Annotated in this window: 99 protein-coding genes, 8 pseudogenes and 1 riboswitch (1 of these 108 running past the window's edge); of the genes and pseudogenes, 78 read left to right on the top strand and 29 right to left on the bottom strand. The window is 34.2% G+C overall.

Annotated elements, in window-relative coordinates:
- A protein-coding gene (locus BM012_RS17900; RefSeq protein WP_061806003.1) for a cytochrome P450 family protein crosses the window boundary here: on the bottom strand, window positions 1-124 show its beginning. Its footprint begins 1,130 nt before the window's first position; only the first 124 of its 1,254 coding nucleotides appear in the window; the start codon lies at window positions 122-124; its stop codon lies beyond the left edge, outside the window.
- Window positions 125-407: 283 nt separating this feature from the next.
- On the opposite strand from BM012_RS17900, the gene BM012_RS17895 reads away from it, so the two are divergent.
- From BM012_RS17895 to BM012_RS17880, 4 genes are all read left to right on the top strand, one after another.
- Window positions 408-1,301 (top strand): TetR/AcrR family transcriptional regulator, encoded by an 894-nt coding sequence (locus BM012_RS17895; protein WP_061806004.1) that lies wholly within the window; start codon window positions 408-410, stop codon window positions 1,299-1,301.
- A 244-nt stretch (window positions 1,302-1,545) separates the two neighbouring features.
- On the top strand, window positions 1,546-2,124 hold the full coding sequence (locus BM012_RS17890; RefSeq protein ID WP_061806005.1) for an NAD(P)H-dependent oxidoreductase: 579 nt from the start codon (window positions 1,546-1,548) through the stop codon (window positions 2,122-2,124).
- 243 nt (window positions 2,125-2,367) lie between these two features.
- Window positions 2,368-2,733, top strand: coding sequence for a nuclear transport factor 2 family protein (locus tag BM012_RS17885; RefSeq protein ID WP_061806006.1), 366 nt, complete (start codon window positions 2,368-2,370; stop codon window positions 2,731-2,733).
- A 113-nt stretch (window positions 2,734-2,846) separates the two neighbouring features.
- Window positions 2,847-3,173 carry an antibiotic biosynthesis monooxygenase family protein gene (locus BM012_RS17880; protein ID WP_061806007.1) on the top strand — a complete coding sequence of 109 codons (327 nt, stop codon included), beginning with the start codon at window positions 2,847-2,849 and terminating at the stop codon, window positions 3,171-3,173.
- Window positions 3,174-3,432: 259 nt separating this feature from the next.
- Here BM012_RS17880 and BM012_RS17875 read toward each other — a convergent pair whose 3' ends face one another.
- A complete protein-coding gene (locus tag BM012_RS17875) occupies window positions 3,433-3,972 on the bottom strand; it encodes a DUF998 domain-containing protein (protein ID WP_235606208.1) in 540 nt (179 codons plus the stop codon).
- A 694-nt stretch (window positions 3,973-4,666) separates the two neighbouring features.
- On the opposite strand from BM012_RS17875, the gene BM012_RS17870 reads away from it, so the two are divergent.
- Both BM012_RS17870 and BM012_RS17865 read left to right on the top strand, forming a co-directional pair.
- The gene (locus BM012_RS17870) at window positions 4,667-5,212 is read left to right on the top strand and encodes a HEAT repeat domain-containing protein (RefSeq protein WP_061806008.1); all 546 of its coding nucleotides are present in this window, start codon (window positions 4,667-4,669) and stop codon (window positions 5,210-5,212) included.
- A 199-nt stretch (window positions 5,213-5,411) separates the two neighbouring features.
- Window positions 5,412-5,951 (top strand): GNAT family N-acetyltransferase, encoded by a 540-nt coding sequence (locus BM012_RS17865; protein ID WP_061806009.1) that lies wholly within the window; start codon window positions 5,412-5,414, stop codon window positions 5,949-5,951.
- A 284-nt stretch (window positions 5,952-6,235) separates the two neighbouring features.
- Here BM012_RS17865 and BM012_RS17860 read toward each other — a convergent pair whose 3' ends face one another.
- Window positions 6,236-6,649 carry an Lrp/AsnC family transcriptional regulator gene (locus BM012_RS17860; RefSeq protein ID WP_061806010.1) on the bottom strand — a complete coding sequence of 138 codons (414 nt, stop codon included), beginning with the start codon at window positions 6,647-6,649 and terminating at the stop codon, window positions 6,236-6,238.
- Between the two features lie 118 nt (window positions 6,650-6,767).
- On the opposite strand from BM012_RS17860, the gene BM012_RS17855 reads away from it, so the two are divergent.
- Window positions 6,768-7,529: an MBL fold metallo-hydrolase gene (locus BM012_RS17855; RefSeq protein ID WP_061806011.1), complete on the top strand. Its 762-nt coding sequence runs from the start codon at window positions 6,768-6,770 to the stop codon at window positions 7,527-7,529.
- A 192-nt stretch (window positions 7,530-7,721) separates the two neighbouring features.
- Here BM012_RS17855 and BM012_RS17850 read toward each other — a convergent pair whose 3' ends face one another.
- Window positions 7,722-8,264 (bottom strand): GNAT family N-acetyltransferase, encoded by a 543-nt coding sequence (locus BM012_RS17850; RefSeq protein ID WP_061806012.1) that lies wholly within the window; start codon window positions 8,262-8,264, stop codon window positions 7,722-7,724.
- Window positions 8,265-8,770: 506 nt separating this feature from the next.
- Between BM012_RS17850 and BM012_RS17845 the strand changes: the two genes are divergently transcribed.
- The gene (locus BM012_RS17845; RefSeq protein WP_328586494.1) at window positions 8,771-8,977 is read left to right on the top strand and encodes a YolD-like family protein; all 207 of its coding nucleotides are present in this window, start codon (window positions 8,771-8,773) and stop codon (window positions 8,975-8,977) included.
- Between the two features lie 85 nt (window positions 8,978-9,062).
- Window positions 9,063-9,206, top strand: a complete 144-nt coding sequence (locus BM012_RS17840) for an FbpB family small basic protein (protein WP_074842864.1) — start codon at window positions 9,063-9,065, stop codon at window positions 9,204-9,206.
- Window positions 9,207-9,322: 116 nt separating this feature from the next.
- On the opposite strand, the gene BM012_RS17835 is transcribed toward BM012_RS17840, so the two are convergent.
- Complete coding sequence (locus BM012_RS17835; RefSeq protein WP_235606209.1) at window positions 9,323-10,147, bottom strand: LysR family transcriptional regulator substrate-binding protein; 825 nt, start codon at window positions 10,145-10,147, stop codon at window positions 9,323-9,325.
- A 388-nt stretch (window positions 10,148-10,535) separates the two neighbouring features.
- Here BM012_RS17835 and BM012_RS17830 point away from each other — a divergent pair, with 388 nt between their 5' ends.
- Entirely contained in the window at window positions 10,536-12,149 is a 1,614-nt protein-coding gene (locus BM012_RS17830; protein WP_061806014.1) for a C40 family peptidase, read from the top strand.
- Between the two features lie 154 nt (window positions 12,150-12,303).
- Here the strand turns inward: BM012_RS17830 and BM012_RS17825 are convergent, their stop codons facing one another.
- Window positions 12,304-13,218 (bottom strand): class I SAM-dependent methyltransferase, encoded by a 915-nt coding sequence (locus BM012_RS17825; protein ID WP_061806015.1) that lies wholly within the window; start codon window positions 13,216-13,218, stop codon window positions 12,304-12,306.
- 257 nt (window positions 13,219-13,475) lie between these two features.
- Between BM012_RS17825 and BM012_RS17820 the strand changes: the two are divergent.
- Window positions 13,476-13,886, top strand: a pseudogene (locus BM012_RS17820) (tyrosine-type recombinase/integrase); the annotation flags it as partial.
- Window positions 13,879-14,094, top strand: coding sequence for a DUF6262 family protein (locus BM012_RS27285; RefSeq protein ID WP_407719652.1), 216 nt, complete (start codon window positions 13,879-13,881; stop codon window positions 14,092-14,094). The pseudogene BM012_RS17820 and the gene BM012_RS27285, both read left to right, overlap by 8 nt.
- A gap of 591 nt (window positions 14,095-14,685) precedes the next feature.
- On the opposite strand, the gene BM012_RS17810 is transcribed toward BM012_RS27285, so the two are convergent.
- Entirely contained in the window at window positions 14,686-15,567 is an 882-nt protein-coding gene (locus tag BM012_RS17810; RefSeq protein ID WP_061806017.1) for a LysR family transcriptional regulator, read from the bottom strand.
- A gap of 243 nt (window positions 15,568-15,810) precedes the next feature.
- Between BM012_RS17810 and BM012_RS17805 the strand changes: the two genes are divergently transcribed.
- The 3 genes from BM012_RS17805 to BM012_RS17800 all read left to right on the top strand — a co-directional run bounded on the left by BM012_RS17805 (window position 15,811) and on the right by BM012_RS17800 (window position 17,315).
- Window positions 15,811-16,149 carry a VOC family protein gene (locus BM012_RS17805; RefSeq protein WP_061806018.1) on the top strand — a complete coding sequence of 113 codons (339 nt, stop codon included), beginning with the start codon at window positions 15,811-15,813 and terminating at the stop codon, window positions 16,147-16,149.
- Between the two features lie 90 nt (window positions 16,150-16,239).
- Entirely contained in the window at window positions 16,240-16,404 is a 165-nt protein-coding gene (locus BM012_RS26510) for a hypothetical protein (RefSeq protein ID WP_161939335.1), read from the top strand.
- Window positions 16,401-17,315 carry an NADP-dependent oxidoreductase gene (locus BM012_RS17800; protein WP_061806019.1) on the top strand — a complete coding sequence of 305 codons (915 nt, stop codon included), beginning with the start codon at window positions 16,401-16,403 and terminating at the stop codon, window positions 17,313-17,315. The genes BM012_RS26510 and BM012_RS17800 overlap by 4 nt, the downstream gene beginning before the upstream one ends.
- Window positions 17,316-17,806: 491 nt before the next feature.
- Here BM012_RS17800 and BM012_RS17795 read toward each other — a convergent pair whose 3' ends face one another.
- Complete coding sequence (locus tag BM012_RS17795) at window positions 17,807-19,072, bottom strand: Y-family DNA polymerase (protein WP_061806020.1); 1,266 nt, start codon at window positions 19,070-19,072, stop codon at window positions 17,807-17,809.
- A gap of 444 nt (window positions 19,073-19,516) precedes the next feature.
- On the opposite strand from BM012_RS17795, the gene BM012_RS17790 reads away from it, so the two are divergent.
- The gene (locus BM012_RS17790) at window positions 19,517-20,098 is read left to right on the top strand and encodes a GNAT family N-acetyltransferase (protein WP_061806021.1); all 582 of its coding nucleotides are present in this window, start codon (window positions 19,517-19,519) and stop codon (window positions 20,096-20,098) included.
- A 115-nt stretch (window positions 20,099-20,213) separates the two neighbouring features.
- Here BM012_RS17790 and BM012_RS17785 read toward each other — a convergent pair whose 3' ends face one another.
- Window positions 20,214-20,552 (bottom strand): cupin domain-containing protein, encoded by a 339-nt coding sequence (locus BM012_RS17785; protein ID WP_061806022.1) that lies wholly within the window; start codon window positions 20,550-20,552, stop codon window positions 20,214-20,216.
- Between the two features lie 200 nt (window positions 20,553-20,752).
- Here BM012_RS17785 and BM012_RS17780 point away from each other — a divergent pair, with 200 nt between their 5' ends.
- The 6 genes from BM012_RS17780 to BM012_RS17755 all read left to right on the top strand — a co-directional run bounded on the left by BM012_RS17780 (window position 20,753) and on the right by BM012_RS17755 (window position 26,771).
- The gene (locus tag BM012_RS17780; protein WP_061806023.1) at window positions 20,753-21,649 is read left to right on the top strand and encodes an HAD family hydrolase; all 897 of its coding nucleotides are present in this window, start codon (window positions 20,753-20,755) and stop codon (window positions 21,647-21,649) included.
- 214 nt (window positions 21,650-21,863) lie between these two features.
- Entirely contained in the window at window positions 21,864-22,712 is an 849-nt protein-coding gene (locus BM012_RS17775) for an STAS domain-containing protein (RefSeq protein WP_061806024.1), read from the top strand.
- A 308-nt stretch (window positions 22,713-23,020) separates the two neighbouring features.
- On the top strand, window positions 23,021-24,007 hold the full coding sequence (locus tag BM012_RS17770) for a proline dehydrogenase family protein (RefSeq protein ID WP_061806025.1): 987 nt from the start codon (window positions 23,021-23,023) through the stop codon (window positions 24,005-24,007).
- Window positions 24,008-24,262: 255 nt separating this feature from the next.
- Complete coding sequence (locus BM012_RS17765) at window positions 24,263-24,742, top strand: hypothetical protein (protein ID WP_061806026.1); 480 nt, start codon at window positions 24,263-24,265, stop codon at window positions 24,740-24,742.
- A gap of 303 nt (window positions 24,743-25,045) precedes the next feature.
- A complete protein-coding gene (locus BM012_RS17760) occupies window positions 25,046-26,059 on the top strand; it encodes a DUF3231 family protein (RefSeq protein WP_061806027.1) in 1,014 nt (337 codons plus the stop codon).
- Between the two features lie 280 nt (window positions 26,060-26,339).
- Window positions 26,340-26,771 (top strand): MarR family winged helix-turn-helix transcriptional regulator, encoded by a 432-nt coding sequence (locus BM012_RS17755; RefSeq protein ID WP_061806028.1) that lies wholly within the window; start codon window positions 26,340-26,342, stop codon window positions 26,769-26,771.
- A gap of 327 nt (window positions 26,772-27,098) precedes the next feature.
- Here BM012_RS17755 and BM012_RS17750 read toward each other — a convergent pair whose 3' ends face one another.
- Window positions 27,099-27,713, bottom strand: a complete 615-nt coding sequence (locus tag BM012_RS17750; protein ID WP_061806029.1) for an undecaprenyl-diphosphatase — start codon at window positions 27,711-27,713, stop codon at window positions 27,099-27,101.
- 495 nt (window positions 27,714-28,208) lie between these two features.
- Between BM012_RS17750 and BM012_RS17745 the strand changes: the two genes are divergently transcribed.
- Window positions 28,209-28,445, top strand: coding sequence for a DUF3953 domain-containing protein (locus BM012_RS17745; protein ID WP_061806030.1), 237 nt, complete (start codon window positions 28,209-28,211; stop codon window positions 28,443-28,445).
- Window positions 28,446-28,592: 147 nt separating this feature from the next.
- Here BM012_RS17745 and BM012_RS17740 read toward each other — a convergent pair whose 3' ends face one another.
- Entirely contained in the window at window positions 28,593-29,177 is a 585-nt protein-coding gene (locus BM012_RS17740) for a cysteine hydrolase family protein (RefSeq protein WP_061806031.1), read from the bottom strand.
- Between the two features lie 234 nt (window positions 29,178-29,411).
- A complete protein-coding gene (locus BM012_RS17735) occupies window positions 29,412-29,720 on the bottom strand; it encodes a four-helix bundle copper-binding protein (RefSeq protein WP_061806032.1) in 309 nt (102 codons plus the stop codon).
- Between the two features lie 564 nt (window positions 29,721-30,284).
- Here BM012_RS17735 and BM012_RS17730 point away from each other — a divergent pair.
- From BM012_RS17730 to BM012_RS27100, 12 genes and pseudogenes are all read left to right on the top strand, one after another.
- The gene (locus BM012_RS17730) at window positions 30,285-32,231 is read left to right on the top strand and encodes a BglG family transcription antiterminator (protein ID WP_061806033.1); all 1,947 of its coding nucleotides are present in this window, start codon (window positions 30,285-30,287) and stop codon (window positions 32,229-32,231) included.
- Window positions 32,232-32,379: 148 nt separating this feature from the next.
- On the top strand, window positions 32,380-34,326 hold the full coding sequence (locus tag BM012_RS17725; protein WP_061806034.1) for a PTS fructose transporter subunit IIABC: 1,947 nt from the start codon (window positions 32,380-32,382) through the stop codon (window positions 34,324-34,326).
- 17 nt (window positions 34,327-34,343) lie between these two features.
- The gene (manA, locus tag BM012_RS17720; RefSeq protein WP_061806035.1) at window positions 34,344-35,288 is read left to right on the top strand and encodes a mannose-6-phosphate isomerase, class I; all 945 of its coding nucleotides are present in this window, start codon (window positions 34,344-34,346) and stop codon (window positions 35,286-35,288) included.
- A 25-nt stretch (window positions 35,289-35,313) separates the two neighbouring features.
- Window positions 35,314-35,475, top strand: a complete 162-nt coding sequence (locus tag BM012_RS27280; protein ID WP_407984416.1) for a hypothetical protein — start codon at window positions 35,314-35,316, stop codon at window positions 35,473-35,475.
- Window positions 35,476-36,036: 561 nt separating this feature from the next.
- Window positions 36,037-36,519: a DUF2975 domain-containing protein gene (locus BM012_RS17715; RefSeq protein WP_061806036.1), complete on the top strand. Its 483-nt coding sequence runs from the start codon at window positions 36,037-36,039 to the stop codon at window positions 36,517-36,519.
- Between the two features lie 10 nt (window positions 36,520-36,529).
- Complete coding sequence (locus BM012_RS17710; protein ID WP_061806037.1) at window positions 36,530-36,751, top strand: helix-turn-helix domain-containing protein; 222 nt, start codon at window positions 36,530-36,532, stop codon at window positions 36,749-36,751.
- Between the two features lie 135 nt (window positions 36,752-36,886).
- Entirely contained in the window at window positions 36,887-37,651 is a 765-nt protein-coding gene (locus BM012_RS17705; RefSeq protein WP_061806038.1) for a DUF817 domain-containing protein, read from the top strand.
- A gap of 574 nt (window positions 37,652-38,225) precedes the next feature.
- Window positions 38,226-38,624: pseudogene (locus BM012_RS17700) on the top strand (CBO0543 family protein); the annotation flags it as partial.
- A gap of 58 nt (window positions 38,625-38,682) precedes the next feature.
- A complete protein-coding gene (locus tag BM012_RS27275) occupies window positions 38,683-38,943 on the top strand; it encodes a CBO0543 family protein (RefSeq protein WP_407984415.1) in 261 nt (86 codons plus the stop codon).
- Window positions 38,944-39,208: 265 nt separating this feature from the next.
- A complete protein-coding gene (locus BM012_RS17695) occupies window positions 39,209-40,222 on the top strand; it encodes a DUF3231 family protein (RefSeq protein ID WP_061806039.1) in 1,014 nt (337 codons plus the stop codon).
- Between the two features lie 328 nt (window positions 40,223-40,550).
- Entirely contained in the window at window positions 40,551-41,141 is a 591-nt protein-coding gene (locus tag BM012_RS27105) for a GerAB/ArcD/ProY family transporter (protein WP_061806040.1), read from the top strand.
- On the top strand, window positions 41,057-41,653 hold the full coding sequence (locus BM012_RS27100; RefSeq protein ID WP_268801498.1) for a GerAB/ArcD/ProY family transporter: 597 nt from the start codon (window positions 41,057-41,059) through the stop codon (window positions 41,651-41,653). Before BM012_RS27105 ends, BM012_RS27100 begins: the two co-directional genes overlap by 85 nt.
- 553 nt (window positions 41,654-42,206) lie before the next feature.
- Here the strand turns inward: BM012_RS27100 and BM012_RS17685 are convergent.
- Window positions 42,207-43,544, bottom strand: a complete 1,338-nt coding sequence (locus BM012_RS17685) for an aminotransferase-like domain-containing protein (protein WP_061806042.1) — start codon at window positions 43,542-43,544, stop codon at window positions 42,207-42,209.
- A gap of 118 nt (window positions 43,545-43,662) precedes the next feature.
- On the opposite strand from BM012_RS17685, the gene BM012_RS17680 reads away from it, so the two are divergent.
- The 5 genes and pseudogenes from BM012_RS17680 to BM012_RS27265 all read left to right on the top strand — a co-directional run.
- On the top strand, window positions 43,663-44,583 hold the full coding sequence (locus BM012_RS17680) for a DMT family transporter (RefSeq protein WP_061806043.1): 921 nt from the start codon (window positions 43,663-43,665) through the stop codon (window positions 44,581-44,583).
- Between the two features lie 620 nt (window positions 44,584-45,203).
- A complete protein-coding gene (locus BM012_RS17675; protein WP_061806044.1) occupies window positions 45,204-46,235 on the top strand; it encodes a DUF418 domain-containing protein in 1,032 nt (343 codons plus the stop codon).
- 38 nt (window positions 46,236-46,273) lie between these two features.
- Window positions 46,274-47,035, top strand: a complete 762-nt coding sequence (locus BM012_RS17670) for an ABC transporter ATP-binding protein (RefSeq protein ID WP_061806045.1) — start codon at window positions 46,274-46,276, stop codon at window positions 47,033-47,035.
- Between the two features lie 16 nt (window positions 47,036-47,051).
- Window positions 47,052-48,222: pseudogene (locus BM012_RS27270) on the top strand (FtsX-like permease family protein); the annotation flags it as partial.
- A gap of 74 nt (window positions 48,223-48,296) precedes the next feature.
- Window positions 48,297-48,908 (top strand): annotated as a pseudogene (locus BM012_RS27265) (ABC transporter permease); the annotation flags it as partial.
- A gap of 102 nt (window positions 48,909-49,010) precedes the next feature.
- Here the strand turns inward: BM012_RS27265 and BM012_RS17660 are convergent.
- The 7 genes and pseudogenes from BM012_RS17660 to BM012_RS17630 form a co-directional block, all read right to left on the bottom strand.
- Entirely contained in the window at window positions 49,011-50,282 is a 1,272-nt protein-coding gene (locus BM012_RS17660) for a sensor histidine kinase (RefSeq protein WP_061806047.1), read from the bottom strand.
- Window positions 50,255-50,950: a response regulator transcription factor gene (locus BM012_RS17655; RefSeq protein ID WP_061806048.1), complete on the bottom strand. Its 696-nt coding sequence runs from the start codon at window positions 50,948-50,950 to the stop codon at window positions 50,255-50,257. The genes BM012_RS17660 and BM012_RS17655 overlap by 28 nt, the downstream gene beginning before the upstream one ends.
- A complete protein-coding gene (locus BM012_RS17650; protein WP_061806049.1) occupies window positions 50,947-53,358 on the bottom strand; it encodes an FtsX-like permease family protein in 2,412 nt (803 codons plus the stop codon). The genes BM012_RS17655 and BM012_RS17650 overlap by 4 nt, the downstream gene beginning before the upstream one ends.
- Before the next feature lie 14 nt (window positions 53,359-53,372).
- Window positions 53,373-54,053 (bottom strand): ABC transporter ATP-binding protein, encoded by a 681-nt coding sequence (locus tag BM012_RS17645; RefSeq protein WP_061806050.1) that lies wholly within the window; start codon window positions 54,051-54,053, stop codon window positions 53,373-53,375.
- A gap of 122 nt (window positions 54,054-54,175) precedes the next feature.
- Window positions 54,176-54,766, bottom strand: a complete 591-nt coding sequence (locus tag BM012_RS17640; RefSeq protein ID WP_061806051.1) for a lipoprotein BA_5634 family protein — start codon at window positions 54,764-54,766, stop codon at window positions 54,176-54,178.
- A 322-nt stretch (window positions 54,767-55,088) separates the two neighbouring features.
- Window positions 55,089-55,331: pseudogene (locus BM012_RS17635) on the bottom strand (SDR family oxidoreductase); the annotation flags it as partial.
- Window positions 55,332-55,568: 237 nt separating this feature from the next.
- Entirely contained in the window at window positions 55,569-57,215 is a 1,647-nt protein-coding gene (locus tag BM012_RS17630) for a gamma-glutamyltransferase family protein (RefSeq protein WP_061806052.1), read from the bottom strand.
- 971 nt (window positions 57,216-58,186) lie between these two features.
- On the opposite strand from BM012_RS17630, the gene fbp reads away from it, so the two are divergent.
- The 14 genes from fbp to BM012_RS17555 all read left to right on the top strand — a co-directional run bounded on the left by fbp (window position 58,187) and on the right by BM012_RS17555 (window position 74,873).
- Window positions 58,187-60,115, top strand: coding sequence for a fructose-1,6-bisphosphatase (gene fbp, locus BM012_RS17620; protein ID WP_061806054.1), 1,929 nt, complete (start codon window positions 58,187-58,189; stop codon window positions 60,113-60,115).
- 459 nt (window positions 60,116-60,574) lie between these two features.
- Complete coding sequence (locus BM012_RS17615; RefSeq protein ID WP_061806055.1) at window positions 60,575-61,174, top strand: nitroreductase family protein; 600 nt, start codon at window positions 60,575-60,577, stop codon at window positions 61,172-61,174.
- A gap of 370 nt (window positions 61,175-61,544) precedes the next feature.
- Complete coding sequence (gene blaOXA, locus BM012_RS17610; protein ID WP_061806056.1) at window positions 61,545-62,360, top strand: class D beta-lactamase; 816 nt, start codon at window positions 61,545-61,547, stop codon at window positions 62,358-62,360.
- A gap of 340 nt (window positions 62,361-62,700) precedes the next feature.
- The gene (locus BM012_RS17605; protein ID WP_061806057.1) at window positions 62,701-63,240 is read left to right on the top strand and encodes a L,D-transpeptidase; all 540 of its coding nucleotides are present in this window, start codon (window positions 62,701-62,703) and stop codon (window positions 63,238-63,240) included.
- A 518-nt stretch (window positions 63,241-63,758) separates the two neighbouring features.
- The gene (locus BM012_RS17600) at window positions 63,759-64,280 is read left to right on the top strand and encodes a hypothetical protein (RefSeq protein WP_061806058.1); all 522 of its coding nucleotides are present in this window, start codon (window positions 63,759-63,761) and stop codon (window positions 64,278-64,280) included.
- A 57-nt stretch (window positions 64,281-64,337) separates the two neighbouring features.
- Entirely contained in the window at window positions 64,338-64,544 is a 207-nt protein-coding gene (locus BM012_RS17595) for a ribbon-helix-helix domain-containing protein (protein WP_061806059.1), read from the top strand.
- Between the two features lie 471 nt (window positions 64,545-65,015).
- A complete protein-coding gene (locus BM012_RS17590; protein WP_074842862.1) occupies window positions 65,016-65,945 on the top strand; it encodes a histidine kinase dimerization/phospho-acceptor domain-containing protein in 930 nt (309 codons plus the stop codon).
- Window positions 65,946-65,977: 32 nt separating this feature from the next.
- The gene (locus BM012_RS27260) at window positions 65,978-66,109 is read left to right on the top strand and encodes a hypothetical protein (RefSeq protein WP_375755123.1); all 132 of its coding nucleotides are present in this window, start codon (window positions 65,978-65,980) and stop codon (window positions 66,107-66,109) included.
- Window positions 66,110-66,182: 73 nt separating this feature from the next.
- Window positions 66,183-66,857, top strand: coding sequence for a response regulator transcription factor (locus BM012_RS17580; RefSeq protein ID WP_061806061.1), 675 nt, complete (start codon window positions 66,183-66,185; stop codon window positions 66,855-66,857).
- Entirely contained in the window at window positions 66,847-68,289 is a 1,443-nt protein-coding gene (locus tag BM012_RS17575; RefSeq protein ID WP_235606211.1) for a sensor histidine kinase, read from the top strand. Before BM012_RS17580 ends, BM012_RS17575 begins: the two co-directional genes overlap by 11 nt.
- Window positions 68,290-68,500: 211 nt before the next feature.
- The gene (locus tag BM012_RS17570) at window positions 68,501-69,535 is read left to right on the top strand and encodes an acyltransferase (protein ID WP_061806062.1); all 1,035 of its coding nucleotides are present in this window, start codon (window positions 68,501-68,503) and stop codon (window positions 69,533-69,535) included.
- 269 nt (window positions 69,536-69,804) lie between these two features.
- Window positions 69,805-70,125 carry a hypothetical protein gene (locus BM012_RS17565; RefSeq protein ID WP_061806063.1) on the top strand — a complete coding sequence of 107 codons (321 nt, stop codon included), beginning with the start codon at window positions 69,805-69,807 and terminating at the stop codon, window positions 70,123-70,125.
- Between the two features lie 291 nt (window positions 70,126-70,416).
- Window positions 70,417-73,725 (top strand): trifunctional glycoside hydrolase family 18/polysaccharide deacetylase/glycosyltransferase family 2 protein, encoded by a 3,309-nt coding sequence (locus tag BM012_RS17560; RefSeq protein ID WP_064505049.1) that lies wholly within the window; start codon window positions 70,417-70,419, stop codon window positions 73,723-73,725.
- 59 nt (window positions 73,726-73,784) lie between these two features.
- Window positions 73,785-74,873 (top strand): glycosyl hydrolase family 18 protein, encoded by a 1,089-nt coding sequence (locus BM012_RS17555; RefSeq protein WP_061806065.1) that lies wholly within the window; start codon window positions 73,785-73,787, stop codon window positions 74,871-74,873.
- Window positions 74,874-75,909: 1,036 nt separating this feature from the next.
- Here the strand turns inward: BM012_RS17555 and BM012_RS17550 are convergent.
- Window positions 75,910-77,079, bottom strand: a complete 1,170-nt coding sequence (locus tag BM012_RS17550; RefSeq protein ID WP_061806066.1) for a DUF3500 domain-containing protein — start codon at window positions 77,077-77,079, stop codon at window positions 75,910-75,912.
- 326 nt (window positions 77,080-77,405) lie between these two features.
- Here BM012_RS17550 and BM012_RS27345 point away from each other — a divergent pair.
- Window positions 77,406-77,510: pseudogene (locus BM012_RS27345) on the top strand (IS6 family transposase); the annotation flags it as partial.
- A 43-nt stretch (window positions 77,511-77,553) separates the two neighbouring features.
- Here BM012_RS27345 and BM012_RS17540 read toward each other — a convergent pair.
- Window positions 77,554-78,300, bottom strand: a complete 747-nt coding sequence (locus BM012_RS17540; protein ID WP_124052069.1) for a sugar phosphate nucleotidyltransferase — start codon at window positions 78,298-78,300, stop codon at window positions 77,554-77,556.
- Between the two features lie 1,331 nt (window positions 78,301-79,631).
- Between BM012_RS17540 and ppsA the strand changes: the two genes are divergently transcribed.
- A complete protein-coding gene (gene ppsA, locus BM012_RS17535; protein ID WP_061806068.1) occupies window positions 79,632-82,247 on the top strand; it encodes a phosphoenolpyruvate synthase in 2,616 nt (871 codons plus the stop codon).
- Between the two features lie 535 nt (window positions 82,248-82,782).
- Here ppsA and BM012_RS17530 read toward each other — a convergent pair.
- From BM012_RS17530 to BM012_RS17520, 3 genes are all read right to left on the bottom strand, one after another.
- Entirely contained in the window at window positions 82,783-84,729 is a 1,947-nt protein-coding gene (locus BM012_RS17530; protein ID WP_061806069.1) for an FUSC family protein, read from the bottom strand.
- Window positions 84,730-85,194: 465 nt separating this feature from the next.
- Window positions 85,195-85,995, bottom strand: a complete 801-nt coding sequence (locus BM012_RS17525) for a DUF2935 domain-containing protein (RefSeq protein WP_061806070.1) — start codon at window positions 85,993-85,995, stop codon at window positions 85,195-85,197.
- A gap of 541 nt (window positions 85,996-86,536) precedes the next feature.
- Window positions 86,537-87,307: an IclR family transcriptional regulator gene (locus BM012_RS17520; protein ID WP_061806071.1), complete on the bottom strand. Its 771-nt coding sequence runs from the start codon at window positions 87,305-87,307 to the stop codon at window positions 86,537-86,539.
- Between the two features lie 442 nt (window positions 87,308-87,749).
- On the opposite strand from BM012_RS17520, the gene BM012_RS17515 reads away from it, so the two are divergent.
- The 14 genes from BM012_RS17515 (at window position 87,750) to BM012_RS17450 (ending at window position 102,697) form a co-directional block, all read left to right on the top strand.
- Window positions 87,750-89,198 (top strand): aldehyde dehydrogenase family protein, encoded by a 1,449-nt coding sequence (locus tag BM012_RS17515; protein ID WP_061806072.1) that lies wholly within the window; start codon window positions 87,750-87,752, stop codon window positions 89,196-89,198.
- Between the two features lie 177 nt (window positions 89,199-89,375).
- Complete coding sequence (locus tag BM012_RS17510) at window positions 89,376-91,133, top strand: thiamine pyrophosphate-binding protein (protein ID WP_061806073.1); 1,758 nt, start codon at window positions 89,376-89,378, stop codon at window positions 91,131-91,133.
- Between the two features lie 38 nt (window positions 91,134-91,171).
- Window positions 91,172-91,996, top strand: a complete 825-nt coding sequence (locus BM012_RS17505; protein ID WP_061806074.1) for a sugar phosphate isomerase/epimerase family protein — start codon at window positions 91,172-91,174, stop codon at window positions 91,994-91,996.
- 251 nt (window positions 91,997-92,247) lie between these two features.
- On the top strand, window positions 92,248-92,685 hold the full coding sequence (aroQ, locus tag BM012_RS17500) for a type II 3-dehydroquinate dehydratase (RefSeq protein ID WP_061806075.1): 438 nt from the start codon (window positions 92,248-92,250) through the stop codon (window positions 92,683-92,685).
- A 412-nt stretch (window positions 92,686-93,097) separates the two neighbouring features.
- Window positions 93,098-94,333 (top strand): MFS transporter, encoded by a 1,236-nt coding sequence (locus BM012_RS17495; RefSeq protein ID WP_061806076.1) that lies wholly within the window; start codon window positions 93,098-93,100, stop codon window positions 94,331-94,333.
- A gap of 175 nt (window positions 94,334-94,508) precedes the next feature.
- Complete coding sequence (locus BM012_RS17490) at window positions 94,509-95,498, top strand: aldo/keto reductase (protein WP_061806077.1); 990 nt, start codon at window positions 94,509-94,511, stop codon at window positions 95,496-95,498.
- A 345-nt stretch (window positions 95,499-95,843) separates the two neighbouring features.
- Complete coding sequence (locus BM012_RS17485; protein ID WP_064505053.1) at window positions 95,844-96,275, top strand: helix-turn-helix domain-containing protein; 432 nt, start codon at window positions 95,844-95,846, stop codon at window positions 96,273-96,275.
- Window positions 96,276-96,598: 323 nt separating this feature from the next.
- A complete protein-coding gene (locus tag BM012_RS17480; protein WP_061806079.1) occupies window positions 96,599-97,021 on the top strand; it encodes a MarR family winged helix-turn-helix transcriptional regulator in 423 nt (140 codons plus the stop codon).
- A gap of 61 nt (window positions 97,022-97,082) precedes the next feature.
- Complete coding sequence (locus BM012_RS17475; RefSeq protein ID WP_061806080.1) at window positions 97,083-97,481, top strand: DoxX family protein; 399 nt, start codon at window positions 97,083-97,085, stop codon at window positions 97,479-97,481.
- 128 nt (window positions 97,482-97,609) lie between these two features.
- Window positions 97,610-98,548: a ring-cleaving dioxygenase gene (locus BM012_RS17470; RefSeq protein ID WP_061806081.1), complete on the top strand. Its 939-nt coding sequence runs from the start codon at window positions 97,610-97,612 to the stop codon at window positions 98,546-98,548.
- Between the two features lie 22 nt (window positions 98,549-98,570).
- Window positions 98,571-99,179 carry a flavin reductase family protein gene (locus BM012_RS17465; RefSeq protein ID WP_061806082.1) on the top strand — a complete coding sequence of 203 codons (609 nt, stop codon included), beginning with the start codon at window positions 98,571-98,573 and terminating at the stop codon, window positions 99,177-99,179.
- Window positions 99,180-99,218: 39 nt separating this feature from the next.
- The gene (locus BM012_RS17460; protein WP_061806083.1) at window positions 99,219-100,163 is read left to right on the top strand and encodes a ring-cleaving dioxygenase; all 945 of its coding nucleotides are present in this window, start codon (window positions 99,219-99,221) and stop codon (window positions 100,161-100,163) included.
- Window positions 100,163-100,774, top strand: coding sequence for an alpha/beta hydrolase (locus tag BM012_RS17455; protein ID WP_061806084.1), 612 nt, complete (start codon window positions 100,163-100,165; stop codon window positions 100,772-100,774). Before BM012_RS17460 ends, BM012_RS17455 begins: the two co-directional genes overlap by 1 nt.
- A gap of 612 nt (window positions 100,775-101,386) precedes the next feature.
- A riboswitch (SAM riboswitch) is annotated at window positions 101,387-101,487 on the top strand.
- A gap of 82 nt (window positions 101,488-101,569) precedes the next feature.
- Complete coding sequence (locus BM012_RS17450) at window positions 101,570-102,697, top strand: 5-methyltetrahydropteroyltriglutamate--homocysteine S-methyltransferase (protein ID WP_061806085.1); 1,128 nt, start codon at window positions 101,570-101,572, stop codon at window positions 102,695-102,697.
- 627 nt (window positions 102,698-103,324) lie between these two features.
- Here BM012_RS17450 and BM012_RS17445 read toward each other — a convergent pair.
- Complete coding sequence (locus BM012_RS17445; RefSeq protein WP_061806086.1) at window positions 103,325-103,906, bottom strand: LOG family protein; 582 nt, start codon at window positions 103,904-103,906, stop codon at window positions 103,325-103,327.
- A 100-nt stretch (window positions 103,907-104,006) separates the two neighbouring features.
- On the opposite strand from BM012_RS17445, the pseudogene BM012_RS17440 reads away from it, so the two are divergent.
- The 4 genes and pseudogenes from BM012_RS17440 (at window position 104,007) to BM012_RS17420 (ending at window position 108,225) form a co-directional block, all read left to right on the top strand.
- A pseudogene (locus tag BM012_RS17440) lies at window positions 104,007-104,324 on the top strand (MazG nucleotide pyrophosphohydrolase domain-containing protein).
- A 380-nt stretch (window positions 104,325-104,704) separates the two neighbouring features.
- Window positions 104,705-105,553, top strand: coding sequence for an STAS domain-containing protein (locus tag BM012_RS17435; RefSeq protein ID WP_061806087.1), 849 nt, complete (start codon window positions 104,705-104,707; stop codon window positions 105,551-105,553).
- 300 nt (window positions 105,554-105,853) lie between these two features.
- Complete coding sequence (locus BM012_RS17430; RefSeq protein WP_061806088.1) at window positions 105,854-106,057, top strand: cold-shock protein; 204 nt, start codon at window positions 105,854-105,856, stop codon at window positions 106,055-106,057.
- A gap of 767 nt (window positions 106,058-106,824) precedes the next feature.
- Window positions 106,825-108,225 carry a degradosome RNA helicase CshA gene (locus BM012_RS17420; protein WP_061806089.1) on the top strand — a complete coding sequence of 467 codons (1,401 nt, stop codon included), beginning with the start codon at window positions 106,825-106,827 and terminating at the stop codon, window positions 108,223-108,225.
- Between the two features lie 580 nt (window positions 108,226-108,805).
- Here the strand turns inward: BM012_RS17420 and BM012_RS17415 are convergent.
- Window positions 108,806-109,006, bottom strand: coding sequence for a cold-shock protein (locus BM012_RS17415; RefSeq protein WP_061806090.1), 201 nt, complete (start codon window positions 109,004-109,006; stop codon window positions 108,806-108,808).
- A gap of 300 nt (window positions 109,007-109,306) precedes the next feature.
- Entirely contained in the window at window positions 109,307-110,059 is a 753-nt protein-coding gene (locus BM012_RS17410) for an alpha/beta fold hydrolase (RefSeq protein ID WP_061806091.1), read from the bottom strand.
- Between the two features lie 642 nt (window positions 110,060-110,701).
- On the opposite strand from BM012_RS17410, the gene BM012_RS17405 reads away from it, so the two are divergent.
- Complete coding sequence (locus BM012_RS17405) at window positions 110,702-111,661, top strand: aldolase catalytic domain-containing protein (RefSeq protein ID WP_061806092.1); 960 nt, start codon at window positions 110,702-110,704, stop codon at window positions 111,659-111,661.
- A gap of 531 nt (window positions 111,662-112,192) precedes the next feature.
- Window positions 112,193-112,306 (top strand): annotated as a pseudogene (locus tag BM012_RS26920) (XRE family transcriptional regulator); the annotation flags it as partial.
- A gap of 811 nt (window positions 112,307-113,117) precedes the next feature.
- On the opposite strand, the gene BM012_RS17400 reads toward BM012_RS26920, so the two are convergent.
- Window positions 113,118-113,471 (bottom strand): winged helix-turn-helix transcriptional regulator, encoded by a 354-nt coding sequence (locus tag BM012_RS17400; RefSeq protein ID WP_061806093.1) that lies wholly within the window; start codon window positions 113,469-113,471, stop codon window positions 113,118-113,120.
- A gap of 102 nt (window positions 113,472-113,573) precedes the next feature.
- On the opposite strand from BM012_RS17400, the gene BM012_RS17395 reads away from it, so the two are divergent.
- Entirely contained in the window at window positions 113,574-114,233 is a 660-nt protein-coding gene (locus BM012_RS17395) for an MBL fold metallo-hydrolase (protein ID WP_061806094.1), read from the top strand.
- Between the two features lie 11 nt (window positions 114,234-114,244).
- Entirely contained in the window at window positions 114,245-115,069 is an 825-nt protein-coding gene (locus BM012_RS17390; RefSeq protein ID WP_061806095.1) for a carbon-nitrogen family hydrolase, read from the top strand.
- The last annotated feature ends 274 nt before the right edge of the window (window positions 115,070-115,343 follow it).

Genomic DNA, 115,343 nt, shown 5'->3' with positions numbered 1-115,343 from the left:
GAATAGAGATAACAGGTCCTCTTTCTCGAAGTTGTGCGAATAAAGGAAATGGATCTTCGCCATTTTTGCCACTAAGTAATCCTAATACTTCTTTTTCTGGTAAACCTTGATTTGAATTATCCATCATAATCTTCCTTTCATAGAGCATCCTCTAACAGAGCTTCTTGTTTTTCTACATGCTTCTTTTGTAATCTCTTTATAAGTACAAAAATTAAAAATTTCCCTTTTACGAAATTTTTAATTTTTATTATACCGTTAGTTCATTTTTGTACTACTGGTATAATAACTGTACTACAAGTATATAATTATTTTGATTCATTCATCAAGGAATAAGAAAAATTCTATAATGTAAAAGCTATATAAGATATATTAAATAGAAGAGAACGTATGAATAAAGGAGTCATAAGATGAACAAGAAACAACAAGACATTTTAGAAGAAGCACACAAACTTTTTATAGAAAAAGGATACCTTGATACTTCCATCCAAGATATTCTAGAACGAAGTAGTATTTCAAAAGGAACATTTTATAAATACTTTTCATCTAAAAGTGAACTTTTATTATCATTGCTGTCTACTTTACAAGAATCGATGATCGTAAAACGTGAAAAATTAGCGGATGAACATACCGATAGCGATTGTCACATGTTTGAGAAACAAATGATTTTTATGATGCATTTTATAGCAGAAAATAACATATCTAAGATTATTGAAACAACATTAGTCTTGAACGAAAGAAAGATTTTTCGTTATATAGAAGAACTGAAAATCTCAACTTTAAATTGGATATATAAACGATTTCAACAAATCTTCCCAAAAGGAAACTATCCTCAATTATTTGATGGAGCTGTGTTATTTGACGGGATGCTTAATAATGTTCTTAGAACAAATAAAATGTTAAACACCTCTTTAACAATTGAACATGCTGTTCGTTATTGCATGGAACATATTAAGGGAATGATGGAAAAAGAGATTGGGAATAAAGATCCCCTGTTTGATGAAAAGGTAATCGCTTCTTTATTTGAGGAGCGAAAGGACGAGCATTCTTCAACTGAATTTATCCGTGTAACAGCAGCGTTGAAACGTTTTGTGAAGAACAATGTTGCGGACGAAACGAAACAAAAAGAGTGTTTAGAATTTATTACATTTATTTATGATGAAGTATTACAGGATAACGCTTCTCCTCGTAAATTTATCATTAACAGTTCTCTTTCCTCATTGGAACAGATTGAACCTGTTACAGGTAGTGATGAGATGGAAGAGTATAAAAGAGTATTAACTAAATTCATCAGAAATTCATAGCCTTATCGATTGGAGATAAGATGATAAAAATGGAGGGGCGTTTTAGCCAAAGAACTTTATAGTGACATAAGGATATAATAGACGTCTCTTTTCAAAGTAGTATTTCTTTGAGAAGAGACGTTTATTATGTTTGAGCTTAGTAGCCTTATGAGGTGCTCATAAAGATAGATTGATAAAATTGTGAATAAATAACTTTAAAGTATAATTATTGTTATAAGATACATATAAGAGAGGAAGTGAATACGTGAAGAAAGTATTAATTATACAAGGAAATCCTAATGTAGATTCCTTTTGCTCTGCTCTAGCCGAGCACTATGAAAAAGGAGCCCTTTCAAAAGGAATGCACGTGAAAAAACTTGAGATTGGTAAGATGACATTTGATCCTAACTTAAGATATGGCTATAGAAAGAGAATGGAATTAGAAGAGGATTTATTAAAAGCACAAGAATTGATTTTATGGGCAAATCACCTTGTTTTTGTTTATCCGACTTGGTGGGGAACAATGCCTGCGGTATTAAAAGGGTTCATTGATCGTACATTCCTGCCAGGCTTTAGTTATCAATATCGAAAGAGCTCTCCATTATGGGATAAATTATTGAAAAATAAAACAGCGAGGCTTATTGTAACGATGGATACGCCTAAATGGTACTATCATTTTGTCTATAAAAAGGCTGGGCATACTCTCATGAAAAAAGGCATATTAGAGTTTTGTGGAGTAAAGCCTGTGCGCATCAGTACAATAGGATCTCTTAAATTTCTTAGCACTGGCAAGAAACAAGCATGGCTCGAAAAAATAGCGCGTTTAGGAGAGAAAGCGATCTAAAAGAAAGGATGGACGATGTAAAGAACAGACATTCATATAATTGAACGTATAGAATATTACAATATCTCTGGATTGAGCCTTTCCTCAATTAAAAATAATTATATTGGGATCACCGAAACATTTGGAACAATTGAAGTCGACACAAAGAAAAAAGTGACTCCTCATTCCATTCTATTTTACATCATATTGTATTATTTTTTATATAATAGCTTATAAATGTGGTTAATGAAGGGAGAGTGTTCCATGAAAGAGATAGCACTGAAAGAACATCTTTATGTTCTTGAAGAAAAATTGCTACAATCAGACGTGCGCAAATCTGTTATAGAGTTAGAGGAGCTTTTAGCACATGACTTTGTGGAGTTTGGAAGTTCAGGACGTGTTTTTAATAAAGAAATAACGATAGGTAGACTTCCTAATGAAGAGACTGTAGACGAAATGACGATAACAGACTTTGAGATTAAACTATTAGCATCCCACATTGTTTTAACTACCTTTAGATTACTTAAACATGCCTCTATGGAATATTCCCTACGCAGTTCTATTTGGAAGTTAACAGGTGAACACTGGCAAATGATCTTTCATCAAGGTACTCCTACAAAGGCACCTTAAGCTCTGATTAGCCATCATTATATAAATTCGTTTGTATAAATATATTAAGATGCTTAATGCTATTGAATTTTTCAATATCGAATGTACTTCAACTTTTCAAAGGGGGAAAACATATGGTTGGCACGGCTCGAAATATTGAACCACCTTATTTTGCAGTGATTTTCACTTCACAGCGGACTGAAGGGGATAAAGGGTATGAAGTAATGTCAAACAAAATGGTAGAATTAGCTTCTAAGCAGAAGGGCTTCTTAGGGATAGAAAGTGCCAGGGATCAAGAGTTAGGAATTACAATCTCCTATTGGGATTCTCTAGAATCAATAAAAGCTTGGAAAGAAAACTCAGCACACAGGGTAGCACAAGATAAGGGGAAAAGAGAATGGTACAAAAATTTCTCGCTTAGAGTTTGTAAAGTCGAAAGACATCGTTTTTTTGAGATGTAATGCTTTCCATATGAATCTATTATATATCTCAAAAGTATCTTGCTCAATGGGTTTTAAAAGGATCAAGTGTGTATTTGTATCATCAATCTAATTCATAATTCTCTAGAGGCGGCAACAGTAAAAAGGGAAAGAAAATTATGTATAATAGCTGATGTGTTTAATCATGATTGACTAAACACATCAGTAGATAAATGCTTCTTATTATATATCTTATATATCCAAGTGTTCATTGCCTGAATTATAGAAGTATAAACAAGAATTATATTTTTCTAGAAGTGTACTTAGAGGGTGTATCTTTTACGTTTATATACTCTTTTCTCCAAAGAACAACGGCTGTAACAGTCATCCATAAATAAACGACTCCATATAGTATTCGCTGTAATAGTCCCCCAGGAAGCTCATAAAATAAAGGAAGTAAAAGGATTAGAAGAAGTGAAATCGTGGTGACAGACGAACAGAAAAAAGTCCACAGTGCTAATTTCGGCCTTGCTTTCCAAATAGATGTACCAATTATTAAGAGGGCGGGGATTTGAACAATCATTCCTGGAAAAGAAGAGAGCGTATGCCAAAGAAAATGAAGATCAGCGGGGACAATTCCAGAAATGCTATAGCTTATTCCGAAGATAATAAGCAAAGCAGTGGCAATCTTAGTTTTTTGCTTATGAGGCCAAAATTGATGTAGCCCAATGCTCCCTGTTAAAATGACAAGACCTGTAATCGTAAATGTCCAATTCATTAGCAAATGATAAGGAGAGCAGATTTCATAAGAAGCAAGAATGTATGTGTTCTTTCTACACATTGTTAATCCAAGATCACTCATCGGTTATTGAAAAAAACTGTAGGGAACGGTACTTGCCTGAATAACGATATATTCGATGAGAAAATAAAAGACGAGAGATATCCAACATATAAACCCTACTTTTTTCAATACAACGTGTTGTTTTCGTGCAAAGAAAATCGTGCGGATTATAAGAATAAATATTCCGGTCATTAAGAAATATGGTGCATAACTGTTTATTTCCTTCCTCCTTTAATGGAGTTATTTACATAAACTGTATGGATATCAAACAATGTATATTTATTATATGGGGGATGTATTAGAGAAGTAAGCGATCTTAGACTGATAAAATAGTAAGACTGGGGTTGTATGTACAATATGAAAAAGATAATTTGTCTTTCCTTTATGGACGAACTCACAAGCTTGCGTAATAAGACGTGAAAGTTTCAATTGTAAATATGCTAGCCATAACTATATTTGTAGCTTGTTTCGTTTTTATGGATGTAAGGATGTGAACAAAAGTCATAAGGAGAAGAAAGAGCGGAAAGTTACTTTTTCCAGAAAAGCTATGGATAACAAAAGTGTAAGACATAATAATTGGATTTTCTCTGTACTGCTATACTGCTTTTTCAGGATATACTTAAAGAAAGTGAAAATTGATTAGTATCGTTTCTGAGTTTAGCTCTAGAATTACATCTTTAAAGGAGAAATGAGAATGGATAATAAAGTACAGTCTTATTTTGAAAATTTAGGCGCAAAAGACAAAAAGCTTCAATACGAGGCATATACAAATATACTAGCTCTTACAAATGAAGAAGTAGGATGGGTGTACGAAGTTTGGGACGAATTAAAAGAATGGCTTACAGATTCAGATCCCCATAAACGATCTAGAGCTGCTCAATTTCTTGCTAATTTAGCCATTAGTGATGAGGAGAAAAGAATACTAAAAGATTTTCCAGCACTATGGAAAGTAACAAGGGACGAAAAGTTTGTAACAGCAAGGCACGCATTACAAGCGATTTGGCGATTGGGACTAGCAGGATTTGAGCAAAATAAAATGGTACTTACTCATTTTATTGATCGCTTTCATACGTGTGAAAACGAAAAAAATTACACTTTAATTCGATTTGACATTATGCAAGGTCTTAAAAATTTATATGAGGAAGTGGAAGATGAAGAGATAAAAAAAGAGGCAATGAAGCTGATTGAAAGAGAAGAGGATGATAAGTACAAAAAGAAATACATGAATGTTTGGAAATGATGAAATAAGATTATTCAATCCTCATGATGTTTGAGAAGAGTCATGAATTACTGAATTTCGAGATTGTGTAAATATTAGGTTTATTTATAGCTGAATTATGATGTGGTCTTTAAATAAAATGAAAACAGTTGCTGAGGTTATATACAATAACGTTGCTCGCTAATACCAAATCAACTTACAAACTGAAAAGGAGAAGTTTATGATTAAAGGAGAAAATATACATCTACGCTCATTTACCGCTGATGATGCCCAATCACTGCTGGATTTGCAAAAAGAGAACCGCAAATTTTTTGAACAGTTCGCCATGACCCGCAGTGGCGACTTCTATACAATTGAAGGTCAAGTGAAAAGAATCAAAGAAGCTGCTGAATATGTAAAACAAGATCAAGACTATTATTTTGGTATTTTTGAAAATGATGAGGACAAACTAGTAGGGACGATCAATCTTTTTCATATTATCCGAGGGTCATCTCAAAGTGCTGTTATTGGCTATTTTTTAGACAGAAAATATAATGGAAGAGGATTTACTACTGAGGCTACAAAGTTAATTGTAAATTATGCATTTGATGAATTAAAGTTACATCGAATAGAAGCTGGAGTACAACCTCATAATATTGGTTCTATACGTGTACTAGAAAAAGCAGGCTTCCATAAAGAAGGAATTGCTAGAAAAAATATTAAGATAAACGGAAAATGGGAAGATCATCAAGTTTTAGCTATTATTAATCCAAAAGATTGATATGAATACATAAAATGAATTTCTATGAATAGGAGTGTTGTTTCCGAGTCTAGATTTGGAGACGACACCTCTAGTAGTTTAATAAGATATTTATTGAAATTCTTAATTATAGTAATTAAATGTTAGAGTTATATTAGGAATTAATATTACATACATGAAAATAAGAGGCTTATATAATTTTTTAGATTATAGCTTATGTACTAAAGAAGTCTTGATACCTCGTATTTCTTCGAATATACCTTCATTTTCTCTTCTTAGCAAAAAAATCCGTAGTCATAAAGATCCTATTGGTTGTTAACAATAATTGATAATTTATAGTTAACATGTTTGTTTAATTCGATAAGAAACTGATCTAATGATTCATTGGATGAGAATTTACATTCAAGAAGATAACAACCATCTCCGCTAATTTTATAATTGTTGATCACATATTTTTCTTGCTTCTTTACAAAAGAGAAATATGGTTGATGATGAGTATCTTTAGTAAAAATATTAATTAATGCATGCACAAAGTATCCCATTTTCACTTCATTCACTTTGATGGTATATCCTTCAATCACATCGCTATCCTCTAATTTAGCTACTCTAGAAGCAGCTGCTTGTCCTGTCAAATGAACTTTCTCACCTAACTCTTTCATCTTGATGCGGCTGTTCTTGGATAGTTCTTCTAATATACGCATATCTGTATGATCTAACATGTATTCAAATCCTTTCAAAAATCAAGTGAAACGGCCAAAAGACTTGATTTTATCCCTGTATTCGCTATGTGTTCCTAGTATAAACTATCCGTATATTAAAAAAAAGGAGTTAGTAACCATGAATATTAAACACATTCGAAATGCAACATTAGTTGTAGAATATGCAAATAAAAAATTCTTAATTGATCCAATGTTAGCTGAGAAAGGAACATACCCTCCTTTCCCAAATTCACCAAGACAAGATCAAAATAATCCTTTAGTAAGCTTACCAACATCTGTTGACAGCATTATAAATGGAATTGATGCAGTTATTTTGACTCACCTTCATTCAGATCACTTTGATGAAGCGGCAAAAGAAGTGCTTCCGAAAGACATTAAAATGTTTGTTCAAAATGAAGAAGATGCGAAAGAAGTTAAAAATGATGGTTTTCAAAATATAGAGGTGTTAACAGAGGATACAGTTTTTGAAGGTATTCAATTAGTCAAAACAAAAGGCGAGCATGGAAGAGGAGAAATTTTAAAGCTTGCAGGTTTAGTATGTGGAGTTGTTTTTAAACATTCAAGCGAGAAAACATTATATGTAGCAGGAGATACAGTATGGTATGACGCAGTTCAAGAAGAGATTGATAAGCATAATCCAGAGATCATCGTAGTCAACGGGGGAGACAATCAATTCTTTAAAGGTGGTTCTCTTGTTATGGGGAAAGAGGATATCTACGAAGTATACAAAGCAGCACCGAACGCTCAAATTGTTGTCGTTCACATGGAAGCTGTCAACCACTGGGGATTGTCTCGTGAAGATTTACACAGCTTTATTCAAGATAAAGGTATGGCTTCTCGTGTTGAAGTTCCAGAGGATGGAGGAGAATACATCTTTTAAGACAAGGGGAAGAAGAAATAAAAACGTCAGTCCAAGCAAATAAAGAATTAGTTCGACGTTTCTATGAAACAATTGAAAAAGAAAACTATAGGGCATTAAAAGACTTTTTTACTCAATTTTCTTCCTAAATAGCCAGAAGACCCTTAACATAAGGGTCTTCTTTATAAATTGATTAAAATAGGTCTGTTTCATTTAGGAAAAGAAGATAGACATATAAATTTCATCTACATATTCATTATGAAAATAAGCTTGTTCTTTCATAATACCTTCTTGTTCAAACCCAACTTTTTTATATAATTGATATGCTACTTCATTAGAAGCAAAAACGGTTAAGGATAATTTATGAAGATTATTTTCTTTACACCAATTTAGTGTATAGTTCATAAATTGTTTGCCAATTCCCATTCCTTGTGCTTTAGAAATTAGCCATGTACGGAAGAGACCTGTATGACGCTTCATCTTAATTTCGCCTCTTAGAACACGAGCAATACCTAGCACTTCACCTTCTACTTCAGCTACAACGTACATATGATTGTTCTTTTCTACTTCCGCAATGAAATTTTGCTCTTCTTGAATTGTACGTGGTTCATCTTTTTGAATGAATTCCCCAGCTTCAATAATTTCTCTGACTGCTGTTGTAATGTGCTCTGCATCACTTGCTTGCGCAGGACGAATAGTCACCTCACGTCCATCTTTTGCTTTAAACTTCACTATGTTTTTCTTAGCTGTAATCATCTATATCAACTCCTGTATTTCCAACTTTAGTATTGCTATTCTACATTCGATGTAAGTAATTTCTTCTTCGCTTTTTTTGTCTAACTATCCAGAAAAATAAACCCTTTTCGAAATGCCTATTTTTACACAGACATACTAGAAATGCAATTAATTACGCTGAAGAATCATTATTTAGAATTTTCTTTGTATTTTGTGCTTTCATAACTTATTTTTTATGCGCAATTGAAAACTACTCGTAATAGAAAAAGTAATACAGCTTATTAATAAAACATATAGGTGTAGAAAGAAAAGAGCTCTTTTAACTATAAAGAATATAGCCTTTTGGTCAATCTTTATTCCTCATGAAATTGTCTATTCTTAGAAAATATTCGTTCTTATTTTTTAAGTGTTTTAGTCACAATGTAGAAAGAATTCTTAGAAAAAGCTTACATACAGTCCAATGATAAAAAGGGCTATTAAAAATATAATTTGTTTAAAGGGACTGAGGAACAAAAGGCTAATGACTAATGCAACAAAAAGGAGAGAAAGAGATGTTTTTAAAAAAACTTACGAGCAAACATTCACTTACAGTTATTTATTGTAGAAATGGACTCCTACAAACATGTAAAGGGGAGGTTCATCAGCTAGACTTGTATCAACAAACCCTTTTTATAAAAGATAAAAATCAGCAAATCTATTCTATTTCTTTATCTGAAATAAAGGAAATTTGTTAATTTTTATCTTTATGAGGCTAATAAAATAGGTAAGCCTAAAGTTATGATTTCATAAGCATTTTCTATAAAACATAAGGAGACTGAGATGATAAATAGACAACTTCAAAATAAAAAGACGTTTAAAGAATTAGTAAAAGAAAACAGGGAAGCATTACTTCAAGATAAGCAAGCTTTAGAAAGGATTGAAAAGCGTATTGAAAAACGTCATGAATTTTTAAATAAATATTAAGGACGTAGTGATCCTGCTTTTCACTTCATTTATTCTATTAATACAGCTAAGAAAAATAGGGTAAAAACGTTAGGTTCCTCTACTAAGAAGAAGTACAACTATTAGTATCTATAAAATCAAATATCTAAAAAATGATGTTCTTCTATCCATGAATAAACATACTTGATAAATGTTTTAGTTGCGGGAGAACTGTTGGGCTTAGCAGCAATACCGATAAGCCGAAAACAATCTTTCTCTAACTTAGCAACATGAACATTATCAGGAATATGAGTTAGCGTCATTTCTGGGCGGACACTAATACCTAAATTGTTTTGCACCATTGCCATAATTGCTTGATCATCGGAAACTTCAAATTTCACTTTGGGCTTGATGTTATTTTCCCGGAAAATCTGACGTGTCTCATTATCCCAAGATTCTTTAGGCATGATGAGGGGTTCTCTTTCTATTTGTTCAAAAGAGATTTTATCTTGTCTATGAAGAGGGTGCTCGTCTGACAGAATACAAACCATTTTATCTTTTTTCAACGGTTGAAATTCAAAAGACTTAGATGAAGGTGAAACAAGGAAACTACAATCAATTATGCCTGTTGAAATCCACTTTTCTAATGTAGAATAATCCCCTTCAAGTAATTTCACTTCAATACTTGCATAATCATCTTGGAACTCTTTTATGATATAGGGCAACCATTGAGTGGCAACACTAGTAAATGAGCCTACTCTTACTACTCCAACTTCTAATCCATTTATTGCTGCAGCTCTCTGCTTAATTGTATTATTTAAGTGAGGATAAATATTCGTAAAAAGCAGGTTGTCCAAAGAAAGCTGGATAGCCTGCTTTTTTATGAGGGTATTGTTTAGTCGTATTTTAGAAGAACGGGAAAGTTTATAAAAGATAAATATTTCAAAAATGAAGATATAGGTTGGCTTATAACCTCCCTTCAAATATTGTTCGTTATTATGTTAGGAAAGAAAAACTTATCATCCTGGCAAAAGTGACAGGTGATAATGATTGGTATGACAGCTTTAGTTTAACTGTGAAATTTAATAATGTTACATTACAAAGAGTATTAGATATTTCTATTCATTCTATAAAAGGGTACCTGTCCCTACAAAATTCAAATGAAATCAACTCTTTTCACTATCGATAAATTCAGTCTATAGGTCATTATATTCTTTCTTCTACTTGTATTGGGGATAATCACTTATAGGTAATTGTCTTCCTGAAGAGCACTTACATTAACTGATTTACAAAAAACAGGAGATTTTAACTATTGTATCCAAATGTGATTGACGGAATAATGGAGAGGTAAAAAACGAAGGAGTGAGAGATTTGTCAAAATGGTTTCATGCATATTTATTTCTAGGCATCTTTTTTCTATTTATTTTCCTCCCCAATGCAGCCTTTGCGAATGAAGAACAAAGTGTTTCAGAAACAGCTCAAAAGTATTTGGGTGTTTCTTATCTTACAGATGGGCAAGAACCCAATCAAGGATTCAGCACGGGTGGGTTAGTTCAATATGTTTTTAAAGAAGCTAAAGGTGTGGAGTTACCCCTGTATCCAAGAGAACAATTCGAGCTTGGTAAAGATGTAGAAAAGGGAAATCTCCAGTCTGGTGATCTTGTCTTTTTTAAAGGGGAAAATACAGAAAACGTCACAAGTGTTGGCATTTATAATGGTAATAATGAAATAATCATTAGTTCCGTCTCAAAAGGGGTTATAAAAGCTGAGTTAACAGAGGGAAGCTACTACTCTAATAGATATATCGGAGCTAAACGACTTGATTCTAACAATCTTTATCAAGTTGAATCCCCGCTCTTAAAAGAAGCGATGAAGTACATTGGAGTTGATTATTCAAGCAATGGGAAGACACCTGAGGAAGGTTTTAATTCGGCAAGATTTGTTCAGTATGTATTTGAACAAGCTCTGCATCTCAAAATTCCGGATAACTCTAGTGAACAATGGAGTTTAGGAGAAAACATATCAAAGGAAAATCTTCAGCCTGGCGACGTTCTTTTCTTTAAAAATTCCGATACAGGAGATATTACAACAACAGCTTTTTATGTAGGAAAGGGAAGAATGATTTATAGTTCGTCTACAAAAGGCATAACTATAATTGATTTTGAAGATTCTTCTTATTGGAATAGCCGTTTTTATGGAGCTAAACGAATAACAGAGGTTCGGAATATTGATCGTGAAGATCCACTAATCAGTGAGGCCTTAAAATATATGGGAGCCCCTTACGTTGAAAGTGGTAAAACACCAAGTGGTTTCGATTGTTCTGGATTTACAAAATATGTGTATGAAAAAGCGCTTGGCATTTACTTACCTGGAGCACCTGAACAACAGTGGGAGCTAGGTACACCTGTTAAAAAGGAAGACATTGAAGTAGGTGATCTCGTATTCTTCCAAAATACACATCGTCCAGGCATTTCTCATGTGGGAATATATGCAGGAAATAATCAAATGATTCATGCTTCAAGAACAGGCTCAGCAGAGGTGAGAATCAATTACTTATCGTATAATTTCTACACAGAAAAATTCGCTGGTATTAGAAGAGTGAGAAATCTAGTCATCCCTAAGGATATCCCAGCTGTTAAAGAAGCGATAGATCTTCTAAATGTTCCTTACAAATCAGGAGGTACATCACCTGAAGGATTTGATACTAGTGGATTTGTTCAATATGTTTATAAACAAATAGGCATTAATTTACCTCGTTATGGGAAAAACATGCTTCAAGAAGGAAAAGAAGTAAAAGAAGAAGATTTGCGACCAGGAGATCTTGTATTCTTCAAATCTAGCAGCATCATTCCCGCTATCTATGTTGGAAATGGACAAATAGCTGTTGTTTCAAGAACTGAAGGGGTTCGAATTACAAATTATCAAGTGAGTTCTTATTGGAATCCTATTTATTATAGTGCTAGACGTCTCAACGTCGAAGGATAACTCTTCGGTGTAGCTTTAAATGAAATTTCTCTTATAAAGTAGAGATCTATTTCAAAATATCATCTTTAACAAAAAAAGCTCCTTTGCTCTCAATATGCAAAGGAGCCTTTTAAGTTCATGTTCGTATAGATACATTATTTGTTTTATAGATGATTTACCTTTTCACAGCGTGAAGAAAATGAATCGTTTCAAAAGCTGATAAGTAATCTCCTCGTTTGGAAAAATAAAGCTCATGAATCTGAGAGGGAGATAAATGTTCATAAATAAGTAACCGTGATTTTTCTAACATATGCTCTAATTCCTTATAGGAAAAACAAGACTTCATAGGTTCTCCGCTTGTTTCGGCCATTTTTATCATGTTTTTAACTCTATTGGAGAAACCTTTTTCTTTAAAAAGGTTTTCATCCCCGTAATCAAAGACAATGGAACTTCCTGCAGGGACTTCAGCAAATAAATGATTGATTAAGCTTGAAATTTCATCTTTCGTTAAATAATAAGAAACACCTAGAAGACTAAAAAACGTTTTTTTATTACCAAATCCTTCGTCTATTAGGGATTGATAAGAGAACGTTTGAGTGAAGTCCATAGGAACAAAGTGAAGATTAGCCGGAACCTCAAATTTAGCTTGATTTAAGCGGACCTTTTTAAATTGCTGTGTAGAAGGATGATCAATTTCAAATATCTCTAGATGGGGTTGCAACTTTGGATGTCTAAAACAAAAAGTATCCAATCCAGCTCCAAGGATGACATATTGTTCTAACCCTAACTCTATTTCATTTAGTAATACCTTTTCACAATATGCAGCACGTGCCAAGGGAGTTGGAGAAAGTTGAACTTGGTTAATCCATTTTAAAATTCCCTCTGCATTTCCTTTAAGTTCATGTGCTATATCTTTGTTGAAGAAATGTATTCCTTGAATCATATTCTCTTTAATGTTATTGAATTCTTGTTGAGAAATTAACTCTTTAGCTAGGTAGTCATCAAAGATTTTAGGTGTATCAAATTGACTGTGATAAGCTCTGCCAAAAGTAGATATCAATGAAGTTAAACTGGATTCATCTTTTTTCATGTAAACCCGCTCCTTCAATTTAGAACAAAAAAATAGGATTCTCCTGGCCAGGAGAATCCTATTATATACGTTAATTTAGTTGTTGTAAATTATAGCATAAAATGATTTTTTTGTCAATTGGTGGATTCTGGTTTCTAATTATTAATTGTATAAGTGTAAAGTTACTTTAACAATTAGTTTTTTGTTTAGACAAACTGAATATTAATCAGTTCACTTAATTTCATTTTCTTCTTTAATTCAGAGCTTTCATCAGTACTGTACAAGAAATTCAACCTGATGCAGATATTCCCGAAGATATCTTACAAGCTTTATGGATAGACCATAAACTTAATGCAATGGACAACCCTTATGGTACGTGTCATGCTCGGTTAAAAGGTAATTGTCCACATATGGAAGCTCCACCTTGTCTTACATGCAATGGAGGCAATCTCTGTAGGGATTTAGCAATTGGTTTTTCAGAGTATGATATACAAAAATATGAACTACATGTAAAAACCACTGCAAAAGCTATTGAAGCTGCCAAGCAGTACGGACGCAGGGATATGGTTGAAAAGCAAGAAAAGAATCTTCATCGATATGAAGGTATCTTAACTAATCTCCGCCAAGGTAATATCATCTTTGGGAGACAAGAACGCATTAAACGAAAACGAGGTAGACAAAATGACTAAGTATAACCGGAGAGAGCAGTTGCAAGCAGTTCATAGAGCACGAAGAGCTGATACCAAACAAAAAGTAGAGGCAGCTATTCAACAACTTATTCAATCATCGCAATCAATTAATTTTAATTCTGTATCTAAAGAGGCAGGGATTTCTAAAGCAACTCTTTATAATACACCTCAACTTCGTAAACAAGTGGAAACCTTACGACAACAATAAACACAAGTATTCATGTCTAAAAACATGAAGAAAGAGATTAATGATGCCAACAAGAAAGCTATTATTGCATCGCTTCGTCGTCGTATTAAAAAATTAGAAAGTGAAAATAAACAATTCCGTCAGGAATTAAAAGTAATATATGCAGAAATATATAAGAAAATATAGTAGTCCATCATTTTATTAGGGGTACCACCAGCAAAACGCAGATTTACAACGTTAAGGAAATACAAATATAAAAAGCTTAATTTCTCGGGTGTTATAAGTGAGAGATTAAGCTTTAGTTACTTCAGAAAAGCGCCCTTTAATGGAAAATCGTTCAATAAGTTTCTGGGAAATATGTCTGCTTATGTTATTGCAAAAAAGTCCTAATATGTTAAAAGCATTATTTCACTTCTTATTAATAACCTTCAATTTTATCAACTACTAGATAGAGGCTACTAGTGAATCTATGTAAGAAGAGGTATGATAAAGTATGAATCCATCATTGGCCTGAAAGTTAAGAAAGGAGACAGCCAAGTTCAACCTTTTACCTCCGGTTCCTAATATTTAGAGCTTTAGGCTGATAAATTTTGAATCTAAACTAAAGGTTTATTACTTCCTTAATCCAGTAAAGCTCTGGACAAAAAACTCCCGAAATTTACGTTCCGCCACGGACATATAGCGCCCTTCAAGCCATGCGATTTGGTAGGTACGCTGACAAATAGGATTATCGATTTGCACTAAATGAAATGACGTCTTTATTTTTTTAATTAAGGTTTCGGGCATAAATGCAATACCAATTCCCATCCGGATGAAATAATCTACTGCAGAATGTTCGTCAACTTCACATATAATATTCGGGGTAAATCCTGCTTTTTGACAAAATTCATCCGTCATTTCTCGGAATGGATTCCCTTGTTTTATACAAATAAAAGGATCATCAGCTACTTCACTCAAGTCTATGTTGCTCCGATTAGCAAATCGATGTGTATGAGGAACAGCTAGTAAGATTTTTTCAGTGAGAAAGGACAATCCCTCTATCCCCGCCTGCTCAATGGGAGGGAAAGTGATACAAAAATCGATTTCTCCATTTCGGAGCTGTTGCACCTTTTCCTTCTCTGAAGCTTGAGTGATTTGAAGTTTGACATCAGGGTGCAAGGATATAAAAGAACCTATTACATCAGAAAAGCATTTATGGGTTGTTGTTGCTAAAAAAACACGCCCTCTTTCCATTCCCGCAAGATCTTCAACTTCTCTTCGGCCCTCTTCAAGTAACATGAGTGCCATTTCTACTTTCTTCAGATACGCGTTTCCGAATGAGTTGAGTTTAATATTCCTTCCTTTGCGATCAAATAATGGTACACCCAAATCCTCTTCCAATCTAGCGATGGTTTTGCTGAGAGCAGGCTGCGCGATGCGAAGCTCTTGTGCAGCCTTCGTCATATGCTCTAACTTCGCGACTTTTAGAAAATAATGCAGTTGCAACAGTTCCATGCCCGTCACTCCTTCATTCATATACTCGAGTATATATACAGATATATTAATATGTCTTTTTATTTATTAATAATTAATTATAGAATAAAACATGTAAGCAATAAAAGCTTGCAAAGATTTTAGAGGATTATCCTGTTTTGATTATAAGCATTATTGATTAACTACTTCCAGTTTTGTGAAAGCATTCTTAAAAAGTGAATATAGGGAGTAAAAGACCATAACTATAGAGAGGAAGTGTAACCTTTGAAACTAAACCATATCAATCTAACGGTCACTGACGTTGACGCTGCTCGAGAGTTCTTAGAGAAATATTTTGAACTGCAAACCAAGAGCACGCATGGCGATTCATTCGCTGTACTGTTAGACGAAGATGGATTATTGCTTGCATTGATGAAAGGTACTCAGGTCAGTTACCCGAAGTCCTTTCATATAGGTTTTTTGCAGGAAAGCGAGGAACGGGTGAACGAGATCTATCAGCACTTGAAGAATGATGGATTTGATGTAAAACCGCCCAAAAGGGCTCATCGCTGGACATTCTATGTTAAAGCCCCGGGTGGATTTACCATAGAGGTTCTTAGTTGAATGTTGACATTCAATGATCGTTCAATAACAGATCGTGTTAATTCGTAATCCTAGGATTACATTTTAAACTAATATGAAGGGACATTATCTATGAATAAAGATCAGACGATTCAATCGCTTGACCCTATCAAACAAGAAAAAGAGATTTTAAATTTCGCGCGTCTGGATGGTAAAAAGTTCGATTACCTAATTTATACTCAATCCCGTACCACCATGAGCTGGAACCCCTCCCCCTTAAGGAGGGATATAGCATGAAAGCCGCTGCAATTTCTGCTTCTGGCCCTCCAAATGTTTTGAAAGTAATGGAATTTGATAACCCTCATGCTGGTGCAGGGCAAGTTCGGGTCCGGATCAGGGCTGCTGGAATCCAGCCGTTCGACTTGGAGGTGCGTAGTAGTGGCTGGGCACCTCCAGGTTTGGAGGTGCGGTACCCACAGATTCTCGGTAACGAGTTCGCAGGAATTATTGATCAAGTCGGGGATAAAGTCACAGACTTCTCTGTCGGCAGTGAAGTACTTGGGTGGGCTTTACTAGCCTGCTATGCAGAATATGTGGTGGTTAGTGTTGATCAGATTGTGCATAAGCCACAAAACATGCCTTGGGAGGAGGCTGGTGCAATAACAGCCTCTGGTCAAACCGCTCATACTGCGTTACAGGAACTTGGCGTTGACAAGGGAGACACCATATTGATTCACGCTGCAGCTGGTGGAGTTGGTACATTTGCAGTACAACTGGCCCAGGCATGGGGAGCAACTGTTATCGGCACCGCTAGTGAACGCAACCACGATTACCTTCGATCACTCGGTGCGTTCCCCGTCACTTATGGAGACGATCTTGTCGACAGAGTCCGTTCCCTTGCACCGAATGGCGTGAACGTAGCCTTCGATGCCGCCGGAGACCATGCTCTGCACGCATCATTGGAGCTTGTCGAAAACAAAGACCGAATCGGCACAATAGTTGCGTTCGACCTTGCAGAGGAACTTGGCGTTCGCCCTATACGCAGCCAGCGATCAGTGGATCGGCTGGCTGAGCTAGTAGAACTATACTCGCAAGGGAAATTGCAGATCTATATCAGGAAGGCATTTCCGCTACACCAAGCCGCGGACGCCCATCGAGAGATCGAAAGTGGCCACGGCCGAGGAAAAGTGGTTCTTACAATTGGCTAAAGCGTACTACGGAAATGGATTTAGGTAATTTAAGAAGATGCTTCTCCTATTATTTGGCGGAAGCCTCTTTTTATTACTTTTTAATTTAATTCTTTGCTTATTCCCAATCTCATCCTTACACTTTTTAAACAAGGGTGGAATAGCTTACAATCTGAGGTGAAAGGAATCTCATTTCCAGTTTTACCTAACTATATAACGAGTCTATTGATCTCTGATGTTCAACAATCTGGCCCTTTAATGGAATATGGTATGCCTAGAATTTTTTAAACATCTTTATTGTAAATTAAACATCTTTATTGTAAATTAAACGACTTTATTTGTAATTAAACAACTTGTCATTCAACAGTTAAAACTATGAAAGGACAAACCTACATATTGAACATGACTATTATGTATTTCATCTTTATTTCCACTTGTTTTGTGAAATTAAGTCTTGATAACAAAAGCTCTCCATTTTTTCATTCCTCTATCTTGCAACGTATAATCCTCCTTTACGCTTTATGTCCTCCCCTTAAGCTATTTCGATAACGAACGGTTGAATAATCGAGAGAGCTTGAAGCGCGAAGAAGACTATTCTTTCCATAACAAAGACGAATCTCATCGGTCGTTTTGGCTAATGCATACGCTTTTTCACGTTGATCGCTATCATCAAACAAGCTCATTTGCTCTTCTTCTTGAATGCTTGTATTCGATAATGAAATGCCAATAGAGCGGATGGGCATTCCATTGTCATATGGATGTAAGATCCTTAAACAATAGGGGAAAATATCTTGGCTTAAGTTGGAGGCTCGTACCATTTTCTTTTGTCTTGAAAATCCTCTACCTGTTTGTTTGCTATAACCAATGTATAAATGAACCGTTTGAGCGACTACTTGATGCATTCGTAAGCGAAAGCATATATCATCTAATAGCTCTAATAGCAATAATTCAATTTCTTTTCGGTTTGTATAATCGCGAAATAAAATTTGACTCTTCCCGAATGAACGAGAACGAGGAATGTATATCTCTGAGATACGACTATAATCAACACCATTAGCATGCTGATGGAGTTCTTCCCCTAGGACACCAAATTCTTTTTTTAACATTTCTTTAGAAGATACGGCTAGTTCTTTGATCGTATAAATGCCCAACCTGTTTAATTGGTTTTCTGTAGCGGATGAAATTCCCCAGAAATCCTTCATCGGATGAATAGACCATAACTTAAAAGGAATATCTTCATAGCGCCAATAAGCAACTCCTGTTGAGCTATGCTTTGCTTCATGATCCAAACTAATTTTAGCGAGTAAGAGATTCGGACCAATTCCAATTGTGGCTGCCAGCCGCGTCTTTTGATAAATCTCATCGATTATTTTATGAGATAATTCCTCTGGTGTTTGGGCAAATAGATGCAAAGAAGCTGTGGCATCAATAAATAACTCATCAATACTATATGCATGGAAATCTTCAGGAGCAACATATTGTAAGACTAGACTTGAAATATAGTTGGAAGCTTTAACATATCGCTCCATAGAAGGATTTACCACATAAATATCCTTCCTCTTGGGAATATCGAGGTGGCGACTTCCTGTTTGAATTCCTTCTTTTTTTAATAACGGCGTAGAGGCTAATACAATAGATCCTGACCGTTTCGTATCTCCTACAACAGCAAGTTTTGTTTTTAAAGGATCTAACCGTCGTATTACGCAAGAAACGGAAGCAAAAAAGGACTTCATATCAATACACATAATAACTCTGTTAAGAAGCTGCATATAATCCATGAAAACAACCCCTTGAAAAAGAACGTTTGTTCTATTGTATAAGAACAAACGTTCTTTTATCAATATATTAAAAGTGGGATATATTCCATAATCCTTAGAGTTAAGTATAAAATAACCATTTTTAGACTTTAAATTAAAATCCTCTTAAGTAGCTAATTTGTGCACGTTAAAGTTTATCAGCATAATAAGAGGTAACATTCAACACGGTATTGACATTCCTTATCTATTACTAGGTTGTTTTATTTACTCTTCAGTAATATCTGTTTATAGTATGTGAGGAGAGAGAATCTGCCTTACTATAAATGAGAATTTTATGGATATCAACACATCTTAACTTTTCTCTAATGGCGACTAAACAAGGTAAACTTGTATATTAAGATGCAAAATGTCTAGAAATACTTATAATGAAGAGGATAAGAATAAATATGAGATGGGGGAATTTATATAACTAGAGATGTTAATAACTTTCCATTCATTGAAACAAATAGGCTACTATTAAGAGAAATTGTAAAAGATGATGCAAACGATATTTTAAAATATCTATCTGATGAAGAAGTAATGAAATATTACGGTTTAGCACCTTTTAAGACCATCAATGAGGCTTTAAATGAGATCTTATGGTATCAATCAATACTAAATGAACAAACTGGAATAAGATGGGGAATTACTCTTAAAGGAAAAGATAAAGTTATTGGGAGTTGCGGCTTTCTTAATAGAGTTCCCGAGCATTATCGAACTGAAATTGGTTATGAATTAAGTAGAGATTATTGGGGCCATGGAATTGCGGGTGAGGCATTGGAGGCTGTCATAAGATATGGGTTTAAATATTTGAAGTTTCAAAGGATAGAAGCTTTAGTAGAGCCTCCTAATATACCTTCACAGAAATTAATAGAAAAACACGGCTTTATTAGAGAAGGGTTATTGAGGAATTATGAGTTCACTTGTGGGAAATTTGATGATTTATATATGTATTCTTTGTTAAAGCAAGATTTTGATAAACTGCAAGAAAGTAAGCTAAATATGTAAAAAAATATACACCGTATAGGAACTAAACTTTTACTTTATATAATACTAGAATTCTTAATTTGTGTTAAAATTTAGCTGAACAATAATTGTTGAATATAGGAACAGTATCCTTAGATTAAATTTGGACTCTATCTTCTTTGCTTGTTGGTTGAGAAATAACAAGAAATTCAACATCTTCATCAGAGCGATTCATCATTTGGTGAGCAACATGAGAAGGAACTTCTACTCCTTCAAGTGGTGTTATATTTTCTAACACTCCATTTATTTCCAATGTAGCAGTTCCAGTTAATACAAAGAAAAACTGTCGAGATTTTGTATGATAATGGCGTACTTCAGAGGTATTAGGGGGCATACGTTCATGGATAACACTTAAATCCTGTTGATTTACTAAATGCCATCCATCGCATTGATCTCCCCAAATGTAATGTTCTGCATTTTTTTTATTAATTTTCATCGTTATCTCTTTCCCTTCAGTATGATCAGATAATTACGTGAAATGAATACTATAACTATAACTTTTAGATCCTTACTTTACAATAACTACCTTCTTGAATAATCTAAATTTCTATCAGTATCTGGTTGGTTTTCTTGAGGTTATAAATAGAAAAGCTTATACTTGCGAGGTAAACTTTTTTACATATAGGGGGAATAGGTATGGTTTTGAAACCTAAAGCAATATTTTTAGACATGGATGGGACAATTTTAAATCGTTATAATAAGGTGAGTGTGGCAACAAAGGAAATTATTGATGACTTGCGGACTCAAGGAATATTTGTTTTTATTGCTACAGGAAGAGCCTTTGATGAAATAGAAGAATTAGTGCCAGAAGGATTTAAAGTTGATGGATGTATTACCTCAAACGGTATGGCAGGATATGTAGAAGGAGAGGCAGTATTTAAACATTCTCTTTCTCTTGAGTTGGTAAAAACAATTATTAAAAAAGCGAGAAAAAACAAGGTGTACTATGAGCTTTTCCCATATGATGCTCAGCGTATGACATTAAAACAAGATAAGCAATACGTGGAAGAAGAAATTCGAGATCCAAAGCCAGACAGTGTTGAAATTAATGAGTGGCTTTCACGCAAGAATGCTCTTAAAGAAGAAATTGCTTGGAAAGATCACGTTGAGGGAAGTGAATTTTCGAAGTTCTATTTCTTTGCGAGAACAAAAGAACATATTAATAAATGGAAAGATGAGCTCAACGAATTAAAGAAAGAAATAGATTTTACAACTTCTACTTCTTCTAATCACAATGTCGAAGTGATGGTTGCAAATGTAAATAAAGCAACAGGGATCAAGCAGATGTTAAATCATTTTGGAGTGGCTGCGGATGAAATTCTTGCTATTGGGGATAGTAACAATGATTTGCCGATGTTCCAGTTTGTTAGCCATGCTGTAGCAATGAAGAATGCTCCGGCTTCTATTCAAGAAATTGTTGATGATGTAACAGAGTTCACATGTGATGAAGATGGAGTATATCACTATCTTTCTCAATTCAGACTGCAAAACCCAAATCAAGAGATGACCACTTCTAAAAAGGATAATAAATAACCTAATCCATCAGTTTTTTTAAAAGAAGACAAAAGCATGGCCTCGTTAGCTATGCTTTTTGTTGTTTTCTATGCTAGTTTATCAGCCTTAAGAAAAACGAGGAGCCTTTATTACAAGTTATCCTCTTATAGTTGTTGAAAATAGGGGAAAACATATATACTTAATACATGTTTAAGGTTTTTAGAAAGAAATAAAATGAGGAGAGTATTTAAAGATGTATCAAAACAACCAACTATATCATTTTTTATTAGAAAGAACACGTTTATTGACTGAACAATGGTATGAAGCTTTAGACAAAGACGATTCATCTGGTGTGTATGCATCTGATGACCCTGAAGTCGTTGAGATGGTAAAGAATCAAAACTATGAGTTTCATTTACGTTTTTGTCGAGTTTTTGATGAATCATGTTCGGATACTGAGTTTTTATCTACTTTCAATAAATGGATTTATGAGACTTCTCGGGAAGAAGAATATCAACATACACCAACTCACTTGATATTGCGAGAGTTCTTTAATAATCAAGAACAGTATCTAGATTACATACAAGAATTTGTAAAAACGAGCAAAGAGACCTATTCACAAGAAATGATTAATGGATGGAACCGTAAGATTATTGAAAACTTTAATCGTGTGATTCTAGCCTTTTCGGAAGAAAGTTATAAATATGCGGAAGAACGTCTAGCTGCTCAAAAGGATATGATTCATGAATTAAGTTCCCCGATTATTTCACTTAGTGAAGAGCTCGCTCTTCTCCCTCTTGTAGGAGATATTGATACCGATCGTGCTCAGAAGGTAATGGAAAATACTTTACAGCAATGTTCAGATCAACAAGTAAATCATCTTTTAATTGATTTATCTGGAGTACTCATTATCGATACGATGGTGGCCCACCAAATCTTTCAATTAATCAAGGCTTTAAAGTTAATTGGCGTGACCTGTACACTTTCAGGAATTCGCCCTGAAATTGCTCAAACTGCCATCCAAATTGGAATCGATTTTGATGAGTTATCTGTGGTTTCCAGTATCCATCAAGCTTTAGCTCAACGAAATTTACTTCAGTAACCTGTTGTTTGCATACAGTCGAGCTATGGATATAAAGAGGGAATTTAGAGAAACGAAAACCTTTAAATAAGCAAGTTTTGTATCTTACAATAAATAAAAGATTAAAAAGACCTTATTAGTATAAATAAGGTCTTTTTAGTGTGAGTAATCAAGATTATGTACATGAACGTTATATAAGAGGTTCACTAACGGTTGTATGTAAACTGAGCTTGTATAGAGTAGGTATTAAATAATGTCGTTTATACACCTTTTCATGGTAAAATTTAGAATGTATTCTTACATTTTAAGGAATGAAGAGGTGTCTACAGATGAAGCAAGTTGAAGATGTTGTAACTTTGTTTTCTAAGGAAGAAAGTAATGTTATTAAGGCTCTAAAATCAATTGCGAGAAATCAACAAGTAAAGACAAAAATTCAGGAATCTGAAGAACTTTATCCTTTATTGAAACGTGCAGCCAAAAGGTTTGTTGCGGGAGAAACAAAAGAAGACGGAATCATAGAAGGAAGAGAATTATTAAACAAAGGTTATGCTATTTCTCTTGAATATATAGGGGAAAATACAGACAGTGTTGAGGAATGTGAGTGTGCTAAGGAAAGATTTATGGATTTAATGGAAAGTCTAGGGGAAGCATCCATGTCATCTACCATATCTCTTGATTTATCTCACATAGGCTTGTCTGTTCATTCTGGTATTGCCCTCAAAAACCTTAGAGAATTGGCTGCGAAAGCAAAGAAATACAGTTTGTACATTATGATTAGTATGGAAGAATCAAATAAAACCGATAGGATCATTGAAATTTATAAAAAGGTATCTCGAGAATATGATAATGTCGGCCTTACACTACAAGTTCATTTGAATCGTTCCGAAGATGACATCCTTGATTTACTTCATTATCCAGGGAAAATTAGGTTAGTAAAAGGTGCTTATCAAGAGCCACCTAATCTTGCTATTACTAGGTCAGATGAATTAAATAATCGTTACCTTCAGTTTGCTGAGCTATTAATAAAGAAAAACCATCTCACCTCTATTGCAACTCATGATGAATCTATCATTCAAGAACTAAAAAAACGAGGCCATTTAAATCAAGACAACGTAGAACTTGAAATGTTATATGGAGTAAGAGCTGATTTAATGAAATGTTTAAAGGAGGGAGATTATAAGACAAGAGTGTATCTTACATACGGAACAGAGTGGTACTTGTATTTGTGTCACAGACTTGCTGAATATCCACCTAACATCTATGTAGCCCTCACAGATATGATTACTCCCCACAAAGGCAATAAGTCTCTATATTAAACGCAGAATGAGTAAAAAAGGTTGTTAATTACACAACCTTTTTTACTTTGTTGTGTAATTGTTTTATGTAAGTACTAAAAAGTTACATTATAATCACTAAAAATGTGTAGAACATCCAACCTAAAAACAGGAAGTCAAATGAGTTAATCGTTCACTAATCCTTTTAGGGGTATCAAATTTAATTTATTGCACAGAATAATTCTAGTTTAACTTAATAGTAATGAGGTTTTTATCTTTAATAGGAGTTGTTGTGTAGTGAAAGGAAAATCAGTGTTGCTTGCTGTGCTTCTATTACCTTGGTTATCGCTTTTTAAGGTTGATAAGTTGACCTTTAAAAGATATTTGCCTGTTTTAACTTTTAGTTCGTTAGTTATTGCTCTAATCAGTGAACTATCTAAAAGTTATACATGGTGGAAGGTTAAAACCCCTATTTTTCCAAGACTTTCAAGTGACATTTCTTTTATTTTTGGGCCATTCTTTATAGTGAACTTTTGGGTTTTTAAATTAACATATGGAAACTTTAAACAGTATATGTTTCTTAATGTTTTATTTGATTATATGTTTGCTTATCCTTTAACAAGCATTGCGGAAAAATTAAAAATCTACAAAATGGTAAACATGACTCGTTTTCAATTATTTATTTTATCAATTGCTACAGCCATTATTAATTATGCCTATCAATTTTTTATACAAGAGGCTCTAAAGTCAGATAGTGAAATAAAAAAGCAGAACTAAGCATAGTTCTATTTCAATGATTTATGTCTAATCATTGTCATTACCTTGACAAAAAGGCAATATTATATTCATTTTAAAAATAGAGATCGACTGCTTTTACTATGATGTCTTATAAAAAGTGTGATATGGACTAGAAATGAATATGTAAAAAAGTATCTATCATTAAGCAGAGAAGGCTTACTAAATGTAGTCTCATAAACTAAAAGCCAAGGAACATTTCTGGTTGGCCTTCGTTATAATTTAGAGGAGACCTGCAAAGAATATACATATCTTGAACAATCATGATTTGGAGGTACTAAGATTATGATGAAACATCCTACTCAGCTAACGTCAGCTGAAATAGCTTGTATTTGGACGAACTATATGCAAGATAGTATGTCCAAATGCGTATTAACTTATTTCCTTCAAACAATAGAAGATGAGGATATCCGTTCTCTTATTCAATTGGCTTATAATATTTCTTATGCTCATATAGAAGAATTAACGACCTTATTCCAAAAGGAACAGATTCCACTCCCAACAGGATTTACAGATGAAGATGTGAATGTAAATGCTCCTCGGTTATATACAGATGCTTTTATGCTTCAATATTTAGCTCATATGGCAAGGGTAGGGATGCTTGGGTATAGCGGTTTTACCTCTATGGGAGCGAGAAAAGATATTAAAACTTATTTTTTGAAAGGCCTTCAAGAAGTCTCTGATTTATTTGATAAAATTACAGATGTATTATTAGAAAAGGGATTATATATCCGTGCTCCTTATATTGCATATCCTACTAAAACAGATTTCATAGATACTCACAAGTATTTCAGTGGTTTTTCTCTATTCAGTAAACAACGTCCATTAAACGCCGTGGAGATTTCCCATTTGTATATGAATAGTATCTCTAACCATATTGGTAGTAAACTCTTTCTTAGTTTTGCTCAAATTTCACCTCATGAACAAGTTCAAAATTGGATGTTAAGGGGAAGAGATATTTCTCGGAAACATATGCGCCTATTTACAAAGCTGCTTCTCGATAGCGATATAGAATCGCCTATTTCCCCTGATGTTGCTATCACTGATTCTACAACCTCACCTTTCTCAGGAAAATTAATGATGTTTCATATGGGGATGTTAAGTGCAACAGGAACAGGAAATTATGCAACAGCAGCATCAGCCAGTCAAAGAACGGACTTGGTTATTAATTATGAACGTTTATCTCTTGAAGTTGCTCAATATGCTAAGGACGGGGCTGATATTATGATTAAAAATAAATGGATGGAACAACCTCCAACAACATTAGATAAAGAGCAACTTGTAAAAAAGAAAGAATGAACGATTAGGAATTATTTGTGAAATCATTATTCCCCAAAAGTATACTTAAGACAAAAGGAAAAGCACAAATTCGTTGTTGATTAACGACAAGTTTGTGTTTTTTTACTTCCTCTAATTTATGCTATTCTATACTGTCTTTATTATACTATTTTCTCTTTTTCAACTAGACATTTATCATCAAATTCCAAATTCAGTAATCTATCTGTGCAAAAATCCATTATATTTAATATAATATATATAAGCTTATTTTAATTACATTATTAACAAAGGAGCATGGAGAGTGGAAGAAAGAGAATTACTTGTAAAAGATCTAGTATTAACCTTTAGGACACAAATCAAGAGAAAACGCTCAACTATCCAACCTATAGTAAAACATTATATACCGTTAAATGAATTTTACGTGCTAAAAGTTTTATTTGAACATAATCAAAAGATGACAGTTTCGGAAATTTCGAATAAGCTTCAAGTAGCAACAAGTCATATTACAGGTGTTAGTGACAGATTAATTAAAAAAGGGTTAATCACTCGAGAACGGAGTACAACAGATCGTAGAATTGTATACGTTACCATGACGGATAAGGGAATAGAACTTACTAAGGAAATGAAACAAGTGCTATATGAATGTTTTGATGAGAAATTTGAAGATTTCACAAATGAGGAATTAGAAGACTTTATTTATTTGTTAAAAAAGATAAAACTCGAAAGAACGTGATGATTAATACTATGACTTTAGCTATGCCTTCTATACACCGTTCGAGAAGGTAGACCTAAGGGAAAGAAAAAGCACGAACTCGTTGTCAATTAACGGAATTGTGCTTTTTTCTTTTTTGAATATGTTTTATGTGAACTAGAATTTTATTAACACATATCTACAAAATTATGCATTATGAAACCGTTCCTTTTCAGTAATATATTTCTCATTACTAAGGAAGAAAGGTCTTGATGTCTGTTCAAGATACAGCAGTTACCACAAAAAGTTGTATTGTTAATATAAGAAGTTCATTTTTTATAAAGATAGAAAGTAGTCCTTACACCATACTCACAAATTTTTTGATCTTGTACTCTTAAATTTAGATAATGGAGACAGAATTAAACGTTCGCCTCTATCATAGATATCTAACAACTTATGAGTAAATTTTAATTTAGGAATAACAGCTTGAGTTATAATGGCTGATAGTACGCTTATAAACGCTCCTACTAGAACATCTGCTGGATAATGAACCCCAACCCAAATACGTGATATTCCTACAATGCAAGCTAGTATGCCCCATAAAAACCACCATCCGCCTCTACATAACCAAAAAGAGATGCAAAACGAGAAAAATAGGATAGTGTGATCACTTGGGAACGAATTATCAATAGCTTTTCCAATGAGTTTGTTCACCTTTGATAACTCTGCAAACGGCTGATGATTTGAATGAATCTTTCCTGCGATTTTTCCTATGATTTCAGCTGAAATAAATGTTAGGGTTGCGCAAATAACCATAATTCTATTTCTTTTATTTTTGGTCAACCAAAAAAGGAGAACAACTAAGGCTAATACATATACCATATATTCAGCAATAAAAATCATAGGGGAGTTTAAGTAAGTATAGTGTTTTCCTAAATCATTTATGGTTCTAAATAAATTTGTATTGAGCTCTGAAATATTCATTTTTTCATATCCCTTCCTTTAGGTATCATGTTTTTAGCTTGAAAGATAAAATGGTCAGCTTCCTATTAGGGGAGCATTCCAAGCTTTTGACTTGGTGATTTTTTCTTTCTGCAAGCGTAGTAACATTATAGGAAGGAAAACTAAACTGCTTCTTATCTATTTCTTAATTATTTCTTAAAGTTAAGTCATATTAAAAAGCGTTTTTTATAGAGAATTCAAATGTAAAACTTATATGTAAAATCCTCTCTATATTCCACAATGTATAAAAAACTGTATAAAGCAAAAAAGAGGGGGCGCAGATCCAGTGCTTTATAAAGGATCTGCGCCTTGTTAACTTTTTTGAGGATACTTTATGTGAATTAACACGGTATAGAATAGAGTACATTTTTTCTAAAATAGAGAAGTTCAATAGTGTAATAAAAATCCTCTTATAGCATAAATGATTATTTTAAAAATGATATGATAAACCTAGATTATGTAGGTAGGAGGACAGAGATGTTGAAAGGACTAAGAGTTTTTTTATCCATAATAGTTGTTATTTTGTCTGGATATAGCTTACTCACTCAAAGCTTTAAGCTTATGCCATATTCTATGTTGCTATTGAGCGCTCTGATATTAGTAACAGGATTCATTGAACTTCAAAAAAACAAAAAAGAATTTTGGGGTTATTTGTGCATTGTTGTTTCCTTATTTGCCTTATCTGGATCTATACAAGGGTTTTTATTAAATTAGTGATTATGACAGCTAAATATTTGTTTGTGAAATTCTTAAAAGAAAAAGGAGTGGTTATCTAAAAGATTCCACTCCTTTAACCTGCTTATCAATCATCAAGATCCTAGTCACTGAATTTTGTTATCATAAACAGTCAAAATTCAGTTCTTATGATTGTGTTGTTTTAATTGAATTTAACTTTTGTATTACTTCTTCCGTTGTCAAAACTTTAGCAAACTCATTATCTAAAGTTGCTAAAGAAACATTATGGATTTGTTCAGCGGAATAATAGGTGTTGTCTGCTCCTTTGATGGCAAATGCAGCCGTTGCATCAGATACTAGGTAAGTTTCAAATCCTAAATTACCACTCATTCGAGTAGTAGTAGATACACAATGAGGAGTTGTTAATCCTACAATGACAACTTTTCTTATGTTGTTTTCTTTTAAATGTTCCTCAAGTCTAGTTCCTATAAAAGCACTGTTTACTTTCTTTTTAAAAATGGTTTCATCTTTTACTGGGACTACACTATCTTTAAAAGCTGAACTTTGTTTACTAGGATGGAAGATGGATTGATCGTTATCAGATAAATGCTGAATATGTATAATTGGATATTCTCTTTTTCTCCACGTTTTTAATAATAGGTTAATATTGTCCTCAGCGTGCAGGTTGTTTCTTGGGCCCCATTGTTCATATTCAAAAGCTTTTTGAACATCAATGATTATTAAAGCTGTATTAGTAAAGTTTTCTCTCATGTGTCAATCTCCTTAAGTCTTTTCTACATATTTTAACATTTATATTAGAGGGATAGATTAAAAATATTTTATTTGAACTTCCTAAGAGATGTTTTAGGTGAATTGATTTAGTATATGAATTGAAAGCTAAAATCAGAAAGAACTCCTAGTATTTGAATAGGGGTTCTTTCTAGTTTTTAGAAGTTTTATATCCATTTCTAGCTTAATTCTCTCAGCATATATAATTACTCTAGCTTATGAAACTAATTTTTTGCATTCTTCTGCACATTTTTGACAATGATCGTGAGAGTGTTTTTTGCACTCATTCCCACATGCTTCACAAATTTCTGCACATACTTGAGCTAATTCAGAAACAAAGGGTGTACCTCTTCCTAAAGCTTGTTCTAAATAAGCGCAAATATCTGCACACTCTCGATCCAAACGAATACATTGAGCCATCATTTTAACATGCTCTTCTTTCAAGCAGGCATCATAACAGTGATTACAAGTAGTCATACATTCATGTAGAGTTTCAATAATAGATTGATAGTTTTCATGTGACATATTAAAGTTCCTCCTATCATTTTTTCCTCCTTTATCCGAATAGGGGAATACATAAGTAGTCTGTCCAAATGGTTAGATTAGTATACTTATATATTTTAGAAAGTTCTCTTTAGTAGTTTATGTACGATAATTAATATTATGGTAACTAGGTTTATGTCCTTTATCCAATGTAAAAACAAAAAAGAATATGAGAGGGCTCCAGTATCCTTTTTTGCTTAGAGCAAGATAAGGATTAAAGAAGCTGGAAGTCTCACAACACCTTGAATAGTTTGCTCATTAATGTAGGATTTTATCGTGTATATAGAAATAGGTTTCATTAAAAACAATATAGAAAAGGAAGTTATATTATTTACAAAACAAAGGTATTTTAATCTTTACCATAGTAGGGAGAATCAACTATTATGTTATGGTATTTAGATAATAACCTATAGTATAAATATAGGTGAACGTTCCGAATAAATACATATAAATTAAAGCAGTATTTATAAGAAAGCAAAATATCCTTTAAACATAGGGAGAAATAAGGGACAGAGAATAAAAGGATATAGGGAATAGGTGAAATGAATGAATACAAGACAAAAGGAAGTTCTGTTTTTATTGTTATCTGAATCTGATGAACATGTATTGGTGCAAGACCTTGCAGATCGAGTGAATTGTTCGGAAAAAACAATTCGTAATGACTTTAAAGCTATTGAGGCTTATCTTGCGGCATATTCGAGTGCACTTCTTGTTCGGAAACCAGGATTAGGGGTGTACTTAGAGATTGAAGAACCTGAAAAGATAGATTTATTTAATAAATTGTATCGTGTTCATAATCGTACAAAGTATGAATCAGATGAAGAAAGAATTTTAAAGATTGCTTATAATTTGTTAATGAATGTAAAGTCAGTTACCGCCCAAGAGATGGCTACTCAGCATTTTGTCAATCGGGCTACTATAAAGAAGGATTTAGATAACATTAAAAAGTGGTTAAGTCGTTTTGGACTAACTGTCATTTCCAAACAGCGAGTGGGGTTGATGATTGAAGGAAGTGAAAAGGATAAAAGGAAGGCTTTGGCTAGATTGTCAGATTTGATTCGTAATTCAGATCTTACAAATCAATTTATTAAGAACCAATTTTTATATCATGAAGTCGAATTTGTTATGAATGAATTGAAAGCGCTACAAAAACGACATTCCTTATTCTTTACAGATGATACATTTGAAAGTCTATTGATGCATACGTTACTTATGGTACGGAGAATAAAACTTAAACAGTCTATTTCAATTTCTGAACAAGAAATTAAAATAATGAAAGAAACAAAAGAATATAAACGAACGTTGGAATTTTTAAAACAGCTAGAGTTGGTTTTTGCGATTCGTTTTCCAGAAGAAGAAGCGATCTATTTAACAACTCATATTCTAGGAGGGAAGCTTCGTTATCAGGAGGAAGTAGAAGGAGAGAGTAAGCTTATTGAAAATAACCTGATTCTTTCCCAGGTTGTTCAATATTTGATTACACGTATGTCACAGTTAATCGAAATAGATTTCAGTAAGGATCAAGTTCTTATTGATGGGTTACATATTCATTTATATACAACATTGAATCGTTTGCATTATGATCTTTCCCTCTCTAATCCGATGCTTCATGATATAAAAAGAATGTATCCGTATATGTTCGATATGCTTATTCAAATACTAGAGGAAATGAATGAGACACTTGCTGTTTACATTCCGGAAGAGGAAGCAGCATACCTTACTTTACACTTTGAAGCAGCGATGGAACGGTTGGATCATCAGGAGAAATCTAAAAAAGTTATCATTGTTTGCCATATGGGAATCGGAATGTCGCAGTTATTACGAACAAAGATTGAACGGAGATTTCGTTATGTTCACGTAGTAGGGTGTATAGCAAAAGCAGATTTGGAGTCGTACTTAGCGAAACATCATGATGTAGAACTTATTATTTCTACAATAGACCTTCCTAAACTCTCTATTCCTCACTTTGTTGTATCTCCGTTACTAGAGTGGACAGAAGAAAAAAAACTAGAAGATTTTATAGAGCAACTGAATCAAATAAATTATAACGAAGAAAAAGACTTTGTTATGTTGAACTACACAACTCCGTTTTTAGTATTTTTACAACAAGAGGTGAAACATCCCTATCAATTAATTGAAAAGTTAGCACAGGCTTTACATAGTAAAGGTTATGTTGATAAAGATTATGCAGAACATGCGATTATAAGAGAAAAAATGTCGGCAACAACGATTGGATCAGGTATTGCTATTCCTCATGCGAACGCTAAGTTTATTAAGGAATCAGCTATTGCCATTGCGACATTGAAAGAACCAATCGAGTGGGGCACGGAGAAAGTATCACTTGTATTCATGTTAGCGGTTAAGAGCGATGGGAAAGAGGTAACAAAGCAACTGTTCCAGGAGCTGTCTTTTATAAGTGAACAACCATCTTTTGTTCAAAAGCTAACAAAGGAAACAAACATAATGAGGTTTTTATCCCATTTGAATAATTAAGCGAAAAGTGAGGTCAAGATACCTCACTTTTTTCTATGGTAAAAGGTCGATTTTTCTGGAAGTTACGGTAAAAAACGAAACTTTTGTCATATTCATCTTAATATATATTGGATGTAGGCGTTTACAAAGGAGATGAGGGGGATTGGCAATGAAAATATTAGCGATTACATCGTGTCCGAATGGGATTGCCCATACATATATGGCAGCGGAGAATTTACAAAAAGCAGCGGACAAATTAGGAGTTCAAATGATGGTTGAAACCCAAGGTGGTATCGGGGTAGAAAATGAACTGAATGAGCAGGATATCCGCGAAGCAGACGGTATTATTATCGCTGCTGATAGAGCTGTAAATAAAGATAGATTTGTAGGAAAGCAATTACTAGTTGTTGGAGTACAAGATGGTATTCGTAAACCCGAGGAATTGATCCAGAAAGTAGTAAGTGGTGATGTACCAATTTATCGTTCACAGTCTAAAACACTAGAAGGGAATCAAACAGCGAAAAAACAAAATCCAATATATCGTCATTTAATGAATGGAGTATCTTTCATGGTGCCGTTCATTGTAGTAGGTGGATTATTAGTTGCCATTGCGCTAACTCTTGGGGGAGAAAAAACACCAGGTGGTTTAGTTATTCCAGAAGGTTCTTTTTGGGAAATAATTGAACAAATTGGCAGCACATCTTTTACATTTATGGTACCAATTTTAGCAGGATATATTGCGTATAGTATCGCAGATAAGCCTGGCCTTGTTCCTGGTATGATTGGTGGATATATTGCGGCAACGGGAAGTTTTTATGGAAGTGAAAGCGGTGCTGGTTTCCTTGGAGGAATTATCGCTGGTTTCCTAGCTGGTTATGTAGCGTTAGGAATTAAAAAATTAAAAGTTCCAAAAGCGATTCAACCTATTATGCCCATTATTATCATTCCAGTAGTTGCTTCACTTATTGTAGGTCTTGCATTTGTATTTATTATTGGTGCTCCTGTCGCACAAGTTTTTGAGTTATTAACAGCTTGGTTAGCAGGTATGCAAGGTTCAAGTTCTATTCTTTTAGCGCTTATTTTAGGAGCCATGATTTCTTTTGATATGGGTGGACCATTCAATAAGGTAGCCTTCTTGTTTGGTTCAGCGATGATTGGAGAAGGAAACTACGAAATTATGGGTCCAATTGCTGCAGCAATTTGTATTCCGCCAATTGGAATGGGGCTTGCTACGTTTATAGGAAAGAGAAAGTTCCAAACGTCTGAAAGGGAAATGGGGAAAGCAGCATTTACAATGGGGCTATTTGGTATTACTGAAGGTGCAATCCCATTCGCAGCACAAGATCCACTTCGTGTCATTCCAAGTGTTATGGCGGGTTCTATGACAGGTGCCGTTATTGCAATGATTGGTCATGTAGGAGATAGAGTAGCGCATGGTGGTCCAATTGTTGCTGTATTAGGAGCGGTAGATAATGTAGTGATGTTCTTTGTAGCTGTAATTGTAGGATCTATTGTGACTGCTATTGTAGTAAATGTATTGAAAAAAGATATGTCAAAGATAAAAAAGCCGGAAGTTGAACAAATAAAAGAAGTTTCAGCAACAAAAGAAATGCCACAAGTTCAACAAGAAACTCAAGTAGAAAGTAAACAAATTGTTATTCAAAAGCTAACGGAAATTATAAATTTAGAGCTCATTGAAACTGATTTAACAGGGGAAACACGCGATGAGATCATTGATGAAATGATTGGAAAATTGAACCGTGTTGGTGCATTGCATTCAGAGGAAGAATTTAAACAAGCCATTATGAATCGTGAGCAAGAAGGTACGACAGGTATCGGCATGAATATTGCAATTCCACATGGAAAATCAGATGCTGTTAAGAAACCAAGTGTTGTATTTGGAATTAAGCAATCAGGTGTAGATTGGAAAAGCCTTGATGGAACGGAAGCGAAGTTAATATTTATGATTGCTGTACCAAAAGAAAGTAAAGGGAATGAACATTTGAAAATCCTTCAAATGCTTTCTCGAAAACTGATGGATGACAGTTATAAAGAGCGATTATTATCTGTCCAAACAAAAGAAGAGGCATACAAGTTACTAGATGAAATTGCATAGAATGGAGGATTTTAATCATGACTGAACCATTATTTTTTGCCCCAGTTTTTCAAGAAAGAATTTGGGGGGGGACACAATTAATTTCTTTTGGATACGAGATTCCATCAAATCAAACTGGGGAGTGCTGGGCTTTTTCAGCGCATCCACATGGACAAAGTGTTGTTAAGAACGGAAAATATAAAGGATTATCTCTAGGTGAATTATGGGAAGAACATCGAGATTTATTTGGGAATGTGGAGGGAGAACGTTTCCCTCTTCTTACAAAAATCTTAGATGCCAATCAAGATTTATCTGTTCAAGTTCACCCAAATGATGAATATGCTAGTATCCATGAAAATGGAGAACTAGGAAAAACAGAGTGTTGGTATGTAATTGATGCTGTAGAAGATGCAGAAATTATTTATGGGCATCATGCGAAAACAAAAGAAGAATTAATTGCTATGATTGAAAATCAAGAATGGAACAAACTGTTACATCGCCTAAAGGTAAAACCAGGAGATTTCTTCTATGTCCCAAGTGGAACGGTTCATGCGATTGGTAAAGGGATTTTAATATTAGAAACGCAGCAAAATTCAGATACAACTTATCGATTATATGATTATGATAGAAGAGATTCTGAAGGGAATTTTCGTGAGATTCATCTTAAAAAAAGTATTGAAGTGACTGAGACACCATTTACACAAAATCAACTATCAGTTATGCATGAAAAAGTAGAAAATTTGAGCATAACACACTTTGTTCAAGGAGATTATTTTTCGGTAGAAAAATGGGAGCTAAATGGGTTAGCCCACTTGAAACAGCAAAAGCAATTTCTTCTTGTTAGCGTAATTGAGGGAGAAGGGGAACTAACAAAGGAAGGTAAGCGTTATTCCTTCAAAAAGGGAGATCATTTTATATTGCCTACTAGTTTTGGTGAATATGAACTTGTAGGTGATACTAAATGTATTGTTTCAAGTCTGTAATAGTTGTATTTATTAAGCGTAATATATTACTTGTTTAGGTATAAACTATCATTGGAAATGGTTTGATGGTGGGAGTGTAGAAATCAATTCTTCCAATGGAACCACTTTAACTTTAGATTTATCATCCATCTCGGATTTGAATGACATTAAAGAGATTATAGTAGAGATATATTTATCATTCTTTTAATATAAAGTGAATGACGGTTATGTCTATCTGACATGATAGCTAACAATTTATTAAAGTATGGGAGCTGATACGGTTGGCCGTACATAAGTTTTACTCTTTAATGCAATTGATGTTTTAGAACTGATGAACCTCATTTTGGAAAGATGAGGATAAGTTTATCCCTACTCCAAGTCTTGTGAAAGATATTATTATTCCTGAGGGAGCAAGTTTAATCTTGATAGAAGTCGATACTGATAATACTATAAAGTCTGTTTAATGACATTTTCCCTTTTTCTACTACAAAATAAGTATAAAAAAGCTTTGGTTTAACCAAAGCTTTTTTTATTTCCATCACTACAGCTATTTTACTTAACTTGATAATACTTTCTACCAATAAGTCAAATCTATTTTTGGGCACTATGAGATAGAATTGTAGTCTTCTGACTAAGGACAGTCATTATTTTTGTCAAAATTAACGTTTATTTAGCAATAAAAAAATAACAATATTGAATAAAAATTTATTGTAAAACAATAAATGATATGTTAAATTCAAATTGACAATAAATAAGTGAGGTGCTTTTTATGAACCAAGGATCAACCTTCTTTTTAAAGATAGCTGTTATTCTTATGGGAATTCCAGTTCTTGCTTTATGCATATTTTTGGTACCTGAGCTAGGGAATTATGCAGCAGAATTGTATCCAGATATTGCGTATATGAAATATCTTATTTTCATCGTTTTGTATGCAGCGGCGGTACCTTTTTACATTGCTCTGTATCAAGCTTTTAAACTGTTAAGCTATATTGACAAAAATAAAGCGTTCTCTATAATTTCTGTAAGAGCTTTAAAGAATATAAAATACTGTGCAATCACAATCAGTATCTTATATGTGGTCGGCATGCCACTTTTATATCTCTTAGCGGAGAAAGACGACGCCCCAGGTATTATATTAATTGGATTAGTGATTATTTTTGCTTCAATGGTAATTGCGGTCTTTGCTGCTGTTCTTCAAAAACTATTAAAAGAAGCGATTGATATAAAATCAGAAAATGACTTAACGGTCTGAGGTGAAAACAATGGCAATTATAATCAATATTGACGTGATGCTAGCTAAAAGGAAAATGAGCGTTACGGAACTTTCGGAGAGGGTTGGAATAACGATGGCTAATCTTTCTATATTGAAAAATGGAAAGGCAAAGGCAGTTCGATTATCCACTTTAGAGGCGATTTGCAAAGCATTAGAATGTCAACCAGGAGATCTTCTAGAATACCGAAGTGATGAAGATACCCAAGATTAATAAAGTGGGAATATTTAACACGGAAAGGAAGAGAAAGTTATTCAGGGGTGAACCTATGTATATAACCCTAAATCTATTCAGCTATACTAAGCAGGACTTCCATATATTCAGAAAAAAACTTTGGAGGACCACATCATGAGGGCACTAAAGCAATTCGTTCGTTTTGGTTGGGAGCAGGCCCTCTCGTGTTTGTTTCCTGTCGTTATTTTTGTCTCTTTGGCTTTTACACAAATCCTGCCACTGTCCTTCATGCCACGATATGACTTGCTGCTCATCATCTGTCTTCTGATGCAGTGGTGGATGGTGCGTTCTGGGCTTGAAACACAGGATGAACTAAAGGTTATCACATTGTTCCACCTTATTGGACTCTTTCTTGAACTTTTTAAGGTACATATGGGTTCCTGGTCTTATCCAGAGGAAGGATATTCTAAAATTTTTGAAGTACCTTTGTATAGTGGATTCATGTACGCAAGTGTAGCGAGTTATCTTTGCCAGGCATGGAGGAGATTTAAGGTTGAACTGGTTAAGTGGCCACCGTTTTTGGTAGTTGTCCCTCTTACAGCTGCAATTTATTTGAACTTTTTCACCCACCATTATTGGATGGACATTCGTTGGTGGTTATCTGGACTTGTCATTATCGTCTTTTGGCAATCATGGGTCACATACGAAGTTGATGGAATTCGTTACCGTATGCCGATTGCGCTTTCCTTTGTGCTCATCGGTTTTTTTATATGGATAGCTGAAAATATCGCAACGTTCTTTGGAGCGTGGGAATATCCAAACCAAACTGATGCATGGAGCCTCGTTCATCTAGGAAAGGTGAGTTCATGGCTCTTATTAGTGATTGTTAGCTTTCTTATAGTAGCGACGTTAAAGCAGGTTAAGGAAAAATCCCACTAGGATAGATACTAGTTAATTTTTATACTGTTAAGAACGCTCTTTTAAAAAGTCAAATCCTTAGCATAATAAGGCATTCAGCTTTTGTAGGTTGAAGTTCCTCTAGCGTACAAAACTTCGAATAAGATAAATGGGAAAAAACAACGTTAGAATTGTTGCTTTTTTCTTTATAAATAGCTTTGGATCATACTGTCGAACTGCATTTAGTAGGGGGTCTTGTGAAAATATTTACTTAAACTATAGGGGAATTTAGTTTATTTAAGTTCTTTATCGAGCGCGTTTATAGAGTAACGAAAAAAGAAAAGGCACAGAACTCTTAAATGATAAGGGAGCCGCGCCTCTCTAACTTTTCCAAAGATGTTTTATGTAAATTAAAAATACATAATGTATACATTTTCTAACTCACTAAGTTATGTTTTAGTGAGTTTTTGTATGGAAAAATTTATAAACAGAAGAAAAATGGAGATATTAAAGTCTTAAAAGGAGACTTTAATTGAGCATAGATTGGTGGATATTATTAAGTTCTTTATTTATCTGAATATTCCTAATATAGAAGTTTGTTCCGCGTGAGAAAGCAAGGGAAGCTTGGATTATAGCTTTATTTCTTCAATCCATCACATGGGTATCTGGCCTTTTTGTAGTAGGGATGAAGTGGATTAGCTACCCTGTAGCATTATTACCAAGAGTAAATGAAATAAATAAGGCAAGTTTTAGTTTTGAATTTTTTTTATTTCCCGTATTAGCTATTTTATTTAGCCTAAATTATCCTACTTATCAGCCTTTATGGTTACGATTCTTTTACTATACATTCATTATTGGCTTTTTCACTTTTATAGAAGTTTTATTAGAATGGAAAACCAACCTTGTTAAGTATGATGAATGGAAGTGGTATTGGACTTTCATTACAGTATGGTTTTCTTTATTTCTCAACCATCAATATTATTCTTGGTATAAGAAGAAGTGGTTAAAGGAGTAAATGATGAAAAAAGAAGTTGTCATTTTAGTAATTTCATGGCTACTAGTTATTATTCTATATATCAGTAAGGTCCCCCCGTGATATAAAAGGAAAAGCTCACATCTCGTTCTTATTTGCTCAAACTTTATCATGGGTATATATTTTTTATTCCGTCTATTTTAAACGAGTTGAATTTCCCTTTAGAGAATTTCCTTATGCAACAAAGCTTAGTTTTTCATTGTACTATATGATTTATCCAGCTTTTGCCATGTCTTTTGAGTTAACTTATCCAAAGTCTAAAAGTGGGGTACGGATTATTCTTCATTATGTGCTTTTTTAGGGATGACAGAATTATACGCTTTTTTTATAAGACATTATACTGATCTAGCGAGATCACTTAAAGGGGAACATCCAAATATTATGATTTATGCTATTTTACTATTGATTACTCATCGTTTTGTAAGTTGGTTTCAGGCAGAAAAAAGATACAACTAATAATAAATAAAGGCCAAGAGATATTCTTCCTTGGCTTTCGTCATAATTTAGTTTTAAACTGTAAAGAATATACATATCCTGAACGATTATGATTTGGAGGTACCAAGATTATGACGAAACATCCTACTCAGCTAACGTCAGCTGAAATAGCTTGTATTTGGACAAACTATATGCAGGATAGTATGTCCAAATGTGTGTTATCTTATTTCTTACAAACGGTAGAAGATGAAGATATTCGTCCTCTTATTCAGTTGGCGTATGACATCTCTTGTGTTCATATTGAGAAGTTAACCACATTATTTCAACAGGAACAGATTCCACTCCCGACAGGATTTACAGATGAGGATGTGAATGTGAATGCTCCTCGGTTATATACAGATGCTTTTATCCTTCAATATTTAGCTCATATGGCTAGAGTAGGCATGCTTGGATATAGTGGATTCACCTCTATGGGGGCGAGGAAAGACCTCAAAACGTATTTTATAAAAGGACTCCGGGAAACTTCTGATTTATTTGATCAGACTACCGATTTATTACTAGAAAAGGGATTATATATTCGAGCACCTTATATCCCGTACCCAACCAAAACAGATTTTGTAGATAGTCACAAATATTTAAGTGGTTTTTCTCTATTCAGCAAACAACGGCCATTAAATACTATAGAGATTTCCCATTTATATATGAATAGTGTCACTAACCATATCGGAAGTAAACTGTCTCTTAGTTTTGCCCAAATCTCCCCTCATAAAGAGGTTCAAAATTGGATGTTAAGAGGAAGAGATATTTCCCGAAAACATATGCGGATTTTCACAAGGATTCTTCTCGATAGCGATATAGAATCTCCTATTTCATCTGATGTTGCTATTACAGATGCTACAACACCGCCTTTTTCGGATAAACTGGTTATGTTTCATATGGGAATGTTAAGTGCCACAGGAACAGGAAATTATGCTACAGCAGCATCAGCTAGTCAAAGAAGTGATTTAATCATCGATTATGAACGTTTATCCCTTGAAGTGGCTCTGTATGCTAAGGATGGAGCCGATATCATGATTAGGAATAAGTGGATGGAGCAGCCCCCAACAACACTGGATAAAGAAAAACTCGTAAAAAAGAAGGAATGAACCTGTAAGAGGAGTTTATGGAAGAACGAGTTCATAACAATATAATGATGTCAATAAGCTTTTGATATCATCTAGATTATAAAAGAGAAGAAACGACTTGAATCAGTCGTTTTCTCATTTTTAAAGGTGGCTATCTTTTTTTAATAACTTTATAGAAGTGTTATGGATGGAATCCGCCTTGTTGATGGTGTAGAAAAGCGATATTTGGATATTTCCACGGTCATTATATCCCCAGTGCGCTTCATTCGTTAAACAAGTATGACAACCAAATCCTATATACACCAATAGATATCTAATCAACATAAGCAAAGAAGGGAGTTTTCAATGAATGGAGAAAGCGAAAATAAGCGGAATTCAACTCTTTGCTTTGATGTTTATCTTTGAGTTAGGAACAGCCTTGGTTGTCAGCTACGGACGACAGGCGGAAAAGGATGTCTGGCTTTCTATTCTCTTAGCAATGAGTGGAGGGGTTATCTTATCGTTTATTTATTATTTTTTATTTCGTCAATATCCTAACTTGCTTCTTACTGGATATACCCGTGAGATATTAGGGAAATACCTTGGATGGATTGTTGGTCTGTTATACTGTGTCTACTTCTTGTATATTTGCGGAAGGAACGTACGGGAATTCGGAGATTTATTAGTTTCATCTACCTTATCAGAAACCCCCTTATTGGTAATCAACCTTACGCTTGTTCTAGTGATGTGCTATGTCATTCATCTAGGAGTAGAAGTAGTAGGAAGGACAGCAGAAGTATTTGTGGTTATTTTACTTTTGTTAGGGGGAGCAGGGAATTTTTTGTTCTTGTATCAGGAGATGTTAATTTTCAGCAGATTCTTCCTTTTCTTGAAAACAGATGGAAACCTATCTTTACTACAGCTTTTCCTCATCTACTCATTTTCCCATTTGGTGAAATGATAGCCTTTACGATAATCGCACCATATTTAAATCGTCCTCAATTAGTAAAGAGAGTATGGGTGACAGCCTTAATTTCAAGCGGACTTATTTTAGGCTGGACCGTCTTGTTAAATATATCTGTTCTTGGTGTAGAAGTGATGCAAAAATCTACATTTCCGACGTTAACAGCAGTTGGGAAGGTCAATCTGTTAGATTTTATTGAAAGACTTGACGCAATTGTGGTTTTTACATTATTAATTACTGTCTTTTTCAAAGCATCGGTCTATTTGTATAGTGCGATTATTGGAATAGCTGATTTATTTAAATTAAACAGGTATCATCGCATTCTTTTACCCATAGGGACTATTGTTATTTTCTTATCTCTTACCATGGCTTCTAGTTTTTCAGAACAAGGGGAAGAAGGTTTCATTACAGAGTTCGTTTCTTTCGTTATGTTTGTCGTTATTCCTTTGTTTATGCTGTTAATCTCTATTATCCGTTCGTATTTTAAAAGGAAATTGAACGAGCAATAAATTTTATACTACTGCTATTATTAAACATGAATGAAAAGAGAATTTAGCATAATAACTAAAAGGGGAAATAGGGATTTTTACATTCGAATTAGAAACGTATTTAGTGGGATTTTTCTTTGTCTTATTTTGAATTACTAATCCTTATTTTTTATCAAGGTTTAATAAAACACGGTAAAGAAGGTTTGATTAAATCAAATCTTCTTTACCGTGTTTTGCGAACTAGCCGTGTATAGTATATGTTTATTCTATTACTAAGGATTAGAGTGTTTTTTGCTGAAATATTGATTCAATAATATTAAATTTTATAATAGCAATATATCCACAATAGTTAACACTCAGTATCTAATTTATACACTAAAACACTTGCCTGAATTTGTATGTATTATTTAATAAATTCATTTTTTGACAACTAAAGTGTAGTGTTCATCTTTGCTTTGATTATAAAAACAGCTGAACTGATTCTTTTCCCATTACTATAGCTATCAGTATCTCCACATCACCTGGAATTACTATCTTTTTCGATTATGAATGTATAATGGAATCATTTTTCTTATTAGAAGTAGTTTTTGCTAGTATTTAAAGCTATAGCGATTTTTTTAATTCCTTCTTCAATTTTATATTCTTCTATGTTAGAAATATTCAATTTTAAAATTCTTTCATTCAAAACGCCATCTAAATAATTTCCATCAATAGGTTCTAATAAAACTTTATGTTGATTTAAATGAGAAATAAGTAAATTTAAATTGACTCTCTTTGGTAATACAATGTGACTATGCATACAAATTTCTGAAGGAAATTGATATACAGACAAATGTTTTTTTAAAGCATGCTGAAGTATGGTTGCGCGGGCCGCATAAGTACCGCTTACTCTAGCACGATAATGATTAAACATGCCACTCTTTATATAAAGTTCCAATGCTGCTTGTGAAATCATTGAGCTGTCAATATCTGTTGTTTTTTTATATCTCTGAAAGAGAGGCGTTAATAATGGTGGTAAGACCGCAAACCCTATACGTAATCCAGGGAACATAATTTTAGAAAAACTCTTTAAATAAATCACATGATTATGTGTATCATACGAAAATAGCGGATCTACTTTTGTATTTTGTTCAAAATCGGCTAAATAGTCATCTTCTACAATATAAACATCATATCTAGCGGCTAAAGATAGAATGGCTTCTTTTTCTTTTTTACGATAGGAAGTGCCTAAAGGACTATGGAATCGTGGCATCGTATAGAAAAATTTAATATCATGAGAACGGAAGATTTGTTCTAATTCCTCTAAATCAATTCCATTTACGGTCCTTCTAATCCCGATTACTGGTAGCTTATAGGTTTTTATAAAGTCCATATAAAGATGATAACTTGGCTGTTCAACAAGTATCGTTTTACGATGATTAGGAAAAGGCATGAGACTAAGAATCGCTAAAGCTTGCTGAACGCCTGAAGTAACAAAAATATGATCTGAATGTGTAAATATTTGATATGTTTCTAATAGTTTTCTAGCTTCATCAATTAAGGAAGGCAAACCATTTGGGGTTCCATAATGAAATAATTCTTCTTGATACGTATCAATTGCTTTATTCATACAATGTTGAAAGTCTTTATAAGGAAAGGCATGCCATGTTGGAGATGACGTAGCAAAGTCTATAAAATCGGTAGTAGAAGGTTTATGTGGCATTTGATGATCTACTACATAGTAACCACTTTTAGGAATGGCGTAAATCAAGTGTTGATCTTCTAGTTTATTGAGAGCCGTTAATATCGTACTTTTACTACAAGTAAATTGCTGAGATAAATCGCGAATAGATGGCAACTTTTCACCCGCCTGTAAATCAGCCATTTGAATTCGATCTTTTATGTTATTGTATATCGATTCGTATTTAAACATATGAAGCCTCCTTTATTATCTGTATCGGTACAGATGCATATTTATTATATCGCAAAAAGTTCTAAGATTGATTATGATGGATGTATCGATCGGATAAAAAATAGAAGGAGTAATTTGTATGACTGAAAAAAGTAAAGCTTATATTGCTGCGATAGCTTATGCATTTATTATTGGGCTATCATTTATGTTTGTTAAAATGACTTTGGTGGTGGCTACACCATTAGACACACTTGCTCATCGCTTTACAATTGCATTTATTGGAGCGACGATTTTTATACAATTCACTAAAAATAAATTAAAGATACATTGGAGAGATATCACTAGAATCCTACCTTTAGCACTATTATATCCAATGCTATTTTTCGCTTTTCAAATATTTGGTTTAGCTAGGACATCTTCTTCAGAAGCTGGAATTATACAAGCTACGATACCTATTTTCACATTGCTATTTGCTATTGTAATTTTGAAGGAGAGAGCGAAACGTGTGCAGCTTGTTTTTATATGTTTATCAGTGATTGGCGTCATTTACTTACTTGTGATGAATGGGACAGGAGCTAAAACAGCCAATTTAGTCGGAAGTGCACTTATTATTGTTTCCTCTATTGCTTCTGCCTTATATAATGTTTTTGCAAGAAAGCTTACACAACACTATTCCTTATTAACCATAACGTATGTTATGACATTATTTGGTTTTGTTGTGTTTAATAGTATGGCGATTGGAAGTCGTATGATAGAAGGAACAATGGGTGAATTTTTTCAACCATTTTTACATTTGGACTTTGTATTAGCTATTTTGTATTTAGGAATATTATCATCGCTTGTTACCTCATATCTTTCAAATTTTGCTTTGTCCAAAATCAAAGCAGCCAAAATGAGTGTTTTTAGTAATGTTGCTACGCTAATTACAATTGTAGCTGGCGTCTTATTTTTACAAGAAACGTTCCACTTCTATCACTTAATTGGTGGAATTATCATTATCATTGGTGTTGTGGGGACAAATTTTGTTGGTGTAAGGGGCAGAATCAATAAAAAGGCATAGTTTCTTACTCTTGTTTTGATGACGAATTATACGATATCCATAAATGAGCAAGAGCTCTTCTAAAATTAATAGATGCTTAATTAAATATTGAGGCAGATATAAAAGTGAGTAATGTACAACAGAACTATTAACCATTTATAAAGAAATTTCTACTATAATTAATCAAATAAGAAACGAAAAAACTGCATAGAAAAGAAAGAGAAGGCACAGATTCCTTGTTTATCAAGAAGTTTGTGCCTATTTATTGTGGTGAAGATAAATTGTCGAGATTAAAAAATTATATTTTATAAGGTAAAACAGAGCCTCTAATTCATAAAAATTATATGTAAGATCTGTGACCTTTTTATAAGGATATGTTAGAAATATACATTGTTATAAAGTGTAGATGATGGAGAAGGGGAATATTGTATCTCTACTCTAAGAAAAAACGTTGCAAACCATAAGAATAAGGGTTGCAGCGTTTTTTCTTATGTAAATATGTTGTGCGCGAATTTATTCCCTTACTCTCCTTTTTTTATATCTTACAAAAATGTAAGAGACTTTGTAAGTTAAAACAATAGGTGTTTTTAATCTTTTTTTGTAAGATCGGTAAAGGAAATACTGACAAGGAGCGTTGTTGCATGGAAAGGAATACTATAAACCCAAGAATTGAGTCACTTGATTATATTCGAGGTTTTGCATTGCTGGGCATTATTTTAGTCAATATTCTTGCTCTTCTTGATATAAATATTCCAGCACCACATACACCCGATGTAAGCTATCAACGATTTTTATACCTATTTGTAGAAGGTCGCTTTTATTCCATGTTTTCATTTCTATTTGGAGTGGGGTTCTACATTTTTATTACTCGCGCAAAGGAAAAAGGAAAGAATGGCTATATTCTATTTTTACGCAGAATTATTGTATTATTGGCCTTTGGAGCAATACATTCTATATTCCAGCCAGGAGAAGCATTAAAGTATTATGCAATTTGCGGCTTCATTGTGATGCCCTTCTATAAGGTGCACAAGCATATTAATTTGGCTCTGAGTGTAATTTTATTGAGCTGGTTTGGACTTATGGGAGACAAATTACTCCTAACTTTTCCACTTATTTTATTAGGTCTTTCTGTAGGACAGTATAGAGTATTTGAAAACTTATCACAAAAAACAAAGAAAGTATTTGTTTTCACAGCAGTGATGTTCATGATAAGTCTAATTGGATTGGTTATCCAATATAGTTTAATCCCTCACTCTCCTTTTCAAAATATGATTTTATATTCTGAAGATGGGACAATGGATCAAGCTAGTGAATTTTTAAAAATGGGTGTGACAGTCGGGCCCATTATTTCAGCTTTTTACGTGGGATTACTGCTACTCTTGTTGCAAATAAAGATGGTAAGAATATTACTATCACCACTCAAATATTACGGCCGTATGGCGTTAACCAATTATCTTGGACAAACAGCATTTATTTTACTAGCAGGAAACTTATTATTCAAGTCTGTCTCAGCTATTACGTATATGCAATCACTATATATATGTTTAGCTATTTACGTAATTCAAATCGTTTTCAGTTTCATTTGGCTACGATTATTTAGAATGGGGCCTCTGGAGTGGATTTGGAGAATTGTGACGTATTGGAAAATTGGGCCTTTCCTCATTAAAAAATGAAGGATAGCTAAATAAAAAGAAAAATTGGAGGATAAAAAATGAAAGCATCAGTTGTAGACGTGAAAAATGTCAAAAAAGTATATGGTAAAAAAGGTGAAAATCAATTCCAAGCCTTAAAAGGCGTGTCATTATCGATTCAAGAAGGTGAATTTGTTGGAATTATGGGTCCTTCTGGTTCCGGAAAAACGACATTGTTAAATGTAATCTCGACATTGGATCAAGTTACAGATGGCAGTATTCAAATTGAAGGAAAAGATATTACACAAATGAAGCAAGGGGAGCTATCTGATTTCCGTTCTCAAAGACTCGGGTTTATTTTTCAAGACTTTAATCTATTAGATAATCTATCTATATATGAAAATATTGCATTGCCTCTTTCTTTACAAAGTGTTGCTTCTCGTCACATTGGCCCTAAAGTCGAAAAAGTTGCTGAAATGCTAGGGATTTCAGCAATTTTAAAAAAATATCCTTCAGAGATTTCTGGTGGACAAAAACAGCGTGCTGCAGCTGCAAGGGCGCTTGTTCATGAACCAGCTCTTATCCTAGGAGATGAGCCAACTGGAGCTCTTGACTCTAAAAATGCCACTAGTTTATTAGAAGCAATGGCAAATTTAAATGAAGATCAAGACGTTTCCATTTTGATGGTTACACATGATCCGTTTAGCGCAAGTTACTGCAAACGCATTTTGTTTATACAAGATGGTGAATTGTATAAAGAAATCCATCGGACTGCTTCACGTGAAGTATTCTATAAAGAAATTTTAGATGTGTTAGCTAATATAGGAACACAAAAAGTATAAGAAAGAAGGTACAAACATGTTATTTAAGCTTTCCGTGTCCGGAATGAAAAGTAAACTAAAAGATTATATTGTGTTACTAGCTGGACTTGTAATGTCTATTTCGATATTTTATTTATTTCAAACACTAGCATTGAATAAAGCTTTTATTGAAGGGAATTCTATCATTCAGTCTATTGGATTCGTTTTTCATGCCGGTTCATTTTTACTAGCAGTTATTACGTTCTTCTATATTTTATATGCCAACTCATTCTTGCTGTCGTTACGGCAAAAGGAGTTTGGAATGTATATGATGTTAGGGGCCAAAAAACATAAAATTACAATACTTATGTTTATTGAAACCATCGTTTTAGGAATCGTCTCTCTTTTCATTGGAATTGTCCTAGGCATTGGGCTTGCACAAGGAATTGGTCAGCTACTCATGAACCAGCTAGAATTTACCGGAGGGGGATACCATGCATTTTATATCCCATCTATGACTATAACAAGTATCTTTTTCCTTATCATATTTACTTTATCAGCTATGATGAATAGTATAAAACTTTCACGTGTAACCGTATTGCAACTTGTTCATTCAGAAACGCAAATAGAACGTGTTTATATGAAAGGAAAAAAGAATGTTATTGGCTCATTTCTAGCATTTATTTTATTAGCTATTGGTTACACTTCTATGATCAAGATGGATGTACTTAAAGAAGTTGGAATCATCATTGCATTAAGTGCAACTACTTCAGGGACGTATCTGCTTTTTATTTCACTTCTTCCTTTCCTTATTAAAAAGCTGAAGAACAATAAAAAGCTGAGAGAAAAGGGAATAAATGCTTTTACATTTGCTCAGCTAAATTTTCGTATTAATAGTTTAACAAAAGTATTAGCAACTGTAGCCATGTTAGTTGCTCTTGGAGCGGGAGCGATTTCGGCTGGGATGGCATTTAAAAATAATGTTCTGCTTATGGCAAATGGATCGGAAATATATGACGTTGTCATACATAACTCAACAGCACAAGAGAATAAAATTTTAAATCAAATTACATTTAAACAAAAGTATCAATATCGTTATAAAACAGATGATAAGTATGTCTATTATCTAAAAGAAGATTTAGAAAAAAATCGTCCTTTGGTGCATAGCAAGGAAGGCAGAGAAGGTTTTAATGAATTTAAGCCGATTTCTGAAAACCTTCCAGCAAGGTCGGTGTTAGAAGATAGTATTGAAAAGAGTAACAGTTCTGTCCAAATTCCAACCAAATGGCGAGAAGCCCTTAATGGGATTGAACCTTATTATGTACATCCAGATCACAAAATTAAAATTGTAGATGAGAACATTTATAGAAAGATTCAAGGAAAAGAAGGTAGTGTTTTCATCGGAAATACAGGAGATTTTGAATCTTATAAAGAACAATGGAAGAAACTTGATGATTTACAACTCCATAAATATCAAAATATAGACGCTGAGCAACTGAGAAGTAAATACTCAACTTATGAGATGTTTTATGGGGTTTCAAGTGGGACAGTGTTTATGGGATTCTTTTTAGGAATTGCCTTCTTAGCCATGATGGCAAGCTGTTTAATGTTTAAGATTCTTTCAGGTGCATCAAAAGATATTATGCGTTATCAAATGCTTCGAAAAATCGGAGTGCGTCAGGAATTGTTAACGAAGTCCATATATAGGGAGATATTTTTAGTTTTCTTATTTCCAGCTCTTATTGGAATTGCACATGTATTGATTGGGATGAACATTTTCTCGTTTATTTTAATTAATCCTTACTTCCGTGTTTGGCTTCCAATTGTTATTTTCCTAATTATATATGCTGTATATTACTTGATTACTGTTCAATTATATAAAGGGATTGTTCTTCCGAAAAGTAGTGAAGAATGAAATGGGGTAATTAGCTTCATTAAATTAAAAGCAGGGATAACTTAATCTTATTTGTTATCCCTGCTTTTTTCCATTTCCTTTTGTTTTTGTTTACGACTAGTTTTAGGTTTTCGAAAAAACAAACGTGAAGGTTGTTCCTATGCCTATTTGACTTTTAACTTGAATAATTCCGTTATGTCCTTCAACGATTGCCTTGCTTAACGAGAGACCAATGCCCACAGATCCAGACTTTTTGTTTTTCTTTCCTTGATAAAACCTTTTGAAAATATTTCGTATTTCATCACGTTCTATGCCGTTTCCTTGATCACGGATATGTATCTTACATAAAGTATCACTCTCTTCTAACATAATTGAAACATTTTTACCTGTTGGAGTATGCTCGATAGCATTTTTAATGACATTCACTAATGCTTCTGTCATCCAATCTGAGTCGTGTTTCAGATTATAATCTTGTGCTTCTAAAACTGTTACTTGAACTCCTTTTTGTATTGCAAGTTCTTTTAAAATGTTTACACTTCCTTCAATTGTGCGAACAAGGGAGTCGTTCTTTTTCTGAAATTGAATAGCACCGACATCTAGCTTGGCGAGCTTTAAAAGGCTCTGTATAAGCCAATTCATTCGTTCTAGCTGTTGCCTTCCTTGTTCTAAAAACATAGATTGCTGATCTTTTGACAGCTCTTTTTCGGTCATAATGTCGTTATACATGGTTAAAGCGGCTAAAGGGGTCTTCAATTGATGAGAAATATCTGACATTAAATGTACAAGAAAACGTTTTTCCTTCTTCAACTCAGCGATGTTTTCCTGAATTACGACACGCATCCGATTAAAACTATGTAAAAGTTTTGAAATGTCGCCTTCTCGAATTTCAGGAAGTGAGGAAATAGATTTTCCTTCTAATACTTGATCAGCATAGGATGTTAGCCCGCGAATTTTAGTATATATTCTTTTTGAGAACCAATAGTGTACCCCTATTAAACAACCAAAAAATAATAGGAAAATAAAAATAGCACAAATCATGAGCGTGTTAAAAAACTCATTTAATTTTGGGAAGAACACTATGGAAAGGTCGGATGAAATTCCGTGTTCGTGTAGAATTTTCATTCCTATCCTCTTGTCATCCTCGCTCACATCTTTCGTAAGGAGGACCATTAAATCTTCTTGAAGCTCTGGATGTTGTTTCAATAGTGCACCCGTAATAGCAGCGTTTGACTCTACATATTCATTTTTAAACTGCTGGCCAAAAAAGTAGGTTCCATACCCAATAATGACAGTAAACAGAAGTGAAAAAATAAGGAAAAACCTCCGCATACTTTTCATCTCAGGATTTTGCCATAAATCAAAGAAACTTATTCTCTTATTACTCGTTTGTTCCATTTATACCCGAGCCCCCGATGTGTCAAAATATACTCTGGATAAGCAATCTCGTCCTCAATTTTCTCACGTAATCTTTTAATATAAACCGATAATGTATTATTTTCGAAAAATCCTCCTCCACCTTCTAGAAGTAAATCAAAGATTTTTTCCCTACTTAATATTTTTTCTGGGTTGTTCATCAATATTAGCAATAACTTGTACTCTTGAGCGGAAAGGGGAATTTCTTCACGATCTTTTTTCAATAGCGCACGTTCTATATCAAGAGTAATTGAACCGCTTTTTAAAAGATGAACAGAATCAGTTTTTCCTTTTCTTCTTAGTACGGCTCGAATACGTGAAAGTAGTTCTCTCACTCTAAAGGGCTTTGTAATATAATCATCGCCTCCAATATCTAGACCAAGTACAACATTTACTTCATCATCCATTGCGGTAAGAAAGATGATAGGGATATCAGATTGCTCCCGAATATATTTACACATTTCATAACCATTTCCATCTGGAAGTGTAACATCAAGAAGAGCTAAATCGAATGACTCCTCTTTCTCAAAGACTTCCTTACACTCTTGAACCAACTCTACATGCGTAACATCATATCCTTCTTCTTTTAATGAAAAATCCAGCCCCAACGCGAGTGAGGCATCATCTTCTAGTAATAGTATTCGTGTCATATTTCTCTCTCCGTTTCTTCTTCATTTCGCAATGTACCCTTCCATTGGGTCTTTTTGAGTATTCGTGACGAAACTCTCGCTGAGATATAACAAATGATTAAAATCCCAAACCAAGAAGTAATATATAGTTTTAAATGTCCTGTCCCTTGTGGATTTCCACTACTTAAAAACAGTAAAATTTCCGCAACTTTTGCTACAGTACTCCCTATCATAACGCTTATAATCCCATAGAGTACGCCTTCTGTTGTAATCATCCTTCTTATGCTTTTTATAGACATTCCGATAGCTTGTAAAGTCGCATATTCACTTTTACGCAGAATAATGTTCATAAAGGTAGTGTTAAAGATATTTAATACTGCTATAAAGCCAATTACAATGAGGAATCCATAGAGCAATATTTGTATCTGTAAATACAAAGATGATAAATTGCGCTGAATTTTCAATTCATTAATAATATCGATATTAGGATATTGAACTGCTAATTTATTTAATCTTTTTTCCACCTTTTTTTCATTGTTATTACTATTTAAGAAAAGTGAAATGCGATTTACCTTTTGATTATTTATAAAAGAAAGGACTTCAGGATAAGCCATAATTTTATTCTCGAATTGATTGAGCTTAACTATTCCTGATATTTTCACCTTTTTCACATCACTTAAACGATCTGTGTCATTAGTTTGAAGCCGAACGTAAACTTCATCCCCAACTTGAACCGAAGATTTGCTATTATTTGCTTGAATGTAAATGACTCCTTGCTCTTGAATTACCTTTTTCTTATTTAATGAACCATCTATAAGCTTCTTCATTAAAAACGTTTTATTTTCATCAGTAAGAGGGGTAATTGTTAAATTTATAGAGGAGAACGACTTTCCATCTAAATTTACAACTTGATTTCCTTTTACTTTCATTTTATCTGAAGCCAACGATGGGAGTAACATTTGAGCAGGGGAATTTTCATAATGAATGTACTTTTCTTGTACCTCTGAAATATTTTCTAAATCTCTCCACAGCGCAGTAGGTAATGGCTCTGGCTCATAAAAATTAAGTTGAAACTCTTCATCTGTTTTTTCCTTTAACTCCATATCGAGTAATTCAGTAGAAAAAATTGAAAAAGTAATAAATAAGAAGACGCTGAAGGACAGAGAAAATATAATAGTTAGAGATCTTAACTTGTTACGTCTAATATTCCTTATTGCCATAACAGTTTCAATACTTATCCAATTTTGCATAAACGTATTTATCTTTTTAATTTTAAAAGTATTACGGTTAATAGGGGTTTTTATAGTACCTAATGGAGATATTCTGCTTGCCATTTTTAATGGGATTAATCCTGAAATAATAAGGGATAATAATCCGATTAAACTACTTAGAATAAAAACAGTAGGAGACAAAATAATCTTGAAATAAAATAATGAAAGTTCATTTTCTTCAAACATGAACTGATAAGCGCTTAAAATAGCCCAAAACCCTAAAACACCTAATAGGAGACCAATCGGTATGCCGATTATCCCAAAAAGAGCCATTTCGTATACAATCATTTTTTGAATTTGTCGTTTTGTAGCACCTACTGTTTTTAATAAACCTATATGACGAATGCGTTCTACAACACTAATTTGAAAAGTATTGAAAATAAAAGCTATCGTTGCAATAACAACAATGATAGTTGGCAAAATATAAATTACAGATTTAAACGCATTGCCATTTCCATCTCCAGTGTTACTCCAATATTCAAGATCAATTAATTGATAATTTAGTTCAATATTTTTTTGGGGAATATAAGTTAAAACCTGGTTGTATACTTCTTGAAAGTTTGCCTGTTCGTCTAATTTAACGTAAACTTCCATATCATTGGTCTTTTGGATTGTTTTATGAACGTTAAATGCTTGCAAATCTTGGTCTTCTCGAAGACTTTGATTATTCTCTACGATCTCTTGTATATAAAAAGAATGTTCTGATCCGGAGGCATCCATAAGGTTTACAGGTTTTTTTATATTTCTTTCTTTTTTATATTTGGCTGCTGCCCATTCTTCCATAATTAGGCCATTATTCTTTTGTTTATGGATAGTATGGAAAGGCAACATAGAATAGGCTTGCATGTCAATTGATTTAAGTTGAAATTTACTTTTATCGTTAAAAAATAGAGTTTGTTGAGATGATAAACCGACTTTTTTAACTTGTGGGTTTGCCTGTAAACGTTTAGCATATTGAATATTAACATGCTCTATTTTTAGATGGTAAGAACCATACTCAGTTCTCGTTTTTTCAAGAGAATATTGCTGATAGCTAATTAAGAATGTTCCGATTGAAGTAATAAGTGCAATAGATAAAATAATTCCGAATAACGTAAGTAAGGTTCTTTTTTTATGATGCAATAAATACTTTTTTGTTAACATTTGATGAATTAGCATTTCTATTAAGCCCCTTAATGATAAGACATATCTTTTTGTATAGAACCATCTTCTATTTGTATAATTCGATTAGCTCTTTCTGCTATCTTCATATCGTGCGTAATGATAAGCAAAGTTTGTTTATATTTCTTTGCAGTTAATTGGAGAAGATCTATCACATCATTGCTTGTCTGACTATCTAAATTTCCAGTAGGTTCATCAGCCAATATATAAGAAGGTCTATGTATTAAAGCCCTAGCAATTGCCACTCTTTGTTGCTGTCCTCCGGAAAGATTTGAAGGTGATGCATAAATCTTATCTTTTATACCTAAACAACCGATAATCTCATCATAATAAGCATGATCAACTTTCTGATGATCAAGTAACACAGGTAACTGTATATTTTCTTCAACATTCAGAATAGGTACGAGGTTAAAGGATTGAAAGATAAAACCAATTTTTCGACGGCGTAAAATAGAAAGGGCTTCATCTGATAAAAAGTACATGAATTCACCTTCTATTTTAACTTTGCCTTCTGTAGGGGCATTAAGACCACCAATCGTATGAAGTAGGGTACTTTTCCCAGAACCTGATGAACCAACGATTGCAACAAACTCTCCTGACTGAACGTTTAAATTGATTGTATTTAAAGCCGTAACCGCATTTTTTCCTTTTCCATATACTTTGCTAACATTCTCTAATCGAATAACCTCCAACTTGTTCTCCGCCTTCCTACGTATTAATTTAGGTTTAGTATACTATACTTAAATGTTTTTCTATTCTACCTGCTGAAAGAGAAAACAGGCCTGCTCGTTTTATAGGGCAGACCTGAATATTTTTATTCTCCTACTTGAACTAGTTGAACTTCATCCACATCGAATTCGATTAGTTTTTTATCAGGATTTTTATCATATTTTATAACAGCCATTTTCTTTTTCGTTCCCTTAATTGCAGCAAACTGAGAGTCATCTACAATTAAAAACTCATCAACGTAGCTTCTACCGTCTCCTATAATTTTATTTCCTTCATATATTATCTTTGAGTTTTGGCCAGCAAGATTCATTTCTTTAACTTCTTGTTTTGCAAAAAGTGCACTCGTATCCTTTGTCACTTTCGGTAATGATGTAATAGCTTCAGTATCATTATCCTTTGTTACTTCTTTAAGTAGGTTTTTTTCGACGAGAGCTTTTGCAGTTGTTTTATCTAAAATCATCATATCTTGCTTTCCATCTTCAGCAACCTTAATTGTATATTCATCTTTTTCCTTAATATCTTTCTTATCTTGATTCAAAGCATCGCTAATTTGCTGTTGATTTCCATATACAATTACTCCGTTAGCCTTTTGAAACGCATCTTTGGCAGCGCTACACCCAGTCATTAATGATCCTACCACAATGGCTGTAGCACAAACACTTAATAATCTTTTCATTTCTTAAATCTCCTTTTTGGTTTTTATATTGAAAGCATTCAATTTAAATGAAATGTTTCTTTTCATTTAAATGACTCAATCCATATACCGCTTTTGTTTCATCAATCAAAACTTCTATAACGACTAAATCATTTATTATCTTGCGGTTAATTCAATTGTAGAAGATAAACTAATTCCTACCTATCTATCTAGATGACAGCTGTCTTACAATTCTGTAAGACAGAATTAAAAAAGTGAACTTCTCCATTTAGGAAAGTTCACTTTTTATTCTTTAAAAGTAATTATTTATACGATAACAAGTTATTAAATATAAGAAGGGGAGTTAACCCTTAAATTCGATAATTAAAATTATATAAATTAGATTCCTACCTCTACAACTCTCATAAATATCTAACACCTGTCCTGTTAGCCAGCGGCTATCTGAAGAAGCAAGGAACGCGCCTGCATCTGTAAAGTCTTCAATTTGTCCTAATCGTTTGAAAACAGAAGATTCAGTAGTAAAGTGTCTTATTTCTGGATTATCGAGTAACTTAGCATTAATATCTGTCTTTGTATATCCGGGTATATAGGATAAAGAGAAGGAGCCTTATATCGAAGAAGGCTCTTTATTATCTAATCATGTTATTTATGTTTGTAACAGGGATTATGTAGAAGAACATTCAATTTGTTGGTTGTCTGTATTTATTATATCTGTTGGTCCTTTCGGTTGTGCATAATAAGTGCTTTTTAAACCGAGTATGCCTACATAAGAGACTAATCCTACACCAACTAATAATAAAAAACAATACTTATAATTCATTTATTAATGTTCATTTTTAGCATCCCATGTTCCAATTCTTCTCCTATCTGCGCCTCCGTAAATTTGATTATTTTCTTCATCAATAACAAGCGCTTGGACGCCTCCATAAAAAAATGGATTTTCTTTTAGATATACGTCATAGCCTCTTTGTGAAAGTTCCCCGATGCTATCATCTGACATTGTTTCTTCAACATATATCTTGTTTCCTTCTATAATAAACCTCGGTGCATCAATTGCTTCCTGGAGCTCTTCGCCATAAACAATGTGACGAAGTAATACTTGAGATAAAATCATCGGGATTCGTTTTCCTCCTGGTGAACCAATGCCAATTAGCTTCTCATCATTGACTAAAATCATTGGGGCAGAATGACTTCTTGGACGTTTGCCTGGTTCTTTTTTATTTAGGGAATTTTCATTTGTTGAAAAGTGACTAAGCGAATTGTTTATAAACATTCCATTAATCATTGTACCTGAACCAAAAAAGTTTCCAAGGGAGTGTGTGGCTGAAATCATTGTTCCTTCTCGGTCAGCAATGACGAAGTGAGTTGTATTATCATAGCCTTTTTTATCTGCTGTTGAATCTTCCAATAAAACATCACTTGGCAAATCAGAGAGATCAAGATCTTCTTTTAAGGATTCAATGTATGAATCCGTCACAAGTTTGTCCATATCTTTTGAGAAATAACGTGGATCTGCAACCGTATCTAATCGCTTCTCATAGGCTACTTTGATAAACTCTCCTAAAGCATGAGGGAAGTCAGCCTGATCTGGTTCGATATTTTTGAAATCAAACGTTTCAGCTAATTTTAAAATTTGCTCAAGAGTTGTTCCTCCTAAAGGTGGTGGTGAGCTCAAAACTCGGTAGCCAAACACCGTTGATTCTACAGGAGGTTCTTTTTCAACTTCATATTTGCGAAAATCACTTTTTTTCACTCCTAGTGCTTGAGCTAACTCGGTTGCCATCTCTCCTTCGTAAAAACCTTTTGCTCCGTTTTCTTTTACTCTTTCTAACGTCTCAGCAAGTTCTGGTTGCTTGATCGTTTCACCAACTTCTATAACCGTATCTCCATTAAAAAATGGGGATGCTGATGATTTTGAAATGCGATAAGATGCAGCTTGGAGGCGGTCAACTAAGTATTGATCGGCTTCAAAACCTTCTTTTGCTAACTTAATGGCTGGTTCTATTAGCTCGTCCATCTCAAGTGAGCCATAATCTTCGTGAAGCTTTTCAATACCCTTCACAAAACCAGGAATACCTGCTTGGATTTCTGGAGTTTCTCCGGAATATGGAGCAATTTCTTTATAATCATAAGACATTGCCTTTCCATCTTGCAAAACAATAGCTGTACCTCCACCTCCAAGCCCTGAACCAAAAGGCTCGACAACAGCTAGTACATAGGAAACGGCTACAGCCGCATCTGCAGCGTTTCCTCCTTTATTTAACACATCCATTCCTGCTTCAACAGCGAGTGGGTGGTTAGCACTTACCGCAAAAGCTTGATTATCTTTGTTCTCAACTGGCTTTGGGTTATTCATCAGTGGTTCATATGAAGGCGTACCAAACTGAATGAGGCCTGCGCGCTCATACCCAAATACGATGAGGATACAGGTAAATAAAATAAGTACAATCCATATCCAATATTTTCTCATGGTTTTTTCTCCTGAGTTATGTATTTGCTTTCTATTATACATTTCATTTTATAGCTTTATAATTATTTTGTATTCTCTTATTTTTATTACCCTACCACGTATCCTTAGAGTATGAATACTAGAAGAGTAGATAAGGAGAGAGAACGATGACACATAATATTAGTTTAATAGGCCATCTGACAAGCTCAACTCGTACCTGGCTTTTGATAGAGAGGAAAAAGGGGAAGACCAGAAAAGAAGGTTGGAAAATATATTTATTTCATAAATTGAATACAGATAAAAGTACGACAAAATTGTTTATAGTAGGGGTAGGGCGTTTTCTATGTTGAAAAAAGTATAAAAACAAAATAAAAACCTTTCTTTTTAGTGATCTGTTTTTTATTATTATTAATAATCCTTTATAAAGTCAAAGGGGCTCTTTTTCTAGACGGTGCTTGATGGGGAAAATATATTTTACTGAAATATATTAGATATGAACTATATTTATCAGGTTTATATATTGGAAAGACTTATAAATAATAAAAAAGAACTCAACTAATATAAGGGTTTTCTTTTATAGGTTTTTAAAGCAGTAGGATTTTTATCTGATGAACGCTAAAATCAAAGGAGTTGAGGAAATTTCCTAAAGAGGCACTTTTTAAACCTTTCATGCTAAAATTATTAAACAATCTTTGCTTATTTCCCGAGCAAGTTTCAAGGGAAGAGTAAAGTATCCAATCATCATAGTAGCATGATATTTTTTGTTTAGCGGTGTTCATTATACGCTGTAAGTAAAAGTGATAATAGATCTCTTTTCTCGAAGGTATGAGGTAATAAATCCTACACTTTTTTCTTGGTTGTATCGTAAGTAACGACAATAAGAATAGTAATACTGTATAATTTTCACTTAAGCTTATCTTATAATATAAGTATTTAACCTCAATCTATTGGGAAGAAAATAAATGGTGAGTTTTGAAAGGGGATACATAGTTTTGAACACAAAATATCTAGATTTACTTGCACAAAAATATGATTGTGAAGAAAAAGTAGTAACTGAAATTATTAACCTTGAAGCTATTCTTAATCTTCCAAAGGGGACAGAACATTTTGTAAGTGATTTACATGGGGAGTATCAAGCTTTTCAGCATGTGTTAAGAAATGGTTCGGGAAATGTAAAGGAAAAAATCAAAGACCTTTTTAAAAATGTTTTATCTGAAAAAGAAATCGATGAATTTGCTACATTAGTTTATTATCCTGAAGAAAAGTTACCGTTAATGAAGGCTAACTTTAGAAATAAAGAAGAACTATACCAATGGTATACGGAAATCATTGACCGTATGATTAACCTGGTTTCGTATGCTTCTTCTAAATATACGCGCTCTAAACTACGTAAAGCATTGCCAGACCAGTTTGTTTACATTATAGAAGAGCTGTTATACAAGAAAAATGAGTTGGCAAATAAAGAACATTATTATACAAAAATTATCCAGCAAATTATTTCTTTAAAACAAGCTGATAAGCTTATTATAGGTCTTGCTTATACAACGCAGAGATTGGTTGTGGACCATCTGCATGTAGTGGGGGATATTTATGATCGTGGACCTGAACCAGATAAAATTATGGAAACGTTAATCAATTACCATTCCGTTGATATTCAGTGGGGGAATCATGATGTACTATGGCTAGGGGCTTTTGCTGGCTCAAAAGTTTGTCTTGCTAATATTATTCGTATTTGTGCTAGATACGATAATTTAGATATTATTGAAAATGTATACGGAATTAATCTTAGACCTCTATTAAATCTTGCGGATAAATACTATGATGACAATCCAGCCTTTAGACCAAAAGTGCAGTCAGAGAAAAAACTGTCCCATCAGGAGCTATCACAAATTACGAAAATTCATCAAGCTATTGCGATGATTCAGTTTAAACTTGAAGCTCCTATTATTAAAAGACGCCCTTACTTTAATATGTCAGAAAGGCTTCTGCTTGAGAAAATTGATTATGATAAAAATGAAATAACGATAGATGGGGAAACGTATGCACTAGAAAATAGCTGTTTTGCAACGGTTAATCCGCTACAACCGGATCAATTATTAGAGGAAGAAGAGCAAGTGATAGAAGGGTTATTATTTTCAGTTCAGCATTCGGAAAAGTTGGCTAGACATATGAATTTTCTGATGAAGAAGGGCAGTCTTTATTTGAAATATAACGGAAATTTACTAATACACGGCTGCATTCCTTTAGATGAAGAAGGAAATATGGAGAAAATGGCAATTGAGGATAAAACTTATTCAGGACGTAATTTACTTGATGTGTTTGAACGCTATTTACGACATGCTTTTGCACATCCTCAAGAGACGGATGACCTTGCAACAGATATGATCTGGTATTTATGGACAGGAGAATATTCATCACTCTTTGGAAAAAGAGCGATGACAACCTTCGAGAGATACTTTATTAAAGATAAGAAAACACACAAAGAGAAGAAAAATCCATATTACTATTTGCGTGAAAATGAGGAAGTCTGCCAGAAAATCCTAGCTGAATTTAACCTTAATCCTGATCATGGTCATATTATAAATGGTCATACACCTGTTAAAGAAATTGAAGGAGAAAATCCAGTTAAAGCAAACGGAAGGATGATTGTTATAGATGGTGGTTTTTCAAAAGCATATCAATCTACAACAGGTATAGCTGGATACACTTTATTATATAACTCCTACGGGATGCAGCTGGTTGCTCATAAACATTTTAATTCAAAAAAAGATATCCTCTTAAACGGAATGGATGTTTTGTCAGTAAAAAGATTGGTGGACAAAGAACTAGAGCGGAAAAAAGTTATAGAAACTAACGTCGGAAGAGAATTACTACAGGAAATTTCTATTTTGAAAGATCTCAGGGAATATCGATATAGTTAAAAGTTGAAAAAATATTATAACAACATATTAAATTATAGAAGCTTTGCCGGCAGTTAGGACGTTCATTTAAGTTTTGATGATAGCTTAATTGTCCGTAAAAGTAAATTTAAGGAAATAGAAAGAGCACAAACTCATTGCTACTCAATGGGTTTGTGCTTTTTTACTTTTTCAAAGGTATGGTATGTAAATAAAGTATATTTTCTACCTACAACTAACAGTTTACGGACTGCCTCTGAAAAATCTGGAAAATAGCCATTTGTTCATTAATCCGCCCTACACACAATATTTTTTAGCAGAAGAAAGTAGTCTTTAGGATTTAATCGCGCTAAATTTTCATTTTTTACATTTAAAACCAAATAATTACAAAAAATGTTTGACATTAAAACTCTCAATATATAGAATTATACTGAATTAAAGATATTTTATTTTAGAATAAATGATACTAGGGGGAAAAATCTGATGACAAAAGATTTTTATTCAGTCTTAAAAGAAAGACGCTCGTATTATGGAATTAATAAAGATGTTCAAGTATCCGATGAGAGAATTAAAGAAATAGTAGAATTTGCTGTAAAATATACCCCGTCTGCTTTTAACTCTCAAACAGCACGTCTTGTTGTATTAACAGGAGAAGCTCATGATAAACTATGGAATATTACAACTGAGACTTTAAGAAAAGTTATGGGAGATAGAGATTTTACTAGAACCCAACAGAAAATGGACTCATTTAAAGCAGGATATGGAACGGTATTATTCTTTGAAGATGAAAAGGTAATCGAAGGTCTTCAGGAACAGTTCGCTTCGTATGCTGACAACTTCCCTCTTTGGTCACATCAAGCATCAGGTATGCACCAATTAGTAGTATGGTCTGCATTAGAAGCAGAAGGACTAGGAGCGTCTTTGCAACACTATAACCCCCTTATTGATGATGAAGTAAAAAAAGAATGGAATATCCCTTCTAATTGGAGATTAATTGCTCAAATGCCTTTTGGAAATCCAACTACGGAACCAGGTGAGAAAGAATTTAATTCTCTCGAAGATCGTGTAAAGATTTATAAATAATAAAGGATAGCTAAATATTTAACTCTCTTGTTCAAAAATATGGATTGTCACTCATTTGGTTTAGCTATAAATTGACTGAAATAAATGAACCGTCCAATTAATGGACGGTTCATTTATGTTTGAACACCCTTTAGTAAAAAAGAATACTTTATATAAATAGAGGGATACATAAGTAGTCTGTCTAATTTTATAGATTCATATACATATATTTTTAAAAAAGTTTTCCTGAGTGATTTATGTCTGATAACCAACATTATATTAACTAGTTTTGTATATCGTATACAAGGCAAATTTAAAGTTTGTTTTTATTGAATTTTCTGAAAAATATCAATAGAATATATCTGTTAAATAATTAAATGAGGTGTTGAAATTGAAAAAGTTAATGTACCTTTTTATTTTTTTGTTGTTTACAGGAATATTAGGTTATACAGCTCAAGCTCAAACACCAACTAAAGAACGTGCTTCTAAAGAAAGACTCCATATTAACAAACTAGATGTTGATGAATTTTTCGCTAATGAGAATGGAACTTTTTTATTACGTGATGTTAAAACAGGAAAAACCTTTATTTATAATAAGGAGAGAGCAACTACAAGGCTTACACCAGAATCTACATTTAAGGTGCCTAATGCGTTAATTGGATTACAAGTTAAAGCTGTTCGAGATGAATATGATGTAAAACGTTGGGATGGGGTAAAGAGGGAATTTGATACCTGGAACCGCGATCATACTCTTGGATCAGCTATGCGTGAATCAGCCATTTGGTATTATCAAGAGATGGCTAGAGATATTGGAGAGCCGCGTATGAAAGAGTGGGTACGGAACATCTCATACGGAAACGAAGATATTAGTGGAGGAATTGATCAGTTTTGGTTAAATAGCTCTCTAAAAATTAGTGCCCTTGAACAAGCTAACTTTATAGAAAAATTGTATAAAGAAGAGCTTCCTTTTGATAAACCAGTTATGAAAGCGGTCAAACGAATGATGATTCAAGAGGAAGGAGATCACTATACACTTTATGGGAAAACGGGAACAAGGCTGTCTGATATGGGACTAGGATGGTATGTTGGTTTTATAAACGTAGACAATCATTCTTATGTCTTCATAACAAATGTTGATGATTCGGGGACAAAAGCTAAAAATATCACATTAAATATCTTAAAAAAGTACAACTTAATGACAGAATGAAAAATAGAGGATAAACAGAAAATAATTAAAATCATCTATAGAAGAATACTGCTAGTTAAAAACGCTTAGATAATTAATTATCTAAGCGTTTTTATTATAGATAAGAGTGTTATGTGAAAAATTAGGATTGTAAAATATAGTAGATGTGAAAATAATGTCTTTTATAGTGATGGACGTTTTGTATAGTGTTTTATGTTATCAGTATAAATTATTAATAATCTATACTGATTTTCACTTAATTTTCACTTTTTCTCGATAAAGTATAGATTACTGAAGAAGCACCTACTTTGTTAGGTGCTTTTTCGGTTTGATATAGAAGAATAAAAGGGGAGTATGCATTATGAAACACATGTTACTAAAATCAATGACTATTTTTATTTTACTTATGGTCTCGTTATGTGGAATTGCAGGTGAACAAACAGAAGCTAGTACAACAGATGATCAAGATCTCATTATTGTTAATAAGTATTACAATAAAATTGCTTATTTTCGCAACGGTTCCTTGGAGATGCTAGAACCTGTAGCTACAGGAATGAGTTGGGATAAAACACCAGTAGGTTTTTTTAAAATTGTAAACAAAATCAAAAACCGCCCCTATTATATAGGTAATATCCCTGGAGGAGATTCAAGAAATCCATTGGGTAAGCGTTGGTTAGGAATAAATGCGAATGGCACATCCGGTGATACGTATGCTATCCATGGAAACAACAATCCGAATTCTATTGGGAAATACGTAAGCCAAGGTTGCATTAGAATGGATAATACGGCCATTGAGAAGCTCTTTAATCAAGTTCAAGTAGGAACGCCAGTGGTTATTACGTATTCTTACAAAAGTTTTGGAGAATTAACTGATTTATATGGGTATGACATACGCTCATAACCTTATTTGTTTTTTCTATGGGTAACTTTATTTATTCAGAATACTGGAGAGCTAAAGACATTCTACTTTAATCAACATCATCATTTATAACATCCCTCATAATGTAATCTTTAATGAGCTTCAATTGAGAGGAGAAAGAAGTTCGTCGATATCCTCATAAATCAAATTGTTTACTTCGTCTAAGAAATTCTAAATCCTTCTAGTTTCAAATATCTGTCACTAATCTAGTTAATAAAAGGTAAGTTCGCGAAGATATCTGGCTTCTATCCTTCTGTATTGGAATGAAGTATACGAAATTGATTCTTTATCAAGGTATCTAAGTATAACCTTGTTCGTTTTCATTTAATTTTCACTTTTCCTTGATAGAGTTTAAATTGTGAAAGGGGAGGTACAATTTTCAACCTATCTTCTTCTTAGTTTTTGAACCTTTTGCGAATTGAGTGGTACTGGATTAGAAAAGATTCATCTTTTAAGGAAGAGAAGCCCCCTAAGTTAAAATATTGAGGAGGAAAAATACAATGATAAATAAGAAAAAGGTATTGGGATATGTGATGGCTGGAGCTTTAGGTTTGAACATGTTAGGAGCGTCTTCTACGTTTGCAGCCGAAAAGGAAACCCATTCATCAACTGGAGTGGAAGCTTCTGTATCGCACGATAAGACTACAGTAAGCATAGAGTTGAAAAAACTACAAACTGAGGCAAAGAAACTGAATATTAAAGTGGATGGAAAAAAAGCAGATGTTTTAAAGAAAGAAATTGAAGAGGGTCAAAATCTCCATAAACAAGCAAAGAAATTAGGTCTTGAACCAGATGGAAAAACACCGGATACTCTAAAGAAAGAAATTGAAGAATGTCAAAACCTCCATAAACAAGCGAAAAAGTTAGGTCTTGAACCAGATGGAAAAACACCGGATACTTTAAAGAAAGAAATTGAAGAATATCAAAACCTTCATAAACAAGCGAAGAAGTTAGGTCTTAAAGTAGATGGAAAAACACTTAGCACTCTCAAGATAGAAATCCAACAACATCTTAAACTTTAAATATAGAAAGAGGAAATTCTTCCTTTGAATGTGGAATCATAGGAAAGAAGGAGAAGGATGAATCAATCTATGAATTCATGCCGTGTACCATATAATCGCCAGAGAATGACATTAAAAATTAAGCAGGAGTCCATGAGACAACTAAATGAATTAGCAAGAAACATGAAGTGTAGCCGAACAGCTGCAATAGAAGAATGTATTCAATTTTTCTACAAAGGAGGATGGGTGGAAAAGAAAAATCTGAATCAGAAAACGATTGATTAGAACGAGTCAGGTAACAAAAGGGGTTGGGCATCTTTCGTGTGCCTAACCTCTTTTAATTAAATTTATAATTTTTCCTTGAATATTATGAAAATCACCTTTTGTATAAATACCTTGATACTCAAATGCTTTTTTTAAACTTTTTCCGGTTTCTTCTAAAAGCTCTTTGTTAGTCTCTTTATAAAACTAAGACCATTTAAAAAAGAATAATAATATGGAATAAATAAGATAGAAGAGTTAATCAGAAATAATCTCCAATTTCAAACAATTTAGTTATTATTAGAAAATCATACATTCATGGAAATATAAGATGGGGGAGCTATGAATTTGAGGCTTAATTTTTTGTTGAATATCCGTAAATCACGAAATAGAAAGAGAAAAGATATAGTCAGAAGCACTCAAACTAGCTTGACTTTTTTATTTAGTGCGATTCTTGTGCTATTTCTTATTCTCTTTATCATAGGGATTTATTTATTGCTTTACATCAACATTTTTAATAACCAAGAACGTGAATTAGAATCTACGATTAAGCGGGAGGCAAATCTTGTAGAAGATTATTTAATGGAGAATGAAAGAGAAACTTTTCAAGAGGGGGAAAATCAAGACCTCATTGTCGCGAATCATGATCACTTTTTCTACTATATAACCAATCCTCAAGGTAATTTACTTGTAGGAGATGAAATGGTTCCTCCACTACGTAACCAATTAACAAATTTAGTGAAGAATTGGACTCCAAAACACAATGAAATACGTCAAGCAGTCGTTCAAGTAAAGGATATGAGAGATAAAGAAATCCTAAATGATACATCGCCTGATTTTACGAATGTTCAGGAAGTCCGGCTTATGATTGCAGGTCAATCAATTTATTATCGAGATCAATTGATTGGAACACTTTATATGGGAAAGAATATTTCTTTTGTTTATGATTCATTTAAACGGCTGCCGCTTCTCTTAATGGGAATTCTTATTTTATTTGGTGGTGTGGCAGTATATATTAGCCACTTAATGTCAAAAAAAGCGATGATACCGATTACTCAAGCTTTTTCTCGACAAAAGGAGTTTGTTGCTGATGTGTCTCATGAACTGCAAACTCCTCTAAGTATACTTTTATCTTCAATTAAATCGATGGAGATGAACGAAAATTTAAGTAGAAAAGAATATGCTTCAAAATTATTAGAAACGATGAAAAAAGAAGTCAAGAAAATGACGAAATCAGTAAGCACTTTACTGACATTAGCTCGTTCAGATCCGGGCATAATAGAACGACCAGATAAAACATTCAATTTCCGCCCTCCTGTCAAGAAAAACGTTCATTCTATTGAAAATTTAGCAACAAAAAAACAAATTAAGCCTCATTTACAAGACCAAGTCAGCTGCTCATACGAGGAGACCAAGCAAGACTAACCCGATTGTTATACAATTTATTAAGTAATGCAGTGAAGTATATACCAAACAGAGGCGAGGTTTACTTAATTTTGTCCATTGAATCCTCTAGTCCTCAAATATTTCAAATAGGCGTACAAGATATAGGGATTGGAAGTGACCCTGAGAGTGCTGAATATATATAGGAATTATATATATAAAATACGAGAGTTTTAATAATTTACTACTAGATAAATAATGAAAAGGAGTTTGTTAATAATGAATATCCTCTTAGCAGAAGATGACTTGCAACTTGGTGAATTAATAAGTTTTATGCTTAAAAAGAAAGAGGGATATAAAGTAGATTGGGTAATGGAAGGAGCAGATGCCTATGAGTATGCTCTTGCTGCTCACTATGAAATTTTAATACTAGACTGGATGATGCCAAAGGGAGATGGAGTAGAAGTATGCCGCCGTTTAAGAAAAAAGGGGTATTCTGGAGCGATTTTAATGTTAACAGCAAAGGATACTGTCCAAAATCGGATAGAAGGTCTTGATTCAGGGGCAGATGACTATCTTATTAAACCGTTTGAAATTGAGGAGTTACTTGCCCGTTTGCGTGCTCTTTCGCGTCGAAATTATGCTCCTATCAAGGAAGAAGAAATTCATCTCCTTGATATGGTGTTAAATCGCACAAGTCAAACAGTTTTTCAAGATGACCAAGAGATTCAGTTAAGTCCGCGTGAATTTCAATTGTTAGACTTATTACTGCAAAATAGGGGACAAGTATTACCTCGTGAACTGATTCTTGATCGAATTTGGGGATATGATACAGATGTGTCCATTAAAACGATTGATGCAACAGTTAAGCTATTAAGAAAGAAACTCGGTCAATTTGGGAAGCATGATATGATCCAAAGTATAAGAGGGGTGGGGTATAAGTGTGAAAATTAACTTTCTTTCACGTATACGCAATGTGAAAAAGCGGCGGGAAAGGGACCTTTTTAAAAGCACTCAAGCACGCTTAACACTTTTATACAGTGGACTGCTTATACTGTTTCTTATTGCTATTGTGACAATTGTTTATTTAGTATTTTACACAGTTAATTTAAATGGTCAAAAACATGAACTAGGAATATTAGTTAGACGAGAAACAAATCTTGTAGAAGATTATTTAAGGGAAAATGGAAGAGAAGCTTTTCAAAAAAGGGAAAGTCAAGATCTTATTGTTGCGGATTATGATCGGTTTTTTTATTATGTAACAGATCCTCAGGGGAATCTACTTGTAGGAGATGAAATGGTTCCTCCACTACGTAACCAATTAACAGATTTAGTGAAGAATTGGACTCCAAAACATAATGAAATACGTCAAGCAGTCGTTCAGGTAGAGGATATGAGAGATGAAGAAATCCTGAAGAATACACCGTCTGATTCTACGAATGTTCAAGAAGTCCGTCTTATGATTACCGGTCAACCGATTTATTATCAAGATCAATTGATTGGAATGCTTTATATGGGAAAGAATATTTCCTTTGTTTATGATTCATTTAAACGGCTGCCGATTCTTTTACTCGGAATCATTATTTTGTTCGCTGGTGTGGCGGTATATATTAGCTACTTAATGTCAAAGAAAGCGATGATCCCAATTACGCGAGCCTTTTCTCGACAAAAAGAGTTTGCGGCTGATGCTTCTCATGAGTTGCGAACCCCTTTAAGTGTCCTCCTTTCTTCAATTAATGCCATTGAAATGGTCGGAACCCTAAATGAAAAGGACTATGCTCAAAAATTATTAGGAACGATGAAGGAAGAAGTCAAAAGGATGACGAAACTAGTGAGTGCTTTACTGACATTAGCTCGTTCAGATTCAGACCTAATAGAACGGGCGGATGAGATATTTGACTTTCGTCCCGCTGTTGAGAATACAGTTCATTCTATTGAAACGTTAGCACAAAGAAAGCAAATCAAGCTTTATGTACAAGCTCCTAATCAGTTGCTGATACGAGGAGATTCAGAAAGACTAACTCAATTGTTATACATTTTACTGGATAATGCAGTGAAGTATACACCGAACGGAGGAGAGGTTTACCTGACTTTATCCATTGAATCCTCTAATCCTCAAATATTTCAAATGATTGTTAAAGATACAGGCATCGGTATTGCCCCTGAAAGTTATAATCTGATATTTGAACGCTTTTACAGAGAGGATAAAGCACGTTCAAAACAAATCGCCGGACATGGTTTAGGTCTCTCGATTGCAAAATTGATTGTAGACGTTCATCAAGGAACCATTGCCGTTTCGAGTGAACTAAATAAAGGGAGTACTTTTAAAGTTCAAATTCCTTTTTCAGTTAAACCTCACCAAAAAGCAGAAGGTAAGATTCATTAACCTTAAGCCTTTGGTGGGGTTATTGTGATTTTAAAATAAAGTTTGATAAAAAACGGATAAACTGATATTTTACGTAGAATTTATTTTAATTCCACATCTGCTTTGATTTTCACTATTCTTTCACTATTCTCTTTTAAAATGAGGTGGAAAGAAAAGAAAGAGAACATTAAAAATATTATATTTAATAATAGAAATAATTAGGAGAGATACAATGAACCGATCATTATACATAGACTGGCTTCGTATTCTTGCTACGATAGCCGTTGTTACTATTCATCTAGCTTATGAAACTTTAGCTGTTAATTTGCATAATCAGCCTTTATCCAATTGGTTAACTGGAAATTTATTTGATTCAATGTCTCGTTTTGCCGTTCCTATTTTTGTAATGATTAGTGGTGCTTTATTGTTAAACGATAAGAGGGAGCTAACGTATAAATTCTTTTTTCAGAGGCGTTTTAATAAAGTACTCATTCCTTTTATAGGTTGGAGTGCTATTTATTATGTATACGAAGTTTATGAGGGGAATTTTCAACTTTCGATATCTGAGTTTATCCAATTAATCTCATCGAATAGCATTAGTGTTCATCTTTGGTTTATGTATATGATATTGGGTATGTACATCGTTACCCCACTATTAAAGATTTTTGTAAAGCATGCTTCTAAGAAAGATATACTATATTGTTTATCATTATGGTTCCTTGTAGCCGTACTGCTTAGAATTTTAAATCAATACCTTGAACTTAGTTTCTACATTGTGCTTAACTATACCGCAAATTATGTAGGATACTTTATTCTAGGCTATTATTTATCACATTATGAGATTCCAATAAAGTGGAGAAGAATTAGTTATATAGGGATAGTGATTGGGTTATTTTCTACATTTGTTGGGACTTATCTTGCTACGATGAAAACCAAAGGAGTTTTGAATGAATTTTGGTATGAAGATCAATCTCCTAATGTGCTTTTAGTATCCATTGGTTTATTTATCTTCTTTAGATATCAACTTACAAAGAGAGAGAGGAAGATTCCTTATCTTGCTCAACTTATAAATACATCAAGTTTTGGAATCTACTTAATTCACATTCTAGTAATAAGAGTTCTCTATGATTCTGTCATTATGAAGTTATTCTTGAATTTACATGCATTCATTGCAATACCTATCAGTATATTAATTGTAGTATGTATTAGTTCCATCACTGTTTTCGTTATGAAAAAAATCCCCGTATTAAAGAAACTTGTTCCGTAAATCAAGTATTAATATAAGAAAGGAAATGAACGAATTTGGGAAAATATTTAGAATATAGAGCGCTGGTCGGGATATTACCCGAAGGTTGATTCTATAAAAAATGAACATATGTCTTTACTTTTAGAAAGTATAGAAAGCTCGGATTGGTAAAATCTGAGCTTTTTTATTTTGTTAAAAACTATTTTGTTTTCATCGTTTTTTCACTTTTAAGAAGTAAAGTTACATGTATAACTAATAATAATTAATATTTCATCTTAGGAGGTCTTCATATGATAAAGAAAAAAATATTTGGCTATGTAATGTCCAGAGATTCATCTGCACGTTTAGGGATAATATATGACTACTCTGCAAACCAACAAACCGAAAGGCAGAATATAAAAACTTTATTCAACTATTCAAACAAAAATGTTAAGGAGGATGACTACAAACATTTTATGAAGTCTTATTCCACTGAAGCGGCAACGGATATAGCTGCACTTTATGATAAAGCGCCTTTAGAACTTAAAGAGTTAATAGATACGTTATATCAAGAAACTGGATCAGACTTTGCAGTTATGAACATGTTAGGAATAAAAGTACCCACGAAATAAAACGGAAGTTATAAAGTAAATAATTGCTAATTAAACTATAAAAAAGATTACTAGAAGCATAGAACTTTTAAAATCTGTCATATAGATGACCATTTCACTTTAAACGTTGACTGGATGAATATGGACAAGTTAGAGAGGTCCCGTTTATAGAGAATAAGTCATTGATTGACTTTAGACTGTAGTCTACATATCTGTACTAAAATTTCTTAAGAGATTTGTAGATATATTTAAAAGTTGAAACTGTTTTGTTTGTAGAATCAAGGAGTGGTCATTCTGTTTAAGAAAATTCTTTTGAAGTTGCGTCACGATAGATTGTCAAGAAAATCGAAAAAAACGGAGGGAACAAGTTTTATCTTTCAAGATTTATCTGGAAAACGATGGTCAACAATTAGGATAGCTACAATCATACTTATGCTATTTACTGTTGTTGTTAGTTCAGTGATTGGTGTAAGTTTGTTTAAAAATCCAAATTTATCAGCATTAGAATTAGAAGAGGAAAGCAATATTACATCAATTAATGAATCAATTACATCTTCAAGTGAGGATTCATTCCAAGTAAGTTTGAATAATCAAAACGCTGTCTCTGAAGTAAGTGAAGATGAAATATATGCTTTTTATCAAAAAGACGATGATACTAGTAAATCTTCATTAGTAGAAAATATTGAGTCCCTCGGCGTTGTTATGCCTGACTGGTATGATTTAACCTCCAATCAAACAATTACAAAATCCATAGAAGACGAAATTGATGCGTTAGCTAAAAAAAATAATGTAAAAGTAATACCTCGACTAAGTTTAGAAAGTACATCAGATCAAGAAACATTACATGAGTTACTTCATTCATCTAAATCACGTACAGCATTCATTAACTCTTTATACGAACAAGTGAAAGAGGACAAGTACGCTGGAATTAACGTTGATTTTACAGGATTGAATGAGGAAGATAAAGAACTTTTTACAACGTTTATGTCTGAGTTGTACGATCTATTTCATAGCCATAATTTACAGGTTGTTTTAACTGTGCCACCAGATGATGGAGCCTATGATTATTCTTCCCTTTCAGAAAGCGTAGATCGTATGATTTTAATGCTTTTTGATGAACATTACGAAGCAAGTGAGCCAGGATCTGTGGCTTCTGCTAAGTGGTCTCAACAAATATTGGATGAGTTCCCTGTTTCCTCTGATAAGCTAATCGTGTCCTTAGCGAACTTCGGATATGATTGGACTGTAGATAGTGACAAACAAGGGGAATATTTAACATATTCAGAGATTATGGAAAAAGTATCTGAATCAGACTTAAAAGTCCAGTGGGATCAAGACAGTAGAACGCCTTACTTAAGATATACACAAGATTATCAAGAGCATATCATTTGGTTTCTAGATGCGGCAACATCCTATAACCAATTAAAATTAGCTATGGAACATGGAATAAAAGGAGTTGCTATCCAAAACCTTGGTTATGAGGAGAGTAGTTTTTGGGATATTTTAGATGACACAACTTCTATAGAAGATAATGTTAATGAGCTGGAAACGATAGAAAATGTAACACCTATTCAATTCACAGGAGATGGGGATATTATCAAAATTTCTTCAGATTCTGAGGAAGGATTACGGAGTATTAAATTAGATAGAGATGGTCTCATTAGTCTCGAAACTTATAAAAAATACCCTGTTCCTTATTATATTGAACGGTTTGGAGGGACGGAAAGCAAAAAGGTAGCCTTGACCTTTGATGATGGACCTGATCCAACTTTCACACCTCAAATACTTGATATTTTAAGTGAAAAAAATGTAAAAGGCACGTTTTTTGTTTTAGGAAAACAGGCCGCTCTTTATCCCGAAGTAGTAGAACGAATATATAGAGAGGGACACACAATTGGAAGTCATACGTTTAGTCACTCAGATATAACAGAAGATAGTTCTTTGACGTTAAAAGCAGAATTAAATTCTACTCAACGGCTTATTGAACAGATTACAGGTCATTCTACAAATCTGTTACGGCCGCCTTATACGACGGATGCTGATTATTCGGTAGATGAACTTTCGTCCGTATTTGAATTTCAAGAAATGGGTTATACAATGGTTGGTTCTTTAATTGACAGTAGGGACTGGGAATCTGAATCGAGTGATGAGATTGTCAAACGAGTAACAGAGACAAATCTCGGTAACGGTAATATTATCCTTCTTCATGATGCTGGAGGCGACCGGTCTACTACCATCGAAGCTCTTCCTGAAATCATTGATACTTTGCGTGAGAAGGGCTACACATTTGTTACACCTAATGAGTTAATAGGAAAAGATCGTAACGATGTTATGCCTACTGTTGAGGAAAGCTCGAATTTATATATGGTATTTTATAAAATAGCGGATATTGGATATATTTTCTTATCCAAGTTTGGAACCTTATTCTTTGCGCTCGCTATTATTATAGGGATTACTCGTTTATTATTCTTAGTGTTCTTTAGTTTTAAACATAAAAGGAATTATAAGAATAGACAAAGAAAAGAAGGGTTTAATCCATCTGTCAGTGTTATTTTACCAGCTTACAATGAGGAAAATGTAATCGAAAATACGATTCATTCTATTCTAAAAAGTGACTACTCCAATTTTGAGCTTATTGTTGTAGATGATGGTTCTACTGACCAGACAGCTAAGATCGTTTCTGATCGATTTCATCATGATGAGAGAGTGCGTCTTATTACGAAAAAAAATGGTGGGAAATCATCGGCTATTAATAGAGGGTTTAACGACTCTAACGGAGAAATCATCGTTATTTTTGATGCTGATACTTCCATTGCCCATAATGCGATATCATTACTAGTTGATAATTTTAGTGATGAGCAAATAGCAGCTGTCGCAGGTAACGTGAAAATAGGAAATGTGCGAAATCTCCTAACCTTATGGCAACATGTGGAGTATGTAACAGGTTGTAACCTTGAAAGACGTTCTTTTGATGAATTGAATTGTATCACGGTTGTACCGGGTGCTATTGGAGCTTGGCGTAAAAAAGCTGTTGTCGAAGTAGGGTGTTTTGAAGACGATACATTAGCAGAAGATACAGATGTTACCTTAAAACTGTTGCGTAAAGGATATCGGATCACTTATGAACCAAATGCTTATGCCTATACTGAAGCACCGGAAAATCTAAAAAGCTTTATAAAACAACGTGTCCGATGGTCTTATGGCATCTTGCAATGTTTATGGAAACATCGAGGAGCTTTATTTAATCCAAAACAAAAAACGTTAGGATTTGTTGGCCTTCCAAATATGTGGTTACAGTATGTTCTGCAAGCATTGGCACCTTTAGCAGACTTAATCTTTGTGGTTGGCCTGTTTGGAGATACAACTAAAATCCTTACTTTCTATGCTGGATTTCTAGTTGTTGATCTCTTAGCTTCGATCTATTCGTTTAGATTAGAAAAAGCAAACGTGAAACCTCTTTTATTATTATTTGTCCAGCGTATTGTTTATCGTTACTTCTTAACTTATACAGTCTGGAAATCAATTATATCTGCTTTCAAAGGGATTCTAGTAGGCTGGAATAAGCTAAAACGTTCAGGAAATGTTAAGCTTCCTGACAAAGAGATAGAGAAGGGAGCGTAAATATAAATCATTACTACATGTATTTTTGTAAGTTAGTCAGGAGATGAGGGAAAAATCAAATGGGGAAAATAAAAGTATATCTTTTACTTATAGTCATTGCAGTAGGTGCCTTTATTTTTTACGAAGTAAATGCAGCTCCATCTGAGGAGGAGGATAAAAAGTTTATCATGTCTTATCTGTATGAAGGAGATACTAGTGACTATCTTCAAAATGTTAAAAGGACACAGGGGGCTTTAGACGAAGTCTCCCCTGCCTACTTTAACTTGAATGATGATGGAACACTTCAGGAAACCAAAAAGATTAACTCCTCATTCATAGAAGAAATGCATGAACAATCGGTTGCGGTTGTACCATTTTTAAGTGATCACTGGGACGAGGATAAGGCTAAAGCTGCTCTAGAAAATAAAGAGGAGTTAACTTCTCAGATTGCTAGTACAATCGAACAATATAATCTTGATGGAATCAATGTTGATATTGAGAATGTTACAGCAGAAGAAAGGGAAGATTATAGCGAGTTTGTAAAACTTCTAAAGGAGAAACTGCCTGACGAAAAGACGGTTTCAGTCGCAGTCGCAGCAAATCCTAAAGGGTGGAATACAGGTTGGCAAGGAGCTTATGATTATTCTACATTAGCTCAATACAGTGATTATCTAATGTTGATGGCATATGATGAGCATTCGGTTAATCATGAGACTTCTGGACCAGTGGCAAGTTTTTCCTTTGTAGAAAAAACAATCAAATATGCTTTATCACAGAACGTTCCATCTGAGAAAATTGTTTTAGGAATACCTTTCTACGGAAGGCTTTGGAAGGATGATGGAACAATTCTCGGAATTGATGTTCCAATGAAAAACGTAGACGCTCTTATTGAAAGATATAATGGAGAGATCGTTTACGATGAAGAGTATCAGTCAGCTAAGGCTACCTTTACAGTTAAATCAACTGATGAGCCAAGTACGATAAATGGAACAAAACTTACGCCTGGAACTTATACACTATGGTATGATAATGAACAATCTATTAAAGCGAAGCTTCAATTAATCCACAAATACAACTTAAAAGGTGGAGGAATATGGAATTTGGGTAAGGAAACTGCTCAAACATGGGATTATTTTGAACAGTCATTAAATGCATCATCCGAAAAATAAAAAAATATTTACATGTATGTAAAATAAACTAGGACAGTAAAACCGTTTTAAAAACGGTTTTACTGTCCCGTTTTTTTGAATTAGAGAACCCTAAACCTTCATACATTACGATTTTCTTATAGAATTTATAGGTCTAGGAAACCTTCTCATTAAATTTTTTTTCTAATTGTTGTTTCACTAGTTCTTTTTCCCATTGAGGATAGTCATGAGTTAGAATCCAGTGAAGTTGATGATAGTCCATGAATGATAATAGCTGTTTAAAAAACTTTTTTCTCCATTTATTCCTATACATAAATGATCTCTTCACCCTTTCTCTTCGGAAATAAATGATTGATCTTTTACAGTTCAAAACCTTTTTAAATCAGTCATCAAGTGAATATTCTCAAAAAATCATGATAATCTTAGTGCTACTATAATATGGAGATTACTATATTTTTTGCTAAATATAACTAAAAATACTATATATTAAGGTTATTATTAATTTTGACGAATTATGGTTAATAAAGCAAGTTTAAATAAATGGTAAATTGATGGTGGGGGATTAGTAACGATGTAAAAGATGATTCCCATATAAGAATTTTATGAGTTAGAAAGGGGTATAGAGATATCTGCTGAATCTGTTCCATATTATATCATCTTTCCAAATAATTAATGAAAAGTGAATAAAAAAGAGCTTTTTTTAGTGTAGAACAGTCACTGAGCTCATTATCTAAATTCATCTTATCCATAATTTTATGTGGGAGGTATTGAATTCTACCTAATCATAGTTCTTTTCATTTTATTTGCTAGAATTCTCATTACGCGAACTATAAATTTATATCGTATATAGGTTAGTTTTATACAGGATACCCTGCATACCATTATAATAATGGTAGATTTTTAATAAGATAGGAACACAAGTGTGATAGTGATAGAATGGATCAGGCTGCTAAGATGTAGTTTCTCAACAAACTGAAAAAAGCTATTGAAATGAAAAATTTCAATAGCTTTTTATTTTAGAAGATAGCTTATAATGTAAAATCTAAGTTTTAATGGTTTACTCTGTAAATTCTCCAGCATAATCCATTAGTTTATCTCGCCATACAGTATGGAAATGAGCATCATTTGAAACATCATCTTGGTAGGCAACACCTTCTTGTGAAGCTATTTCTAACCATAGACGAGGCCCATCAATTCGTACATATGAACCCACTTCATTATAGTCTGTTGATCCTGACCATCCAATATAAGTTTTAGCCAATGCTTCTTTTGATAAATAAGCTTTTAAAAGTTTATTAGCTGTTTTGGAGTCCGCATCTTTTACCCAAGCTTTAATAGCTTTTTGAACTAATTTTTGCTGATCTTTAGTTAAATCTGTATATAAAATCCCTTCGCTTTCTTCTGGGAACTGTCCATCCTTGTCTGCTCCTACTACTACATCTCGAAATGTTTCTGAAATCTTGGCTTTATTAAGCTGATTTGTTGTGAGTGATTCGAGGATAGAGTACATTCCATCTCGACGTGTTTCAATAGGAGAATAAGTTGTACCATCTAATTCAAAAGTTTGAGGTTCAGAACCTGTAAATTGAGGTGTAGCACCTACTTGTTCTTTCCCATTAAATACAATATTTTCAGCTAAATGATGGCCACTAATTTGCAACATCCATTCACCATTTTCAGATGGTGTACCTAATATTGCAATATAATACAAACCTGATCCCCATTCTGTTCGACCTGTATCGGTCGTTAAAAACTCATCAGCCTTAATAATTTCAGTTAACGTCTCATATCCTTGCTTACTCAGAGAAGCCTTTGCGAGTTTTAAAGCAGCCTCTATACTTTCATCAGATAAATCACCCAATGCTACTCCATTTCGATTTTGAGAATTTGCAGGTAAGTTTGTCCAATGTTCAGCATTCTCTTCTGTAAATTCATATTGAACAGTACTTTTTTGCTCATCTGTCAAAGTTGATAAGAAATTATTGGCCAATTTCATCTCGTTTGCCCCTTGTTGTGTTACCTTACTTTCTGTTACTTGATTAAGCACGTCAAGTATAGAATCTTTGGGTTCTGATTGAGGAAAACCTTCTCCTGGTAGGGCAGTAGTACTTTGTGTAGTTGATTTAGTTGTATCACTTGCTGCAAAAGCTGACATTCCTGCCCCGCCTATCACTCCTACAGATAAAGCTCCGGTCAGTATATATCCTACTAACTTCTTTCTTTTCATTCTACCAATTCCTCCTTCATTGGATAGTAGGGTATCAAAAGCAATGGATATCCCTTACATTTGCTATATTACTATCCAATAGTGAAAAAATGATGAAAATTAGATATAAAGGAAATTAAAGGACACCTCATTATCCCATTAGATACTCTTTTTATCTCCAAGAAGTCGTATTATGTTCATTATTAAAGTATTAGTAAGACGATAAGCCTCCAATATTTATCTCTAAACATTGAAGGCTTATTTGGCCATGAAAAATATATTTTTACACTTGACTCTGTTATATATTGGTTCGCAAAAGTCAAAAGAATCCAGCTTACTCTGTACCCATAGTAGCAATGCATATGTTTAAAAAGAAACAAGTTCATCACGAAGTGAAGTCTATACAAAATGAAATAGAATTCATACATCAATTATTTGGAATTCCTTCATAAATTAGAAAATAACAGTTAAATCAAATTGTATGTTTTTAGACAATTATTTTTTGCATCCAAATCTATTATTGTACTTCCTCATAATATCCTCTGCTTGCTCTAACTGTTTACGATCATTAATACCCATCACTTGTGCGTTATCAAACAATAAATATGAGCCAAACTTTTTGTTTTGTTTATTTAAAATAGATACCATATCGGTTAAATAGTATTCATTTTGTACATTATTATTTTCAATAAGTGGTAGACCTTCTATTAACGATTTATTTTTAAAAACAAAAATACCTGTATTCACTTCTTGAATTTTCCTCTGTTCATGATTGGCATCTTTTTCCTCGATTATATCAATTACTTCTCCATCTTTGTTACGAATAATTCGGCCGTAACCTGTAGGATCTTCAAATTTTGTGATTAATATTGTCCCATCATTATTAGCTTGTTGGTGTTTTTCTAATAAAGATAATATCGTTTTTTCTTGAATAAGAGGTGTATCACCCGTGATAATCAACGTATTGCCTTCATCTCTAAGTTGAGGAATCGCTTGCATTACCGCATGGCCAGTTCCTTTTTGCTCTAATTGATACGCATATTTGACACCATTTCCTATTGTTTCTCTTACCATTTCTCCTTTATGTCCAATTACAATTATCTTATCCTGAATTCTAGATGCTTCTAGCTTTTCGAATATATGCATAATCATAGGTTTTTCGCAAACAGGGTGCAGAACTTTTGGTAGTTCTGATTTCATTCTTGTGCCTTTTCCAGCTGCCAACACAATTGCACTTGTCATAATAAAATTTCCTCCAATATAAATAAAGATTAAGTTAGTTAAAACTATAAACTTGCTTTTATTAAAAATTAAAAGAATATATGTAACATCTACAACTTCATTCCATAATAATTGTCTTTGTACAGAGAACTTATTTAAAATCCAACTTTTATTCAACCAGCGATCTTTGTTTCTGAGAAGGGGGCTACACTGCACATTCTCAAATTATTTTCTTCACCTCCATCCTTGTGTATCAACAATTTTTTATCACTTTATACGAATCTGTTGTGCTAGATTCTAATTGTTCTACTGTCATTCGGCATAACAAGACTATGAGTAAAGCAAAATAGTCATTGATTTTAGTGACATGTGTTTTATAATGTGTACTCCTTTTTATTGTTCTCTATGGAACCGAAAAAGCACCTAACAGAGTAGGTGTTTTTTCAGTAATCTATACTCTATCTAAAAAAAATGAAAATTAAGTGAAAATCAACGAGATCATTAATAATGAAGGTCTATATCATAACAATATTCTTTCGATATTAACTATTTGTTTCTATCTTTTAAAATTCTAGTGCCGATAATTTGTGTTATGGAAACATAAGAAATTTGCTGAGAAGTTACACGATGTTTTAAAGAGTATGTAACATATATTTCTATAATAAGATGTAAAAGTGTTCTTCAAGATGGAGGACGCTTTTTTGAAGTAAAGGGTTAGGATAGATGTAGAAGAGCAGTTAAGAGAACAGGAAATTTTAAATAAAAAAGCAGAGTTTAATTAGAGATTCATTAAATTTTTTTCACCATTTTAGATATGATATTCGTCAATAAGGAAACATAATGGAAAAAACACAACTTTTGCTCGTTGGCGGAAAAGGGTTAAAGTTAGGGGGATTATCAAAAATTCAAGAAATATAAGAGCCTACAAGTACCAGAAGGATTTTATGTTACAACATTTGTGATATATATATAAAACATTGATACATAGGCGTTTTTTAAACTGAAAATGCTATGCTGACTTTACCTTGTTTTGCTATTTATGTACCAAAGATTGATGCAGAGTTTCTCTTCACTTTAAGCAGTAAGAACCGAGAAAACGAAAATAAATATATCTCTCCCAGTTTAATTATAAAACATAAATAGGATAAAATATAGACTGTTTATTCTTAGAGCTAAGTTCTAGAATTTATACATATGTTGTTGATCTGATTTATGCATATGCTTTGTAACTTGCAAAGGACTATGATCGAACCGACGCTAATGAAGACACACTCCGAAAAATTAGAGGTATGCTCCAAATCATCAAAGGTGGAATTGCGACATATAGAATTTAAAAGAAGGGGAGAATTTAAATGAGTTCCTATGTTGTCAGTTTTCAGGAGATTGATAAAACGCAACTTTTGCTCGTCGGAGGAAAAGGGCTGAATTTAGGGAAACTAGCGAAGATTCAAGGAATACAAGTGCCAGAAGGATTTTGTGTTACGACAGAAGCTTATCAAAAAGCTCTCGAACAAAACGAAGCGTTCCACGAATTGTTGGCTCAACTAACACTGCTAAAAGTAGAGGATCGAAATCAAATTGGTGAAATCAGCAGGAAGATTCGGAAAATCATTATGGAAGTAGAGATTCCTTCCGATGTTGTGAAAGCTGTTGCTCACTATCTCTCCCAGTTTGGTGATGAACATGCTTATGCAGTGCGTTCCAGTGCCACTGCTGAAGATTTACCACATGCCTCTTTTGCTGGTCAGCAAGACACCTATTTAAATATCATCGGAAAAGAAGCCATTTTGCGGCATATCAGTAAATGTTGGGCTTCCCTATTTACGGATCGCGCGGTAATCTACCGTATGCAAAATGGATTCGACCACAATCAAGTCTATTTAGCCGTTATTATTCAAAGGATGGTTTTCCCACAGGCTTCAGGGATTTTATTTACCGCAGATCCGATTACTTCTAACCGAAAGTTGCTATCAATCGATGCCAGTTTTGGACTTGGAGAAGCGCTGGTCTCTGGCTTGGTATCTGCCGATTGTTATAAAGTACAGGAAGGGGAAATCGTCGATAAGAGGATAGCAACCAAAAAATTGGCTATCTATGGACGAAAAGAAGGCGGAACGGAGACACAGCAGATCGATCCTGATCAGCAAAAGACTCAAACACTTGCTGAACAACAAATTTTACAACTGGCACGTATCGGAAGACAGATCGAAGCTTATTTTGGTTGCCCACAAGATATCGAATGGTGTTTAGTTGATGATACATTTTATATCGTCCAGAGTCGTCCAATCACTACTTTATACCCCATCCCTGAAGCGAATGATGGGGAAAATCACATCTATGTATCTGTTGGTCATCAACAAATGATGACCGACCCCATGAAACCATTGGGATTGTCTTTTTTTCTGTTAACGACTCCTGCACCTATGCGTAAAGCTGGTGGAAGGCTGTTTGTTGATGTCACACATATGCTGGCTTCACTTGACAGCAGAAAAATGTTATTAAATTCCATGGGACAACACGATCCGCTCATGAAAGACGCACTCATTACCATAATAGAGAGAGGAGATTTCATAAAATCTTTACCAAATGATAAGCAAGAACAGAGTTCCGGTAAAAGAAATAAAAGTGTGTCGTCTCCGGATTCTAGGGCACAAATCGAAAACGACCCAACAATCGTTTCTGATTTGATTAAAAGCAGTCAAAGATCGATAGAAGAGTTAAAACAAAACATCCAAACGAAATTAGGGTCGGATTTATTTGATTTTATTCTGGAAGATATCCAAATATTAAAGAAGATTTTATTTGACCCACAAAGTTCAGCTGTGTTTATGGCTGCTATAGATGCTTCATCATGGATTAATGAAAAAATGAAGGAGTGGTTAGGTGAAAAGAACGTAGCGGATACGCTTTCTCAATCTGTACCAAACAATATTACTTCGGAAATGGGTCTAGCGCTATTGGATGTCGCAGATGTGATTCGTCCTTATCCAGAAGTAATGGATTATTTACAAAATGTAAAAGATGATAACTTTTTGGATGAACTGGTTAAGATTGATGGGGGACAGGAAACCCAAGAAGCAATAATTGCTTATCTCAGCAAATACGGAATGCGATGTGCTGGAGAAATCGATATTACTAAAACTCGTTGGAGTGAAAAACCTATTACACTTGTCCCCATGATTCTCAATAATATTAAAAACTTTGAGCCTAATGCTAGCCATAGGAAATTTGAGCAAGGACGGCGTGTTGCTTTGAAAAAAGAACAAGAATTATTAGATCGATTGAAGCAATTACCAGATGGTGAACAAAAAGCCAAAGAAACAAAACAAATGATTAATCTAATCAGGAATTTCATCGGTTATCGTGAATATCCAAAATACGGTATGATTAATCGCTACTTTCTTTATAAGAAGGCTTTACTGAAAGAAGCCAAACAGCTTGTACAAGCCAACGTTATTCATGAAAAAGAAGATATATACTATCTCACCTTTGAAGAACTTCACGAAGTCGTACGTACAAACAAACTAGATTACCAGATCATCAGCAAACGAAAAGATGAGTACAAATTATATGAGAAACTAACTCCACCACGTGTTATCACCTCTGATGGTGAAATCATTGTAGGTGAGTACAAACGAGAAAATCTCCCAGCCGAAGCTATTGTAGGTCTACCGGTTTCTTCCGGAGTTATAGAGGGCAGAGCACGCGTCATCTTAAACATAGAAGATGCAGATCTAGAAGATGGAGATATACTGGTTACAACCTTCACCGATCCTAGCTGGACACCATTGTTTGTATCCATAAAAGGACTTGTCACCGAAGTTGGCGGACTGATGACCCATGGAGCAGTCATCGCACGTGAATATGGCTTACCAGCTGTTGTCGGTGTTGAAAATGCCACCAAGCTGATAAAAGATGGGCAACGTATTCGAGTAAATGGAACAAATGGCTATATCGAAATATTGTGATTGCTGAATACGTCTCTAATCGACTTGCTCCCGCTTTATTTCCACTGAATTGTTTTTCAACATTAAGAGAATCATTTACAACATGATATTAGCCTGTCACTAGGATATTAAGGATATCTAAAAGGAAGGAAAAAGCGCAAAATCATTGCTGTTCAATGAATTTGCGCTTTTTCTCATCTCTTCGAATTTAGATTATGATATATAGAAGAATGAAGTAAATTAACGTTAATCGTTGCTGATCAATCCTAACAAAGTGGCAGTTGATACTTTACACGCTTTAAAACCTTTTATTGAAACGGTTAGATTATCAAAGGTAGAGAACGGATATCTTATCCTTTTAATGAGGTTTAGTTACTGGCGGGAGGAGAAACGATACAGACTTTTAAAAAAGGCCAACGTGCTTTAAAGAACTAGTTTGTCCAATATGAAGTGAAATTCATTCATCAACAATTTGGAATAGCTGTTTAAAAAGAAACATAGTTAGAAATCCATAGGTTCCTTTTAAAGAAAACCAATCTTTGTACCAGAACTAAAACTATTTCTCAAATCGAAGAGCTTTCTGAAGATTGAGGATTTGATTTTGAATAGTTGAGAATCCTTCTATTTTAGGTACGTGTTTCTCAGTTGGGTATTGATTGTTATCTACAGCAATAGCCATTGTTTCAAAAACATAAAGCAATTGAGCAAGGTCCTTATCTGGAAGAGTTGGTCTCTCATAATATTTGAAGCTAGATTCAAGATAATATCCTATTTGGTTTACTGAAAATATAACGGGCCATAGAGATTCTAATTTGTCCTTATTACTAAATAGTTCACCTAAAGCTGTATCATATACTGTTAATAAATTAACTAAATTAGTTTGCATTCTGTCTCTTTCCCTGGACTCTTCAAAATTTATACTTTGATTATTTTTTGAGAATAAACTCAATAAAAACTGCCCTTGGCTTCGAATCGTAGTAGCAGTAAAATGGTTAAGAACACTAGAAGCTGATTTTCTTCCAACTAAAAATATGCCAATGAGCCCAATAATAATACCTACTATAATATCTGTAATTCTTACAGTAGCAAAGAAGGAGAAATCATATACTTTAGTTGAATATTCGGCCATAACCAAAGCAGATGGAGTAAAAAACATAGCAGCTATTCCATAATTTCGAACAATAAAAAGTTCTGTAAGAAACGTTAAACACAAAATAATAAAGGCAACCATGTATCCATTGTGTACAGATACAAGAATTGCACTTGCTAATAGTACGCCAATAATGGTTCCAAAAGTTCGTTGAACTGCACGATGGAACGTTGCTATAACTGTTGGTCCAGACATGACCGCAGCACAAGATAAAGGGACCCAGTATGATCGATCAAAACCGAACGAATAGGCAATAATAGAAGCAAGCATAAGAATTATTCCAAATTTTATAGCAGAGAGAAACACGATTGAATTTTTATCAAAAGCATTTAGAAAAATGGTTTTGAGAGAAGGCTTTGAAATTTTTACTTCTTGCTGTATTTTATCAATAGGTTCATTTAGTATTTTACCGGCATTATGAATTTTCACGGATAAGTTTTCCATCTCTTCACCTACTCCATGTAACTTTGAAATGTTATCCGTCTTTTGCTTTTTAGATTCGATAGCATGAGCTAAATTTCGGACAGATTGTGTTAATTCAGACGGTATTGTTAGATTTTTCTCCACGGATAAATCAAGAGCCTCTAAAAATATTCGATTAGCCTGTTCATTTAACAGAAACAACCTTTTAAATATGTTTGTCTTCCTCTTAGAAGAATAACCTGCTAATAACATATTTTCTGCTTGTTTCATCACTAAAACTGTTTGATGTCTTGCAATATCAAAATTTGCTTTACCAATTGAAGCTAAGAAATAGGCTAATTCTACGTATACTCTTTTTATGGCAGCTGTTTCAGGTCCATGAGGAGATATAAACCAACCTGCCATACAAATTATCCAAGATAGTCCACCTCCTAAAAAGACAAAGCCGCCACGCAAAAGAGCAAGTGCTGGATCATTAGGCATACCAGTAGCCATTGCAAAACTTAAGACAAAAAATAGGGCAGAGGGTCCAGTAATCTTTAAAGCCCCAAAAATAAATATGGCTATGGCCCCAATGAGTCCCATAACTATAGCAGTTCCGAGTGGATAGGGAGCTAAAAGGGAGCCAAGGACCATAGATAAAGACATTCCTAGCATTACACAAAAAATTCTTTTAGCCCTTTGTGCATAGGGTTGGTTAAATACATAAAGGTAGGTAAACGCTCCAATACTAGCTAGCAAACCATACTCTAGATATCCTAAAGAAAATCCAATAACGATAGGTAAAGCAACAGCTATTCCAGCATTTAAAGCCTTTATCCAAGGGAAAGGGTTCTTTTTTATTTTAAAAGCTTGTTTAAACGTTGTATGAATTATATTCAATTTAGGATGAACAGATGTTGATGGTTTTCTTTGTTGATTTTTGTTCATTCTACGATCTCCTTTTCAGAATATGTCACGTCATGTTTTGTATGATTTTTTAATATGGTAGTAGAGCAATTCTTTATCATGATTATAGAAAATCCTGTGAAAAATTAACTCCTAGCGTTATCGTTTATTCTTTGTCTTTAAGGTGGGACTATGTATGATAAGTTCATATCGTTCAGTTTTTCTCATCTAGACGATACAGATATACTTCAGTATAGTGTAAAAGCCATGTCCTACTTATGATAGGACATGGCTTTCTTTAATTCATATACCGATAACTTACATTATGGTGACTGAAAAACTATACGATATTTATTGTTTCTTCTATATAACGGAACAGATTAGATGAGTATAAAATTAGTTATACTTTTTAATTTGATTATTTGACGAATAAAGATTTATCTTAGGATTATTTGTGTGATTCTAGGTTACTTAAAATCTTAGAAATGCAAAGGAGAAAGTCCATACCTACTTATAATGAGAGGACGTAGGGCTACAAGATGGATTTTCTGTATTCGTTGATTGCGCTAACTTCGTTAAATAGTAGCATTCTTCTCTCATCATGTGATCTGCCATTAAAGCGGAAAATGTACTGAGCATTACGTTTGATAGTTCCAATTCTTCTATCTCATGAAGAAATACTTGAAATAATTCTATTTCTAACCTAACGTCTTTGTTCATTTTCTTTAATGCGGGAAAGGATTCGAGATTCGTTCTTAAATATCCAGTCAATTCTACAGCTTTCAGATAAAAATGTTCAAAGTGGGTAGAGAACTGCATACTCTTTTGCTTTAGTTTCTTTTCTACTGCGTCAAGACTATCGGAAATAGCTCCAGCATGCCCTGCAGCATCTAAGGTCCATAGTAAATGATGGTGAAGTTCATGAAAGATAGGTGGAACTTGTTTTTGTTCTAAGTAGCTAAGAATTAATAAATACTCATCAAGTTCATTGACCATATGGTTTAGGAAAGTAGGTGTAAGATGAATAGTAAAGTCAGTTGTTAAATGCTTTTTTAGTAAGGATAATTTAAATTCTTTGAGTGCTAATGCTTGGGCTTTAGCCTCCATTGTAAGCTTCTCTATATTATTAGGTGGACCCTTGATGCTGTCTAACAAAGTACTAAACGATTGAATAAACGTTTTAGCTACTTGTATTTCTTGTTTCTCTTTTTCTGCTAAAGAATCTAAGATAAATTGTGAATGGTCTTTCAAAACTTGAATCCAAAATGTATGTTCAAAAATTGCATTTTGAGTATAGCTACTATTCATTGTTTTCCTCCCTTAATAAGTAATAAGATAGCCACCTTTTATATATATTAGAGAGAACCTATTTTAATGTATAAGAGAAAATTTAGAACATTTAAGTTATGTGTTTTATATAAACAACTAATTAGCTATAAATCATATATACATAAGACCGCTTACTATCCCAATGGATAGTAGGCGGTCTTTGCTATGGGTATGACCATTATTTATAAGCGGCTAAAGCCTTCCCTATATCCTAAAAGATCATTATATCAATGAATATCATTTTTAGTTAACTGACCTAGGAGTAAACATACTTCCATTTTTAATACCTTTTTTATTTGATACATATAGTCTTCTCAATTTTCTTATTAAATAAGAGGTATGTAAAATATAGGCGCTTTCTTTTAAAAGATAGATATTACAAATATACGGAAAATAATCCCACTGCATCAGAGCTGTGGGATTGTCAACATGGTACTATTATTATCTGTAATTTGGCAGGTCACTTAGATGTAGACTTTCTAGAAAATAATGATGAGTTAAGAAGTTTTTCAAAATACACTTATAGTATTTTTTCTTGATGAACGTAACCCATTTTAGAAGAAATTAAAAAAGCAGCATCTTTAACAATTTTTTGGTAATTTGTTATGTTTTCTTGAGAAAATCTACTCGTTGGTCCAGAAATCGAAAGAGATGCCTTGACCACTCCGTTTATATCAAAAATGGGTGCTGAAACAGCTGAAGAGCCGACTTCTTCTTCATCAATACTACTACAAGAATAGACTGTTTTTATTTCTTCCAATTCGCTCATTAACTGTGGTCTGGGATTAACTGCAGTTTCTAAAACCATTTGGATAAACTCTTCATTTTGAAAAGCAAGTATTGCCTTTCCTCCAGCACCTGCCCATAAAGGGTGTTTCACGCCAATTTTTATACTATGACTTATAGTATTAAGGCCTAGAGATTGCTCAATACATACTCTATAGATTCCTTCTAAAGTATGTAAGTTAATGGTTTCTTTTGTTTCATCTCGTAATTTTTCCATAATAGGTTTTGCAATAGTTTTTAACTCAATGGATTTACCAGCTATATGACCCAAATAATAAATTTGTTTACCAAGTTTATATTTAAGTGTTGATAAATCTTTTTCTACATATCCATTTTGTTCTAGGGTTGCCAAAAGTCTAGTTGTTGTAGATTTAGCTAATCCTATCTTTTCTGAAATTTGAGTTAAATTTAATTCAGGTTGTTCTTCATTAAAGCAAGCAAGAATATCCAACGCTCTTTGAACGGTTCGTATTCCTTGTCCTCCATTTTCTTTTTCTAATGGCATCTTTTCATCATCCTTTTATGTTTAATAAAATGGTTTGTTGATTAAAATGAATTCCACTAGTTGGAACTTGTTTACATCCTACCCTGAATTTTATTTGCAATCAAGTTTTTTTAGATGTCATTCCTTTCCCCATTAAAAGTGACTATAACTCAATAATTAAGAACTTTTTAGATAGTTTTTCGAAAATTTTATATTAATAAACTATTGAAAAAATAAAAAAATTGATATACAATCACTTTAAAGTTTCATACAGTGTAATCACATTCCACCCAATGGAATTTGGATGCGAAGTTTGATGAGTATAAATAAACAAAAAAAGGGGAGACCATCAATTATCTGTAATTAGTTGTCGAAAAAAACCAAAAATGAAAGCGTTTATACTGTTTTTATTTAAACCCAAAATAATTGACAAACTATCATTTAGAAAGATAGGTGATAAAACATGATAAAAACGACTGTAAAAAAAGCACATCCTTATATTAGTGGGGAATGGGTTGAAACAAATCGTGAAAGTGTTTTAATTAAAAGTCCTTACTCCGGAGATGTAGTTGGTGAGCAAGTACTCGCAACACAGGAAGATGTAGAAAATGCTTTGGCCTCTGCTTACGCATCAAAAAAACAAATTGCTAATATCCCTTCTTATGAACGAGCAAAAATTTTAAAGCGGGCAGCTAGCTTACTAGAACAAGAGAAAGAGAGATTTGCCGGACTTATTTCTCTTGAATTAGGAAAACCTTTAAAAAACACGCTTGATGAAGTATCTCGTTCCATTGAAACATTAGAATTATCAGGTGAAGAGGCGAAACGCTTAATAGGAGAAACATTGCCTGGTGATGCTTCTGAAAGAGGAACAAAAGCGATTGCTTCTACTTTTCGGGTACCTGTTGGTGTCGTTGCTGCTATTACACCATTTAATGCTCCCCTAAATCTTGTTTGCCATAAGGTTGGCCCAGCATTTGCAGCAGGAAATAGTGTGATTTTGAAGCCGGCTCCTCAAACGGCGTTGATTGCGACTGAATTGTTAAAGTTATTATTGGAGGCTGGGGTTCCTAAACATGCTATTAATATGGTGCTTGGCGGAGTGGAAATTGGACAGCAAATTGTAAAAGATGACCGCATTAATGTGATCTCTTTTACCGGCGGGGTAGTGGCCGCTAGGAATATATGTGAATTAGCCAATATGAAAAAAGTACTTCTTGAGCTTGGTGGAAACGCTTCTACTATTGTTCATGAAGATGCGGATTTAAAGCGTGCTGCCACTTTGTGCGCAAGAACAGGCTTCAGTAATTCAGGACAAAGCTGTATTTCTGTCCAACGAATTTATGTACATCAATCAATTATTCCAACATTTACGGACCTGCTAAAAGAAGAGGTATTAAAACTTAAAATCGGAGATCCTTTATTACCAGATACGGATGTTGGCTGCTTAGTCGATGAAAATGCAGCGAAACGGGTGATGAATTGGATCAATGAATCTGTTCAGCTAGGAGCGACTGTTGTGTGCGGAGGCAAACAACAGGGTGCAACAGTAGAACCAACAATTTTATTAAATCCTCCTAAACATAGTAAAGTCGTTTGTCAGGAAGTGTTTGGACCGATAGTAAGTATTATTCCTTATGAAACCATTGAAGAAGCCATTGCAGAGACCAACGATTCTTCCTTTGGACTTCAGACAGGGCTGTTTACAAATAAAATGGATTTAGCTTATAAAGTCGCCCACTCACTAGAAGTCGGTGGTGTCGTGATTAATGGGACGTCGAATTTCAGACTAGATCATTGGCCTTATGGCGGTGTGAAGAATAGTGGAATTGGGCGTGAAGGTCCTCGTTACGCGATTGAGGATATGACAGAAACAAAAATGATAGTATTCCAGCTTCCTATTAACGAATAGAGAACGTTAGGCGTCCTGGTGTAAGCGTTAACAAGGGTGGGGGAAGGATAATGGAGGGTGTCAGTAATGAATTGCTTCTATGATTCTTCCTTTCACTAAGTATAAACAGGCCTTTGAAGCAGGTGTTGCAGGAAAGCGTAAAAAAATGATTCTGAATTTTAAGGAGGAACAAAAACAATGAACAATCTCATCTCTCATCAATTAGTCAAGTATTTAGAAGATAGAGGAGTCGAACATATCTTTGGTCTTTGTGGACATACAAATATTGCGGTTTTAACAGCCTTGGAAAATAGTTCAATCAAATTCGTCAATGTTAGACACGAACAAATATCTGCCCATATGGCTGATGGGTATGCGAGAGTAAAAAAACAAACGGCTGTTTTATTAAGCCATTTAGGACCTGGCTTAACCAATGCTGCTACAGGAGTTGCTAACGCAGCTTTAGATTCGATTCCAATGGTCGTGATTGCCGGGGATGTTCCAAGCCACTACTATGGTAAACATCCTCATCAGGAAGTTAACTTACATGCTGATGCTTCACAGTATGAAATTTATCGTCCGTTTGTTAAGCGTGCATGGCGTGTAGATCGTCCTGATTTATTTCCTGAAATTATGGAGAAGGCTTTTCAATTGGCGGAAAGCGGAAATCCGGGTCCGGTCTTAGTATCAGTACCAATGGATATTTTCTCGAAAGAAGTAGATCCAGCGTTATTTGAGAAGTTAAACCATAATACGAAAATGCTTAATAAGCCTTCCATTGATGAGGTTACAGCGAGAAAGATTATCCAAACTCTTGTAAATGCCCAAAATCCTCTCTTATATGTAGGTGGAGGGATTTTGCTAGCAGATGCAGCTCAGGAACTGAGAGAATTAGTCGACCATTTGAATATTCCAGTTGCTCATTCTCTTATGGGGAAAGGCGCCGTTTCCGATGACCATCCATTTACATTAGGGATGACAGGCTTCTGGGGAACGAAGTTTATTAATGATAAATGTAAAGAAGCAGATTATATTTTTGCCTTAGGCACTCGTTTTGCTGAAGCGGATAGCAGTTCATGGGAATCAGAATATACCTTTAACTTCCCGCCTACGAAATTGATTCAAATTGACATTGATCCAAGCGAAATTGGCCGGAACTACCCAGTCGAAATTGGAGCGGTAGCAGATTTAAAACAAGCATTAACTGTGCTAAATCGTGTGGCAAAAGAATTAGTTCCAGAAGGATTACAAAATGAGGAGCTTAAACAAGAAATTGCTTCTTATCGAGAAGAATTCAAAAAAAGTAATCAAAAATTTATTACAGATAATTGTTTCCCAATGCAGCCTCAGCGCATCTTAGAAGAAGTGCGCGACGTTCTTCCGAAAGATGCGTACATTACAACAGATGTAGGCTGGAATAAAAACGGAGTAGGACAGCAGTTCCCAATTTATGAAGCAGGCAGTATTTTAACACCTGGCGGTTTCGCTACAATGGGGTTCGGTGCTCCAGCGGCTCTAGGAGCAAAAATTGCTCATCCGGATAAAGTAGTTGTTTCGTTGGTAGGCGACGGCGGTTTTGGGCAGAATCCTGCCTTACTTGCAACAGCGGCTGAAGAAAATATTCCAGTTGTGTGGATTATCATGAATAATTATGCGTTCGGTACGATTGCAGGATTACAAAAAGCCCATTATGGAACAACTCTTGGTACGTTGTTTGAAAGAGATGGAAACCCTTACTCTCCTGACTATGCAGCTATCGCAAAGGCTTATGGGGTAGAAGGAATTAAAATTGAAGCAGCGAAAGAATTTAAACCTGCTTTACAACGGGCCATTGAGTCAAATAAACCAGTTGTCATCGATGTAGCCATGTTAAACAACCCTGTTCCAACCTCTGGACATTGGAATATAATGGATATTTATTCTCCGGATAAGAAAGTTCATCACGTATCTGTTTAAATCTAAAAAATACTCTACACTTGGAGGGATAAAAGAAGATGACAAATCGATTTTCCTTAGCCCACCTTACAACACTTGGTTGCACACCACCAGAGATGACTTACCTTGCCGCGAGAGCTGGTTATGATTTCGTCAGCCTTAGACCCATTTATATGGGTCTACCTGGCGAGCCTAACTATGCGTTAGCTGAAAATAAACAGATGATGCGGGAAACGAAAGCTGCGCTTATTGAAACAGGCGTAAATCTTCTTGACATCGAACTAGCACGTATCTGTGATGACGTTGATCCAAAGGAATATGTACCTGCTATGGAAGTTGCGGCTGAACTTGGCGGACGCCATGTTCTTAGTAGTATCTGGACGAACGATCGCAATTTGTATATGGAGCGTTTTATCGAACTTTGCGAGCTGGCTAAACCGTTCGGACTAACCATAGAATTAGAGTATGTTCCTATTGCGAGTGTGACAAATCTTGCGGAAACTCTTAATGTTCTTCGTGCAGCAAATCAGGAAAATGCTGGTCTTATGATCGATATCCATCATTTCCACCGTGCAGGGGATAAGATTGAGGATTTGGACGCAGTACCACACGAATGGTTCCGTTTTCTCCATCTTTGTGATGCACCTGCGAAAATTCCGGCATCAAAAGAAGAGATGATCAAAATTCTTCGTGAGGAACGTTTGTACATAGGAGAGGGGTGTATTGATATTGCGAGTATCGTGGAGCGTATTCCTGAGATTCCTTATTCAATTGAGCTGCCGCACAATAAACGTGCTCAAGAGTTAGGATATGAGGAACATGCGCGACGTTGCTTGCAGACTGCGAAGGCGTATTTCGAAGCTTACTCGTTTCAGAAGCGTTAGTAAGCGCAGGGTGAGTAAATGTATATGAATTTTGAAAACGTGGTCTCACCTCGCAAAAACGTGATGAGTCTGAATATGAAAATGATTTCTATAAATATAACATCAACTTAAGCTATTGAACCATATTACGTGGAATCAACTAAAAACTGTATTGAATGGGGAGATAACGTTTATTTGTATTCGTTAGATATTTGCTTATCGTTATAGAATGATGGAAATGCCCATTCTATTAAAACAAAGGAGGAGATAATATGAAAAAAATTCTGATGTTACATGGAATCAATCATGATATGTTTGGAAAAAGGGACCCTGTGCAATATGGTACAATCACCCTTGAGCAGATCAACGAGCAACTAAATGAACTAGCGAATGAGTTAGATGTTGAAATAGAGTGCTTTCAGACTAATCATGAAGGTGAGATGTGTGAAAAAATTCATCAAGCTTTTCTAGAAAATAAGGATGCCGTTATCATCAATGCTGGTGCATGGACTCATTATAGCTATGGGTTGCGTGATGCTCTTGCAATTCTTACTGCACCAATTATTGAGATTCATATGTCCAATATTCACGCAAGAGAAGAGTTTCGTCATCATTCGGTTTTTGCTGAAATTGCAAAAGGTCAAATTTGCGGATTCGGGGTGGAAAGCTATCTTCTTGGTTTAAGGGCAGCTGTAGCGGCGGTAAAATAGTCTAATTGTAGAGGGGCAGCCTATCAATACCGGCATGTTCCTCCCTTGTTTGGGAACCAGTGAAATTTGTACACGAGGTTCAATCGAAGTGAAAAAACTGAATATTTAGTATAATGGTGTTAGTCTAAGAAAGAAAAGAGGTGGATAAGAGAAAGGAAATGTTATAAAAACAAATACAATAAATTGATAGCGGTTACAAAAATCACTTGGTTTTTGTAAAATTTCATTCTATATAAAGTCCTAAGAAGATAGGATGCTAAAACATTTTTACTTTTTAACTTTAAAGAGGTTGATTTAAGTAATCCATGTTTCAGCCTGTGAGTATTAACTATTCCAATTATATGAATACCTGTACGATCTAAATTAACCGGTCTTTTAGAAAACTTTTTCCGGTGGATAGGGGTTGTTGGAAATGTATATAAAGACAGCACTAAGTATGTATACAAGTTATCTTTTACTAGGTATGGTGAATATCATACTTATTTCAAATATGACTTCGTTAACGGGTCAGTGGAGTACGGACAGCGCTGGGATTAGTTATATTATTTCTGCGATTGGGATTGGAAAGTTACTTACTTATGCGTTATCAGGGCGTCTATCAGATAAGTTTGGAAGAAAGCCTCTGGTTATTTTTGGGGCTTTCGGTTTAGCCATTTTCCTGGCAGGCATTCCGTTGGCTCCAAGCTATCAAATTGCATTTGCTCTTGCGCTATTGGCGGGATGTGCCAATTCAGCACTTGATGCAGGCGCGTATCCAGGTTTAGTTGAGATTTTTCCAAAGTCGGCCGGATCTGCTAGTGTAATGGTCAAAGCTTTTATGGCAGTGGGCACAGGACTTTTGCCATTAATGATTTCGTTTATTGCAAGTAAGGGAATGTTTTACGGGTATGCTTTTTTTATACCGGCTGCTGTTTATTTTCTAAATATGTTGTTCCTGATTACGGTTCCTTTTCCAAATCATCGAACAGTGCAAGCTTCCGAAATGGATCAGTCCAATGGAAGCACCAAGTTTCTCTCTGAACCAAATTTTAAGAAAGAGGGGCTTGCCCTTGTAGTTATTGGCTTCACTTCTACCGGTCTATTTACTGTGGCTCAAATTTGGCTGCCTTCTTTTGGTCAACAAGTGCTAGGGATGACAGAAGTTCAATCAATTAAATTACTCAGCTACTACAGTGTCGGGATGTTCGTATCTGTCTTATCACTAGCTATATTATTGAAAAAATTCTTGCGTCCTGTTACAGTCCTTGTGATTTATCCCATCATTACATTTACTTCAATTGTCGCTATTTTAACAATTAGGTCACCTGAAATCGTATCGGTAGCTTCTTTTTTTGTCGGGTTTTCAACTGCTGGTATTTTCCAACTATCAATTGCAACGATTAATGAACTATTCTGGAAAAGGAAAGGAACCGCGACAGGAATTCTGGCTACAGCAGGGGGACTTGCCTCTGTCGTTATGCCACTTGTGACAGGGTTTATGTCAAAAAGCGGTAATATTAAGTTTATTTTTATTTTTGATGCATTTTTGTCAGTCATTGGTTTAGTATGTGCGTTATTTGTTTTTTACCGTTATAGAAAGTTAGTTGAGGGACATAGGGAAATAGAGTTCAACAAGGGTGATGAAAAAGTAATTGATAAAATGTCTTAAAGGACAATCTTTTGAATCATTGACGTGTCAGAAGACAAGTATGATTTGAATTTATCTGATGAGCGAGAGATGGCTAAAACTTTAGGATGCAACCATATCTTATTGAGATTTTACAATCATTTAGTTAAGTAAAACTTTCATGCTCCAACGAATGATAAAATAGGAGTGAACAAAAATGAAATATATAGAAATCGGAGGAATTGATCGTGCGTGCTCACAACTTATTTTAGGAACTTCGAGCTTCTCACCGGACCGTAGGGCTCTTTCGTTTAAAATGATAGACGCATTTGTAGAACAAGGAGGAAACACGATAGATACAGCATATCTTTATGGCCAGGGTAATGCTGAGCTTACGTTAGGTATGTGGCTAGAAGAAAGACAGAACCGTAAAGATATGTTCATTATCAGCAAAGGTGGTCATCATTTTGTAAATAAAAATGGCCTTCATGATGGACAGAAAAAAAGAGTCAATACGAAAGATATTACACATGATTTGATGATAAGTCTTGAGAGACTTAAAACGGATTATATAGATCTGTACTTGCTTCATCGTGATGATCCATCCGTACCAGTGGAGATACTTATGGATATGCTCCAAGATTTTAAAAATAGTGGTCATATAAAAGCATTTGGGGTATCCAATTGGTCAACTGAACGTATCGAAGAAGCGAATAAATATGCTGATAAAAAAGGGTATAATCGTTTACTTGTGAATAGCCCTTCGTTTAGTTTAGCCCAAATAAACGAACCTCGTTGGCCAGGAACTGTTTATGTGGACAAGACGGATCTTAAATGGCATAAAAAAATGAACTTCCCACTTTTTTCATGGGCTTCCCAGGCAAGTGGATTTTTTACAGGACGCTTTTCACCTGAGGACAAATCAAACAAAGATATCGTTCGAGTCTACTACAATGATACTAACTGGGGACGCTTACGAAGAGCCAATGAGTTAGCTAAACAAAAAGGAACCAAATATAAGGCAAATCATATTGCTTTGGCATTTGTACTAAATCAGTCGTTTCCTTCTTGTGCTGTAATAGGGCCACAAAACATAGAGGAGTTAAACTCAAGTATCCAAGCTCTAGAGATTCAATTGACTTCAGAGGAAAAACAGTGGATTAATGTTGATTCAAATATTGTTACAAATTCATATAAACTATTTTGAGTTCTTTTTTCAAGAACGGATGGCAAGAGTTTAAAGAAGGAGTTGCTGCAGCAACTCCTCTTTCATTGTACTAAACGAGTGAATAAAAAAAGGTTTGAGAGTATGTAATAGAGCTGCCTCTGCATTTTATTGATAAAGTATCTGGCATTTTGTTTTTTTACAATGATTGTAGCCTTATCTATCCGAAAAAGTATGGTTTATAAGAAAATTAAAATATAGCCAATGTCTTTCTAAAGATAAAATATACACTATTAACCCTGTTAATCATAAGTTTACCCTCCTAAAATGTTTCTAGCTTATTTTACATGAATGTTATAAAGTGGTATTACAGGAGGAATGATGGGGTTGAATTTAGGTGAGCAATTAAAGAATTTAAGAGAATCAAAAAATATGTCTCGAGAGGATCTCGCTAAAAAAATGAATGTATCTAGAGAAACGGTTTATAAGTGGGAAAATAGCGAATGTTATCCTAATAGTCAAAACCTTTTAAGGTTAAGTGAGATATATGAGACAACAGTTGTTAAACTAATTAAGGCTAATTTCTTAACCTCGCAAATTGAGGAAACTGTGGATAAAAGGGAAGAGAATATTTTTAATATTTTGTTTTATATAGGAATGGCAATCATATTTTTTGGTTTTTTACTTGATTTACTCTTTGGTTTATCCATCTTTTTTGTAATTTTAAATATTTTAGGAACTCTAATTGTCTGTTTTCCAAAAAAATTGAAGAAGCACATATTTCACATCATTATAGTCTTCAAAAAAAGCTTTAATTAACAATAACAAAAGATCTTGGTCAAACAGTACCAAGGTCGTTTTCCTATAAGCTACATTATGTGAACTTACTTTGTATATCACATTCAGTTCTCTACTTTTCTAAAAAAGGTACATCATCTTTATTTTGTTCGTAAGGGTGAAATTATTTACCCTTTTTCTATAGAGTCGTAAATCTAACATATTCAAGATGTAGGATTACGGAATGTTTTTACATCATTCAAAAATTTATTAGCAAAAAACGTTGACAGAAAAAATTATAAGTATTACAATTATCTCATATTCAAGATACTTTAATTCGAGATATTTTGAAAGGAGGAAACTAAATGCAGAGGAAATGCACGAATTTGCCCTTTTTGGTATTAATGCAAACATCTAAAGCAGTTCATGAGAGAATCAAGGAAGAGATGTCAAAAAATAAGCTAAATATAATGGAATTCTCTGTTTTAGAGGTGCTTTACCAAAAAGGGAAACAAACGATTCGCCAAATTGGAGATTATATATTGGTCTCAAGTAGTTCGATGACCTATGTTATAGATAAACTAGAACAAAAAGGTCTATTAAGTCGAAACGCCTGTCGAGAAGATCGTCGCGTCGTCCATGTTACATTAACAGATGGTGGAAATAAATTAATGCAAGAAATCATGCTGAAACATCAGAAGGTAGTTGACGATATGTTTGATTCATTAAATTCTGACGAGGGAGAAACACTGGTCCATCTTTTGAAAAAGGTAAAAGATAAAGTTTAGACATTATTTTTTTAGTATATTATCTCGAATTCGAGATAAAAATCATTTAGGAGGGTTTGACATGATAAATGTTGGTTTACTCATCATTCGTTTGGTAATTGGTTTACTGTTTGTTGGCCACGGCGCTCAAAAATTATTTGGTTGGTTCGGCGGTCATGGTTTAAAAGGTACAGGAGGTTGGTTTGAATCCATTGGGATGAAGCCAGGAGTAAAAATGGCTCTTTTTGCAGGATTAGCAGAACTTATTGGAGGAATTTTGTTTGTATTAGGACTTTTAACTCCACTTGCAGGAATTATCATTGCAGGAACAATGGTAATGGCTATTGTAAAGGTGCATGGTCCAAACGGATTATGGGCAACAAATAATGGATATGAATATAATTTAACTTTACTTGTTGTTGCGGTAGGCGTAGCTTTAACAGGTCCTGGTCAATATGCTCTTGATGTATTTTTATTCTAAATTATATTGAAGTAGAGATTTTTAGGATTGAAATGATTATTATTAGATTCTTAGCTTATAAGCCGGTATAAAATAAAGTATCAAGTTGTTTTAATAACTAGATTTTATATGACAAAGGAGTGTTAAAAATGAGTAAAAAAACAATGGGTATTCACCACATTACAGCAATCGTAGGGCATCCACAGGAGAATGTTGATTTCTATGCAGGTGTTTTAGGTTTACGTTTAGTTAAGCAAACCGTCAATTTTGATGACCCAGGTACGTATCACCTTTATTTTGGAGATGAAGGTGGTAAGCCAGGAACCATTATTACTTTCTTTCCATGGGCAGGGGCTCGCCAAGGTACGATAGGAGCCGGTCAAGTAGGCGTCACTTCTTATGTAGTTCCTAAAGGTGCTATGGAATTCTGGGAAAAAAGGCTAGAAAAGTTTAACGTTGCGTTTACTAAAATGGAACGCTTTGGAGAACAATATATAGAATTTGATGACCCTCATGGTCTTCACTTAGAGATTGTCGAAAGAGAAGAAGGCGAACTTAATACATGGAGTTTTGGCAATGTAACACCTGAAGTCGCTATTAAAGGATTTGGGGGAGCAACTCTACTATCAACTCAGCCTAATAAAACAGCAGAATTACTAGAAAAGGTAATGGGTCTTGAATTAGTCGGTAAAGAAGAAGATTTCGCTCGTTACCGTTCTACAGCTGATATAGGAAATATTATTGATCTTAAATTGACTCCTGTTGGCCGTGGACAAATGGGTGTCGGTACCGTACATCATATTGCATGGCGAGCTATTGACGATAAGGATCAACTAGATTGGCAAGAATATATTGCAGCAAATGGATATGGTGTTACACCTGTACGAGACAGAAATTATTTTAACGCAATTTACTTTAAAGAACATGGTGAAATCCTGTTTGAAATTGCAACTGATCCTCCAGGATTTGCTCATGATGAATCACAAGAGACAATGGGCGAAAATTTGATGCTTCCATTACAATATGAGCCTCAGAGAGAGAAAATTGAACAAGTGTTACTACCGTTTGAAGTAAGAGAACTAAACTAACGTTGCGAAAGGGATGATTTCTTTGCTTTCAATTGAGCCAGGTTCTATGTCGGAAAGAGAAAATTATAAATTTCTAATAGGAAGCATTATACCTAGACCTATTGCTTTTGTTACAACAACTTCAAAAGACGGTATTTTGAATGGTGCTCCATTTAGCTACTTTAATATTGTATCATCGAACCCTCCTATGATTTCTCTATCTATTCAACGCTCCGAGGGGAAACAAAAGGATACAGCAAGAAATATCATCGAGTCTAAGCAATTTGTGGTGCATATTGTTGATGAACAAAATGTTGAAAAAATAAATAAAACAGCTGCAAGCCTTGCTCCTAATCAAAGTGAGATTGAGTTAGCTAACTTAACTCCAGTCGAGAGTGTAAAGATTTCTGTATCCGGTGTAAAGGAAGCGAAAATTCGAATGGAATGTTCATTAGAGCATTCCTTAGAATTGGGAGGTTCAGATTCCCCTGGGTGCGACCTGATGATAGGAAAAGTCGTTCAATTTCATATTGAACAGGATATCTATAAAAATGGAAGAATCGATCCTAATGGATTGGCTGCAGTAAGTCGATTAGCTGGAGATAATTATGCGAAAATTGGTGAAATCTTTGAAGTCAAAAGACCCAAATAATTCTTTATAAAATCCCATGGAGGAAACGGAGAGGATAAAATGCAAAAAACAGCAGGTATCCATCATATCTCAGCGATGGTAAACGATGCTCAACGAAATATCGACTTTTATGCAGGCGTCCTTGGGTTACGACTTGTTAAAAAAACCATTAATTTTGATCGACCGGAAGTATATCATCTTTATTTTGGGAATGAAACGGGTCAACCAGGTAGTGTTATTACTTTTTTTCCATGGGCTAAACAGCTAAAAGGTCGAATTGGGACGGGACAAGTTGGGGTGACTAACTATGTTATACCAAAGGGTTCGTTTACATTTTGGGAGAATAGATTACGAAAGTTCAGAGTTGAATTTACTTCTTCCATTCGCTTTGGTGAAAAATATTTACACTTTAATGATCCTGATGGACTTCAACTTGAATTAACAGAACGAGATGAAGGACCGAAGAACACTTGGAACTTTGGGGGAGTTCAAGCTGATCATGCCATTAAAGGGTTTGGTGGTGCTGTTTTGTATTCTTCACAGCCTCATAAAACAACTCACGTGCTAGAAAATATTTTGGGATTAGAATGCATGGGCCAAGAAAAAGAATTTCTTAGATTTAAATCTGAAGGTGCTATAGGGAATACGATCGACATCCGGTTAAATCCTTCAGTTCGGGGATTGATGGGAGCAGGAACGGTCCATCATATAGCATGGCGAGCTAGTGATGAAGAAGATCATCAAAGATGGAGATCACTTCTTCTAGAAAACGGATATTATCCAACTGAAATTCTCGATCGAAACTACTTCAAAGCTCTTTATTTTCATGAAGAAGGGGGAATCCTCTTCGAAATAGCAACCGATCCACCAGGTTTTTCAGTGGATGAATCTACCAATGAACTTGGAAAAAAACTTATGTTGCCATCTTGGTTAGAATCAAAAAGAGAAGAATTAGAAGAAACCTTACCGCAAGTGGAGGTTCATGTTCTGGAGGGGGATAAATAGTGAAGCATATTTTCAATAAAGGAAAAGATTCAACAAAACCAACATTATTATTACTGCATGGTACTGGTGGAAATGAATTAGATCTGTTGCCTATTGCGGGAAGAATTGATGATGAGGCTTCTGTCTTAAGTGTTCGAGGAAATGTATTAGAAAATGGAATGCCTCGATTCTTCCGAAGATTGGCTGAAGGGGTATTTGATGAAGAAGACCTTATTTTCCGCACAAAAGAATTAAATGAATTTCTTGATGAGGCAGCAGAAGAGTATAGTTTTGACCGCAACAATATTATCGCTATTGGATACTCAAATGGAGCGAATATAGCAGCTAGTTTATTATTTCACTACAAAAATGCCTTAAAAGGTGCCATTCTTCATCACCCTATGGTACCGAGAAAAGGGATTGATCTTCCGGACTTATCAGATAAGTATGTGTTTATTGCTGCTGGGACAAATGATCCGATTTGCTCGCCCATGGAATCAAATGAACTTCAATCCTTATTAGAAAAGGCTAATGCGAATGTAGAACTTCATTGGGAGAATAAAGGTCATCAATTGACAATTGAAGAGGTAGAAGCTGCAGGCCAGTGGTATCAAAAAATCCAGTCAAAATAGTGTAAATGAGTAGGTATGACATTATACCTTGTGATAAATGGAAGCAAAGTGTTCACAGTCAATCAGCTAATTACTCGAAAATCCTTGAATTTAATACAATAAGGATGTTTTGTGAACAATCACTTTTAATAAGGGGTACCACATTGAGGGGATGATTCACTCACCCGGATTTAGATAGGTATCAATTAAATTCGCTTAATCTACCTTAAAAATAAGATGTTTACAAAATTATATCTCAAAAAAAGCGCAAACTTGTTGATTAATAACGGGGGTGCGCTTTTTGATTACTGATGGCCGAGTAAATTAATAAGAATCATTATATATTAAAGTATTCTTTTATTTTTATAATGAATAGATAGTAACAATAGGGGCACGACACTGAGGATAGAATACATAATAAGCAAAGATTTTTAGTCTGTTATTAATATTTTCAAACAGGTTTGGTACCTGTATTTAATCTTGGCAAATTAAGAACATGATTTAAATTCACAGGAAAGAAAGGGAAATTAAATATAAAATGAAAGTCGACATTAAAATTAATGAGAAATAAATTTTTATTTGACAAGGTAATAAAACAGGTGTAACCTATTTTTAAGTTAAATAAATTGAATATTCTTATCTCGAGAGGTGGAGGGACTGGCCCTAGGAAACCTCGGCAGCGGACTATTAAAGTACTGTGCCAATTCCAGTAGCGATTTGCTTGAAGATAAGAAGAGTACCCGTTATGACAATTACCCTCTTCTTATTTTTAAGAAGAGGTTTTTTTAATTTTGAAAGAAAGAAGGAAATGAAATTATGACAAAGACATTAGTAAAAGCTCCATTTAAAGCAGATCACGTAGGCAGTTTTTTAAGAACAGCACCTCTTAAAGAAGCAAGAACAGCTTACGTAAATGGAGAAATCGATAAGGATGCCTTAAAAGCTGTAGAAGATAAAGAAATTGAAAAGCTTGTCCAAAAACAAATTCAGACAGGCCTTAAATCCATTACAGATGGTGAATTTAGACGCTCTTGGTGGCATTTAGACTTTTTATCAGGCTTAGAAGGTGTAGAGGAGTTTGAAACAGAATATATCAGTCAATTTAAAGGGGCAAAAACAAAAAATAAGGCTATTAGAGTAGTTGGTAAAGTGAGTTTCAATCATCATTATATGCTGGAACACTTCACGTTTTTAAAAGAAGCTGTCGAAAAATATGGTGATGGAAGCCAAGTTGCTAAATTCTCTATTCCAAGCCCTAACATGTTATTTACTAGGATTCAAGAGGATTCGTATTATGAGGGGAACCGTGAGCAGTTTTATAATGATACAGTAGCTGCTTATCAAAAAGCCATTCAAGCTTTTTATGATGCGGGATGCCGCTATCTCCAATTAGATGATACTTCCTGGATTGATTTTGTTTCTGAAGAACGTATAACAGCAGTTGTTGAAAAGCTTGGTATGGATGTACAGGAGATTATTGATACGAGAGTAAGTTGCTTAAATGATGCTATTTCTAAGAAGCCTGCGGATATGCTAATCACAATGCATATTTGCCGTGGGAATTTCAGATCTACTTATATCACAAGTGGCGGCTACGATAATATATCGGATGCAATCTTTGCTAACTTAAATGTAGACGGACTTTTCCTTGAATATGATGACAACCGTTCAGGTGATTTTGAACCATTAAAAAACTTTACTCGTAATGACCAAACCGTTGTATTAGGATTAATAACATCTAAATTTGCTAAACTAGAAGATCCTGAAACAATTAAAGAAAGAATTAAAGAGGCAAGCCAATACATTCCTTTAGAAAACTTATCATTAAGTCCTCAATGTGGATTTGCAAGTACAGAAGAAGGAAACGAGTTAACAGAAGAAGAGCAATGGAATAAAATCAATCACGTAATTAAAATTGCTCAAGATGTTTGGAGAAATAACTAAAGAGTGCTTTTTAATCGAATGATTTTGGTGCAAAAACATCAATTCACTTGAAAGCAATCTCTAAAACTCCGATATACTAATACTAGTCATCTACAAAAGATGTGTGATTAGTAAGGAACAGCAACAACTTAAGATGAGCATTTGTATAATTTAAAATCAGTCCGTAAAAGTATACCTAAACGAAAAGAAAAAGCATAAATTTGTTGAGTGACAACAAATTTATGCTTTTTTTAGGTTAGAATTCATCATAGTCTACTAGAATAAGGTCTTCCTTTACCATCATTATAAGACAATTAATGCAAATGTATTATTAATTTCTGGAGAGAAAAATCCCGAAACAGTACATCAAACGATGCAAGTATTAGATGAAACAATTCCATAAACTCAAATATTAACACTACCAAAACTAGATCATCTTGCTCCATGTAATGAGCATTCACCAGTTGAAGTTGCCAGGCCCGTAAAACGGTATTTTCTTGGTTGGAAATCTAGGGGTTTTCTTCAAGTTCGTACTGGTATAATTATTTATAATTGCTGTTTTCATCACTGGCTATAATGTAGATTAAGTTAAGTTTAATTGTAAAGAATCTAGAACAGGATTAGTTATGACCTAATCCTGTTTGCTAGTTAACTCTGAGCTTCTGTAATGTATGTCTTAACAGATGGTGGTTGATATGTATTAAATTGATCGAGCAAACCTTGTGGTTCCGTATCTACAAGAGCCATAGCCCGATATTTTTCTTGCAAGAATTGTTCTTCTGTCATGTGATTAAATAAGGAAACAAGAGGGGTGTAATACTCATTAATGTTTAAGAGTCCACATGGCTTTTGATGTAATCCTAATTGAGCCCATGTAAAAATCTCAAAGAACTCTTCTAATGTACCTGGTCCCCCTGGTAATGCAATAAATCCATCTGCAAGTTCGGCCATCTTCGCTTTTCTTTCATGCATCGATTCTACAACAATAAGCTCTGATACGTTTTTATGAGCAATTTCTCGTTCTTCAAGAAAAGCAGGCATGACTCCAATAACATGACCACCAGATTCTAATACAGCATCCGCAACAGCTCCCATTATCCCCACACTTGCTCCTCCGTATACAAGAGAAATGTTCCGTCTAGCCAGTTCTTCTCCTAATTTTTTGGCTCCCTTGATATAAAGATCGGTTGCTCCATTACTAGATCCACAGAATACAGCTATTCTTTTCAAAAGTATCTCCTCCTATGTAAGTCACTGTTATTGATTATACATAATAAGGGATCATTTGTTAAACTTAGATGAAGTTATAAAATGGAAGGGGAATTGTTCAATGAATGTGACAGAGTTTCAGGAATGGGTAAAAGAATACTACCAAATGAGAGGATGATCAGACTTAGATATCTTTATTAGAATTGGCTTCTTAGCTGAGGAAACGGGAGAAGTAGCCCGAGCCATCCGATCTTTAGAAATTGGAAGAGATAGACCGGATGAAGGAGATGGAACCTTAGAGGAACATAAAAAAGAATTAACGGAGGAATTAGGAGATGTACTTGGTAACCTCATTGTCATTGCTAATAAATATGATATCCCATTAGAAGAAATTTTTAAATCACATAAGGCTAAACTTTCAGAACGATACTCTAACTAAATGTTAGTAGTTACATAGTAAACAAGATTATAAATGAAAAGATATAGGGTGAGACAAGGGAGACCGTATAGTTAGGCTCCCTTGTCTTATTCTTCTACCTCTAACATGTTATATGGTAACTACAAATAAATACGATATGTAGTAAAGTAAAAACAAATATAAAAGCCCATACCTTCCTAATTACTGGATGTGAGCTCTAACAATATATCTTCAAACTTGAGTCAAGATATATACGTCCCCATAAAGTTTTGTAGCTTCCATAATTCGGATTAAATTAAAATCCTTTTCTTTCTTATGATTGGTGAAATGAGGTTAAACCATATATACTTAATATAGATTTAAATCCTTTAAAAGAAATATAACAAGGAGATTATTCAAATATGCATAGAAACAATCAACTTTATCATTTTTTACTGGAAAGAGCACGCTTATTAACTGAACAGTGGTATGAAGCTTTAAATAAAGACAATTCATCCGGCGTATATGCGTCTGATGATCCTGAAGTCGTTGAAATGGTAAAGAAACAAAATTATGAGTTTCATTTGCGCTTTTGTAGAGTATTTGATGAATCTTGTTCGGAGGCTGAGTTTTTATCTTCCTTCGGTGAATGGATTCGTACAACTTCTAGTGAACAAGAACATCAACGTACACCGACTCACTTAATATTACGAGAGTTCTTTAACAATCAAGAACAGTATCTAAATTATGTGAAAGAATTCGTGGAGGCAAGTCACGAGGCTTATTCTCCAGAAACGATTAACAGGTGGAACCGTAAGATTATTGATAACTTCAATTATGTGATTCTAGCTTTTGCAGAACAAAGTTATAAATATGCTGAAGAACGCCTAGCTGCTCAAAAAGAGATGATTTATGAATTAAGTTCGCCGATTATTTCCCTTAGTGAAGACCTCGCGCTTCTTCCTCTTGTGGGAGATATTGATACCGATCGTGCTCAGAAGGTGATGGAAAATACTTTGCAACAATGTTCAAATCAACGAGTAAAACAGCTATTGATTGACCTATCTGGTGTACTCATTATTGATACAATGGTAGCCCATCAAATTTTTCAGTTAATCCAAGCTTTGAAATTAATTGGTGTAACCTGTACACTTTCAGGGATTCGACCTGAAATCGCTCAAACGGCCATCCAGATTGGGATTAATTTTAATAACTTGTCTGTGGTTTCTAGTATCCATCAAGCTTTAGCTCAACGTCATTTACTTCAGTAAAAAGAGATATTCTGACCTTGTAACTTAGGGAATACCCTCATAAGTATTAGTGGTTTAAGAAATATACTTTATAAAAAATGGAAGCAATTAAATAGACATACGGCTCCCTTTTAAAGTTTCATCTACTTTCCTCTATTTGCTATATTTAGTTCTATATGTTACGATGAACTTAATTATTTTTGTTCGGTATAAGATTGAGGGAAGAGAAATCTCTTCAATAGAAATTTTTATCTTGAGATAGTATGTTTGAACAAGGGTAGTAATACAAGTGTGGGGCATCCCACCACAGGAGGCAATATGATGGAACAAGGTACAGTAAAATGGTTTAATGCAGACAAAGGATTCGGTTTTATCGAGCAAGAAGGTGGAGACGATGTATTCGTACATTTCAGCTCTATTCAAGGCGAAGGCTTTAAATCATTAGAAGAAGGTCAAAAAGTAACGTTTGATATCGAACAAGGTCAACGTGGCCTACAAGCTGCTAACGTTCATAAAGTAGCATAATTCAAAGTGAAAAAGACTCCATCTGGGAGTCTTTTTTTACTTTTGATTTCACTAGCTAGCAAAAACATATTCTATCTACTTTTAAAATCTCGGTATAATGAAAAAACCAGAGTTTTAAGTCTGGTTTTTGGGTAAAACAAATGGAACAAGGTATGGACTAGTTATATTATATATTAGAAATATAAAGCAAATATGGCATGTTTGTTTGGTAAGAAGTTTAATTTTAGTAAAAAAGCGCCAGAAGTTTTTTAGGGATTTATACAAAAGGCGGGTACAAATTATGTTGGATGGGGATTAGGAGACGCATCTAAAAGCCGTTCTTTAGCTCTCATTTTATAACCACACAAAGGACACTTTTAATGATTTTGATAAAAGAAATTTTTTCTTATCCAATCCTTCCACTCTTAGGGTTCGCATTCCCAAGTATCTGTTCGTTCTCTAGGCGAGGGCTCTTGATTTTTCTTCCTATAATCATACTACATAACTACATCATCCTTCCTCCTAAATAGTATATTTTTTTAAAAGGAAATATTAAGAACCCTATCTTTCTAAATTAAAACACTCTTTATAGGGACTATAAGAATTTATAAATACACGTAAGCGTGGATAAAATAAGGCTTGAATTCATCTTGTACCGATACCTTAAAACAAGATGTTCGTTGATAGTAACATGGATTTACAATACGCAGGAATGAATAAGCAACACCTCTGTTTGAAGAGTACTTTTTTCATTTCTGAATTTAAGTAAGAGAAGGAGCACGAAACACTTGAAAAAATTTTCTGATTTTCATTTAAGTAAGGACATTGAAAAGGCCGTTCATAACTTGGGTTTTGAAGAGGCTACGCCGATTCAGGCTGAATCTATTCCGATAGCTATGACAGGTAGAGATCTAATTGGACAAGCTCAAACAGGTACTGGAAAGACAACAGCTTTTGGTATCCCTCTTATAGAGCGAGTTGAGCTTGGTGAAAAAACGATTCAGGGAATCGTTCTAGCACCGACACGTGAACTGGCAATTCAAGTAGCTGAGGAGTTAAATCGAATTGGACAGGTAAAAGGTGTTCAAACGCTACCTATTTATGGGGGACAGGATATTAATCGCCAAATCAAGGCGCTTAAGAAAAGACCGCATATTATCTCGGCAACGCCAGGACGTCTTATGGATCATATGAAAAGAAGAACCATTCGTTTAGATCATATTCGTACGGCTGTTCTAGATGAAGCAGATGAGATGTTAAACATGGGCTTTATTGAAGATATCCAAACGATTCTTGGTAGCATTTCTTCTCCACATCAAACCTTATTATTCTCAGCAACCATGTCCAAGCAAGTACAAAGTTTAGCACAGAAATTTATGAACACTCCTGAACTCGTGAAAGTAAAAGCGAAGGGGTTAACGGTAAAGAACATTGAGCAACAGTATGTGGAAATTCCAGAAAATAGAAAGTTTGATGTTCTTTGTAATCTTTTAGATCTTCAATCACCAGACCTGGCTATTGTGTTTGGACGTACCAAAAGACGTGTGGATGAACTTGCCGAAGGGTTGAAAAAACGTGGGTATGCAGCAGAAGGTATTCATGGGGATCTTACACAATCAAAACGAGCCGATGTGATTCGTCAATTCAAGGAGCATACGATTGAGATTATGGTCGCCACCGACGTTGCAGCAAGAGGACTTGATATTACAGGCGTTAGCCATGTTTATAATTTTGATATTCCTCAGGATCCTGAAAGCTATGTTCATCGTATTGGTCGAACAGGGCGGGCAGGTACTAAGGGATTGGCGGTTACCTTTATAACCACGAGAGAACGTCATCACTTAAAAGTAATTGAAGATGTCACGAAAACAAATATGTCTAGACAATCACCTCCTACTTCTAGTGAAGTAGTGGCAGGAAATCAGGAAGCCGTGATTCACCGTGTTTTGACCGCCATTGACAAAAGAGAGTTAGGGGAATATAAACCTATGGCTGAAAAGTTATTAGAAGAAGTGGATTCTGTTACCTTATTGTCAGCCACTTTAAAGCTCTTAACAAAAGAATCGAATAAGACTCCTGTTCGATTAACTGAAGTGTCGCCACTTCGTAATAAAAGGGCAAAAACAGAACGCAAGAGAAGTAGAGGCAGAAAAGAAGCTGCAGGTCGTAAAAAAACGTATAGAAAATAAGCCCTGATTATATACTTTCCTAGTAGGTATCAATCTTGATCGCCCCACAAAGTGCCAAAAACAACGAACCTTTGCTGGACCAACTATTGAAGAAAGGTTGTTTACTTTTTGAACACATCTATCGAAAGAAAATTTACAAGGAGTGATGCAACGCTCTATTATAAGAATAATACGGTAACTTTAAGGGTTAATCCTTATGATTAGGGAGAACTAAAAAATGTCAGGCGAAAGAACGAGGTAATATAAAGAACCGAGTGAGATTTAAATGGTGTCTCACGATAAATAAAATTAAAAGTTTTATTATGTTTGATATTCGAGAGGATGAGGGCTATGAGGGCGAAAATATTTCGTAATGGAGAGATAGTAAATATAAAAGGATCAAATGAAGTAGTGACAATCATAAAAAGTCATTATGTAGAAAACATGAAAAGATACTCTTATGTGGTCAATAAATATCCTAGTACTTTTTTCTTTGAAGAAGAATTAATGAAACATGAAAAATAATGAATAAGTTTTGATATGAAAATCTTTTTAAGTAAAAACAGACTCTGAAAATAGAGTCTGTTTTTATTATGGTCTTTTATGCTTTACGTACGTTTGTTGCTTGTGGGCCACGTTGACCTTGTTCAATATCAAACGTTACTTTTTGGCCTTCGTCTAACGATTTAAAGCCTTCGCCTTGAATAGCGCTGAAATGTACGAATACATCGTCTCCGCCTTCAACTTCGATAAAACCAAATCCTTTGTCTGCATTAAACCATTTCACTGTGCCTTGTTCCATCATATTGCCTCCTAAAATATAAAAAATACACCAGGTTATAATTAAGCCTAGCTTACTTATTATATTATCTCAATGAGGGCGTTTTAAACTTGAATTATCATGTTTTCCTTGCGAATTTAAAAACTATCACAGTTTGGAAATGAATGTATATAAATTCTGTAAAATTGGTGGGAATGATAAAGCTTTGTTTCTGTGAAGTAAAGGCTTTTTTCTTCCTATAACTCACATTATGGTAGCATATCGTATACATCCTAAACAGAAAGAGCAGGTTTAAGCTTTCTTGCTGTTATAGACTTTAAGCTAGTTTATATCTAAGAAATCCGTAATATGGCTATATAATTCATTAGGGTGTGTGAGTGTAACCATATGATCTGAGCCAGCGATATGAATAAAACGGATATCTGGGACCTTTCGAAAACACTCTGCAACGCGTCTATTATCTGAGAGCTCCTCCTCACCGATTATAAAAAGAGTCTTAATTTTTATTTTTTCCAATCTGTCAATAGCTGGTGGCTCTGGCCAAATGGATTTGAATGTTCCCCATTCACTTGTTTTCTTCAGGTGATCTCTAAACATTTGAGCCATCAAATCCCTATATGGACTAGACATAATGATGCGATATAAGGGAGCATTTAGGGAAAGCTCAACAATTTTATCTATATCAGGGGCAGCTTCATTGATCTTTTGCATCCAGTCTTCAAATTCCTGAGAGTGACGAAAGCCTGACAATGCAGGAGCTATAAGTACAAGTTCTGATACTCTTTTAGGATATTCGAGTGTGAAGTCTGTTGCGATTCTACCGCCTAGGGAATGACCTATGAGTGTTGCTTGATTAATCTCAAGGTGATCAAGTAGGACCAAAAGGTCTTCTACATAGTTAGCTGGTTCCGTGGGTGAGGGTGATTTTCCAGCGCCACGTCCGTCAAATACGATTACTCTGTAGTGTTTGGCTAAAAGAGGTGCAACAAACATCCAATCACGCAAATCCGCACCACCACTATGAAGTAATACCACAGGTCTTCCATTTCCACTAACCTCATAATATAAATCCATTAAAATCCCTCCGTTTCTTAGAAAGCCTCATAAATGACTATACATTACTATTGTCTATTAATGACTAATTACCTGGTAGGGATGACTTAATAAGTGTATAAACCCTTATTAAATATTCTATGTATGAATATATCTTCCTTCACATACCGATAATTCGTGTTATGTTAACTATGAGTGGATAGGATATCCAAAAAAGAATTTTAGACATTTAGCAAGAATTTAGTAGTATCACTGGGTAGGGAAATTAGTTATGGAAAAGTATGTTCTCGTACTTATAATCATTGTTTTATTATTATTTGCTATCGGTAGTTTTGTAATACCAAACATCATCAACTATGCTTCCTATTTCATCAATTAAGTTTGAATATATAATTAAGTAAATCCCTTTCATTTTCTTCTGATAGGGTACATTATGGTAACTAAAAATGAATGTCATATTTATCTTGAATTTTATGTTGGAATGTAATTATAAAGAAAAAAGAGTGGATTATATGTTTACAGGAGAAATCAGTGTGTTTAGAAAATAAATTGACATCTTCGAAGGAATCGTGGTATAAACACAGTAGGAAACTTTAGTACATAAAAGCGCGAAAGTTAAAAATAATATTAATAAAAGTAGAATCAACAGGAGGAATTACTATCATGGAACATAATAGCAAAATTATAGACTGTACTATTCGTGATGGAGGTTTGGTTAATAATTGGGATTTCAGCATCGAATTTGTTCAAGACTTATATAATGGTTTAAGTGCAGCGGGTGTTGAATACATGGAGATTGGCTATAAAAATTCTGCGAAGCTTCTTCAAGCGACTGAGCCCAATCCATGGAGATTTCTTGACGATAGCTTCTTGAAAGAAATTATCCCTGAGAAAAAGTTCACGAAGCTATCTGCTCTAGTAGATATTGGGCGTGTAGAGCCAAATGACATTCTACCACGTGAGCAAAGTGTTTTAGATATGATTCGAGTGGCATGCTATATCCGCGAAGTAGATAAAGGTTTAGAGCTTGTACAAATGTTTCACGATTTGGGCTATGAGACTTCACTTAACATCATGGCTCTATCTAGTGTACCGGAAAAGCAGCTTATTGAAGCGTTTGAAATGGTGAAGGAAAGTCCTGTAGATGTTGTATATATCGTTGACTCCTTTGGAAGCTTAGATCCCGCGGATATTGAGCATCAAGTGAAAAAGTTCCAAGCGATGATCCCTGACAAACAGCTTGGAATCCATACGCATAACAACATGCAGTTAGCATTCGCCAATACATTAACTGCGATGCGAAATGGGGTTGCATTTCTTGATTCGTCTGTTTATGGCATGGGTCGTGCGGCTGGTAATTGTAACACAGAGCTACTCGTTAGCTACATACCAAAACCAAGTTATGAGATTAAGCCAGTTCTTGGCGTAATTGAAAAGCACATGCTAGAAATGCGTCAAAAATGGGAGTGGGGCTATATTATACCTTATATGATTTCTGGTGTGCTTAATGAACATCCACGTGTTGCTATGGCTTACCGTGATAGTGCCGATCGTGACAAATTTGTAGATTTTTATGACAAAGTAACTTCACCCGAAGTTACGCTAGCTCCAGCTTCAAAATAGGTTAGATTGCTAAAGGTACCTCTGTTAATGGAGGTACTTTTTTATCTTTACTAAATAGATTATATGTGAAGGTGGAGCTTCATAAAATTAGATGTTCTTCTTTTTTTATGGATAAGTGCCTGAAAATCAATTTTACGAAGATTGGATATCGATAATCTATCTTATGTTAACTGGTTATCGTTAAATTCCCTGTCATATAAGTTTTTTATAATTTAGGAGAAGTATTTGCAGTATATATGATGAAAGAAACTTTCGGATTAGTTTAGTACACTCTTTCTAAAAGCTTCCTAAAGTTCTCCTTCTAACTAATTATTTTGAAAACGCTTCTTTTTAAAGCAATACTGTTAAGTTTATAAGCAATATAACTTAGTGTATTTATCTTTTTATTATAATAAAGTAAATTCATTAACTGAAGTAAGGAGTGAGAAAATGAATTTAGGTGAACAGTTAAAAGATTTAAGGGAACAACACAATATGAGTCGAGAAAAACTAGCTCAAAAAATGATTGTATCTAGATAAACTGTTTTTAAATGGGAAAAAAACAAAGCCTATCCTACTTTTGATAACTTGGTTAAGATGAGTGAGTTATATGAAATAACATTGGATGAGTTAGTTAAAGGGGAACGAGCTTTTTCAAAGAGTTAACTTGGTTGAAAAGCTTAACGTTGTTAAAGTCGTGAATGTATTCTATCAAATGTTTCTTAATATATATTAGGGCGAAAACAAGGACGCCGGCTGTATAGAAATAAAAAATACAAAACGAGGTGGAAGAATAGGGCGGATTTTTAGATCTGTAAGAAAATTACTCCCTTTTATTTATAAATCAGTTCACCATAATAAGGATGAAATCTATATTAGTTAGATAGTTTCCTAATTATTCATTACTATAATAGCAAATGTAATTAAAAGGACTCCTCATGATATCCGAGCGATAAATATCTGCCATTCTGGAATTGGTCGACCTGATCGCTCTCTAGCATAGCGAAAGTAATAGAGAACTAAAAATATTAATGCAGATGCAACACTGCATAAAAATCTGATTAGTATTTCCAAATTATCAAATCCTTTTTATAAATTACATTACCCTTTTTTATTATCTGGATTGACAATTTACAACGTTAAGGATACAAACTTGCTCATAACGAGAGGAGTGAGATTTGTTTCAATTCATGTCTCCAAAGTTGTTTAATTTGAAGTTTAGTACAATAAAGGTTTGATTGTTTACCAATGAAAAAAGAATGCTGTTTTCTTCTGAAAACAGCATTCTTTTTTATGAAGCGTAAATCATGATGTTTTGAATCACTAGTTCAATCAATACACTTGGAATTACAAATAACATTGGTAACCATATAGGACCGAATAGCACATCAAATAGCTTTAATTTAGATGAATAAATCAATCCTACCGTCGCAAAATAAGCTCCAAAAAAAGGGGGGAAACGAATAATTAACCCTTCTTATTGATTACTCATATAAGCATTGCCCCATTTCTCTATGGATTTAAGTATTGGGGCAAGATCTTCTCCAAGAGCTGTTAAATAATATAAAACTTTCTTAGGGGTATCGTTTGTTTCTTCTCTTTTAATGATACCATCTTTTTCGAGGTCCCTAAGTTGTAGTGTAAGGATGCGTTGAGTAATACCTGGTATTTCACGGCGTATTGCATTGTAATACATTGGTGATTGTGACAATAAAGATAAAATGATGCCTTTCCATTTACCACCAATAATATGCATCGTTAATTCAATTGGACAAGCATGCTTCACAGTTAACGTACAAGTACCATATTGATCGCTTTTAAAGCCTGACATTTTCTCACCTCAATGGGTAGTAACAAAATTGTGCCTTCTTGTTACACCTTTTTTTACTTATTAAACTTATGATATCAAATAAATGAAAAGAAGGTGTATGAATTGGAATTTGTTCAAATTTCTGAACATGTTTATAGACTCACTTATAAAACCGTCGTCGGCATTCCAGTCAAAATCAATACATGGTACGTGGTGGATGGGGAGGGTGTTTATATCATTGATACCGGAATGGAAGACTATGCACGTACTCAGCTGAATGCAGCAAAATCTTTAGGTGTTCCCCAAAGTATCTTACTGACACATGGTCATCTGGATCACATTAATGGTGCCAAGTATTTACAAGATGAATTAAACATTCCTATTTACTCGCACGAAATTGAAATTCCGTTTATCAATGGTGAAAAGCCATATCCAAACAAAGCAGAAAAGGAAACAACAGGCGTCGAACATCAAGTTGAAGGTTTAAGTGACAATATCATTAAAACGTTACCCCTAGACGTATATTTAACACCTGGTCATACACCAGGCCATGTGATATACCATCATAAAGATGACAATGTGTTGCTAACTGGAGACTTATTCATTTCTCATGCTGAAACCTTACACCCACCGATTCAAAAGTTTACAGTTGATATGGATGAAAATGTTAATAGTGGGCGAGTTATAGATGAAATTAAACCTTCTATCATATCTTCATCACATGGCGAAGATGTTAAATACAATGATGAATTATACGCCATTTATAAATTTAGATATGAATAGGAGAGGAAAAAATGAAAATACAATTATTTCAAATTGAGATTATAGAAGGAGGAGTTGAGCAAAACGAAGGCCGTATTAAAGCCTTGTTTGAAGAAAAGCTCGAAGCAGATACTGAGATTGTTGTGATACCTGAAATGTGGAATAACGGTTATGATTTACAACATTTAGCAGGAAAAGCAGATATCGATTTAACAAGAAGTCTTCCTTTTATTCAAAGTTTAGCAACCAAACATCACGTGGATATTATTGCAGGTTCAGTTTCAAATAAACGCGATAACAACATTTATAATACAGCCTTTTCGGTATCAAAAACGGGTGAACTTCTCTATCAAAAAGATAAAATACATCTCGTGCCGATGTTAGATGAACATCAGTATTTAACAGGTGGAGATGAAGTTCCAGAAGTATTTGAAATTAACGGTACCAAAGCGAGCCAAATTATATGTTACGACTTACGTTTTCCAGAACTTACACGATATCCAGCGTCTCAGGGTGCAAAAATCATATTCTATGTGGCACAGTGGACTACAAAAAACGTAAACCATTGGAGGACACTATTGAAAGCAAGAGCCATAGAAAATGGCGTCTATGTTATTGCATGTAACAGCGTGGGGGCCGTGAATAATAAAAATCATGTTGGTAACACATACGCGGGACATTCAATCGTCATCGATCCAAATGGAAACATTGTAGAAGAAGCGGGCAACCAAGAAGCTATCATAACAGCAGAAATCGATATACAGAAAGTAGCAGAACAACAACAAAACATCCCAATATTCGAAAACCTGAGACCGGATGTTTATAAGTATGCGGAGTATAAATTGGGTAGAAGATGACGTAGAAGCCTTTTAAATATACAAACAACATGTAGTGTATTGGCTACATGTTGTTTTAGTATCCTATTTTAAATAATTGTTATTTTCTATCTAACTAAACACATGAAAAAAATCGAGACGTGTTTTAAAACACGTCCGTAAAAGTATATAAACAAAAATAAAAAGCGCAAACTGGTTGTTGATATGATCCCCTTATAGTAGACAGAAAAAAGAGAGCCCTTTATTCTATCTACTACGGAGGGGATTTTTTTATGGGTAAAACTAATAGAACGTA

This window comes from Priestia endophytica DSM 13796 (assembly GCF_900115845.1).
Classification (GTDB): Bacteria; Bacillota; Bacilli; order Bacillales; family Bacillaceae_H; genus Bacillus_I; species Bacillus_I endophytica.
The sequence above is the reverse complement of the archived record's forward strand: the minus strand, read 5'-3'. Positions and strand labels throughout refer to the sequence as shown.

What these genes read in the sequence shown, in the direction of transcription:
- BM012_RS17895 (WP_061806004.1), top strand. Translation starts at nt 408, where the DNA reads ATGAACAAGAAACAACAAGACATTTTAGAAGAAGCACACAAACTTTTT.
- BM012_RS17885 (WP_061806006.1), top strand. Translation starts at nt 2,368, where the DNA reads ATGAAAGAGATAGCACTGAAAGAACATCTTTATGTTCTTGAAGAAAAA.
- BM012_RS17880 (WP_061806007.1), top strand. Translation starts at nt 2,847, where the DNA reads ATGGTTGGCACGGCTCGAAATATTGAACCACCTTATTTTGCAGTGATT.
- BM012_RS17875 (WP_235606208.1), bottom strand. Translation starts at nt 3,972, where the DNA reads ATGTGTAGAAAGAACACATACATTCTTGCTTCTTATGAAATCTGCTCT.
- BM012_RS17870 (WP_061806008.1), top strand. Translation starts at nt 4,667, where the DNA reads ATGGATAATAAAGTACAGTCTTATTTTGAAAATTTAGGCGCAAAAGAC.
- BM012_RS17865 (WP_061806009.1), top strand. Translation starts at nt 5,412, where the DNA reads ATGATTAAAGGAGAAAATATACATCTACGCTCATTTACCGCTGATGAT.
- BM012_RS17860 (WP_061806010.1), bottom strand. Translation starts at nt 6,649, where the DNA reads ATGTTAGATCATACAGATATGCGTATATTAGAAGAACTATCCAAGAAC.
- BM012_RS17855 (WP_061806011.1), top strand. Translation starts at nt 6,768, where the DNA reads ATGAATATTAAACACATTCGAAATGCAACATTAGTTGTAGAATATGCA.
- BM012_RS17850 (WP_061806012.1), bottom strand. Translation starts at nt 8,264, where the DNA reads ATGATTACAGCTAAGAAAAACATAGTGAAGTTTAAAGCAAAAGATGGA.
- BM012_RS17845 (WP_328586494.1), top strand. Translation starts at nt 8,771, where the DNA reads ATGCAACAAAAAGGAGAGAAAGAGATGTTTTTAAAAAAACTTACGAGC.
- BM012_RS17840 (WP_074842864.1), top strand. Translation starts at nt 9,063, where the DNA reads ATGATAAATAGACAACTTCAAAATAAAAAGACGTTTAAAGAATTAGTA.
- BM012_RS17825 (WP_061806015.1), bottom strand. Translation starts at nt 13,218, where the DNA reads ATGAAAAAAGATGAATCCAGTTTAACTTCATTGATATCTACTTTTGGC.
- BM012_RS27285 (WP_407719652.1), top strand. Translation starts at nt 13,879, where the DNA reads ATGACTAAGTATAACCGGAGAGAGCAGTTGCAAGCAGTTCATAGAGCA.
- BM012_RS17810 (WP_061806017.1), bottom strand. Translation starts at nt 15,567, where the DNA reads ATGGAACTGTTGCAACTGCATTATTTTCTAAAAGTCGCGAAGTTAGAG.
- BM012_RS26510 (WP_161939335.1), top strand. Translation starts at nt 16,240, where the DNA reads ATGAATAAAGATCAGACGATTCAATCGCTTGACCCTATCAAACAAGAA.
- BM012_RS17800 (WP_061806019.1), top strand. Translation starts at nt 16,401, where the DNA reads ATGAAAGCCGCTGCAATTTCTGCTTCTGGCCCTCCAAATGTTTTGAAA.
- BM012_RS17795 (WP_061806020.1), bottom strand. Translation starts at nt 19,072, where the DNA reads ATGGATTATATGCAGCTTCTTAACAGAGTTATTATGTGTATTGATATG.
- BM012_RS17785 (WP_061806022.1), bottom strand. Translation starts at nt 20,552, where the DNA reads ATGAAAATTAATAAAAAAAATGCAGAACATTACATTTGGGGAGATCAA.
- BM012_RS17780 (WP_061806023.1), top strand. Translation starts at nt 20,753, where the DNA reads ATGGTTTTGAAACCTAAAGCAATATTTTTAGACATGGATGGGACAATT.
- BM012_RS17775 (WP_061806024.1), top strand. Translation starts at nt 21,864, where the DNA reads ATGTATCAAAACAACCAACTATATCATTTTTTATTAGAAAGAACACGT.
- BM012_RS17770 (WP_061806025.1), top strand. Translation starts at nt 23,021, where the DNA reads ATGAAGCAAGTTGAAGATGTTGTAACTTTGTTTTCTAAGGAAGAAAGT.
- BM012_RS17760 (WP_061806027.1), top strand. Translation starts at nt 25,046, where the DNA reads ATGATGAAACATCCTACTCAGCTAACGTCAGCTGAAATAGCTTGTATT.
- BM012_RS17750 (WP_061806029.1), bottom strand. Translation starts at nt 27,713, where the DNA reads ATGAATATTTCAGAGCTCAATACAAATTTATTTAGAACCATAAATGAT.
- BM012_RS17745 (WP_061806030.1), top strand. Translation starts at nt 28,209, where the DNA reads ATGTTGAAAGGACTAAGAGTTTTTTTATCCATAATAGTTGTTATTTTG.
- BM012_RS17740 (WP_061806031.1), bottom strand. Translation starts at nt 29,177, where the DNA reads ATGAGAGAAAACTTTACTAATACAGCTTTAATAATCATTGATGTTCAA.
- BM012_RS17735 (WP_061806032.1), bottom strand. Translation starts at nt 29,720, where the DNA reads ATGTCACATGAAAACTATCAATCTATTATTGAAACTCTACATGAATGT.
- BM012_RS17730 (WP_061806033.1), top strand. Translation starts at nt 30,285, where the DNA reads ATGAATACAAGACAAAAGGAAGTTCTGTTTTTATTGTTATCTGAATCT.
- BM012_RS17725 (WP_061806034.1), top strand. Translation starts at nt 32,380, where the DNA reads ATGAAAATATTAGCGATTACATCGTGTCCGAATGGGATTGCCCATACA.
- manA (WP_061806035.1), top strand. Translation starts at nt 34,344, where the DNA reads ATGACTGAACCATTATTTTTTGCCCCAGTTTTTCAAGAAAGAATTTGG.
- BM012_RS17715 (WP_061806036.1), top strand. Translation starts at nt 36,037, where the DNA reads ATGAACCAAGGATCAACCTTCTTTTTAAAGATAGCTGTTATTCTTATG.
- BM012_RS17710 (WP_061806037.1), top strand. Translation starts at nt 36,530, where the DNA reads ATGGCAATTATAATCAATATTGACGTGATGCTAGCTAAAAGGAAAATG.
- BM012_RS17705 (WP_061806038.1), top strand. Translation starts at nt 36,887, where the DNA reads ATGAGGGCACTAAAGCAATTCGTTCGTTTTGGTTGGGAGCAGGCCCTC.
- BM012_RS17695 (WP_061806039.1), top strand. Translation starts at nt 39,209, where the DNA reads ATGACGAAACATCCTACTCAGCTAACGTCAGCTGAAATAGCTTGTATT.
- BM012_RS27105 (WP_061806040.1), top strand. Translation starts at nt 40,551, where the DNA reads ATGGAGAAAGCGAAAATAAGCGGAATTCAACTCTTTGCTTTGATGTTT.
- BM012_RS17685 (WP_061806042.1), bottom strand. Translation starts at nt 43,544, where the DNA reads ATGTTTAAATACGAATCGATATACAATAACATAAAAGATCGAATTCAA.
- BM012_RS17680 (WP_061806043.1), top strand. Translation starts at nt 43,663, where the DNA reads ATGACTGAAAAAAGTAAAGCTTATATTGCTGCGATAGCTTATGCATTT.
- BM012_RS17675 (WP_061806044.1), top strand. Translation starts at nt 45,204, where the DNA reads ATGGAAAGGAATACTATAAACCCAAGAATTGAGTCACTTGATTATATT.
- BM012_RS17670 (WP_061806045.1), top strand. Translation starts at nt 46,274, where the DNA reads ATGAAAGCATCAGTTGTAGACGTGAAAAATGTCAAAAAAGTATATGGT.
- BM012_RS17660 (WP_061806047.1), bottom strand. Translation starts at nt 50,282, where the DNA reads ATGGAACAAACGAGTAATAAGAGAATAAGTTTCTTTGATTTATGGCAA.
- BM012_RS17655 (WP_061806048.1), bottom strand. Translation starts at nt 50,950, where the DNA reads ATGACACGAATACTATTACTAGAAGATGATGCCTCACTCGCGTTGGGG.
- BM012_RS17650 (WP_061806049.1), bottom strand. Translation starts at nt 53,358, where the DNA reads ATGCTAATTCATCAAATGTTAACAAAAAAGTATTTATTGCATCATAAA.
- BM012_RS17640 (WP_061806051.1), bottom strand. Translation starts at nt 54,766, where the DNA reads ATGAAAAGATTATTAAGTGTTTGTGCTACAGCCATTGTGGTAGGATCA.
- BM012_RS17630 (WP_061806052.1), bottom strand. Translation starts at nt 57,215, where the DNA reads ATGAGAAAATATTGGATATGGATTGTACTTATTTTATTTACCTGTATC.
- BM012_RS17615 (WP_061806055.1), top strand. Translation starts at nt 60,575, where the DNA reads ATGACAAAAGATTTTTATTCAGTCTTAAAAGAAAGACGCTCGTATTAT.
- BM012_RS17605 (WP_061806057.1), top strand. Translation starts at nt 62,701, where the DNA reads ATGAAACACATGTTACTAAAATCAATGACTATTTTTATTTTACTTATG.
- BM012_RS17600 (WP_061806058.1), top strand. Translation starts at nt 63,759, where the DNA reads ATGATAAATAAGAAAAAGGTATTGGGATATGTGATGGCTGGAGCTTTA.
- BM012_RS17595 (WP_061806059.1), top strand. Translation starts at nt 64,338, where the DNA reads ATGAATCAATCTATGAATTCATGCCGTGTACCATATAATCGCCAGAGA.
- BM012_RS17580 (WP_061806061.1), top strand. Translation starts at nt 66,183, where the DNA reads ATGAATATCCTCTTAGCAGAAGATGACTTGCAACTTGGTGAATTAATA.
- BM012_RS17570 (WP_061806062.1), top strand. Translation starts at nt 68,501, where the DNA reads ATGAACCGATCATTATACATAGACTGGCTTCGTATTCTTGCTACGATA.
- BM012_RS17565 (WP_061806063.1), top strand. Translation starts at nt 69,805, where the DNA reads ATGATAAAGAAAAAAATATTTGGCTATGTAATGTCCAGAGATTCATCT.
- BM012_RS17555 (WP_061806065.1), top strand. Translation starts at nt 73,785, where the DNA reads ATGGGGAAAATAAAAGTATATCTTTTACTTATAGTCATTGCAGTAGGT.
- BM012_RS17550 (WP_061806066.1), bottom strand. Translation starts at nt 77,079, where the DNA reads ATGAAAAGAAAGAAGTTAGTAGGATATATACTGACCGGAGCTTTATCT.
- BM012_RS17540 (WP_124052069.1), bottom strand. Translation starts at nt 78,300, where the DNA reads ATGACAAGTGCAATTGTGTTGGCAGCTGGAAAAGGCACAAGAATGAAA.
- ppsA (WP_061806068.1), top strand. Translation starts at nt 79,632, where the DNA reads ATGAGTTCCTATGTTGTCAGTTTTCAGGAGATTGATAAAACGCAACTT.
- BM012_RS17530 (WP_061806069.1), bottom strand. Translation starts at nt 84,729, where the DNA reads ATGAACAAAAATCAACAAAGAAAACCATCAACATCTGTTCATCCTAAA.
- BM012_RS17525 (WP_061806070.1), bottom strand. Translation starts at nt 85,995, where the DNA reads ATGAATAGTAGCTATACTCAAAATGCAATTTTTGAACATACATTTTGG.
- BM012_RS17520 (WP_061806071.1), bottom strand. Translation starts at nt 87,307, where the DNA reads ATGCCATTAGAAAAAGAAAATGGAGGACAAGGAATACGAACCGTTCAA.
- BM012_RS17515 (WP_061806072.1), top strand. Translation starts at nt 87,750, where the DNA reads ATGATAAAAACGACTGTAAAAAAAGCACATCCTTATATTAGTGGGGAA.
- BM012_RS17510 (WP_061806073.1), top strand. Translation starts at nt 89,376, where the DNA reads ATGAACAATCTCATCTCTCATCAATTAGTCAAGTATTTAGAAGATAGA.
- BM012_RS17505 (WP_061806074.1), top strand. Translation starts at nt 91,172, where the DNA reads ATGACAAATCGATTTTCCTTAGCCCACCTTACAACACTTGGTTGCACA.
- aroQ (WP_061806075.1), top strand. Translation starts at nt 92,248, where the DNA reads ATGAAAAAAATTCTGATGTTACATGGAATCAATCATGATATGTTTGGA.
- BM012_RS17495 (WP_061806076.1), top strand. Translation starts at nt 93,098, where the DNA reads ATGTATATAAAGACAGCACTAAGTATGTATACAAGTTATCTTTTACTA.
- BM012_RS17490 (WP_061806077.1), top strand. Translation starts at nt 94,509, where the DNA reads ATGAAATATATAGAAATCGGAGGAATTGATCGTGCGTGCTCACAACTT.
- BM012_RS17480 (WP_061806079.1), top strand. Translation starts at nt 96,599, where the DNA reads ATGCAGAGGAAATGCACGAATTTGCCCTTTTTGGTATTAATGCAAACA.
- BM012_RS17475 (WP_061806080.1), top strand. Translation starts at nt 97,083, where the DNA reads ATGATAAATGTTGGTTTACTCATCATTCGTTTGGTAATTGGTTTACTG.
- BM012_RS17470 (WP_061806081.1), top strand. Translation starts at nt 97,610, where the DNA reads ATGAGTAAAAAAACAATGGGTATTCACCACATTACAGCAATCGTAGGG.
- BM012_RS17460 (WP_061806083.1), top strand. Translation starts at nt 99,219, where the DNA reads ATGCAAAAAACAGCAGGTATCCATCATATCTCAGCGATGGTAAACGAT.
- BM012_RS17450 (WP_061806085.1), top strand. Translation starts at nt 101,570, where the DNA reads ATGACAAAGACATTAGTAAAAGCTCCATTTAAAGCAGATCACGTAGGC.
- BM012_RS17435 (WP_061806087.1), top strand. Translation starts at nt 104,705, where the DNA reads ATGCATAGAAACAATCAACTTTATCATTTTTTACTGGAAAGAGCACGC.
- BM012_RS17430 (WP_061806088.1), top strand. Translation starts at nt 105,854, where the DNA reads ATGGAACAAGGTACAGTAAAATGGTTTAATGCAGACAAAGGATTCGGT.
- BM012_RS17415 (WP_061806090.1), bottom strand. Translation starts at nt 109,006, where the DNA reads ATGGAACAAGGCACAGTGAAATGGTTTAATGCAGACAAAGGATTTGGT.
- BM012_RS17410 (WP_061806091.1), bottom strand. Translation starts at nt 110,059, where the DNA reads ATGGATTTATATTATGAGGTTAGTGGAAATGGAAGACCTGTGGTATTA.
- BM012_RS17405 (WP_061806092.1), top strand. Translation starts at nt 110,702, where the DNA reads ATGGAACATAATAGCAAAATTATAGACTGTACTATTCGTGATGGAGGT.
- BM012_RS17400 (WP_061806093.1), bottom strand. Translation starts at nt 113,471, where the DNA reads ATGTCAGGCTTTAAAAGCGATCAATATGGTACTTGTACGTTAACTGTG.
- BM012_RS17390 (WP_061806095.1), top strand. Translation starts at nt 114,245, where the DNA reads ATGAAAATACAATTATTTCAAATTGAGATTATAGAAGGAGGAGTTGAG.